This window comes from Georgenia sp. AZ-5 (assembly GCF_043952095.1).
Classification (GTDB): Bacteria; Actinomycetota; Actinomycetes; order Actinomycetales; family Actinomycetaceae; genus Georgenia.
On the sequence record NZ_JBINOU010000001.1, the window covers coordinates 334,175 to 445,085 of the forward strand.

At 73.8% G+C, this 110,911-nt stretch carries 111 protein-coding genes, 1 tRNA gene and 1 riboswitch (2 of these 113 cut by a window edge); of the genes, 57 read left to right on the forward strand and 55 right to left on the reverse strand.

The features are described 5' to 3' along the window. The 7 genes from ACF0H8_RS01605 to ACF0H8_RS01635 all read right to left on the reverse strand — a co-directional run. On the reverse strand, positions 1-456 hold the 5' end (the start) of the coding sequence (locus ACF0H8_RS01605) for a Bug family tripartite tricarboxylate transporter substrate binding protein (protein WP_395287251.1). Its footprint begins 561 nt before the window's first position; the window shows 456 of its 1,017 coding nt (coding positions 1-456); it begins with the start codon at positions 454-456; its stop codon lies beyond the left edge, outside the window. A 101-nt stretch (positions 457-557) separates the two neighbouring features. After that, entirely contained in the window at positions 558-1,928 is a 1,371-nt protein-coding gene (gene gudD, locus ACF0H8_RS01610; protein ID WP_395287252.1) for a glucarate dehydratase, read from the reverse strand. A 10-nt stretch (positions 1,929-1,938) separates the two neighbouring features. Further along, the gene (locus tag ACF0H8_RS01615; RefSeq protein ID WP_395287253.1) at positions 1,939-3,543 is read right to left on the reverse strand and encodes an aldehyde dehydrogenase (NADP(+)); all 1,605 of its coding nucleotides are present in this window, start codon (positions 3,541-3,543) and stop codon (positions 1,939-1,941) included. Then, a complete protein-coding gene (gene kdgD, locus ACF0H8_RS01620; RefSeq protein ID WP_395287254.1) occupies positions 3,540-4,469 on the reverse strand; it encodes a 5-dehydro-4-deoxyglucarate dehydratase in 930 nt (309 codons plus the stop codon). Before kdgD ends, ACF0H8_RS01615 begins: the two co-directional genes overlap by 4 nt. A 118-nt stretch (positions 4,470-4,587) precedes the next feature. Next, on the reverse strand, positions 4,588-5,295 hold the full coding sequence (locus tag ACF0H8_RS01625) for a sulfite exporter TauE/SafE family protein (RefSeq protein WP_395287255.1): 708 nt from the start codon (positions 5,293-5,295) through the stop codon (positions 4,588-4,590). Next, positions 5,292-6,026, reverse strand: coding sequence for a ribonuclease activity regulator RraA (locus ACF0H8_RS01630; protein WP_395287256.1), 735 nt, complete (start codon positions 6,024-6,026; stop codon positions 5,292-5,294). Before ACF0H8_RS01630 ends, ACF0H8_RS01625 begins: the two co-directional genes overlap by 4 nt. A gap of 211 nt (positions 6,027-6,237) precedes the next feature. Continuing rightward, positions 6,238-7,134 carry a LysR family transcriptional regulator gene (locus ACF0H8_RS01635; protein WP_395287257.1) on the reverse strand — a complete coding sequence of 299 codons (897 nt, stop codon included), beginning with the start codon at positions 7,132-7,134 and terminating at the stop codon, positions 6,238-6,240. A 104-nt stretch (positions 7,135-7,238) separates the two neighbouring features. On the opposite strand from ACF0H8_RS01635, the gene ACF0H8_RS01640 reads away from it, so the two are divergent. From ACF0H8_RS01640 to lhgO, 3 genes are read left to right on the forward strand one after another with little or no spacing between them, the layout of a single operon-like run. Further along, positions 7,239-8,261, forward strand: coding sequence for a 2-hydroxyacid dehydrogenase (locus tag ACF0H8_RS01640; protein ID WP_395287258.1), 1,023 nt, complete (start codon positions 7,239-7,241; stop codon positions 8,259-8,261). Beyond that, positions 8,258-9,430: an Ldh family oxidoreductase gene (locus tag ACF0H8_RS01645; RefSeq protein ID WP_395287259.1), complete on the forward strand. Its 1,173-nt coding sequence runs from the start codon at positions 8,258-8,260 to the stop codon at positions 9,428-9,430. The genes ACF0H8_RS01640 and ACF0H8_RS01645 overlap by 4 nt, the downstream gene beginning before the upstream one ends. Next, positions 9,430-10,644 (forward strand): L-2-hydroxyglutarate oxidase, encoded by a 1,215-nt coding sequence (gene lhgO, locus ACF0H8_RS01650; RefSeq protein WP_395287260.1) that lies wholly within the window; start codon positions 9,430-9,432, stop codon positions 10,642-10,644. Before ACF0H8_RS01645 ends, lhgO begins: the two co-directional genes overlap by 1 nt. Positions 10,645-10,830: 186 nt before the next feature. Here the strand turns inward: lhgO and ACF0H8_RS01655 are convergent, their stop codons facing one another. Next, positions 10,831-11,931, reverse strand: a complete 1,101-nt coding sequence (locus ACF0H8_RS01655) for a VIT1/CCC1 transporter family protein (protein WP_395287261.1) — start codon at positions 11,929-11,931, stop codon at positions 10,831-10,833. Positions 11,932-12,658: 727 nt separating this feature from the next. Here ACF0H8_RS01655 and ACF0H8_RS01660 point away from each other — a divergent pair. After that, on the forward strand, positions 12,659-13,378 hold the full coding sequence (locus ACF0H8_RS01660) for an SOS response-associated peptidase (RefSeq protein ID WP_395287262.1): 720 nt from the start codon (positions 12,659-12,661) through the stop codon (positions 13,376-13,378). A gap of 46 nt (positions 13,379-13,424) precedes the next feature. On the opposite strand, the gene ACF0H8_RS01665 is transcribed toward ACF0H8_RS01660, so the two are convergent. From ACF0H8_RS01665 to ACF0H8_RS01675, 3 genes are all read right to left on the reverse strand, one after another. Further along, complete coding sequence (locus ACF0H8_RS01665) at positions 13,425-14,033, reverse strand: GNAT family N-acetyltransferase (RefSeq protein WP_395287263.1); 609 nt, start codon at positions 14,031-14,033, stop codon at positions 13,425-13,427. A 429-nt stretch (positions 14,034-14,462) separates the two neighbouring features. After that, positions 14,463-14,834, reverse strand: a complete 372-nt coding sequence (locus ACF0H8_RS01670; protein WP_395287264.1) for a hypothetical protein — start codon at positions 14,832-14,834, stop codon at positions 14,463-14,465. A 254-nt stretch (positions 14,835-15,088) separates the two neighbouring features. Beyond that, the gene (locus tag ACF0H8_RS01675; RefSeq protein ID WP_395290788.1) at positions 15,089-16,549 is read right to left on the reverse strand and encodes an IS1182 family transposase; all 1,461 of its coding nucleotides are present in this window, start codon (positions 16,547-16,549) and stop codon (positions 15,089-15,091) included. Positions 16,550-16,655: 106 nt separating this feature from the next. Between ACF0H8_RS01675 and ppk2 the strand changes: the two genes are divergently transcribed. The 3 genes from ppk2 to ACF0H8_RS01690 all read left to right on the forward strand — a co-directional run bounded on the left by ppk2 (position 16,656) and on the right by ACF0H8_RS01690 (position 20,557). After that, complete coding sequence (gene ppk2, locus ACF0H8_RS01680) at positions 16,656-17,585, forward strand: polyphosphate kinase 2 (RefSeq protein ID WP_395287265.1); 930 nt, start codon at positions 16,656-16,658, stop codon at positions 17,583-17,585. Between the two features lie 441 nt (positions 17,586-18,026). After that, positions 18,027-19,508 carry an MFS transporter gene (locus ACF0H8_RS01685; protein ID WP_395287266.1) on the forward strand — a complete coding sequence of 494 codons (1,482 nt, stop codon included), beginning with the start codon at positions 18,027-18,029 and terminating at the stop codon, positions 19,506-19,508. A 185-nt stretch (positions 19,509-19,693) separates the two neighbouring features. Further along, complete coding sequence (locus ACF0H8_RS01690) at positions 19,694-20,557, forward strand: 5'-3' exonuclease H3TH domain-containing protein (RefSeq protein ID WP_395287267.1); 864 nt, start codon at positions 19,694-19,696, stop codon at positions 20,555-20,557. A 1-nt stretch (position 20,558) separates the two neighbouring features. Here ACF0H8_RS01690 and ACF0H8_RS01695 read toward each other — a convergent pair whose 3' ends face one another. Beyond that, positions 20,559-20,891 carry an STAS domain-containing protein gene (locus ACF0H8_RS01695; RefSeq protein WP_395287268.1) on the reverse strand — a complete coding sequence of 111 codons (333 nt, stop codon included), beginning with the start codon at positions 20,889-20,891 and terminating at the stop codon, positions 20,559-20,561. A gap of 224 nt (positions 20,892-21,115) precedes the next feature. Between ACF0H8_RS01695 and ACF0H8_RS01700 the strand changes: the two genes are divergently transcribed. Beyond that, on the forward strand, positions 21,116-21,817 hold the full coding sequence (locus tag ACF0H8_RS01700; RefSeq protein ID WP_395287269.1) for a TetR/AcrR family transcriptional regulator: 702 nt from the start codon (positions 21,116-21,118) through the stop codon (positions 21,815-21,817). Between the two features lie 97 nt (positions 21,818-21,914). On the opposite strand, the gene ACF0H8_RS01705 is transcribed toward ACF0H8_RS01700, so the two are convergent. Beyond that, complete coding sequence (locus tag ACF0H8_RS01705; protein WP_395287270.1) at positions 21,915-23,261, reverse strand: serine/threonine-protein kinase; 1,347 nt, start codon at positions 23,259-23,261, stop codon at positions 21,915-21,917. 525 nt (positions 23,262-23,786) lie between these two features. On the opposite strand from ACF0H8_RS01705, the gene ACF0H8_RS01710 reads away from it, so the two are divergent. Continuing rightward, positions 23,787-24,224, forward strand: a complete 438-nt coding sequence (locus tag ACF0H8_RS01710) for a helix-turn-helix domain-containing protein (protein ID WP_395287271.1) — start codon at positions 23,787-23,789, stop codon at positions 24,222-24,224. A gap of 249 nt (positions 24,225-24,473) precedes the next feature. Then, on the forward strand, positions 24,474-25,916 hold the full coding sequence (locus ACF0H8_RS01715) for an MFS transporter (RefSeq protein WP_395287272.1): 1,443 nt from the start codon (positions 24,474-24,476) through the stop codon (positions 25,914-25,916). Positions 25,917-25,936: 20 nt separating this feature from the next. Here ACF0H8_RS01715 and metE read toward each other — a convergent pair whose 3' ends face one another. The 3 genes from metE to ACF0H8_RS01730 all read right to left on the reverse strand — a co-directional run bounded on the left by metE (position 25,937) and on the right by ACF0H8_RS01730 (position 30,368). Next, entirely contained in the window at positions 25,937-28,357 is a 2,421-nt protein-coding gene (gene metE / locus ACF0H8_RS01720) for a 5-methyltetrahydropteroyltriglutamate--homocysteine S-methyltransferase (protein WP_395287273.1), read from the reverse strand. A 10-nt stretch (positions 28,358-28,367) separates the two neighbouring features. Beyond that, positions 28,368-29,357: a methylenetetrahydrofolate reductase gene (locus ACF0H8_RS01725; RefSeq protein WP_395287274.1), complete on the reverse strand. Its 990-nt coding sequence runs from the start codon at positions 29,355-29,357 to the stop codon at positions 28,368-28,370. Positions 29,358-29,444: 87 nt separating this feature from the next. After that, a complete protein-coding gene (locus tag ACF0H8_RS01730) occupies positions 29,445-30,368 on the reverse strand; it encodes an NADP-dependent oxidoreductase (protein ID WP_395287275.1) in 924 nt (307 codons plus the stop codon). Between the two features lie 155 nt (positions 30,369-30,523). Between ACF0H8_RS01730 and ACF0H8_RS01735 the strand changes: the two genes are divergently transcribed. The 5 genes from ACF0H8_RS01735 to ACF0H8_RS01755 all read left to right on the forward strand — a co-directional run bounded on the left by ACF0H8_RS01735 (position 30,524) and on the right by ACF0H8_RS01755 (position 33,865). Then, on the forward strand, positions 30,524-30,754 hold the full coding sequence (locus ACF0H8_RS01735) for a hypothetical protein (protein WP_395287276.1): 231 nt from the start codon (positions 30,524-30,526) through the stop codon (positions 30,752-30,754). Next, the gene (locus ACF0H8_RS01740; protein ID WP_395287277.1) at positions 30,751-31,581 is read left to right on the forward strand and encodes an ABC transporter ATP-binding protein; all 831 of its coding nucleotides are present in this window, start codon (positions 30,751-30,753) and stop codon (positions 31,579-31,581) included. The genes ACF0H8_RS01735 and ACF0H8_RS01740 overlap by 4 nt, the downstream gene beginning before the upstream one ends. Continuing rightward, positions 31,578-32,291, forward strand: a complete 714-nt coding sequence (locus ACF0H8_RS01745; protein WP_395287278.1) for an ABC transporter permease — start codon at positions 31,578-31,580, stop codon at positions 32,289-32,291. Before ACF0H8_RS01740 ends, ACF0H8_RS01745 begins: the two co-directional genes overlap by 4 nt. A 103-nt stretch (positions 32,292-32,394) precedes the next feature. Further along, positions 32,395-32,961, forward strand: a complete 567-nt coding sequence (locus ACF0H8_RS01750; protein WP_395287279.1) for a hypothetical protein — start codon at positions 32,395-32,397, stop codon at positions 32,959-32,961. Between the two features lie 142 nt (positions 32,962-33,103). Next, complete coding sequence (locus tag ACF0H8_RS01755) at positions 33,104-33,865, forward strand: alpha/beta hydrolase family protein (protein ID WP_395287280.1); 762 nt, start codon at positions 33,104-33,106, stop codon at positions 33,863-33,865. A gap of 5 nt (positions 33,866-33,870) precedes the next feature. Here ACF0H8_RS01755 and ACF0H8_RS01760 read toward each other — a convergent pair whose 3' ends face one another. The 4 genes from ACF0H8_RS01760 to ACF0H8_RS01775 all read right to left on the reverse strand — a co-directional run bounded on the left by ACF0H8_RS01760 (position 33,871) and on the right by ACF0H8_RS01775 (position 37,668). After that, the gene (locus ACF0H8_RS01760) at positions 33,871-34,917 is read right to left on the reverse strand and encodes an endonuclease/exonuclease/phosphatase family protein (RefSeq protein ID WP_395287281.1); all 1,047 of its coding nucleotides are present in this window, start codon (positions 34,915-34,917) and stop codon (positions 33,871-33,873) included. 188 nt (positions 34,918-35,105) lie between these two features. Next, positions 35,106-35,630 (reverse strand): ASCH domain-containing protein, encoded by a 525-nt coding sequence (locus ACF0H8_RS01765; protein WP_395287282.1) that lies wholly within the window; start codon positions 35,628-35,630, stop codon positions 35,106-35,108. A gap of 22 nt (positions 35,631-35,652) precedes the next feature. After that, positions 35,653-36,330 (reverse strand): alpha/beta hydrolase, encoded by a 678-nt coding sequence (locus ACF0H8_RS01770; RefSeq protein ID WP_395287283.1) that lies wholly within the window; start codon positions 36,328-36,330, stop codon positions 35,653-35,655. A 132-nt stretch (positions 36,331-36,462) separates the two neighbouring features. After that, entirely contained in the window at positions 36,463-37,668 is a 1,206-nt protein-coding gene (locus ACF0H8_RS01775; RefSeq protein ID WP_395287284.1) for a Bcr/CflA family efflux MFS transporter, read from the reverse strand. Positions 37,669-37,774: 106 nt separating this feature from the next. On the opposite strand from ACF0H8_RS01775, the gene ACF0H8_RS01780 reads away from it, so the two are divergent. Then, positions 37,775-38,332, forward strand: a complete 558-nt coding sequence (locus tag ACF0H8_RS01780; RefSeq protein ID WP_395287285.1) for an NADPH-dependent FMN reductase — start codon at positions 37,775-37,777, stop codon at positions 38,330-38,332. 7 nt (positions 38,333-38,339) lie between these two features. On the opposite strand, the gene ACF0H8_RS01785 is transcribed toward ACF0H8_RS01780, so the two are convergent. Together ACF0H8_RS01785 and ACF0H8_RS01790 are read right to left on the reverse strand one after the other, a co-directional pair. Continuing rightward, positions 38,340-39,065 (reverse strand): response regulator, encoded by a 726-nt coding sequence (locus tag ACF0H8_RS01785; protein WP_395287286.1) that lies wholly within the window; start codon positions 39,063-39,065, stop codon positions 38,340-38,342. Continuing rightward, positions 39,062-40,732, reverse strand: a complete 1,671-nt coding sequence (locus tag ACF0H8_RS01790; RefSeq protein WP_395287287.1) for an ATP-binding protein — start codon at positions 40,730-40,732, stop codon at positions 39,062-39,064. The genes ACF0H8_RS01785 and ACF0H8_RS01790 overlap by 4 nt, the downstream gene beginning before the upstream one ends. A gap of 140 nt (positions 40,733-40,872) precedes the next feature. On the opposite strand from ACF0H8_RS01790, the gene ACF0H8_RS01795 reads away from it, so the two are divergent. Further along, the gene (locus tag ACF0H8_RS01795; protein ID WP_395287288.1) at positions 40,873-42,279 is read left to right on the forward strand and encodes a cation:dicarboxylate symporter family transporter; all 1,407 of its coding nucleotides are present in this window, start codon (positions 40,873-40,875) and stop codon (positions 42,277-42,279) included. A 237-nt stretch (positions 42,280-42,516) separates the two neighbouring features. Then, positions 42,517-47,031 carry an ATP-dependent RNA helicase HrpA gene (hrpA, locus tag ACF0H8_RS01800; protein WP_395287289.1) on the forward strand — a complete coding sequence of 1,505 codons (4,515 nt, stop codon included), beginning with the start codon at positions 42,517-42,519 and terminating at the stop codon, positions 47,029-47,031. A gap of 421 nt (positions 47,032-47,452) precedes the next feature. Here the strand turns inward: hrpA and ACF0H8_RS01805 are convergent, their stop codons facing one another. After that, complete coding sequence (locus ACF0H8_RS01805) at positions 47,453-49,021, reverse strand: TrkA C-terminal domain-containing protein (protein ID WP_395287290.1); 1,569 nt, start codon at positions 49,019-49,021, stop codon at positions 47,453-47,455. A 72-nt stretch (positions 49,022-49,093) separates the two neighbouring features. Next, positions 49,094-50,266 (reverse strand): NAD(P)-binding domain-containing protein, encoded by a 1,173-nt coding sequence (locus tag ACF0H8_RS01810; protein ID WP_395290789.1) that lies wholly within the window; start codon positions 50,264-50,266, stop codon positions 49,094-49,096. Positions 50,267-50,610: 344 nt separating this feature from the next. Between ACF0H8_RS01810 and ACF0H8_RS01815 the strand changes: the two genes are divergently transcribed. Beyond that, positions 50,611-51,543 (forward strand): SprT-like domain-containing protein, encoded by a 933-nt coding sequence (locus ACF0H8_RS01815; protein ID WP_395287291.1) that lies wholly within the window; start codon positions 50,611-50,613, stop codon positions 51,541-51,543. Between the two features lie 21 nt (positions 51,544-51,564). Here ACF0H8_RS01815 and ACF0H8_RS01820 read toward each other — a convergent pair whose 3' ends face one another. Beyond that, positions 51,565-51,864, reverse strand: a complete 300-nt coding sequence (locus ACF0H8_RS01820) for a hypothetical protein (RefSeq protein ID WP_395287292.1) — start codon at positions 51,862-51,864, stop codon at positions 51,565-51,567. Positions 51,865-52,340: 476 nt separating this feature from the next. Between ACF0H8_RS01820 and ACF0H8_RS01825 the strand changes: the two genes are divergently transcribed. Beyond that, complete coding sequence (locus ACF0H8_RS01825) at positions 52,341-52,922, forward strand: dienelactone hydrolase family protein (protein WP_395287293.1); 582 nt, start codon at positions 52,341-52,343, stop codon at positions 52,920-52,922. A 3-nt stretch (positions 52,923-52,925) separates the two neighbouring features. Here the strand turns inward: ACF0H8_RS01825 and ACF0H8_RS01830 are convergent, their stop codons facing one another. Continuing rightward, the gene (locus ACF0H8_RS01830; RefSeq protein ID WP_395287294.1) at positions 52,926-54,278 is read right to left on the reverse strand and encodes a M20/M25/M40 family metallo-hydrolase; all 1,353 of its coding nucleotides are present in this window, start codon (positions 54,276-54,278) and stop codon (positions 52,926-52,928) included. A 274-nt stretch (positions 54,279-54,552) separates the two neighbouring features. Here ACF0H8_RS01830 and ACF0H8_RS01835 point away from each other — a divergent pair, with 274 nt between their 5' ends. Beyond that, positions 54,553-55,950 (forward strand): extracellular solute-binding protein, encoded by a 1,398-nt coding sequence (locus tag ACF0H8_RS01835; RefSeq protein WP_395287295.1) that lies wholly within the window; start codon positions 54,553-54,555, stop codon positions 55,948-55,950. A gap of 124 nt (positions 55,951-56,074) precedes the next feature. Here the strand turns inward: ACF0H8_RS01835 and ACF0H8_RS01840 are convergent, their stop codons facing one another. The 7 genes from ACF0H8_RS01840 to ACF0H8_RS01870 all read right to left on the reverse strand — a co-directional run bounded on the left by ACF0H8_RS01840 (position 56,075) and on the right by ACF0H8_RS01870 (position 62,571). Further along, positions 56,075-57,466, reverse strand: a complete 1,392-nt coding sequence (locus ACF0H8_RS01840) for an NAD(P)(+) transhydrogenase (Re/Si-specific) subunit beta (RefSeq protein WP_395287296.1) — start codon at positions 57,464-57,466, stop codon at positions 56,075-56,077. Continuing rightward, positions 57,463-57,801 carry an NAD(P) transhydrogenase subunit alpha gene (locus ACF0H8_RS01845; protein WP_395287297.1) on the reverse strand — a complete coding sequence of 113 codons (339 nt, stop codon included), beginning with the start codon at positions 57,799-57,801 and terminating at the stop codon, positions 57,463-57,465. Before ACF0H8_RS01845 ends, ACF0H8_RS01840 begins: the two co-directional genes overlap by 4 nt. Further along, on the reverse strand, positions 57,798-59,003 hold the full coding sequence (locus ACF0H8_RS01850; RefSeq protein WP_395287298.1) for an NAD(P) transhydrogenase subunit alpha: 1,206 nt from the start codon (positions 59,001-59,003) through the stop codon (positions 57,798-57,800). Before ACF0H8_RS01850 ends, ACF0H8_RS01845 begins: the two co-directional genes overlap by 4 nt. 136 nt (positions 59,004-59,139) lie before the next feature. Further along, positions 59,140-59,766, reverse strand: a complete 627-nt coding sequence (locus tag ACF0H8_RS01855) for a hypothetical protein (protein WP_395287299.1) — start codon at positions 59,764-59,766, stop codon at positions 59,140-59,142. Between the two features lie 112 nt (positions 59,767-59,878). Beyond that, positions 59,879-60,964: a YeiH family protein gene (locus tag ACF0H8_RS01860; protein WP_395287300.1), complete on the reverse strand. Its 1,086-nt coding sequence runs from the start codon at positions 60,962-60,964 to the stop codon at positions 59,879-59,881. Positions 60,965-61,203: 239 nt separating this feature from the next. Beyond that, a complete protein-coding gene (locus ACF0H8_RS01865; RefSeq protein ID WP_395287301.1) occupies positions 61,204-61,416 on the reverse strand; it encodes a hypothetical protein in 213 nt (70 codons plus the stop codon). 132 nt (positions 61,417-61,548) lie between these two features. Continuing rightward, positions 61,549-62,571, reverse strand: coding sequence for a zinc-dependent alcohol dehydrogenase family protein (locus tag ACF0H8_RS01870; protein WP_395287302.1), 1,023 nt, complete (start codon positions 62,569-62,571; stop codon positions 61,549-61,551). Between the two features lie 156 nt (positions 62,572-62,727). On the opposite strand from ACF0H8_RS01870, the gene ACF0H8_RS01875 reads away from it, so the two are divergent. The 3 genes from ACF0H8_RS01875 to ACF0H8_RS01885 all read left to right on the forward strand — a co-directional run bounded on the left by ACF0H8_RS01875 (position 62,728) and on the right by ACF0H8_RS01885 (position 64,941). Beyond that, complete coding sequence (locus tag ACF0H8_RS01875) at positions 62,728-63,612, forward strand: helix-turn-helix transcriptional regulator (protein WP_395287303.1); 885 nt, start codon at positions 62,728-62,730, stop codon at positions 63,610-63,612. 80 nt (positions 63,613-63,692) lie between these two features. Continuing rightward, positions 63,693-64,031, forward strand: coding sequence for a hypothetical protein (locus ACF0H8_RS01880; RefSeq protein WP_395287304.1), 339 nt, complete (start codon positions 63,693-63,695; stop codon positions 64,029-64,031). A 12-nt stretch (positions 64,032-64,043) separates the two neighbouring features. After that, a protein-coding gene (locus tag ACF0H8_RS01885) for an IS5 family transposase (RefSeq protein WP_395290790.1) occupies positions 64,044-64,941 on the forward strand; the annotation gives its coding sequence in 2 pieces (ribosomal slippage) (positions 64,044-64,403 and positions 64,405-64,941; 897 coding nt in all). Positions 64,942-65,661: 720 nt separating this feature from the next. Here ACF0H8_RS01885 and ACF0H8_RS01890 read toward each other — a convergent pair. Next, on the reverse strand, positions 65,662-66,615 hold the full coding sequence (locus tag ACF0H8_RS01890; RefSeq protein WP_395287305.1) for an ABC transporter substrate-binding protein: 954 nt from the start codon (positions 66,613-66,615) through the stop codon (positions 65,662-65,664). A 108-nt stretch (positions 66,616-66,723) separates the two neighbouring features. Between ACF0H8_RS01890 and ACF0H8_RS01895 the strand changes: the two genes are divergently transcribed. The 5 genes from ACF0H8_RS01895 to ACF0H8_RS01915 all read left to right on the forward strand — a co-directional run bounded on the left by ACF0H8_RS01895 (position 66,724) and on the right by ACF0H8_RS01915 (position 71,013). After that, complete coding sequence (locus tag ACF0H8_RS01895) at positions 66,724-67,779, forward strand: FecCD family ABC transporter permease (RefSeq protein ID WP_395287306.1); 1,056 nt, start codon at positions 66,724-66,726, stop codon at positions 67,777-67,779. Then, positions 67,776-68,867 (forward strand): FecCD family ABC transporter permease, encoded by a 1,092-nt coding sequence (locus ACF0H8_RS01900; RefSeq protein ID WP_395287307.1) that lies wholly within the window; start codon positions 67,776-67,778, stop codon positions 68,865-68,867. Before ACF0H8_RS01895 ends, ACF0H8_RS01900 begins: the two co-directional genes overlap by 4 nt. Next, positions 68,864-69,715 (forward strand): ABC transporter ATP-binding protein, encoded by an 852-nt coding sequence (locus ACF0H8_RS01905; protein ID WP_395287308.1) that lies wholly within the window; start codon positions 68,864-68,866, stop codon positions 69,713-69,715. Before ACF0H8_RS01900 ends, ACF0H8_RS01905 begins: the two co-directional genes overlap by 4 nt. 53 nt (positions 69,716-69,768) lie before the next feature. Next, positions 69,769-70,392, forward strand: a complete 624-nt coding sequence (locus ACF0H8_RS01910) for a hypothetical protein (protein WP_395287309.1) — start codon at positions 69,769-69,771, stop codon at positions 70,390-70,392. Positions 70,393-70,455: 63 nt separating this feature from the next. Beyond that, on the forward strand, positions 70,456-71,013 hold the full coding sequence (locus ACF0H8_RS01915; RefSeq protein ID WP_395287310.1) for a phosphoribosyltransferase: 558 nt from the start codon (positions 70,456-70,458) through the stop codon (positions 71,011-71,013). On the opposite strand, the gene ACF0H8_RS01920 is transcribed toward ACF0H8_RS01915, so the two are convergent. The 5 genes from ACF0H8_RS01920 to galT all read right to left on the reverse strand — a co-directional run bounded on the left by ACF0H8_RS01920 (position 70,979) and on the right by galT (position 75,421). After that, on the reverse strand, positions 70,979-71,569 hold the full coding sequence (locus ACF0H8_RS01920) for a low molecular weight protein-tyrosine-phosphatase (protein WP_395287311.1): 591 nt from the start codon (positions 71,567-71,569) through the stop codon (positions 70,979-70,981). The genes ACF0H8_RS01915 and ACF0H8_RS01920 overlap by 35 nt on opposite strands. A gap of 161 nt (positions 71,570-71,730) precedes the next feature. Next, positions 71,731-72,015, reverse strand: a complete 285-nt coding sequence (locus ACF0H8_RS01925) for a hypothetical protein (RefSeq protein ID WP_395287312.1) — start codon at positions 72,013-72,015, stop codon at positions 71,731-71,733. Between the two features lie 49 nt (positions 72,016-72,064). Further along, on the reverse strand, positions 72,065-72,850 hold the full coding sequence (nagB, locus tag ACF0H8_RS01930) for a glucosamine-6-phosphate deaminase (protein WP_395287313.1): 786 nt from the start codon (positions 72,848-72,850) through the stop codon (positions 72,065-72,067). A gap of 88 nt (positions 72,851-72,938) precedes the next feature. Beyond that, positions 72,939-74,198, reverse strand: a complete 1,260-nt coding sequence (gene galK / locus ACF0H8_RS01935) for a galactokinase (protein ID WP_395287314.1) — start codon at positions 74,196-74,198, stop codon at positions 72,939-72,941. Further along, the gene (gene galT / locus ACF0H8_RS01940) at positions 74,195-75,421 is read right to left on the reverse strand and encodes a galactose-1-phosphate uridylyltransferase (protein ID WP_395287315.1); all 1,227 of its coding nucleotides are present in this window, start codon (positions 75,419-75,421) and stop codon (positions 74,195-74,197) included. The genes galK and galT overlap by 4 nt, the downstream gene beginning before the upstream one ends. Positions 75,422-75,609: 188 nt before the next feature. Here galT and ACF0H8_RS01945 point away from each other — a divergent pair, with 188 nt between their 5' ends. The 3 genes from ACF0H8_RS01945 (at position 75,610) to ACF0H8_RS01955 (ending at position 78,298) form a co-directional block, all read left to right on the forward strand. Continuing rightward, entirely contained in the window at positions 75,610-76,530 is a 921-nt protein-coding gene (locus tag ACF0H8_RS01945) for an LLM class F420-dependent oxidoreductase (protein WP_395287316.1), read from the forward strand. A 123-nt stretch (positions 76,531-76,653) separates the two neighbouring features. Beyond that, positions 76,654-77,685, forward strand: a complete 1,032-nt coding sequence (locus tag ACF0H8_RS01950; RefSeq protein WP_395290791.1) for an LLM class F420-dependent oxidoreductase — start codon at positions 76,654-76,656, stop codon at positions 77,683-77,685. 115 nt (positions 77,686-77,800) lie between these two features. Next, positions 77,801-78,298: a GyrI-like domain-containing protein gene (locus tag ACF0H8_RS01955; RefSeq protein WP_395287317.1), complete on the forward strand. Its 498-nt coding sequence runs from the start codon at positions 77,801-77,803 to the stop codon at positions 78,296-78,298. Between the two features lie 48 nt (positions 78,299-78,346). On the opposite strand, the gene ACF0H8_RS01960 is transcribed toward ACF0H8_RS01955, so the two are convergent. Further along, positions 78,347-78,733, reverse strand: coding sequence for a VOC family protein (locus ACF0H8_RS01960; RefSeq protein WP_395287318.1), 387 nt, complete (start codon positions 78,731-78,733; stop codon positions 78,347-78,349). Positions 78,734-78,763: 30 nt separating this feature from the next. Further along, on the reverse strand, positions 78,764-79,342 hold the full coding sequence (locus ACF0H8_RS01965; protein WP_395287319.1) for a hypothetical protein: 579 nt from the start codon (positions 79,340-79,342) through the stop codon (positions 78,764-78,766). A 345-nt stretch (positions 79,343-79,687) separates the two neighbouring features. Here ACF0H8_RS01965 and ACF0H8_RS01970 point away from each other — a divergent pair, with 345 nt between their 5' ends. Beyond that, positions 79,688-80,353: a superoxide dismutase family protein gene (locus ACF0H8_RS01970; protein WP_395287320.1), complete on the forward strand. Its 666-nt coding sequence runs from the start codon at positions 79,688-79,690 to the stop codon at positions 80,351-80,353. A gap of 100 nt (positions 80,354-80,453) precedes the next feature. After that, entirely contained in the window at positions 80,454-81,158 is a 705-nt protein-coding gene (locus ACF0H8_RS01975) for an acetoacetate decarboxylase family protein (RefSeq protein WP_395287321.1), read from the forward strand. Between the two features lie 573 nt (positions 81,159-81,731). Here the strand turns inward: ACF0H8_RS01975 and ACF0H8_RS01980 are convergent. Together ACF0H8_RS01980 and ACF0H8_RS01985 are read right to left on the reverse strand one after the other, a co-directional pair. Further along, entirely contained in the window at positions 81,732-82,235 is a 504-nt protein-coding gene (locus tag ACF0H8_RS01980) for a hypothetical protein (RefSeq protein ID WP_395287322.1), read from the reverse strand. A 166-nt stretch (positions 82,236-82,401) separates the two neighbouring features. Then, a complete protein-coding gene (locus ACF0H8_RS01985) occupies positions 82,402-82,680 on the reverse strand; it encodes a hypothetical protein (RefSeq protein WP_395287323.1) in 279 nt (92 codons plus the stop codon). A gap of 126 nt (positions 82,681-82,806) precedes the next feature. On the opposite strand from ACF0H8_RS01985, the gene ACF0H8_RS01990 reads away from it, so the two are divergent. Further along, a complete protein-coding gene (locus ACF0H8_RS01990; protein ID WP_395287324.1) occupies positions 82,807-83,016 on the forward strand; it encodes a hypothetical protein in 210 nt (69 codons plus the stop codon). Between the two features lie 180 nt (positions 83,017-83,196). Here the strand turns inward: ACF0H8_RS01990 and nrdF are convergent, their stop codons facing one another. The 4 genes from nrdF to nrdH form a co-directional block, all read right to left on the reverse strand. Beyond that, positions 83,197-84,174 carry a class 1b ribonucleoside-diphosphate reductase subunit beta gene (nrdF, locus tag ACF0H8_RS01995; RefSeq protein ID WP_395287325.1) on the reverse strand — a complete coding sequence of 326 codons (978 nt, stop codon included), beginning with the start codon at positions 84,172-84,174 and terminating at the stop codon, positions 83,197-83,199. Between the two features lie 140 nt (positions 84,175-84,314). Further along, on the reverse strand, positions 84,315-86,471 hold the full coding sequence (gene nrdE, locus ACF0H8_RS02000; protein WP_395287326.1) for a class 1b ribonucleoside-diphosphate reductase subunit alpha: 2,157 nt from the start codon (positions 86,469-86,471) through the stop codon (positions 84,315-84,317). Continuing rightward, positions 86,441-86,857 carry a class Ib ribonucleoside-diphosphate reductase assembly flavoprotein NrdI gene (nrdI, locus tag ACF0H8_RS02005; protein ID WP_395287327.1) on the reverse strand — a complete coding sequence of 139 codons (417 nt, stop codon included), beginning with the start codon at positions 86,855-86,857 and terminating at the stop codon, positions 86,441-86,443. The genes nrdE and nrdI overlap by 31 nt, the downstream gene beginning before the upstream one ends. Positions 86,858-86,955: 98 nt before the next feature. Beyond that, positions 86,956-87,201, reverse strand: a complete 246-nt coding sequence (gene nrdH / locus ACF0H8_RS02010) for a glutaredoxin-like protein NrdH (protein WP_395287328.1) — start codon at positions 87,199-87,201, stop codon at positions 86,956-86,958. A gap of 647 nt (positions 87,202-87,848) precedes the next feature. On the opposite strand from nrdH, the gene ACF0H8_RS02015 reads away from it, so the two are divergent. From ACF0H8_RS02015 to ACF0H8_RS02060, 10 genes are all read left to right on the forward strand, one after another. Next, positions 87,849-88,190 (forward strand): WhiB family transcriptional regulator, encoded by a 342-nt coding sequence (locus tag ACF0H8_RS02015; protein WP_395290792.1) that lies wholly within the window; start codon positions 87,849-87,851, stop codon positions 88,188-88,190. Positions 88,191-88,486: 296 nt separating this feature from the next. Continuing rightward, complete coding sequence (locus ACF0H8_RS02020) at positions 88,487-89,128, forward strand: ABC transporter permease (protein ID WP_395287329.1); 642 nt, start codon at positions 88,487-88,489, stop codon at positions 89,126-89,128. Continuing rightward, positions 89,121-90,284 (forward strand): ABC transporter ATP-binding protein, encoded by a 1,164-nt coding sequence (locus ACF0H8_RS02025; RefSeq protein ID WP_395287330.1) that lies wholly within the window; start codon positions 89,121-89,123, stop codon positions 90,282-90,284. Before ACF0H8_RS02020 ends, ACF0H8_RS02025 begins: the two co-directional genes overlap by 8 nt. Further along, on the forward strand, positions 90,281-91,108 hold the full coding sequence (locus tag ACF0H8_RS02030; protein WP_395287331.1) for an ABC transporter permease: 828 nt from the start codon (positions 90,281-90,283) through the stop codon (positions 91,106-91,108). The genes ACF0H8_RS02025 and ACF0H8_RS02030 overlap by 4 nt, the downstream gene beginning before the upstream one ends. Then, positions 91,108-92,094: a glycine betaine ABC transporter substrate-binding protein gene (locus ACF0H8_RS02035; protein WP_395287332.1), complete on the forward strand. Its 987-nt coding sequence runs from the start codon at positions 91,108-91,110 to the stop codon at positions 92,092-92,094. The genes ACF0H8_RS02030 and ACF0H8_RS02035 overlap by 1 nt, the downstream gene beginning before the upstream one ends. Before the next feature lie 104 nt (positions 92,095-92,198). Further along, positions 92,199-92,657, forward strand: coding sequence for an S-ribosylhomocysteine lyase (locus ACF0H8_RS02040; protein ID WP_395287333.1), 459 nt, complete (start codon positions 92,199-92,201; stop codon positions 92,655-92,657). Further along, positions 92,654-93,427 (forward strand): 5'-methylthioadenosine/S-adenosylhomocysteine nucleosidase, encoded by a 774-nt coding sequence (gene mtnN, locus ACF0H8_RS02045; protein WP_395287334.1) that lies wholly within the window; start codon positions 92,654-92,656, stop codon positions 93,425-93,427. Before ACF0H8_RS02040 ends, mtnN begins: the two co-directional genes overlap by 4 nt. A 152-nt stretch (positions 93,428-93,579) precedes the next feature. Next, on the forward strand, positions 93,580-95,121 hold the full coding sequence (locus tag ACF0H8_RS02050) for a SulP family inorganic anion transporter (RefSeq protein WP_395287335.1): 1,542 nt from the start codon (positions 93,580-93,582) through the stop codon (positions 95,119-95,121). Between the two features lie 91 nt (positions 95,122-95,212). After that, positions 95,213-95,695 carry a hypothetical protein gene (locus ACF0H8_RS02055; RefSeq protein ID WP_395287336.1) on the forward strand — a complete coding sequence of 161 codons (483 nt, stop codon included), beginning with the start codon at positions 95,213-95,215 and terminating at the stop codon, positions 95,693-95,695. Positions 95,696-95,806: 111 nt separating this feature from the next. Beyond that, the gene (locus tag ACF0H8_RS02060; protein WP_395287337.1) at positions 95,807-96,301 is read left to right on the forward strand and encodes a metallophosphoesterase family protein; all 495 of its coding nucleotides are present in this window, start codon (positions 95,807-95,809) and stop codon (positions 96,299-96,301) included. Between the two features lie 99 nt (positions 96,302-96,400). On the opposite strand, the gene ACF0H8_RS02065 is transcribed toward ACF0H8_RS02060, so the two are convergent. After that, on the reverse strand, positions 96,401-97,813 hold the full coding sequence (locus ACF0H8_RS02065) for an MFS transporter (protein WP_395287338.1): 1,413 nt from the start codon (positions 97,811-97,813) through the stop codon (positions 96,401-96,403). Positions 97,814-98,176: 363 nt separating this feature from the next. Between ACF0H8_RS02065 and ACF0H8_RS02070 the strand changes: the two genes are divergently transcribed. Next, on the forward strand, positions 98,177-98,578 hold the full coding sequence (locus ACF0H8_RS02070; protein WP_395287339.1) for a DUF4190 domain-containing protein: 402 nt from the start codon (positions 98,177-98,179) through the stop codon (positions 98,576-98,578). Positions 98,579-98,620: 42 nt separating this feature from the next. Here ACF0H8_RS02070 and ACF0H8_RS02075 read toward each other — a convergent pair whose 3' ends face one another. Together ACF0H8_RS02075 and ACF0H8_RS02080 are read right to left on the reverse strand one after the other, a co-directional pair. After that, entirely contained in the window at positions 98,621-99,187 is a 567-nt protein-coding gene (locus ACF0H8_RS02075) for an MSMEG_6728 family protein (protein ID WP_395287340.1), read from the reverse strand. Then, positions 99,187-99,957: an Fpg/Nei family DNA glycosylase gene (locus ACF0H8_RS02080; protein ID WP_395287341.1), complete on the reverse strand. Its 771-nt coding sequence runs from the start codon at positions 99,955-99,957 to the stop codon at positions 99,187-99,189. Before ACF0H8_RS02080 ends, ACF0H8_RS02075 begins: the two co-directional genes overlap by 1 nt. Before the next feature lie 188 nt (positions 99,958-100,145). On the opposite strand from ACF0H8_RS02080, the gene ACF0H8_RS02085 reads away from it, so the two are divergent. Beyond that, on the forward strand, positions 100,146-101,318 hold the full coding sequence (locus ACF0H8_RS02085; protein WP_395287342.1) for an RtcB family protein: 1,173 nt from the start codon (positions 100,146-100,148) through the stop codon (positions 101,316-101,318). Here ACF0H8_RS02085 and ACF0H8_RS02090 read toward each other — a convergent pair. Then, positions 101,305-101,649, reverse strand: coding sequence for a hypothetical protein (locus ACF0H8_RS02090; protein WP_395287343.1), 345 nt, complete (start codon positions 101,647-101,649; stop codon positions 101,305-101,307). The two genes, ACF0H8_RS02085 and ACF0H8_RS02090, sit on opposite strands and share 14 nt — an antisense overlap. A 16-nt stretch (positions 101,650-101,665) precedes the next feature. Next, positions 101,666-101,778: riboswitch (SAM riboswitch) on the reverse strand. Positions 101,779-101,965: 187 nt separating this feature from the next. On the opposite strand from ACF0H8_RS02090, the gene ACF0H8_RS02095 reads away from it, so the two are divergent. The 3 genes from ACF0H8_RS02095 (at position 101,966) to ACF0H8_RS02105 (ending at position 103,051) form a co-directional block, all read left to right on the forward strand. Continuing rightward, positions 101,966-102,370, forward strand: a complete 405-nt coding sequence (locus ACF0H8_RS02095; protein WP_395287344.1) for a hypothetical protein — start codon at positions 101,966-101,968, stop codon at positions 102,368-102,370. A 127-nt stretch (positions 102,371-102,497) separates the two neighbouring features. Further along, on the forward strand, positions 102,498-102,752 hold the full coding sequence (locus ACF0H8_RS02100) for a hypothetical protein (protein ID WP_395287345.1): 255 nt from the start codon (positions 102,498-102,500) through the stop codon (positions 102,750-102,752). After that, positions 102,749-103,051, forward strand: coding sequence for a hypothetical protein (locus ACF0H8_RS02105; RefSeq protein ID WP_395287346.1), 303 nt, complete (start codon positions 102,749-102,751; stop codon positions 103,049-103,051). Before ACF0H8_RS02100 ends, ACF0H8_RS02105 begins: the two co-directional genes overlap by 4 nt. 63 nt (positions 103,052-103,114) lie before the next feature. Here ACF0H8_RS02105 and ACF0H8_RS02110 read toward each other — a convergent pair whose 3' ends face one another. Beyond that, entirely contained in the window at positions 103,115-103,486 is a 372-nt protein-coding gene (locus ACF0H8_RS02110) for a lipocalin-like domain-containing protein (protein WP_395287347.1), read from the reverse strand. Between the two features lie 230 nt (positions 103,487-103,716). Between ACF0H8_RS02110 and ACF0H8_RS02115 the strand changes: the two genes are divergently transcribed. Then, entirely contained in the window at positions 103,717-104,022 is a 306-nt protein-coding gene (locus ACF0H8_RS02115; RefSeq protein ID WP_395287348.1) for a hypothetical protein, read from the forward strand. A 28-nt stretch (positions 104,023-104,050) separates the two neighbouring features. Next, complete coding sequence (locus ACF0H8_RS02120) at positions 104,051-104,290, forward strand: PLD nuclease N-terminal domain-containing protein (RefSeq protein WP_395287349.1); 240 nt, start codon at positions 104,051-104,053, stop codon at positions 104,288-104,290. Positions 104,291-104,415: 125 nt separating this feature from the next. Here ACF0H8_RS02120 and ACF0H8_RS02125 read toward each other — a convergent pair whose 3' ends face one another. Both ACF0H8_RS02125 and ACF0H8_RS02130 read right to left on the reverse strand, forming a co-directional pair. After that, entirely contained in the window at positions 104,416-104,694 is a 279-nt protein-coding gene (locus ACF0H8_RS02125; protein ID WP_395287350.1) for a hypothetical protein, read from the reverse strand. Between the two features lie 496 nt (positions 104,695-105,190). Then, the gene (locus tag ACF0H8_RS02130) at positions 105,191-105,712 is read right to left on the reverse strand and encodes a hypothetical protein (protein WP_395287351.1); all 522 of its coding nucleotides are present in this window, start codon (positions 105,710-105,712) and stop codon (positions 105,191-105,193) included. A 784-nt stretch (positions 105,713-106,496) separates the two neighbouring features. Between ACF0H8_RS02130 and ACF0H8_RS02135 the strand changes: the two genes are divergently transcribed. Further along, positions 106,497-106,823 (forward strand): hypothetical protein, encoded by a 327-nt coding sequence (locus tag ACF0H8_RS02135; protein WP_395287352.1) that lies wholly within the window; start codon positions 106,497-106,499, stop codon positions 106,821-106,823. A 54-nt stretch (positions 106,824-106,877) separates the two neighbouring features. Here ACF0H8_RS02135 and ACF0H8_RS02140 read toward each other — a convergent pair. Continuing rightward, positions 106,878-106,964, reverse strand: a tRNA-Leu gene (locus ACF0H8_RS02140). A 354-nt stretch (positions 106,965-107,318) separates the two neighbouring features. On the opposite strand from ACF0H8_RS02140, the gene ACF0H8_RS02145 reads away from it, so the two are divergent. The 4 genes in view from ACF0H8_RS02145 to ACF0H8_RS02160 are tightly spaced (at most 13 nt apart) and all read left to right on the forward strand, a layout consistent with a single transcriptional unit that may run on beyond the window. Further along, positions 107,319-108,038 (forward strand): FhaA domain-containing protein, encoded by a 720-nt coding sequence (locus ACF0H8_RS02145; RefSeq protein WP_395287353.1) that lies wholly within the window; start codon positions 107,319-107,321, stop codon positions 108,036-108,038. Positions 108,039-108,048: 10 nt separating this feature from the next. Further along, entirely contained in the window at positions 108,049-108,528 is a 480-nt protein-coding gene (locus tag ACF0H8_RS02150; RefSeq protein WP_395287354.1) for an FHA domain-containing protein, read from the forward strand. A 13-nt stretch (positions 108,529-108,541) separates the two neighbouring features. Further along, on the forward strand, positions 108,542-109,855 hold the full coding sequence (locus tag ACF0H8_RS02155; RefSeq protein WP_395287355.1) for a PP2C family protein-serine/threonine phosphatase: 1,314 nt from the start codon (positions 108,542-108,544) through the stop codon (positions 109,853-109,855). After that, positions 109,855-110,911, forward strand: the 5' portion of a protein-coding gene (locus ACF0H8_RS02160; RefSeq protein ID WP_395287356.1) for an FtsW/RodA/SpoVE family cell cycle protein. The gene runs 383 nt beyond the window's last position; only the first 1,057 of its 1,440 coding nucleotides appear in the window; the start codon lies at positions 109,855-109,857; the stop codon falls past the right edge of the window. The genes ACF0H8_RS02155 and ACF0H8_RS02160 overlap by 1 nt, the downstream gene beginning before the upstream one ends.

Sequence of the window (110,911 nt, forward strand, 5' to 3'; positions counted from 1 at the left end):
CGAGGTCTCGGCGTTCACGACGAGGACGTAGTCCTCCTGCGTGACGCCGGTGACGATGTCCATGTCCTCGAGCTCGATCGGGTCCGCGTCGTCGACCGCGAGGGGCGTGATCGCCATGAGGCTCTGCGGGAGGAACACGAGGCTGTAGCCGTCGGCCTCGCGGCCGAGGACCTCCTTGCCACCGACGGCGCCGTTGGCGCCCTCGCGGTTGACCACGGGCATGGGCTGGCCCAGCGGCTCCTGGATGGCCTTGGCGAAGGCCCGGCCGATCAGGTCGGTGGCGCCGCCCGGGCTGAACGGCACGGTGAGCTCGACGGGCTCGGTGGGGTAGTCGGGGGCCTCCTCCTCGGCGCCGGCGCCGCCCTGCACGCCGCCGCACGCGGCGAGGACGAGGGCGGTGAGTCCGGCGAGGGCCGCGCCGACGGCGCGCTTGCGGCTGGTGGGGGTGCTCATCATGGGTTTCTCCCTGTACGACGGTGGACAGACAGTCGGTGCTGCTAGGTGCAGATGGTGGAGCCGGTCACGGAATACCGGACGGGACGATCACGATGTGGCCGTCACCGCGCGAGGCAGGGGCGTTTGGGGTCGAACGTCCAGTCGGGCACGAGGTACCGCATCGCGGTGGCGTCGTCCCGGGCGCCCAGGCCCTCGCGCAGGTACAGCTGGTGCGCCTGGGCGAGCGCGTCCTCGTCGAGCTCGACGCCCAGACCCGGACGGTCGGGCACGTCGATGGCGCCGCCAGAGATGGGCAGCGGCCGGGTCGTCAGGCGCTGGCCGTCCTGCCAGATCCAGTGGGTGTCGATCGCGGTGATGTCGCCGGGCGCGGCCGCGGCGACGTGGGTGAACATCGCCAGCGAGATGTCGAAGTGGTTGTTCGAGTGCGACCCCCAGGTCAGCCCCCACGCCTCGCAGAGCTGAGCGACCCGCACCGAGCCGCCCATGGTCCAGAAGTGAGGGTCGGCCAGCGGGATGTCGACGGCGCCGGAGACGATGGCGTGGCCCAGCTGGCGCCAGTCCGTGGCGATCATGTTCGTCGCGGTCCGCAGGCCGGTGGCGCGCCGGAACTCCGCCATGACCTCGCGGCCGGAGTAGCCGGCCTCCGCGCCGCAGGGGTCCTCGGCGTAGGCCAGGACGTCCCGCAGCCGGCGGCCGAGCCGCACCGCCTCGGCGAGGGACCAGGCGCCGTTCGGGTCCAGGGTGATCCGGGCGTCGGGGAACCGCTCGGCGAGGGCGGTGACGGCAGCGGCCTCCTCGTCGCCGGGCAGCACACCACCCTTGAGCTTGAAGTCGTGGAATCCGTAACGCTCCCGGGCCGCCTCGGCGAGCGCGACGACGGCCTCCGGCGTGAGGGCCTCGCGGTTGCGCAGCCGGAACCACGCGTCCTCGGCGTCGTCCTCCGTGCGGTAGGGCAGGTCGGCGCGGCGGGCGTCGCCGACGTAGAACAGGTAGCCCAGCACCGGCACCCGGGTGCGCTGCTGGCCCTCGCCGAGCAGCGCCGCCACCGGCACCTCGAGGAACTGCCCCAGCAGGTCCAGCATCGCCGCCTCGACGGCGGTGACGGCATGGACCGTGGTGCGCAGGTCGAAGGTCTGCAGCCCGCGGCCTGCGGCGTCGCGGTCGGCGAAGCGGCGCCGCATCTCCCCCAGCACGGCGTGGTAGTGGGCGACGGGGCGCCCGATCACGATCTCGGCCGCCTCCTCCAGCGTCTGGGTGATCGCCTGCCCGCCGGGCACCTCGCCCACGCCGGTGCGGCCGGCGGAGTCGGTCAGCACCACCACGTTGCGGGTGAAGAACGGCGCGTGTGCGCCGGAGAGGTTCAGCAGCATGCTGTCGCGCCCGGCGACCGGGACCACCCGCATGCCGGTGACCACCGGCGAGCCGGTCGCCGCCGCGCCCGCCGCTCGGGGGCCGGATGTCGTCGTTGTCATCTTGTCTCCTTCAGTGCCGGCCGAGCTCGCCGTCGACGCGGCGCCACAGGTTCAGCGGGTTGCCGTCGCGCAGCTCCGCCGGCAGCAGCTCGGCCGGAGCATCCTGGTAGCTGACCGGGCGGAGGAACCGCTCGATCGCGCGCGTGCCCACGGACGTCGTCGCGGGGGCGGAGGTGGCGGGGAAGGGCCCGCCGTGGATGACGGCGTGGCCGACCTCCACCCCGGTGGGCCAGCCGTTGAAGAGGATGCGGCCCGCCAGCAGCTCCAGCTCGGGGAGCAGCCGCGCCGCGGCGTCCTGGTCGCCCGCCGCCGTGTGGACGGTGGCGGTGAGCTGCCCCTCGAGCTCGCGGGTGATGTCGAGCAGCTGCTCGACGTCCCGCACCCGGACCACGAGCGAGGCGGCCCCGAAGACCTCCTCGCGCAGGGTGGGCTCCCGCAGGAACGTCTCGGCGTCGGTCTCGAAGAGGAAGGTGCGCCCCGGCGAGGCGACCGTCGGGTCCTCGGCGCCGCTGGCGACCTCACGCACGCCCGGCGCACCGGCGAGGCGCCCGACGCCCTCGGTGTAGGCGGAGCAGATGCCGGCGTTCAGCATGGGGGAGGTCCCGGTCGCGCGGACCGCGGCGGCGGCAGCGGCGAGGAATTCCTCCAGCCCGGCGCCCTCGACCGCGAAGACCAACCCGGGGCTGGTGCACAGCTGGCCGACGCCGGTGGCGACGGAGGCGACGTACGCCTCGCCGATCCGGGCGCCGCGCTCGGCCAGCGCCCCCGGCAGCAGGAAGACCGGGTTGACGCTGGACATCTCCGCGTAGACCGGGATGGGCACCGGCCGGCCGCCGGCCGCGGCGACGAGCGCCAGCCCGCCCGAGCGTGAGCCGGTGAAGCCAACTGCCTTGATGCGCGGGTCCGTGACCAGGGCGGTGCCCAGGCCCCGCCCTGAGCCGTGGAGGAGCGAGAAGGTGCCCTCGGGCAGGCCGGTGGCGACGACGGCGGCGCGGATGGCGCGGCCGACGATCTCGGAGACGCCGGGGTGGGCGCCGTGCGCCTTGACGACGACCGGGCAGCCGGCCGCGAAAGCGGAGGCGGTGTCGCCGCCGGCGACCGAGAACGCCAGCGGGAAGTTGGAGGCGGAGAAGACGGCGACCGGGCCCAGCGGCACCTTGCGCTGGCGCAGGTCCGGGCGGGGCAGCGGCGTGCGGTCGGGCTGCGCGGGGTCCACCCGGGCACCGAGGTAGCTGCCCTCGCAGACCACGGCGGCGAAGAGGCGCAGCTGGTTGGCGGTACGGGCGAGCTCGCCATGCACGCGCGGCGGCGTGATGCCGGTCTCGGCCACCACGCGCTCGACGAGCGGCTCCGCGACGGCCTCGATCTCGGCCGCGACCCGCTCCAGGAAGGCCGCCCGGGTCCCGGCGTCCGTGGCACGGAGGACGCCGAACGCCTCCCAGGCGAGGGCGGCAGCGCGGTCGACGTCCTTGGGCCCGCCGAGCCCGAAGGCCGGCGCCAAGGCCTCGCCGGTGCGCGGGTCCGACGCGCGGACCTCGCCGCGCGTGCCACGCACGTCCGCGGACCCGATGAGCAGGTCGCCGGTGAGCTGGACGGCTGAGGTGGTGGTGGTCATACGCGTGCGGCCTCCTTGGTGATGCGCTGGACCAGGGGCGCGAGCTCGGCGAGCTCGGCCGGGGTCAGGTCGGTCAGGGGCGGCCGGACCGGGCCGGCCGGCCTGCCGACGAGCTCGAGCCCGGCCTTGACGATCGAGACGGCGTAGCCGGCCCGGCGGTTGCGGATGGAGACATAGGGCAGGACGAAGTCCCGCAGCCGCGCGTAGACGTCGGCCCGGTCCCGGCCGACGACGGAGCGGTAGAAGTCCATGGCCCACTCCGGCGCGAAGTTGAAGATCGCCGAGGAGTACGTCGTCACGCCCATCTCGAGGTAAGGCAGGGCGTACAGCTCGGCGGTGGGCAGCCCGCCGACGTAGAGCAGCCGGTCGCCAAGGCGGGCGTAGAGCTCGGTCATGAGCTCGACGTCGCCGATGCCGTCCTTGAACCCGATGAAGGTGGGGCACGACCCCGCCAGCTCCACGACCGACTCGACCGTGAAGCGGGCGTTGGCGCGGTGGTAGACGACGACCCCGAGGCCGGTGGCCGCGCACACGGCCTTGACGTGGGCGACGAGGCCGGCTTGGTCGAGCTCGGTGAGGTAGGGCGGGCACAGGAAGATGCCGTCTGCGCCGGCCCGCTCGGCCTCCTTGGCCATGCGCACCGCCTGGGCGGTGCCGTAGCCGGCGGGTCCGATGATCGGGAGCCCCGGAGCGGCCTCGGCGGCGGCGCGGACGACCCGAGGGATCTCCACGGGGTCGAGGCAGAAGAACTCACCAGTTCCGCCGGCGGCGAAGAGGCCGGAGGGAGCGTGGCCGGCGAGCCACGCCACGTGGTTGCGGTAACCGTCCTCGTCGAAGGACCCGTCCGGGCGCGCGTGGGTGACAGGGAAGGACAGCAACCCGGCGCCGATCGTCGTCTTCAGCTCCGTCGGTGAGAAGGACTTCATTGGTTCTCCTGGCGTCGTTGGTGCCGGAACACTCCCATCCGCAGGCGATACCTGTCTAACACCGATATAGCATGAGGTGATGCTCTCCGGGTATCACCGCCCGCGCGCGTCAGATGCGTCAACCGGCCACGATGACGAGCACCGCGCCGAGCGCCGACGCCACCAGTGCGAGGGTGCGCACGCGGGCGTCGAGGCGCCGGCCCACGAGCCGCGAGACGGCGTACCCCAGGAGAACCGCCGGCACGAGCACCGCAGCCGCACGCAGGGTCCGACCGTCGATGGCGCCCACCGCCGCGAGGGCGACGATGGAGACCAGCGAGCCGACCAGGAAGAAGGCGCTCATCGACCCGCGCAGGCGCGGCGCCGAGGCGCCCTGCCACACGAGCGCCATGGGCGGGCCGCCGATGGACGTCGCGGTCCCCATGACGCCCGAGGCCAGACCGGCGCCGACCAGGGCCCGGCGGCGCGGTGCCGGACGCCAGCCGCACACACTCAGGACCACCCCGGCCAGCACCGTGGCCGCGAGCGCCAGGCTGAGACCCCGCGTGGGCAGCCACGCGACCAGCAGCGCACCCACGGCCGTGCCCGGGAGCCTGCCGGCCAGCGCCCACCCGGTGCCGCGGAAGTCGATGCTGGTGCGTTCCCGGACCGCGACCAGCACGCTGAGGCCGGTGGCGAGCAGGACCAGCGTGCCGGGCAGCAGCGCCGGCTGGACCAGGGCGATGACGGGGGCGGCGAACAGGCCGAGCCCGAAGCCGATGGAGGACTGCAGGCAGGAGGCGACCGCCACCGCCACGGCGATGACGGCGAGCTCCCCACCGCTCATCCGCGCGAGCGGTGGCCGGCGTGCTCGGCGTAGGCGCGCAGCGTCGCCTCGTCGGGCGGGTAGGTCCCGCGCAGCGGGTTGCCGGCCTCCACGCGGGCGAGCACGAACTCCTCCAGCCGCTCCTGCTCGAGCGCCTCGTGGGCGACCTCCTCGGCCAGGTGCGCCGGGACGCACACCACGCCGTCGCGGTCCCCCACCATGATGTCGCCGGGATAGACGGCCACCTCGGCGCAGGCGATCGGCAGCTGCATGTCGACCACGTGGTGCAGCGCCAGGTTCGTCGTCGGGGCGGCCCCGGCGGAGAACACCGGCAGGTCCAGCCGCTCGATGCCGGCCATGTCGCGCAGTGCGCCGTCGGTGACGATGCCCGCGGCGCCGCGAACCTTCACGCGGGTGGCGAGGATGTGCCCGAGCGAAGCGGCCCGTGTGCGGCCGCGGGCATCGATGACCAGGACGTCCCCGGGTCCGACCGACTCCACGGCCTTGCGCTGGGGGTGGTCGTAGTCCTGGAAGACCGACAGCACGTCGAGGTCCTCCCGGGCGGGGATGCAGCGCAGGGTGAAGGCTCGGCCGACGAGCCGGGGCCGGGCGGGATTCGCGTAGGTCAGGCCCTGCAGGAAGGCGTTGCGCAGCCCCCGGGCCATGAGCTGGGTGGTGATCGTGGCGGTGCTGACCTGCTCGAGGGCGGCCAGCACCGCGGGGCTCGGGGTCGGCGTGGGCTCGGTCGACATCGGTGTCCTCCTGGACGGCTCTGACGGGTGGGGCTCGGGTCGGCCCTGACGGGCGGGCGGCCCTGGGTGGGCCGCGGCGGCCATGTCGCGGGTGCTCGGGCGCCGGCGGACGTGGCCGAGCGGCGGCGCGGGCGTGGGGGCTCGGCGGGGACGGTGCTGCGCCGCACCGGCCCGACGAGGACGAGACGCTCCCCTACTGCCGCCGGACCTGTCAAGCAACCGGCCGGGCCGGCAGCACCAGCCGCAGCAACGCCGCGAGGACCGGGTTGACGTTGTCCCGGCGCCAGACGCAGTGGGCCCGCACGGTGCGCGGCGTGACCCCCTCGACGGGCAGGTACACCAGGCCGGGGTGCTGGAAGACGGAGGTGGACTCGGGGACCAGGGCGACCCCCACCCCGGCGTCGACCAGGGCGACGACGCTGTTGACCTGGTTGACGTGCTGGACGTAGCGCGGGGTGATGGCTCCCTGGCTGAACACCGCCACCACCGCCTCGTGGAGGTACCGCGCCTCCACCGGCGAGTAGGTGACGACCTCGTGCTCGGCGATCTCCTCGACCCGCGGGGCTCGTCCCAGCGCCGCGAGCGGGTGGTCGCGCGGGGCCGCCAGCACGAGGGACTCCGCATGGACCAGCCGGACCTCGAGCAGCTCCGACCGAGGCACGCCGCGGGCCACGCCGACGTCGAGGTCGCCGGCGAGGAGGGCGTCGACCTGCTGGCGGCTCACCATCTCCGAGAGCACCAGGTCCACGTCGGGCATGTGCTGGCCGGCGGCGCGGATCCAGGCGCCCAGGACCGTCTGGGCGGTGACCGCCGTGAAGCCGATTCGAAGCGTCCCGGCCGCACCGCGCGCGACGCTGCGCGCCAGCAACGGGGCGGCCTCGGTCAGGCCGAGGATGCGGCGGGCCTCCTCGAGGAAGACCTGCCCGCCCGGGGTCAGGCGGACGCCCCGGTGCGTCCGTTCGAACAGCTCGACACCGACGTCCCGCTCGAGCTTCTGGACCTGCCTGCTCAGCGGCGGCTGCGTCATCCTGAGCCGCTCGGCGGCCCGGCCGAAGTTGCCCTCCTCCGCCACGGCCACGAACCCCCGCAGCTGCTCCAGCGTGTACATGGATCCCTTTCGATACCCGAGCGGCATGACGCTATGCCCTGCCGGTGTTGGACAGGTATAGCACCGGCTGGCTAGCGTGCGGACACCGTCGAAGGAGCGAACCAATGACGCTAGCCCAGCCGTCGCAGACGACGACGCCCGGCACCTCCCCGGCCGGCCGCGTCCTCCAGGTGGGCCCCCTCCTGCCCTCCCTGGAGGCAGAGCTGCACGCACGCTTCGACGTCGTGCGGCTCCCCCGGCCTGCGGAGCGGTTCCTGGCCGTGAGCGGCCCGGAGTTCGTCGCGGCCATCACCACGGCGCGGGTCGGCGTGGACGCGAACACCCTGGCCGCGCTGCCGAACCTGGGGGCCGTCATCCACTTCGGCGTCGGCTACGACGCGACCGACGTTGCCGGGGCGCGTGCGCGCGGAATCCTCGTCAGCAACACCCCCGACGTGCTGACCGACTGCGTCGCCGACACGGCGGTCGGCGCCCTGATCACCGTCATGCGGCGCCTGACGGCCGCCGACCGCTTCGTCCGCCGCGGAGACTGGGCCCGGGGAGAGTTCCCGCTCAGCACCAAGGTGAGCGGGAAGCGGGTGGGCATCCTCGGGCTCGGCCGCATCGGCCGGGCCGTCGCCCGGCGGCTGGAGGGCTTCGGCTGCACGATCGCGTACCACAACCGTTCACCCGTGACGGACGCGCCGTACGCGTACGCCAACTCTCTCGAGTCCCTGGCCGCGGGCAGCGACGTGCTGGTGGTGGCCGCCGCCGGTGGGGCCGGCACCCGGGGCCTGGTGTCCCAGGCGGTGCTCGACGCGCTCGGCCCCGCGGGGTTCCTGGTCAACGTCGCCCGTGGCAGCGTCGTCGACGAGCGGGCCCTGGTCCGCGCACTGGAGGAGGGGCGCCTCGCCGGCGCGGCCCTGGACGTCTTCGCCGACGAGCCGCACGTGCCGGCCGAGCTGCTGGGCCGCGACGACGTCGTGGTCCTGCCGCACCTGGCCAGCGCCACCCACGAGACCCGCGCCGCGATGGGGCGCATGGCGCTGGACAATTTGGAGCGATTCCTCAGCACAGGTGAGGTGCTCACCCCGGTGCCGCACCCCGCCCCGGCTTCCACCCACGACACCACGGAGGTGGTCCTGTGACCGCTCGGACCGACGACGCCGTCGCAACCGCGGGCGGCGCGGCCGCGCCCCCCGCCGAGGCCGCGGCACGGGCAGATCAGCCGGCGCTGCGCCGGTTCCGCCCGGAGACCGTCCGTGCGCAGATCCTCGCCGTCCTCGGTGCCTGGGGCATGCCGGAAGACCTGGCGGCCGTGTCGGCCGACGTCATGGTGGACACCGACCTCGCCGGGATCGACTCCCACGGCATCTCGATGCTGCCGAGCTACCAGAGCCTGGTCCTCGAGGGGCGGCTGAACATCGGCGCCCGCCCGCAGGTGGTGCACGAGACGGCGACGACCGCGCTGCTCGACGGCCTGGACGGGCTGGGCCATCCCATCACCACCGAGGCCATGGCCCTCGCCGTCGCGAAGGCGCGCACGGCCGGCCTGGGCGCCGTGGCGGTGCGCCGGTCGCACCACTTCGGCGCGGCGGGGTACTACGCCCGGATCGCGTCGGACGCCGGCATGGTCGGCCTGGTCACCACGACGACGCGCACCCGCGCGGTGGTGCCCACGCGCGGCTCCACCCCGTTGCTCGGCACCAACCCGATCGCATTTGCGGCGCCGACCACCGATCCGGAGCGGCCGTTCCTGCTGGACATGTCCACCAGCTCCGTCGCGGTCAACAAGGTCAAGGTCTACGACTACCTCGGCAAGCCGCTGCCCGAGGGGTGGGTTCTCAACGGCGAAGGCGAGCCGGTCACCGACCCGCACGCCGCGCACGCGCGGCTGCGCGCCCAGGAAGAGGGGGGCCTGACTCCGCTCGGCGGGACGGAGGCGCTGTCCAGCCACAAGGGCTACGGCCTCGGCGTCATGGTGCAGATCCTGGCCGGGGCGCTCAGCGGTGCCCTGTTCGCCCCCGAGAAGGGCCGGAAGGGCCCCGACGACATCGGCCACTTCTGCCTGGCCATCGACCCCGCGGCGTTCGGTGGCGCGGAGACCTTCCCGCAGGCGGTCTCGGAGATCGTGGACACCCTGCACGCGCACCCCAGCACCTCCCCCGACCGGCCGGTGCTCGTGGCGGGCGACCCCGAACGTCTCTCCCGCGAGGAGCGGTCCGAGCACGGCATCCCGCTCAGCGACGCCCTCCTCGATCTGCTCGGTGGGATCTGCGCCGCCGCCGGTGCCGACTACCTCCTGGAGGAGAACTGATGACCTACGACTACCTGGTGATCGGCGGCGGCATCGTCGGGCTCTCCACCGCGTTGAACCTGCTGCGCGGGCAGCCCGGCGTCAAGGTCGCGGTGCTGGAGAAGGAGCGGGACCTCGCCGCGCACCAGACCGGGCACAACTCCGGCGTCATCCACGCCGGCATCTACTACGCCCCCGGCTCCCTCAAGGCCACCCTGTGCCGGGCCGGGGAGCGGGCCACCAAGGACTTCTGCGACGCCCACGGCATCGCCTACGCCACCATCGGCAAGCTCGTGGTCGCCACCGACGACCTCGAGGTCGCCCGGCTGCACCGCCTGCGCGACCGGGCCGGCGTCAACGGCATCGACGTCGAGGCGGTCGACGGCGCCCGGCTGCGCGAGCTCGAGCCGAACGTCGCCGGCCGCGAGGCCCTGCTGGTGCGCTCCACCGGCATCGTCGACTACCGCGCCGTCACCCGCGCCATGGCCGAGGACGTGCGCGCCGCCGGCGGCGAGGTCCACACCGGCGTGGAGGTCACCGGCATCCGGGAGACCGCCGACGCCGTCGACGTGGACACCCCCGGCCGCGGCTTCCGCGGCCGCCGCCTCGTCGCGTGCGCCGGGCTGCAGGCCGACCGGGTGCTGCGCCTGGGCGGGGTGGAGCCGGACTTCCGGATCATCCCCTTCCGCGGCGAGTACTACGAGCTCCCGCCCCAGCGCGCCGGCCTGGTCACCCACCTGATCTATCCCGTGCCCGACCCGGAGCTGCCCTTCCTCGGCGTGCACCTGTCCCCCACCATCGACGGGCGGATCACCGTGGGCCCCAACGCCGTCCTGGGCCTGGCCCGGGAGGGCTACCCCAAGACGGCCGTGAACCTCCGCGACGTCGCCGACTTCGTGCGCTTCCCCGGCATGTGGAAGTTCGCCCGCGCCAACCTGCGCACCGGGATCGCCGAGGCGTTCAACTCCGTGGTCAAGGCCGGGTACCTGGCGCAGGCCAGGAAGTACTGCCCCGACCTGACGGCGGCGGACCTGCGCCCCCACGTCGCCGGCATCCGCGCCCAGGCGATCATGCGGGACGGCTCCCCGGTGGAGGACTTCCTGCTGCGCCGCACCGCCCGCCAGGTGCACGTGGCCAACGCCCCCTCGCCGGCGGCCACCTCGGCGCTGCCCATCGGCGAGCTCATCGCCGCGAAGGTCCTCGACAACAAGCACGCGCCTCTCAGCGAGAAGTAGCCGGGCGGACGCCCGCCGGCGTGCTGTGGGTCGCGGCCATCTTCGCGGAGCTCGCGCGTCACGCCGCCCGACGGCGCCACGCCGGCGACGGTGAGCGTCCCTGGCGACCCTCGCCGTGGTGTACGAGATGCTCCGGCGCACCGCACCCACCCGGCTCTTGCTCGGCCTGCCCCCGCGGGGGGCGCGTCACATGACGTTGGTGCCGAAAGCCAGGCCGAGCAGGTAGGTCACCGCCGCGGCGCCGTAGCCGATGCCGAGCTGACGCAGCGCGCGCCTGAGCGGCGGGGCGCCGGAGAGGACGCCCACGACGGCGCCGGTGCCGAGCAGCGCCAGGCCCACCAGCGCGGCGGCGACGGCGACGGCCGGCAGCCCGTAGAGCCCGAAGATGTACGGCAGGATCGGCACGAGCGCACCGGAGGCGAAGAAGCAGAAGCTGGAGATGGCGGCCGGCCAGCCGTTGCCGATCTCCTCGTAGGCCTGGGCGGCCCGGTCGGGCATGCCGTGCCCGGCGGCGACCCGCGCGATCACGCCCGCGGCGTGCTCCGCGGCCTCCTGGGCGCTCATGCCGCGGGCCCGGTAGACGAGGGCCAGCTCGTTCGTGTCGACGTCGAGGTCCGGGATGACGTGGTGCGCGTCCGGGTCGGGCGTCGAGGCCTCGAGCAGCTCCCGCTGGGACCGGACGGAGACGTACTCCCCCGCCCCCATGGACAGCGCGCCGGCCAGCAGGCCGGCGATGCCGGTGAAGAGCACGGTGCCGGCGGACACGCCGGTGGCCCCGATGCCGATCACCAGTGCGAGGTTGGAGACCAGGCCGTCGTTGGCGCCGAAGACGGCGGCGCGGAAGGTGCCCGACATGCGTTCGCGCCCGCGGGTGGCTAGCGCCCGGACGACCTCGCCGTGGACCCGCTCGTCCGCGGCCATCGCGTCCGTGGCGTCCTCGTCGGCGCCGTAGCCGGAGCGCTGCTCCGCCTGCTGGGCGAGCGCGAGGACGAACACGGAGCCGAAAGTGCGGGCGAGGAAGCCGAGCAGCCGGGTGCGCAGTGCGCCCTTCTGCGGCTTGCCCGCCCGGTCGCCGAGGAGGTCGCGCCAGTGCTGCTCGTGGCGGCGCTCGGCGTCGGCGAGCCCGAGGAGGATCTCGCGCTCCTCGCCGTCCCGGCGAGCCGCGAGGTAGCGGTACACCGCGCCCTCGGCCTGCTCGTCGGCCAGGTACCGCCGCCACCGGCGCACCTGGGCGGAGGTGGGCTCCGGGCGGGTGGAGGGCGTCGGGGAAGCGGACATAAGAGTCATGGTGGCAGCGCCCACGCGGGCGCCCAAGCCCCTCCGGCGGTGGGGTTCCCCACTGTTCGGCGGGCCGAAGAAACGGCGGCAGGGCGCGGAAAAGTCGCCCTGCAGGGAAGCCTCCGCGGCGCGTTCCTGCCCGCACCGGTCGCCGACCGTCCGACTGAGCGCGCGGACCGTCCTCCGCAGCCTGCTCGCGTTCCGTCCAGCATGGTGCGGCCCTCGTCCAGCACGGTCCGGCCGCCGACCGTCAGCACGGCTCCCTGTCCAGCACGGCCCCCCGTCCGGACCCGGCTTTCCCTGCGGGCGGCGTCGGCGCCGCGCCCGTTGTCCGCTCCGGGCATGTTTCATTTCCGCGAGGTGTCAGGAATCCGCAACTGGCGACGGCCATACGAGCGCCGATCCAGGTTTCCGCGGAACCGCTGCGCGTGGCCTCTTGGGGCTCGGCGCCGCGCCGGGCGGTGCCGGTTCGAGGGGCGCGATTTCTGCAGTCGCGACCGATGCAGGGCTGATCGAGCGAACGTCTCGAAATCCTTCCCTCGAGTCAACATTCCTGGCACCGCCCGGATGGAGAGTGCCGGGGTGACGGGGAAGCCGGGCACCGTCTCGAAGCGATCGGGACGGCGACACCGCCGTCCCGGGGCGATCGAGGCCGGCCGCGGCGGCTGGGCCGGCACTGCGCACGGAGACGGGGCCGCCGTCCGCGGCTGTCGGAGGTGTGGGCCACACTGGGCCCATGTGTGGTCGCTACGCCAACGCCCGCCGGGACGCGGACCTCATCCGCGCGTTCGACGTCGAGGACGTCGTCGGTGAGGAGCTGCCCCCGTCGTGGAACATCGCGCCCACGCGCGACGTGCGGGTGGTGCTCGAGCGCGCGCCCAAGCAGGAGCCCGAGGCGCAGCCGGTCCGCCAGCTGCGCACCGCGCGGTGGGGCCTGGTGCCGTCCTGGGCCGAGGACCTCTCGATCGGCTCGCGGCTGATCAACGCCCGCTCGGAGACCATCACGGAGAAGTCGTCGTTCAAGACGGCGGCGGCGAAGCGACGCTGCATCGTGCCCGCCGACGGCTACTTCGAGTGGCAGAAGCTGCCCGACGGCAAGAAGCAGCCGTTCTTCCTCCACGGCCCTGACGGCGAGCCGCTGGCCTTCGCGGGCCTGTATGAGCTGTGGCCGGACCCGAGCCTGCCGCCCGACCACCCGGACCGCTGGCGGTGGACGAGCACGATCATGACGACCCGGGCCGCGGACACGCTCGGGCACATCCACGACCGCACGCCCGTGATCGTCCCGGCGGACCTCATCGGGGACTGGCTGGACCCGGAGGTCACCGACCTGCGGGACGTGCGGCAGATGGTCGACGCCATGCCCTCACCCGTGCTGACGCCCCGACCCGTCGGCAAGGCGGTCGGCAACGTGAACAACGACGGCCCGGAGCTGATCGAACCGGTGGAGCCCTAGGGCCTGCGTGGCGCGCCGCAGCGGGTCAGGCGCGCGCCGCAGCGGGTCAGGCGCGCGCCAGCCGCTCCTCGAGCCCGGCCTTCACGCCCGGCCACTCGGAGCCGAGGATCGAGAACATCACCGAGTCGCGCCAGGTGCCGTCGGCGCGCCGCCTGTGGCGGCGGGCGACGCCCTCGCGCACGGCACCGAGCTTCGCCACCGCGGCCAGTGACCGGGCGTTGCGTGCGTCCACCTGGAGCTTGACCCGGCCGAAGCCGCAGTCCTCGAACGCGTGGGTGAGCACGGCGAGCTTGGCGGCGGGGTTGACGACCGTGCCCCACACAGCGGGCGTGTAGGCGGTCCAGCCCAGGTGGGCGGTCTCGTTGGCGAGATCGACGTCGCCCAGCGTGGTGGTGCCGACCAGCTCGCCGGTCCCGGCTCGGCGCACCGCGTACGCCACGCCGGGCCCGGACCCGCCGCCCAGGTAGCTGCGCATCCAGCCGGCAGCCGCGGCCGTGTCCTGCGGCCTGCCGGCCGGCCCGCCGCCGTAGCCGCCGGCCCAGACCTCCGGGAAGTCCAGGGCGGCGAACAGCGCGGGAGCGTCGTCGGGCGCGAGCGGGCGCAGCTCCACGACGGCGTTGGCGAAGACGGTGCGGGCGGGCGCGGTGGCGGGCACGCCCGGAACGCTACCGGGGCGACGCCAGCGGCCTGCGCCGCCGCCCGGGCGTGTGATCGCCGCCGTGCGACGGCCCGAGGCACTGCGCCGCCGCGGCGTGGGACCGGGGTGGCGCCCGACCCGGCGAGGGCACTTACTTCCGCGGGGAGGTCCTTCCGCGGGGAGGTCTCCGAGCTGCTCCCCGCACGCTGAGCTGGGGGATGCATGATCGGCGAGCACAGCACGGTGGAGCTACGTGCAGATCCGCACCCAGCTCGAGGTGCTCGCCGCCCAGCTCGCCGTGCGCCCGGCGCACCGCTCGGCGGAGCACCATCGGGGCGACCAGGCCCCCTGGCGCGGAAAACTCAGGCGCGCCCGAGCGCCGCGCCGCCGAGCGCCGCGCCGCCGAGCGCCGCGCCGCCGGGCGCGCGGTCGCTGGTGCGAGGGGCGTCAGGAGACGGGCGGGATCGGCTCCGACGGCCGCGGCGGCGTCGTGCCGGTGTCGCCCGGCCCGCCCATGCCGGTCGTGCCGGCCATGCCGGTCGTGCCCGCGGTTCCGGTCGTGCCGGTGGGCTTGACGCCGTTGCCGCCGCCACGGATGCGCTCCTTGACCGTGTTGGCGACCAGGTCGGTCACCGCGGCGGTGCGCTCGCGCGCCATGTCCCCCACCTTGTGCTCGACCTTCTGCACGCGGCTCTGGACGCTCGGGTTCTCCCAGACGGCGCTGCCGACCTTCTTGATCCGCTCGTACTGGGCGCGGCCGGCCCGGGTGCCGAAGAGGTAGCCGAAGCCGGCGCCGGCGATGAACGAGAACTTGCCCATGGGATGACCTCCGGTATCGGTGTGCTGAGTCACGAGCGTAGGGCTCTTCGGCGCGTGCTGCGCGTCGTCCGCCACTAGGAGCGCGGGTCGGTATCGGTGCGATGGCGCGCGGGCGATCGCGTAGGGCGGCGTGTGCCTGATCGTCGGTGGCGGGTCCGGTTGCCAGAGATCATCGCTCGGTTCGCGGCCGGTGCGTGGCCGCGGGGCCCGCTGGGGTGCTGTCGGGCGCCTGGGCCGGCCGTGGGCCGGCCCGGTCAGGCGGTGCGGAGGCCGGCGAGCCCGGCGGAGCCGAGGTGGCGGTGGAGCTTGCGCAGGTTGTGGCAGGCGGCGAGCAGGAACCATTCACCCTTGGCGCCGTAGAGGCCGCGTAGCAGCAGGCGTTTGGCGTCCTGGAGGATGCTCATCTGCCCGAAGACGGGTTCGACGATGACCTTGCGGCGGGCGTAGGCCGCCTGGCCGGTCTTCGTGGTCAGCTTGCGGGCCATGCGCTGCTTGGCCGTGGCGTTCTTCGGGATTGGCCCGCGCGGGGCGATCGAGGCGGGCTCGCCGTGGCGGCGCCGCCCGGTAGCGATGTAGAACTCGGTGCCCTGCCGCTGTGTGAGTTCGGCGGCGGTGGCGAGGTTGGCGGCCGAGCAGTATCCGGCATCGGCGAGCACGGCCTTGGGCACCTGCCCGGTGTTCGCGACCGCCTGCTCGGTCAGCGGGATGAGGTTGGCGACGTCGGCGGCGCAATCATTGAGGTCGGTGGCCACGATGACCTGATGCTCAGCGTCGACCACGGCTTGGGCGTTGTAGCACTGCTGGAAGGACCCGTCCCCGGTGAGCATGATCTTCGACTCCGGGTCGGTGAAGTTGCGCTGCGCCTTCGGCTTCGGCGTGGCGCGCTCGGCGGCCTGGGCGGCCCGCTCGGCGACGGTGTCCTCGTCCTCGCCACGCTCGCGCGCCTTCTCCGCGGCCTTCGCGCCGGCCTCGGCCCTGGCCTGGTCTTCCAGGGCCTGCCTGGCCTCGCGCAGCTTGGCCAGGCGCGACTCCCTGCGGGCGAGCGCGTCGGGGAGTTCGTCCCCGCGCCGGTCCTTGCCGTACTTGGCGTCCTCGGCCCTGTCGGTCTCCTCCGCGGCGGCCAGCAGCTCGCTGACCTCCTGGGCGAGGATCTTCTCCTTCTCCGTCAGCCGCGCGTAGGACATGGCCTTGCGCTTGGAGGCATTGGCCCGCAGCTTCGTCCCGTCCAGGGCGACCCGGCCGAGCTTGACCATCCCCGCGGCCTGGCACAGCGCCAGCGCCTGGAGGAACAGGTTGGCCAGGGCGGCCAGGTGCCGGCGGCGGAACCGGGCGATGGCCCGGTAGTCGGGGGCCGACCCGGCCGCGAGCCACCGGAAGGCGACGATGTCGGTGCAGGCCCGCTCGATCGCCCGGGAGGAGCGCACCCCGGTGGCGTAGCCGTAGACCAGCAGCCGCACCATCAGCCGCGGGTCGTACGGCGGGGCCCCGCGCCCCTCCCGGTAGGCGGCGTAGATCCGGGACAAGTCCAGGTGCTCATCGACCAGGTCCGCGACGAACCGGGCCAGATGGTCCGCCGGCAGCCAGTCATCGAGCGAGGGCGGCAGTAACAGCACCTGGTGCGGGTCGAACTCCCGGAATGTCTTGTCCACCCCCGCTCCGCCGCCGTCGCGCTCGTCCTCGCCCCGCTCCACCCGGAACGGCTCCGCCTCGAACAACGCCCCGTAGTCCTCGCCCGTCACACCCCGATTCTCCCGCCCGCAGCTCCGTCAATAGCGGACCAGGCCCGGCGTGTTACTGACCCACGCTCCTAGCCTTCTCTCCATGGCGAGCGCGAAGAAGCGTGCCGGCACCGCCGACGGCGTGGCGGGCGACGGCTCGCTGGTGAGGGGCGGCGCGGACCGGGACGCGGACGACGCCCTGGTCTCGGAGGCCTCGCCGCTGCGCACCACCAAGATCCCGAACAAGGTCTACGAGGCGGAGCTGCACCGGCTCCAGGGCGAGCTCGGAAGGCTGCAGACCTGGCTGCGGGCCAGCGGCGCCCGCGTCGTGGTGGTGTTCGAGGGCCGGGACGCCGCGGGCAAGGGCGGCACGATCAAGCGCATCACCGAGTACCTCTCCCCGCGGGTGGTCCGCATCGCGGCCCTGCCGGCGCCCACCGAGCGCGAGAAGGGCCAGTGGTACTTCCAGCGCTACGTCGAGCACCTGCCGGCCGCCGGCGAGATGGTCCTGTTCGACCGGTCCTGGTACAACCGCGCCGGGGTGGAGAAGGTCATGGGCTTCTGCAGCGCGGAGGAGCACAAGCGCTTCCTGCGGCAGTGCCCGATCTTCGAGCAGATGCTCGTCGAGGACGGCATCCACCTGCGCAAGTACTGGTTCTCCGTCTCCGACGACGTCCAGCTGGACCGGTTCCGCAAGCGGCTGCACGACCCGCTGCGCCAGTGGAAGCTCTCGCCGATCGACCTCGAGTCGATCACGCGCTGGGAGGACTTCTCCCGGGCGAAGGACGAGATGATGGTGCACACGGACACGCAGGTGGCGCCGTGGCACCACGTCGCCTCCGACTCGAAGAAGCAGGCGCGGCTGAACATGATCCACCACCTGCTGCAGTCCCTGCCCTACGAGGACGTCGAGCAGCCCAGGGTGCACCTGCCCGAGCGGCCGCCGGGCACCGGGTACCAGCGCCCGCCGATCGAGGTGTCCAAGTACGTGCCGGACTGGGCCTCCACGCTGGTGAAGGACCGAGCCGGCTGACCTTCGTCTCCAGGGCGGTTCGAAGTCGCGGGTTCGGGCCGAGGTAGAACGTGAGAGCCGGTCACGACCCACGACCTCGGCTCGGGTGTTCTACTTCGGCAGGCTTTTTCGCGGGCGGGCCCGACCTGCGCCACCAGCGCCCGCCGGGCGCACGGTGAGCGGGCGTGAGGTTGCGCACGCGCGGCAGCGGCCGCCGCGATGCGGACGGTGCCGCACGGGACGTCCCGCGGCCGCAACCCCGCTGGTCAGCGCGTCTCGGTGAGGGCACCGGCTGTCCGCCCGCCACCCGCGCCCGACAGGGGCTGGGCCGGCGGCCTGTCGGCGGAGTGATGCGGGCCGCAGCGCCCGCCCGGGGCCCCGGCGTAACGTCACGGCGGCAGCGGACACGGAGGGACGGAAAGGTCGTCCCCGTCGCTGTCTCCAGCACCGGAGAGAGACGCAGTGAGCACGGCCGGGACCGCCCGCCTCTGGACCAAGCACTTCATCCTCGCGACGGGCGTGAACTTCCTCCTGTCGCTGATCTTCTACCTGCTCGTCACCACGCTGGCCCTGTACGCCGTCGAGCGGTTCGGCGCCTCGGACAGCGAGGCCGGCCTCGCCTCGAGCGCCTTCGTGATCGGCGCGATGGTCTCCCGTCTCTTCGCCGGCGCGGCCGTGGACCGCGTGGGGCGCCGCCGCATGGTGCTCGCCAGCCTCGTCGTCTTCGCCGGCGCGTCCCTGCTCTACCTCCCGGCCGACGAGCTGGGCCTGCTGCTGGCGGTGCGGTTCGTCCACGGGGTCGCGTTCGGCAGCGGCAACACCGCCCTGGCGGCGGCCGTGCAGGGCCTCATCCCGGGCCTGCGCCGCGGCGAGGGCACCGGGTACTTCGCGATGAGCGGGACCCTCGCGACGGCGGTGGGCCCCTTCGTCGCACTGCTGCTGGTGGACGGGCCGGGCTACGAGGCGCTCTTCACCGCGTGCGCGGCCGTCTCGGTGCTGGCGATGCTGCTCGCGCTGACGCTCCGCCTGCCCGAGGCGCCCCGAATGCCCTCCCGTGCCGGCTCCGCCGCGCGGGGGCGCCGGTCCGGCCTCCACCTGAGCAGGGTTGTCGCGCCGGCCGCCCTGCCCATCGCCGCGGTCATGCTGGGCCTCGGCATCGCCTACTCCGGTGTGGTCTCCTTCCTCAACTCCTACGCCGACCAGCTCGGCCTGGGGCTGGCCGCGAGCGCCTTCTTCCTCGTCTACGCCGTCGTCGTGCTCGTCTCCCGCCCGCTGGCCGGCCGCCTCCAGGACCACCGCGGCGACAACGCCGTCATCTACCCGGCGCTCGCCTCCTTCGCCGCTGGCCTCGTGCTGCTCGCCCTGGCCGGCGGGCCCGCCATGCTGGTCGCCGCGGGCGCGTTCGTGGGCCTGGGGTACGGCACGCTGATGTCGGCGGCCCAGGTGGTCGCCATCAAGGCCGCACCCAAGGAGCACCTCGGCCGGGCCATCTCCACGTTCTGCCTGCTCGCTGACGCGGGCGCCGGCGTCGGCCCCCTGCTGCTCGGCCTGCTGCTGCCCGTGAGCGGGTACTCCGCGATGTACCTCGTGCTTGCGGCGGTCGTCGTCGCCTCGGCGGGCGCGTACCACCTCGTGCACGGGCGCGCCGCGGCGCGCACCGCGGCTCCGGCCGCGGAACGGGCGGCCGCTGACGTGCCCGCGGGCACCGCCAACCCTACGGACGAGGGGAACCCTACGGACGAGGCCGTCCCTGCGGGCGAGGCCGTCCCCGTGGCCGCCGGCGGCACGCCGGCCGCGCCAGCCGGCGTGCCGGCACCGGCGGCAGGACGCTCCTCGAGGGCGGGCAAGCGGCCCGGCCCGCTGCGCCGGCCCGGCCGGCCAACGGCCGCTCGCGGGACCCGCCCGCCCGCGCGGACGCGACGGCGGGAACGCGCCCTACGGTAGCCACCCGGCCCCTCGGCCAGCCCGCCGGGCGCCCCGGCCCCTCGGCCAGCCCGCCGGGCGCCCCGGCTTGGCACGGGCTCGCGCCCCCGCCAAGCGCCCCGGCCCGGGGGTGCGCTCTCGAGCCTCCAGGCTGCGGCAAGAACGGGACGGCCCCCGGGAGACCAGGCGTGTGACAGGCTCGGCCCATGCAGGTCCACCTCGTCGACGGCACCTACGAGCTCTTCCGGCAGCACTTCTCGAAGTTCAACAAGGACCCCGACCGCGGGGCCACCCGCGGCGTCGTCGCCTCGTGCCTGGCGCTCATCGAGCAGGGCGCCACCCACGTGGGCGTGGCGACCGACCACGTCATCGAGTCCTTCCGCAACGAGATGTGGCCCGCGTACAAGGACGGCTCGGGGGTGGACCCGCACCTGAAGGCGCAGTTCCCGCTGGTGGAGGACGCGCTGCGGGCGTTCGGCTTCCGGGTCTGGGCGATGGTGGAGCAGGAGGCCGACGACGCCCTCGCCGCGGCGGCGCGGGTGGCCGCCGCCGACGAGCGGGTCGAGCGCGCGGTCATCTGCACCCCGGACAAGGACCTCGGGCAGTGCGTGGGCGGCAAGGTGTGGCAGTGGGACCGCCGCCAGGACAAGTGGTTCGACGCCGACGGCGTCCAGGCGCGGCTCGGCGTGCCGCCCGCCTCGGTGCCGGACCTGCTGGCCCTCGTGGGCGACAGCGCCGACGGCTTCCCCGGGCTCCCCGGCTGGGGCGCCACGTCGGCCGGGGCGGTGCTGCGCCGGTGGCGGCACCTGGAGGACGTCCCGCACGACCCGCTGGCCTGGGACGCGGGGGTGCGCGGCGCCGCGACGCTCAACGCGACGCTGCGCGAGCACTACGACCTGGCGCTGCTCTTCCGTGACATCGCCACCACCCGGACGGACGCGGAGGTGGGCGTCGTGGACGACTGGCGGTGGGCCGGTCCGGGGCCGGACGCGGCCGCGGTCGCCGAGGCGCTGGACGCCCCACAGCTGCTGGAACGGGCCGGCCGGCTCACCGACCGGGCGGGTGCCTGAGCTAGGCGTTCACCGTCGCGGGCGCCGTCGGCGGCAGGCCCGGGTCCTCCTCGAGGATCTCCACGACCTCGAGCAGGTCCGTGAGCTCGAGGAGGAAGCGCACCACGTCCGGCGGCTTGATCATCCGCAGGGGGTGGACCACCCGCTGGGCCAGTGCCACCAACGAGGCCACGGCCGAGGAGTCCATGAAGCGCACGTTGCGAGCATCGATGTCGATCGGCAGGTCCAGCGCGATGGCCTCGTCGACGGCGGCCGCCAGCTCCGCCTTGCTGGACAGGTCCAGCTCTCCGGCCAGGACCAGCCGACCGCGCGTGGGCGTCATCAGCAGCGCCACGGAGCCACCTTCGGATCCGATCGCGCCTGCCTGTCCGGTGCTCTTCACGCTGGCTCCCTTCGGAGCATTCTGCCCCGTTTACAGCGTACACCGCGTCTGTACCGGAGGGAACAGCCCCCGGCATTGTTCGGTATGGCCCGCCACGCCGCCCTGAGTGCGCCGGGCGAAAGGTGCATCTAGTGTGAATCGGAGCCGCACTGTCGAGGAAAGGGTGGGGTCCGGGGGTGGACACCGAGAGCACCGAGCAGACCCGCGCACCTCTCGACAGGAACCTGGTGATCGAGACGGCTATCGAGCTGGTGGACGCCGAGGGCCTCGGTGCCCTCAGCATGCGGCGGCTGGGGGCGACGCTCGGCGTCGAGGCGATGGCCCTGTACCGCCACATCGACGGCCGCGAGGACCTGCTCGAGGGCATCGTCGACGCCATCACGGACAGGATCGAGCGGGTCGCCGACATGGACCTCGGTCCGCACGGCGGGTGGCAGGCGTACCTGCAGAACGTCGCCCACGCCGTCCGGGACCTGGCGTTCGCCCACCCGCAGATCTTCCCGCTCGTCGCCACCCGGCACCCGGCCGCGCCGTGGCTGCGCCCCCCGCTGCGGAACCTGGAAGTCGTGGAGGACTTCCTCACTGCGCTGATGGGCATGGGCTTCACGGACGACCAGGCCGTGGCCGCGTACCGGGCCTTCACCAGCTTCCTGCTCGGGCACCTGCTGCTCAGCGTGTCCCAGCGCGGCGCCCCCGCCTCGGCCGGCGAGATGCTCATGAACGACGGGGCGCACGGCGGTGAGGGCGACACCGACATGGCGGACTACCCCACCATCCAGCGGCTCCGCGCCAAGCTCTCCGTGGACCACTCGGCGGAGGAGTTCGAGACGGCGCTGGAGTCGCTGCTGAGCCGCATCGCGGCGGTGCGCGGCGAGTAGCCGGCGCCACGGCCGCGGTGGGGCCCGATCGCACGGACCTGTGGTCGTGATCGCCGACCCGGTCCAGGTGCGCCTCGGCTAGAGGTGGCCCGAGCCGCTACTGCGGGCCCTTGCCCTCCGAGGAACCCTTCCCGTTCCCCTTGCCCTTGTCCGCGCCCTTGCCCTTGTCCGCGCCCTTGCCCTTGTCCGCATCCTTGCCCTTGTCCGCGCCCTTGCCCTCGCCCTTGCCGTCGTCCTCGTCGACGGGCTCCTCCGCCGGCTGCGGTGCGGGCCCGGCCTCCCGCACCGCGGGTGGCGGGGCGACGACCACGGCCTCCACAGTCGGGGCGACGTCCGGGTCCGCCGGTGGCGCCGTCGACACGACCGGTGCAGGCTCGACCGCGACGATCGGGTTCTTGGCCCGGGGCTCGGGCGGGGAGCTGGTGAAGCCGGTGGCCAGCGCGACCGCACCAGCGGCGGCCAGCGAGGCCACGGCGCCGACACCGAACCACCGGTGCGGCGCCCGGCGGTGGACCGAAGAGCCCACGCGGCGTGCCGTGGCGTGGGCGACCGTGACCGCGCCCGGGGCCGCCGCCATCGGGGCCTCCGTCACCCCCGTCGCCTCCGTCGCCTCCGTCGTCCCCGTGGCCTCCGTGACCCTGATGCGCCGCAGCGCCTCCCGGGCCTGCGGGGCCGAGGGCCGGCTCTCCGGGTCCTTGTGCAGCAGCGCTGCCACCAGCTCGTCGAGCTCGCCGGGCACCCCCGGCGCCAGGTCGGCGAGCCGCGGCGGGGCCGCGCTGACGTGCTGGTGCAGGATCGCCAGCGGGTGCTCGCCGGTGAACGGCGCCCGGCCCGCCAGAAGGGCCGTCAGCAGGCAGCCGAAGGAGTACATGTCGGTGGCCGGGGTGATGGTGCGCGCACCCGCCTGCTCGGGGGACATGTACTCCGCGGTGCCGACCGTCGTGCCCGGCGCCGTCAGCGACGACTCCGCCGCGTGCGCCACCGCGGCGATGCCGAAGTCCACGATCGTGACGTTGTCGCCGTCGACCAGGACGTTGGCCGGCTTGATGTCCCGGTGGACGATCCCGGCCCGGTGCGCGACCGCCAGCGCCGCGGCGATCCGTTCGGCCACCCGCAGCGCCTCCCCGCGAGGCAGGGCGCCCTTGCGCAGCACGGCCGCGAGGTCCCGCCCGGCCACGAGCTCCATGACGAGGAAAGTGGTGTCCCCCTCGACGCCGACGTCGTAGACGGTGGCGATGTCCGGGTGGTCGAGGGCCGCCATGGCGACCGCCTCGCGGCGCAGCCGGTCGCCCAGGGTCGGGTCGTCCGTCGCGGCGAGGTTGACCACCTTCACGGCGACCGGCCGGCCCAGGAGCTCGTCCCGGGCCTCCCAGACGTTCGCCGTCCCGCCGTGACCGATGAGACGCCGGAGCTCATAGCGGTCCCGCAGAATCACCGACGTCATGCTGACCATCTTGACGCCGACGGCGGGAAACGGCTCGCGGAGAGAGCCTCCGGTCAGCCGCGGGGCGCCACGGAACCCGGGACACAGCGACGTGCCGTGCCGCGTGGGCCCGACGTTGTCTCCAGGTTGGTGTCGGGAATGCTGACGCCACGGCAGGATCTCGAGACCGACTCTCGATCGGCATCGGTGTCGCCCAGTCGGCCAGACTGCACGATCGACCAAGCAGACACCCAGAACGGGTCCATCGCGCACATCCAGCGCCTGGGGCGGGCGGTTGCCGCTTTCTCCACAGGCGTCCCCCGGCGCTTCACATTTCTCTGGTCGTCTTGGCTCAGTGGGGCGGTGCGAGCCACCGGCTGCTCTTCCTCATGGCTGCCATGAAGCACCGGCACGCGACGGACGAGCACGCGACTGCCGTGCGGAATCTGCTGCCGTGCGGAATCTGCACCAAGACACGCACCAACTGTCATCAGTTCGGATTCCCGGACACCACTCCGAAGAACAACACCCCCGAGAGAGAGACGCATGGACAAAGCGGACGGCGGGAACGCCGCAGACCTGCCGCTGGACGACCCCGGCGACGACCACGAGCCGGAGGCCGACCACGAGCCCCAGGCCGACTACGAGCCCGACTTCTACTACTACGACGACGCCCCCGACGACCACGCCCCCGACGACTATGACTACGACCCCGACGACCCGTACGACCTCCCGGACCTCCGCGCCCGCGGTCTGGCGGCGGATGTCGCGGCGAACATCCGCTTCGAGGCGGCGCGCCGTGAGCTGAGCCAGCAAGACCTGGCCGAGATGATCGGCCGGTCGCGGGCTGCGGTGTCGGCGAGGTACCGCGGGAAGGTGCCGTGGACGATCGACGAGGTGGGCCGCATCGCCGAGATGCTGGGAGTCCCGCCCGGCGAACTCCTCGCAGTCCCCCGGCCGCCGTCTCAGCCACGCGCGTGGTGAGCACAGCAGAGTCCGTGACGGGATGGCGCCGGGCCTTCAACCCGGGGACGGCGATGCCGGCCCGAGTCCCTTCGTGCGGCCACCGACTCAGGGGCACCGGCAGCCTCGCCGCACGACCGGAGCCCTGATGCGGGCGCCCGATTGCGGCCGGCGCGGTGTGACTCTGGCTGCACCCGGCGTCCATGCGGTGGCGGACGGGCGCCTGCGGACGTAGAACGAGTGGTGTTCGTCAGCCGTGAGGGAGATGGGATGCACATCGATCCGGGCGGCCCCACGGCGCGACCCGGAGGAACCCCGGCCGGCGCACGCGGCGACGGCACACGCGGCCACGGCACACGCGGCCACGGCACACGCGCCCGCGGCACGGGCGGCGGGACCGCCGTCGGGCATTCCAGCTTCGCGGAGCGGTTGTACTCCCGGCTCGTGCCGAGCGTCCCCTTCACTGCCGCCTCGTTGCCCGAGCCGGCACGTGCCGCGCTGCCCGCCAACGGTCTGCGCCTCGTCGCCGCCAACGCCCTGCAGAGCGCGGGCGACCAGGTCGTCAACGCCAAGACGGTGCTGCCCTGGCTGCTCACCTCCGTCGGGGCACCCGCCTCGCTGGTCGCCCTGCTCGTCCCCATCCGCGAGTCCGGCTCGATGCTGCCCCAGGCGGCCATGACGCCGTGGGTGCGCCGCCGCGCGGTGCGCAAGTGGGTCTGGGTCGCCGGCGGGGCCGGGCAGGCGCTGGCCACCGCCGCCATGGCACTGACCGCGGCGGCGGCGAGCGGGTGGGCAGCCGGCGTCGCGGTGCTCGCAGCGCTGGCGGTCTTCGCGCTCGCCCGCTCGCTGAGCTCCCTGGCGAGCAAGGACGTGCTCGGTCGCACGGTGCCCAAGGGACAGCGCGGGCAGATCAACGGGATCGCCACCGTGCTCTCCGGGCTGGTGGCGATCACGCTGGGCCTGGGCATCCGCCTGCTGGGCGGTGGCGACGTGGCACCGTCCGTGCTGGCGTGGCTGCTCGGCGGCGCCGCGGCGGCGTGGGTGGTGGCCCTCGCCGTCTACGCCCGCGTGGCCGAACCCGCGAGCGAGCCCGAGCCCAAGCCCGCGGCCGCCGGTGCGTGGTGGAGCCGGTCGTGGCGGCTGCTGCGCGACGATCCGCCCTTCCGGCGGTTCGTGCTCGTCCGCACCCTGCTGCTGGTCTCCGCGCTCAGCCCTCCTTTCGTGGTGACGCTCGCCGCGCGCCAGGGCGGCGTGGGCCTGAGCGGCCTGAGCCCCTTCCTCATCGCCTCGGGCCTGGCCAGCCTGCTCGGCGGGCGGGCGTTCGGCCGGCTGGCCGACAGGTCCAGCCGACGGCTGCTGGTCTGGGGAGCCGGGGCGGCCTCGGTCGTCATCCTGGGGCTGCTGGGCCTGCTCACCGTGCCCGCCGCCCGGGAGTCGGCCTGGCTGTACCCGGCGGCCTACCTGCTGCTCGCCCTGACCCACACCGGCGTGCGGGTGGCCCGCAAGACCTACGTCGTCGACATGGCCGAGGGCGACCGGCGCACCGAGTACGTGGCCGTGGCGAACACGGCCATGGGCGTCCTGCTGCTCGTGGCCGGTGGCATCTCCGGTGCGCTCGCACAGCTCGGCGTGGAGGCCGCGCTGGCCTTCCTCGCCGTGCTGGGCCTCGCCGGTGTCGTGGTCGGGCGCACGCTGCCGGAGGTGAGCCGCTGACGGGAAACCCGCAGCCGCCCTCAGCCCACGAGTGACGGCGCCGCGGCGTCCCCGCGCTCGAGCGTCGCGCGCACCGTCCGGGCCGCCTCCACCAGGTGCTCCAGCGCCGGGGTCGCCTCGTCGTGCCGGCGGGTCTTCAGCCCGCAGTCCGGGTTGACCCACACCTGCCGGGCCGGCACGGCGCCGACGGCCGCCGTGAGCATCTCGGCGATCTCCTTCGCCGACGGCACGCGCGGGGAGTGGATGTCGTACACGCCCGGGCCGATCTGGCGGCGGAACCCCGCGCCCTGGATGGCAGGGAGGATCTCCATCCGCGAGCGCGCCGCCTCGATGCTCGTGACGTCGGCGTCGAGCTGGTCGATGACGTCGAAGACCTCGCCGAACTCCGAGTAGCACAGGTGGGTGTGCACCTGCGTGACCGGCCCGGCCACCGCCGTCGCCAGCCGGAACGCCCGCACCGACCACTCCACGTATGCCGCTCGCTCGGCGCGTCGCAGCGGCAGCAGCTCGCGCAGCGCCGGCTCGTCCACCTGGATGATCCGGATCCCGGCCGCCTGCAGGTCCGCGACCTCGTCGCGCAGCGCCAGCGCCACCTGCAGGGCGGTCTCGGCCAGGGGCTGGTCGTCCCGGACGAACGACCAGGCCAGGATCGTCACCGGGCCCGTGAGCATGCCCTTGACCGGCCGCTGCGTCAGCGCCGCCGCGTGCGTCGTCCACCGCACCGTCATCGGCGCCGGGCGGGCGACGTCCCCCCACAGGATCGCCGGCCGGGTGCACCGCGAGCCGTAGGACTGGACCCAGCCGTGCTCCGTCACCGCGAACCCGTCGAGCAGCTCGGCGAAGTACTGCACCATGTCGTTGCGCTCCGGCTCGCCGTGGACGAGCACGTCCAGGCCCAGCCGCTCCTGCAGCCGGATGTTCTCCTCCACCTCCGCCCGCATCGCTGCCTCGTAGCCGGCCTCGTCCAGCTCGCCGCGCTTGAGGGCGGCACGCGCGCGGCGGATCCGCGCGGTCTGCGGGAAGGAGCCGATCGTCGTCGTGGGCAGCACCGGCAGCCCCAGCACGTTCCCCTGCGCCGCCACCCGCTCCTCGTAGGGCGCCCGGCGCAGGTCCTCCTCGCCCAGCCGCGCGAGGCGGTCGCGGACGTCGGCACGCCGGACGCCGGGGTGGGCGGCCCGGGCGGCGCGGGCCGCGGCCGCCGCCTTCAGGGCGCCGGCCACGGAGTCCCGGCCGGTGGCCAGCGCCTCGGCGAGGACGAGGACCTCCTCCACCTTCTGGTCGGCGAACGCCAGCCACGAGCGCAGGTTGCGGCTCATCCGCCGCTCGCGGGTCACGTCGTGCGGCACGTGCAGCAACGACGACGACGTCGACACCGCCACCCGCGCGCCGGGGCCGATGCCGGCGCGCACCTGCTCCAGCGCGCCCAGCGCCCCCTCGAGGTCGGTGCGCCAGACGTTGCGCCCGTCCACGACGCCGGCGACGACGACCTGCCGGCGCAGGGCGGCGAGCCGGTCCGCCGGGGGCACCGCGCCCCGCACGAGGTCCAGCCCCACCGCCTCCACGTCGCTGGCAGCCAGCACCGGCAGGGCGTCGCCGAGATCGCCGTAGGGCGCGGCGACGAAGATCGCGGGACGTTCCGGGCGGGTGAGCTCGCCGGCGAGGACGGCGTAGGCCCGCTCGGCCGCCTCGAGCACCTCGCGCCGCGGCGTCGCCCAGGTGTCCACGACCAGGGCGGGCTCGTCGAGCTGCACCCACGGCGCGCCGGCCAGCCCGAGCGCGCGCAGCAGCGCCGCGTAGGCGGCCACGACGTCCTCGAGCCGGTCCAGCGGCCGGAAGCCGGCCGGCGCGTCAACCGCGGGCTTGCTCAGCAGCAGCAGCGTCACCGGGCCGACGACGACGGGCCGGGTCGTCGCGCCGTCGGCGGCCGCGCCGAGGAACTCGCGCACCACCCGGTCGTCGGCCAGCCGCACCGCCGTGCCGGGCCCGATCTCCGGCACGAGGTAGTGGTAGTTGGAGTCGAACCACTTGGTCATCTCCAGCGGCGCGAGGTCCCCGCGCCCGCGGGCCATGCCGAAGTAGCCGGCCAGGTGCACGGCGCCGTCGGGCCGGGTGAACGGGGCGAAGCGGTCCGGGACGATGCCGAAGGTGGTGGCCGCGTCGAGCACGTGGTCGTAGGCGGAGAAGTCCGACGGGATGGCGCCGTCCTCCGCGGGCAGGCCCAGCCTGGCGAGCCGGGCGCGGGTGGCGCGCCGCAGCCCCTCCATGCTGGCCTCGAGGTCGTCCAGCTCGCTGCGCCCGGCCCAGAACGCCTCCACCGCCTTCTTCAGCTCGCGGTTCGGCCCGATGCGCGGGTAGCCGAGCACGGTGGCGTCGGGGAACCACGGGACGGTGCGGTCGAGGCCCTCGGCGGCGTCGCGGGCGGGCGTGCCCTGGTGGGTCATCGGTGCTCCTTCAGGTGGCGGGGACCGGCCCCGGGACGGCGGGGCGCGTCATCAGAGCGGGGTTGCGGATGCCGCGGGCGCGCAGGTGCTCGAGCACGTCCAGCGCCGGCCGGTCCTGGTTGAAGGTGTACAGGTGGAGCCCCGGGGCGCCGACGGCGAGCACCCGGTCGATCAGCGCCAGCGTGGCGTCGATGCCGCGGCGCAGCCGCTCGTGCTCGTCCTCCACGTCGAGCAGCGCGTCCAGCGTGACGGGGACGGGGACGGCGCTGAGCTCCTCGAGGCGGTGCAGGCGCCGCCGGTCGGTGAGCGGGAGGATCCCCGGGAGGACGGGGATGTGGACCCCCCCGGCGCGGGCGTCGGCGACCAGGGAGGCGTACGCCTCGGCGTCGTAGAAGACCTGGGTGATGGCGAAGTCGGCGCCGGCGTCCTGCTTCTCCCGCAGCGCCGCGAGCTCGTCGCGGCGGGTGTGGCTGAGCCCGGAGGGGTACGCGGCCACCGCCACGGACACCACGTCCGCCGGGGAGATGCCCAGGTCCAGCGCCACGATGCTCGGGTGGCCGGCCTGCCGCCGGGGGTCGCCCGGTGGCCCGAGCACCTCGGCCTCCACCTGCCGGATGAGGGCTACGAGCTGGCTGGAGCGGGACAGCCCGCCCTCCGGCGCCCGCCAGGTGGCCTCGCCGCGGGGCGGGTCCCCGCGCAGGGCGAGGAAGTCCCGCACGCCGGCGGCGAACAGCGCCCGGACCCGCTCCGCCAGCTCCTCGCGGGTGGCGCCCACGCAGGTCAGGTGCGCGATGGGCGGGACGTCGGTGTGCCGCAGCAGCCGGCGCACGAGCTCCGCCGAGGCCGCGCGCGAGGAGCCGGAGGCGCCGTAGGTGACGGAGAAGAAGTCCGGGCCCGCCCCCGCCATGCACAGCACGCGCCGCCACACCTCCTCGTCGAGCTCCGGCCGCCGGGGCGGGAAGAGCTCGAAGGAGACCGTCGGGTGCGTGGCGGTGCTCACACAGAGCAGGCTAGATGTGCAGCCCACCCCGGTCATCCGGGTCGGGCGCGGGACGGCCCCGGTCCCGCGGGGTGAGACCGTGCCGACTCAGCGGGCGGCGACCCGGACGACGACCTTGCCGGCCGCGTGGCCGGCCTCCACCACGGCGACGGCCCCCGCCGCGCGCTCCAGCGGCAGCACGCGGCCGACGCGGGGGCGCAGCACGCCCCGCTCCACGGCGGCCAGCAGCTCCGGGAGCACCTCGGCCGTGGGCCGGCGCGCCACGCCGGCGCCGCCGAGCCCGACGGCGGTGTCCGGGTCCGCCGTCGAGACGACCGCCGCCGGGTCGTTGAGCATGGGGGCGAGCAGGCGCAGCGCGGCCCCGCCGACGAGGTCGATCACCGCGTCCAGGCCCGCCGGGGCCGCCTCGCGCAGGCGGTCGAGGAGCCCCTCGCCGGTGGGCACGAACGCGGCGCCGAGCTGCTCCACCAGAGCCCGCTTGCCCTCGCTCGCGGTGCCGACCACGCGCAGGCCCGGGACGGTGGTGCACAGCTGCGTGGCGACCACGCCGACCCCTCCGCCGGCGCCGTTGACGAGCACCGTCCGGCCGGCCCGGAGCGGGACCTGGCGTACCGCGTCCCAGGCGGCCGCGCCGGCCACCGGCAGCACCGAGGCCTCGGCGAAGGACAGCAGCGCGGGCTTGCGGGCGAGCCGGTCGGCGCGGGCGAGGGTGTGCTCGGCGAAGGCGCCCCAGCCCCGGGCGGGCTGGCCGAGCACGGCGTCGCCCGGGCCGAACCCGGTGACGCCCTCGCCAACGTCCTCGACGACGCCCGCCAGCTCCAGGCCCATCGGGGCCGGCAGCTGGATCTTTCGGCCGAAGCGCCCCTCGCGGCGCTTGACGTCCGCGGGGTTCACGCCGGCCGCGCGCACGGCGACGCGGACCTCGCCCGGTCCCGGGGCGGGGACCGCCCGGTCGACGAGGGCCTGCGCCTCGGGGCCGCCGAACTCGCGGAACACGAACACCTTGGACATGGAAAGCCACTCTCCTCCCGCTACGGACGCTACGCCTCCGGGAGCGCGGGCGGCCGCCTCCCGCGCTCGGCGGCAGGACTGCGGGGCCCGACCCTGGCGGAGCTCCCCCGGGGCGCGCGATGCTGGCGGCGCAACGGCGTGCCGAGGAGGGCGGGATGACGACGAGGACGTGGGCAGACCTCACCGCCGGCCAGCGGGCGGGTCTGATGGCCACGGCCGCGGTCCAGCCGGCCCTCACCGCGACGGCGTGGGCTGACCTGGCGAGGCGCCCGGCCCGGGAGGTCGACGGGAGCGAGGCGAGGTGGGCGACGCTGATCGCCGTCAACTTCATCGGGCTGGTCCTGTACCTCACGCGCGGGCGCCGGCCCGCAAGCCGCCGGGCATGACGACGCCCGCGGTCGTCGTCCGCGGGCTGCGGGTGGTGCGCGGGCGCACCACGGCGCTGGACGGCGTCGACCTGGACGTGGGGCGCGGCACGGTCACCGGGCTGCTCGGCCCGTCCGGCTCGGGCAAGACCACGCTCATGCGGGCGGTCCTCGGCGTGCAGCGCGTCGCGGCCGGGACGGTGCAGGTGCTCGGCCGAGCGGCCGGCAGCGCCGACCTGCGCCGCCGGATCGGCTACGTCAGCCAGGCCCCGAGCGTCTACCTCGACCTCACGGTGGAAGAGAACCTGCGTTACTTCGCCCGCGTGCTGGGCGCCCCGCGCGGGCAGGCGCCGGGGCCGTTCACGACGGCGGAGGACGCGATCGCCGTCGTGGGCCTGGGCGGGCAGCGCCGCCAGCTCGTCGGCACCCTCTCGGGCGGGCAGCTCTCCCGCGTCTCGCTGGCGGTGGCCCTCCTCGGCACACCGGAGCTGCTCGTGCTCGACGAGCCGACGGTCGGGCTCGACCCCGTGCTGCGCGAGTCCCTCTGGGGCGCGTTCCGGGACATCGCCGCGGCCGGGACCACGCTGCTGGTGTCCTCCCACGTCATGGACGAGGCCGCCCGGTGCGACGAGCTGCTGCTGCTGCGCGAGGGCCGGCTCCTCGCGCGGACGACCCTGCCCGAGCTGCTGGCGGGCACCGGCGAGGCGGACGCCGAGCGGGCCTTCCTGCGCCTGATCGAGCGGGGCCGGCTGCGGCCGGGCGGGCCGGGCGGCGCCCCCTCCACCGCCCGTCCCGCGATCCCGGGCGGCCGTCCGCCCCGCCACCTCGGGGGAGGGGAGGCGCCGTGACCGCCACCGCCGCGCGCGTCCTGCGCCAGCTGCGGCACGACCCGCGCACGGTCGCGATGCTGCTGGTGGTGCCGTGCGTGCTGCTCACCCTGCTGTGGTGGATCTACGACGGCGGCCCGGTCTTCCAGCGCATCGGGCCGGCGCTGCTGGCGCTCTTCCCGGTCATCGTCATGTTCCTCGTCACGGCGATCACCACGCTGCGCGAACGCCGCTCCGGCACCCTGGAGCGGCTGCTGACCCTGCCGCTGAGCAAGGTCGGCTTCCTGCTCGGGTACGCCGCCGCGTTCGGGCTGGTCGCCGTCGTGCAGGCGCTCGTGGCCAGCGGGCTCATGCTCGGCCCGCTCGGGCTGGAGGTCGCCGGGCCGTGGGGCGCGCTGGTCCTGGTGGCGGTGCTCGACTCGCTCGTGGGCGTCGCCATGGGGCTGTTCGTCTCGGCGTTCGCGAGCTCGGAGTTCCAGGCCGTCCAGTTCATGCCCGCCTTCGTGCTGCCCCAGCTCCTGCTGTGCGGGCTGCTGGTGCCGCGCGCCGAGCTGCCGCAGGCACTGGAGTACGCCTCGGACGTGCTGCCGCTGTCCTACGCGGTCGACGCGATGAACGAGGTCTCCCGGGAGGCGGACCCGGACCTGCTGCTGCCGCTCGGCGTGCTGGTCGTGTTCGTCGTCGCGGTGCTGCTGCTGGGTGCCGCCACGCTGCGGCGCCGCACCCCCTGAGCCGCGCCGGCACCCGGCGACCGCCCGGAGCGGCTCCGCCGGTGCGCGCGTGACCAGGGCGGACGCCCCTCATGAGGCGGGCCGCGCGTTCTACGCTGGTCGCATGATCACGCGCAGCCAGGAGCAGCAGGCCGGCGACGAGCGGCTCAAGGCCGCCACGGGCCGGTCCCGGGAGGAGTGGTACGCCCTGCTCGACGAGGCGGGCGCGCAGGAGTGGGACCACGGGCACATCGCACGGTGGCTCGGGGGCGAGCACGACGTCGACGCCTGGTGGGCTCAGGGGGTCACGGTCGGGTACGAGCAGGCCCGGGGCCTGCGCGAGCCGGGCCAGCGCCGGGACGGCACCTTCGAGGCCGGCGTCACCAAGACCGTGTACGCCACGCCCGAGCACGTCTGGCCGCACCTCGTCGACGACGACCTGCGCAGCGACTGGCTGGACGTGGACATGCCGGTCACCGGCGTCACCGAGCCCAGGTCCGTGCGGTTCCAGGCCGACGACGGCTCTCGGGTGACCATCACCCTCGACGCGCTCGCCCCGGGCCGGGACGGCCGGGCGAAGGTCCGCGTGGCCGTCGCCCACACCCGGCTCCGTGACGGCGACCGCGTGGCGGAGACGAAGAGGTTCTGGAAGGACGCGCTCGCCGGGCTCGCGGCGCAGCTCGCCGGCTGACGGCGGCTCCCCGCTGGGGGACCGCCGGCGGCGCCCGACGTCCGGCCATCCGTCCCCAGAATTGAGGACGAGCGAGGCCCAGATCCCGAGACCGTCCCGTCAGGTCGCTGCCGGAGCGATACCAGACCTTTACCGTGGGGGCATGGCTGAGGTCGCGATCACGACGCCGCGAGGCGTCCGGCTGGCCGGGACGTTCGAGCCCGGGCCCGGCCGGCGCGCGGTGCTCTTCGCCCACGGCTTCCTCGCCGACCGGCACTCCTCGCTGCGCTTCGACATCCTCGCCTCGGCCTACCGCACGGCCGGCTACGCGACCCTGCAGTTCGACTTCTCCGGCTGCGGGGCCAGCGACGACGACGTCGTCACGGTGGCCGGCGAGGTGGAGGACCTGCGCTCCGCCTCGGCCTGGCTCACCGAGCAGGGGTACCCGGTCCAGGGCCTGCACGCGCACTCCTTCGGCACGCTCGCGGCGCTCAAGGCCCAGCCGCGGGACGTCCGCGCCATGGTGCTCACCGGGGCGCTGACCGGGCCGCTGAACTACCCGTGGGAGGAGATCTTCTCGGCCACGCAGCTCGACGAGCTGGAGACGCACGGCGTGACCCGCATCCCCGACGACAACGACGCCCGGGTCCGGGAGTTCTGCGTCATCTCACGGGAGACCCTCGCCGACTACTCCCTCATCGACCAGGCCGAGCTGCTCGGCAGGGCGCGGGTGCCGGCCCTGTTCGTGTACGGCGACACCCCGGCCGAGGCGGACCTCGTGGCGCTGACCCGCGAGGGGCTGCACCTCATGCCCGAGGGCAGCCGGCTGGAGGTGGTCACCGGCGCCGAGCACGGCATGCGCGACCGCCTCGACAGCCTCGCCCTGATGGCCATCGACTGGTTCGGCACCCACCTGCCCGACTGACGGGGTCATCCGGCCGGGCGCAGCCGGACGACGACGGCGCGGTGGTCGCTGCCGCCACGCTCGAGGACGGCGCCGTCCGTGACGACGTACGCCGAGGCGTCGTGGAGCACGTGGTCGATGGTGGAGCCGAACCAGGCGGGCAGCGCGGCCGGCCACGTGCTGACCCCGCCGACCCCGGTCGCGACCGCGGCGTCGGCGCAGGCGCCGAGGTCCTGCAGCGGCCGGTGGTCGAGCGTGGCGTTCAGGTCACCCGCCACGACGAGGCCGGGAACGGCGCCGTCCCGGCAGAGCGCGGTGACGGCCTCCAGGTCCGCCTGCCAGTCCTGGGTGCGCCGGGCGACCGGCGCCACCGGGTGCACGCCGAGGATGACCGGGCCGTCGCCGTCGGCCGGCTCGGCCCGCACCGCCCCGAGCACGGTGTCCGGCGGCGGGGTCTCGATGTAGGGGCCGAGCGCGGCGGAGACGAGGACGGCGGTGGCGCCCACCGCCGGGCCGCCGGTGGCGCCGGCGACGAAGAGCTGGAACTCCGCCCCGTCGGCCGCGAGCAGTCCCGCCACCCGCTCGGCCAGGAGCCGGGGGGTCTCGGGCAGGACGAGCACGTCGGCGCCGTTGTCAGCGGCGAGCTCGGCGACCTGCTCGGGGGTGGTGTCCCCCTCGGCGGTGTTCAGGGCGAGCACGGTGATCTCCCCGGTGCCCTCACCGTCCGGCCCCACGCCGTCGTCGGCCGCGAGCCGGCCCTGGTTGTCCAGGCCGCGCTCCACCACGATCGCGGCATGCCCCAGGGCCACGACCGCGCACACCACCGCGAGCACGAAGGACTTGACGCCGCGGCGGAACCAGCGCCGGCGCACGACGCCGACCACCAGCAGCACGAGCGCGAGGATGAGGAAGACACCGGCGAGCAGCGGCCGCAGCGCGATGAGCTGGGAGACGGGGTAGGTCATCGTCACGCCGGCCCAGTCCGGCCGGGCGCGGGCGAGCCACTCCGGGTTGAGCGTGAGCACGGCGGCGGCCGCCAGCACGAGGGCCAGGAGCCAGCCGATCACCCGCACCTCTTCAGTGTGTCAGCCGGAGGGCGCGCAGGGGGACCGTTCAGCCGGCTCTCGCCCGCCCGCCCTGAGCGCCGTCTCCGGGACCCTTCGGCCCTCGAGATGCGGACGGGCCCGTGACCTCCCACACTGGGCGGGTGCCTCGGAGGGGCCGGTTCCGCGTCGCAGGGGGGCGCGGACCCGGCCCGGCTTCACCAGCGCCGGCGGGGCAGCGGGTAGACGACCGTGAAGGTCTCCAGCACCACGGGCATGTCCGGCGCGAACGCGCGGCCGTAGGGCTCCAGGACCGCCGCGAAGTACTTCTCGTGCACGCGGCGCCAGTGCTCCAGGCTGCGGTCGCCCTCGCCCTCGGCGGCGGCGTGCTCCGGACCGACCTGGTCGAAAGGCACCACGTCGACCCCGGTGGTGCGCACGAGCAGCCGCGGCTCGCCGGACCCGTCGCACACGATGGACAGGTCGCCGGGGTGAGGCAGCTCCTCGCCCTCGGCCTCCCACTCCCACAGGGCGCTGGCCGTCGCCGTCTTCACGCCGGCGACGACGAGCGCGAGCAGCTCGTCGGCCTCCTCCGCGTCGGTGCCGAAGGACCACGCCGGCGGGATGAGGGCGGCGAGCTCGCTCTCCCCGACGACGACGTCGAGCCGGGTCAGCCCGGCCACCTTGCGGGCCCGGGCCCAGAACAGCTCCAGCGCCTCGTCCTCGGGCGGGGTGATCTCCATGCGCCGAGTCTGGCACCCGGTCTCAGGCGCCGGCGGGACCGTCGAGGAAGGCGACGAGGTCGGCCACGGTGTCCGCGGAGATGCCGTGGCCCAGGCCCGGGTAGACGCGCGCGGTGAGACTGGCGTGCCCGGGCAGCCAGGCGGCGGTGCGCTCGACCAGGAACGGGGCGATCACCTGGTCGGCGTCGCCGCGGGCCCACAGCACCGGCGGGCGGCGCTCGGCGAGCACCGTGTCGCCGTCGACCTCCCCCGGCGCGACGAACCCGGAGAGGTTGACGACGAAGCCGACCCGCTCCGGATCCTGACGCAGCACCTGCGTGGCGATGGCGCCGCCCTGGGAGAACCCGCCGAGGCCCACGGCGGTGAACCCGGAGAGGGTGGTGTCCAGCCAGGCCCGCACGGCCCCCGCGGCCGCGTTCGCCCCCTCCGCGCGCAGCCGGTTGGTGGTCTCGTTCTCGACGTTCCCCTTCCCGCCGGCGAGCTCGCCGCCGAGGGAGAACCACTCGTAGCCGAACTGGTTGGTGCCGGGCGCGCGCAGGGAGGCCACGACGTAGCGCTCCGGCAGGTACTGAGCCAGCGCGAACAGGTCCCGCTCGTTGGAGCCGTAGCCGTGCATGAGCACGAGCAGCGGCCGGTCCGCCCGCTCGGTGGCGGGGGCCGACCACAGGACGGCGTCGGCGTCGATGGTGGGGGTGGACATGCGCGTTGCTCCCTCGGTCGGTCGTGGCCCGGACGGGCCCGGTCCGGTCAACCGCGGCGGGCCGCCCGCCATTCCGCGGGGTCATCGACGGGTCCCGCCGCCCCGGACGGGGCCGTGAGCCGATGACCGGCGTCACAGCGCCGGGCGGCCGCGCGCCACGGCGGCCATCACGGCAGCCGCCGCCGCGAAGGCCACGACCATGACGGCGGCCATGGTGCCAACGGACTCGCCAAGCAGCCCGGTGAGCGGGGCGCCGAGGGCGGCCATCCCGAACTGGGAGGCGCCGACGAGCGCCGCCGCGCTGCCGGCGTCGTGCGCCTGGAGCGCCAGGGCCAGGCCCGGGACGGCGGGCAGCAGCATGCCGACGGCGCAGATCGTGGGCAGCAGCGCGGCGAGCAGCGGCCCCAGCCGGCCGGGCCCGGTGCCCACCGTCGCGGCGACGACGCCGATCGCCGTCGCCCCGGCCAGCGCCACGGCCAGCGCGCCGCCCACGATCCGGGTGCCGCCGACGCGGCCCATGAGCGCCCCGGCGACCTGTGTGCCCGCCGTCACCGTCAGGGCGCCGAGGCCGAAGACCAGCGCGTACTGCTGCGCCGTGAGCCCGTAGGTCTGCTGGAAGAGGAAGGTCGAGGCGGCGACGTACGTGAAGAAGCCCGCCATTGCCAGGCCCGCGACGACGACCAGGCCGCGGAAGGTCCGGTCCCGCAGCAGCGCGGCGTAGGAGCGGACCGCGCCCGCGGTGCCGCCGGCCCGGCGCCGCGGCGGGGGCAGCGACTCGGGCATGGTCAGCGCCACCAGCACCAGCAGGACGGCGCCTGCGGCGGCCAGCACGACGAACAGGAGCCGCCAGGACCCGGCGAGGAGCACCTGTGCGCCGAGCGCCGGCGCGAGCACCGGGGCCACGCCGACGACGAGGAGCAGCCGGGAGAACATCTTCCCCACGGCCACGCCCTCGTAGACGTCGCGCACGACGGCCAGCGCGACCACCAGCCCGGCGGCGGCGAGGAAACCCTGGAGGAAGCGCAGCGCCACCAGCAGCGTCACCGCGTGCACGACGGCGATCACCAGGCTGGTCACGACGTACCCGCCGAAGGCCACCAGCAGCGGCGGGCGCCGCCCGGTCGCGTCGGACACGGACCCGATGAGCAGCTGGCCCGCCGCCAGCCCGACGAGGGCCGCGGTGACCGTGAGCTGCACCTGGGCCGGGCCGGCGTCGAGCTCGGCGGCGATGAGCGGCAGGGCGGGCAGGTAGAAGCTCAGCGTCATCGGGGCCATGGCGGTGACCGCCGCGAGCAGGACGACGACGCCCCCGCCGAGACCGGCCCGCTCCGCGCTCACGCGCCGAGCGTAGGCCGGGCGTGGCCGGCGGGGGCGGCAACGGCTTGCCGCGACCGACCGGCCCGGCCACGATGGGCCTGTCACGTCGGCACGACGAGGTGGGGACATGACGAGGATCGCGGTGATCATCGGCACGACGCGGCCGAACCGGGTGGGCGACTCCGTCGGCGAGTGGGTGTTCTCCCAGGCCCGCCGCCGCACCGACGCGGAGTTCGAGCTGGTCGACATCCGCGACCAGCACCTGCCGCTGCTCGACGAGCCCGTGCCGCCCTCGATGGGGCAGTACCGCGAGCCGCACACCCAGGCGTGGGCGGCGAAGGTCGCCACCTTCGACGGGTTCGTGTTCGTCACCGGCGAGTACAACCACGGCATCCCCGGCGCGCTGAAGAACGCGCTGGACTACCTCTACGCCGAGTGGAACAACAAGGCCGCCGCGTTCGTCAGCTACGGCAGCGCCGGCGGGGTGCGCGCCGTCGAGCACCTGCGCACCGTCATGGGCGAGCTGCAGGTCGCCGACGTGCGCGAGCAGCTCTTCCTCGACCTCGCCGCGGACTTCGACGGCGACGAGGTGGCCCCGACGCCCATCCACGCCGACATCCTCACGGGCGTGCTGGACCAGGTGGTCGCCTGGAGCGCGGCGCTGCGGCCGCTGCGAGGCGGCTGATCAGTCACTAGCTCGACCAGCGGTACTCCAGCTCGGGGCGCCCGGCCTGCCCGTGCCGGGGCGCCCGCGTCACCTGGTGCACCCGCGCGAGGTGCTCGAGATAACGCCGGGCGGTGACCCGCGAGATGCCCAGCCGCTCCGCCAGCTCGCTCGCCGAGCACGCACGGTCACCCTCGCGGAGCAGCTTCGTGATCCGATCGAGGGTCTCGGGTGCCATGCCCTTGGGCACCCCGACGGAGGCGTCGTGGTGCAGCGCCGCGAGGGCCCGGTCCACCTCGTCCTGTGCGACGGCGCCCGGTCGGCCGGCGGACAGCGCCCGACGGTAGGTGCGGTACCCGCGCATCTTCGCGGCGAAGTCAGCGAAGGCGAACGGCTTGATGAGGTAACCGACGATGCCGGTGGTCGCGGCGGCCCGCACGGTCGGGACGTCGTTGGCCGCGCTGATCACCATGATGTCGACCTCCGTGCCCGACCCGCGGATCAGCCGGGCGACGTCGAGCCCGGGCCGGTCGGGCAGGTTCATGTCGAGCAGCACGAGGTCGACGGGCCGGCCGGTGTCCCGGGACCGGGCGACGGCCTCCAGGGCCGCACGGGCGTTTCGCGCCGTCGCGGCGACCTCGAAACCGTCGAGACGCGCCACGTACTCCGCGTGCGCCGCGGCGGTCAGCTCCTCGTCCTCGACGACGAGCACCCGGACGGGCCGCGGTCCACCCGTCACCTCGCCCCCGCTCACGCCGTCACCCCGCCGCCGGACACCCCGGAGTGCGGGACCCGTCCACCGGACCGGTCGCCCGCGTGCCGCGGGAGCTCCACGACGAACACCGCCCCGCCGTCGTTGTAGGCCGTGACGCTCCCGCCGAGCCGGGCGACCGTCTGCCGGACGAGCGCCAGGCCGACGCCCCGGCCCTCTGGTCCGGCCCCCTTGGACGTGGTCCCCAGGGCGAAGGCGTCGCCGTCCTCGGGCACCCCCGGGCCCGTGTCCGCCACGCGGATCCGCAGGCCGGCCGGGATCTCACTGAGATCGACCTCCACGGTCGCCTCCGCGCTGCCGGCCGCGGCGTCGATGGCGTTGTCCACCAGATTGCCGATCACCGTGAGGAGCTCGGTGGGCGGGACGTGCAGGCCGCCCACCTGGCCGGTCACGACGACGTCGAGGTGCACGCCCCGCTCGTTCGCGGCGGCCGTCTTGCCGAGGAGGAGGGCGCTGACGAACGGCTCGTCCACCGCGGTGATGACCTCGTCGGTGAGCCGCTGCGTGCCGCCGAGGTCGGCGGCGGCGAAGTCCAGGGCCTCCCGGCTCCGGCCGAGCTCGAGGAGGGAGACGATGGTGTGCAGCCGGTTGGCGTGCTCGTGGGTCTGGGCGCGCAGCGCCGTCGCCAGGGTCCGGGCGGTGTCGAGCTGTCCGCTGAGCCGGCTGACCTCGGTGTGGTCGCCCAGCACGAGCACCCGCCCGGTCGGCTTCTCCTCCACCGGCGCGCGGCGCAGCCGGCGTGGGCTGGTCCGGCCGGCGGTGACCGGGCGCTGGGTCACGTGGAGCACACGGGTGTCGGTGATGTGCAGCTGGTCCTCGACGCTCGCGCCGGAGACCAGCACGTCGCGGACGGTCGGCGGCAGGTCGATGTCGGTGAGGGGCAGGGGCAGGTCGTCGGCGCTCAGGGTGGCCGGCAGGTCCAGGAGCTCGGCGGCGCGGTCGTTGAAGAGCTGCACCGTCCCGTCGCCGTCGACGAGCAGGAGGCCCTCGCGGGCGGTGTGCAGGGTGGCGTCGGCGAGAACGTGCAGCCGTGCGAGCTCCTGCGGGCCCCGGCCGAGGGTCGCCCGCCAGAGGTACCGGGCCACCAGCGCGGACCCGGCCGCGCCGAGGAGCAGGACGACGGCGCCGAGGGCGACCACCCCGGGAACGTCCCGCGCCGTCGCGAGGTTCACCCGTTCTACCGTGATGCCGGCCGCCGCCAGCGCGACGATGTCGCCGTCGTCGTCCCGCACCGGGGCGATGGCCCGGACCGAGGGGCCGAGGGTGCCGGTGAAGGTCTCGCTGTAGGTCTCCCCCGCCAGCGCGGGCGCGCGGGTGCCCCGGTAGGTCCCGCCCACCTGGGCGGGGTCGGGGTGGGTGAATCGGGTGCCGTCGGGCGCCATCACGGTGATGAAGTCGGCGCCGGCGTCCCGGCGGAGCTCCTCGATCGGCTCAGAGAGGGTGGCCGCCGGATCCGCGGAGGTCACCGCCTCCCGCACGAACCGGTCGTCCGCGACGGCGGTGGCGAGCGTGCGGCTGCGGGCCGCCGCCTCGTCGTAGTTCGCGCGGGCGTTGTTCTGCCAGAGCAGGTAACCGACCCCGGCGGTCGCCACGAGCACCGCGACCAGCTGGAGCACGAAGACCCGCAGCGCGACGCTCCAGCCCTTCACTTCTCGCTTCTTCCCTCCCCGGTCGACCGCCCTCGCGAACTCTATGAACGCAAGAAGAAGTCCCGGGGACCTAGATGTGACAGTCGTCACGGTAGCGCCGCCGGCGCACCGTCCGCTCAGACCCTTGTCAAGGAGGACCCATGGCTGTGGACATCACCGATCGCCAGGCCCCGGCCGGGCGATCGCCGAAGAAGGACAAGACCCACTGGCTGTACATGTCGGTCATCGCCGCGGTGGTCGCGGGCGCGATCCTCGGCCTCGCCGCACCCGACGCCGCCGTCGCCCTCAAGCCGCTGGGCACCGCCTTCATCGCGCTCATCAAGATGATGATCGCCCCGGTCATCTTCTGCACGATCGTGCTCGGCGTCGGATCGATCGCCAAGGCCGCGACCGTCGGCAAGGTGGGCGGCATGGCGCTGGCCTACTTCATCACGATGTCGACGTTCGCCCTCGCCATCGGGCTCGTCGTCGGCAATCTCATCCACCCCGGCTCGGGCCTGCACCTGGGCAGCACCAGCTACGAGGTGCCCACCGACAGCGAGCACGCCGGCGGCACCACCGGGTTTCTCCTCGCCATCATCCCGACGACGCTGATCAGCTCGCTGACCTCCGGCAACATCCTGCAGACCCTGCTGGTCGCCCTGCTCTGCGGGTTCGCCCTGCAGCGGATGGGCGCCGCGGGCAAGCCGGTCCTCAAGGCCATCACCTACGCCCAGTCGCTGGTGTTCCGCCTGCTCATGATGATTATGTGGGTCGCGCCCATCGGGGCCTTCGGCGCCATCGCCGCAGTGGTCGGCGAGACCGGCGTGCAGGCGATCGTCTCGATGGCCACGCTCATGGGCGCCTTCTACGTCACCTGCGCCCTGTTCATCGTCGTCGTCCTCGGCGGCCTGCTCCGCGCCTTCACCGGCGTCAGCATCTTCAAGCTGATGAGGTACCTCGGCCGGGAGTACCTGCTGATCTTCTCGACCTCTTCCTCGGAGGCGGCCCTGCCGCGGCTGATCGCGAAGATGGAGCACCTGGGCATCTCGAAGCCGGTGGTCGGCGTGACGGTCCCGACGGGCTACTCCTTCAACCTCGACGGCACCGCCATCTACCTGACGATGGGCGCGCTGTTCGTCGCCGAGGCCATGGGCAATCCGCTCGCCCTGGCCGAGCAGATCTCGCTGCTCGTCTTCATGATCATCGCGTCCAAGGGCGCGGCCGGCGTCTCCGGCGCGGGCATCGCGACCCTGGCCGCCGGCCTGCAGTCGCACCGCCCGGACCTGCTCGACGGCGTCGGCCTGATCGTGGGCATCGACCGGTTCATGTCCGAGGCCCGCGCACTGACGAACTTCACCGGCAACGCCGTCGCCACGCTGCTGCTCGGCAAGTGGGTGCGCGAGGTCGACCTCGGTCAGGTCCGCCGCGTGCTGGACGGGCAGGACCCGTTCGACGAGGCCAGCATCACCGCCGACCCGCACGCCGCCGACCCGCATGCAGCACCGGACGGTGCTGACGAGACGGACAGCGCCCGCCGGCCGGATGAGCTCGTCGGGGCGCGCTGACCACGTCCAGCCGACCATGGGGTCCGGTGCGGATACCGCACCGGACCTCCCCCGTGCACGGTCCGTCGCCGAGGCCGGGACTCCCGGTCCGAAGAGGCGGGCGCCCTCCCGGAGCCGCCCGGGGCTGCCGTAGGCCTTCGGCAGTTCATCGAGGCCGACGCCGGCCCCCCGGCCGCCGTTTCGCCCTGGGCCGAGCGGACGGGTGGCCACCGCGCTGATCGGTGACAATGGGACACCGTGAGCGCGGAAGAGGGCACGACGACGGCGGAGGCGCCGTCGGAGCGGCGCGCCCCGCGCCGTCGCCGCGGCGGAGGGCCGGGCGGTGGACGGGCGCAGGGCGGCGGCGACGGTCAGCGTGCCCGCAACGGCCAGGACAGGAACGGTCAGCGCCCCGGCGACGGCCAGGACGGGAACGGCCGGCGCCCCGGCGACGGCCGGCGCCGCGACGGCTTCCGGCCCTGGTCCCCCGAGCAGCTCGAGGCCCGGCGGGCCGCGCTGCCCCACATCACGTATCCCGAGCAGCTGCCCGTCTCCGCCCGCCGCGACGAGATCGCCGCCGCCATCCGCGACCACCAGGTCGTCATCGTCGCGGGCGAGACCGGGTCGGGGAAGACCACCCAGCTCCCGAAGATCTGCCTCGAGCTCGGCCGGGGCGTCGCCGGCACCATCGGGCACACCCAGCCGCGGCGGATCGCCGCGCGCACCGTGGCCGAGCGCATCGCCGAGGAGCTCGGGGTCGAGCTCGGCGGCGCCGTGGGCTACCAGGTCCGGTTCACCGACCAGGTCTCCCCCATCACCCTCGTCAAGCTCATGACCGACGGCATCCTGCTGGCCGAGATCCAGCGCGACCCGCTGCTGCGCCGCTACGACACGATCATCGTGGACGAGGCCCACGAGCGGTCCCTCAACATCGACTTCATCCTCGGCTACCTGGCCAACCTGCTGCCGCGCCGCCCCGACCTCAAGGTCGTCATCACCTCGGCGACCATCGACGCCGAGCGCTTCGCCGCCCACTTCGGCCCCCGCGAGGCAGGCCGGCCCGACGGCGAGCTGATCGCGCCGGCGCCGGTGGTGGAGGTCTCCGGGCGCACCTACCCGGTGGAGATCCGCTACCGCCCGCTCGTGCAGGACGCGGAGGACGACGACGCGGACGCCGGGCGGGGCGCCGCCGCCCGCGAGCAGCCGCTGGACCAGGTCACCGGCATCGTGCAGGCCGCCGACGAGCTCATGGCCGAGGGACCGGGCGACATCCTGGTGTTCCTCTCCGGCGAGCGGGAGATCCGCGACACGCACGTGGCGCTGCAGGAGCACCTCGGCCCGCGCTACGTGGCCCCCGGCGGACGTTCCCCGGTGCCCGGGGCCGTGGAGGTGGTGCCGCTGTACGCGCGGCTGTCCTCCGCCGAGCAGCACCGGGTGTTCGAGCCGCACGCCACCCGCCGCATCGTGCTGGCCACCAACGTCGCCGAGACGTCCCTCACGGTGCCGGGCATCCGGTACGTCATCGACCCCGGCACCGCCCGCATCTCGCGGTACTCCAACCGCACCAAGGTGCAGCGCCTGCCCATCGAGCCCGTCTCGCAGGCCAGCGCCAACCAGCGCTCGGGCCGCTGCGGGCGCGTGGCCGACGGCATCGCCATCCGCCTGTACTCCCAGGCGGACTTCGAGGCGCGGCCGGAGTACACCGAGCCGGAGATCCTGCGGACGTCCCTGGCCGCGGTCATCCTGCAGATGGCGGCCCTGAACCTGGGCGACATCGCGCGGTTCCCGTTCGTCGACCCGCCGGACACCCGCGCGGTCCGCGACGGCGTCCAGCTGCTGCACGAGATCGGCGCGCTGGATCCGCACGCGGCCGACCCGCGCCAGCGGCTGACGAAGATCGGCCGGCAGCTCGCGCAGCTGCCCATCGACCCGCGGCTGGGCCGCATGCTGCTGGAGGCCGAGCGCAATGGCTGCGCGGCCGAGGTCATGGTCATCGTCGCCGCCCTTTCGGTGCAGGACGTCCGCGAGCGCCCCAGCGAGCACCAGCAGGCCGCCGACGAGAAGCACCGCCGGTTCACCGACCCGACCTCCGACTTCCTCGCGTACCTCAACCTGTGGCGCTACCTGCGCACCCAGCAGCGGGACCTCTCCGGCTCGGCGTTCCGCCGGCTGTGCCGGGCGGAGTTCCTCAACTACCTGAGGGTGCGGGAGTGGCAGGACGTCGTCGCCCAGCTGCGCCAGCTCGCCAAGCCGCTCGGGCTGACCATGCGGCCCCTCGCCCTGCCCCACGCCGAGCAGATCGCGGCAACGGCGGAGCGGGCGCCCGACGGGCGGCCGGACCCCGCCCGGGCCGTGGTCGCCGTCGGGCAGGGCAGCGACGCCGCGAGCGCCGACGCGGTGCACAAGTCCCTGCTGGTGGGGCTGCTGTCCAACCTCGGTTCCTGGGACGAGCGGCGCCGCGAGTACGCCGGCGCCCGCGGCACCCGGTTCGTCATCTGGCCCGGCTCCGGCCTGGCGAAGAAGACCCCGGCGTGGGTGATGGCCGCCGAGCTGGTGGAGACCTCCCGGCTGTTCGCCCGGACCGTCTCGCGCGTCCAGCCCGACTGGATCGAGCCGCTGGCCGGCCACCTGCTCAAGCGCACCTACTCCGAGCCCTACTGGTCGAGCAAGCACGGCGCGGCCATGGTCAAGGAGAAGGTGCTGCTCTACGGCATGACCCTGGTGGCCGACCGGCCGGTGCTGCTCGGCCGCCTGGGCGACACCCCGGTCGGCGACGTCACCGCCCGCGAGCTGGCCCGCGAGATGTTCATCCGCGAGGCGCTCGTGGGCGGCCAGTGGCGCACCCACCACCAGTTCTACGCCCGCAACCGCGAGCTGCTCGCCGAGGCGGAGGAGTACGAGGCCCGGGCACGGCGCCGCGGCCTCGTGCTCGACGAGGACGGCCTGTTCGCCTTCTACGACGAGCGGATCCCGGACACGGTCGTCTCCGCCCGGCACTTCGACGCCTGGTGGAAGAAGGCCCGCCGCGAGGACCCGGACCTGCTCACCTTCACCCTCGACCTGCTCGTCCCCGACGCCGGCGCCGTCAGCGGCGCGGACTTCCCCGACGCCTGGCGCCAGGGCGACCTCACGCTGCCGCTGACCTACCAGTTCGAGCCCGGCAGCTACGCCGACGGCGTGACCGTGCACGTGCCGGTCGCGGTCCTCTCGCGGCTGCGGCCCGACGGGTTCGACTGGATGGTCCCCGGCCTGGCGCTGGAGCTGGCGACGGCGACCATCAGGGCCCTGCCCAAGAAGGTCCGCGTCCAGCTCGTGCCCGCCCCGGACGTCGCCCGGCAGGTCGTGGACCTGCTGCCGCCGTGGGAGGAGGTGGCGCCCGCACCCGACGGGGCGCCGTCCTACCACCGCGCCTTCGCCGACGCCGTGCGGCGGCTGCGCGAGGTGGAGATCCCCGACGACGCCTGGGACGACGAGAAGCTCCCCGCCCACCTGCGCATGACGTTCCGGGTGCTCTCCGAGCGCGGCGCGGTGCTGTCGGAGGGGAAGAACCTCGTGGCGCTGCAGCGCGAGCTGGCCCCGCAGGCGCAGCAGGCCGTCCGCGCGGCGGTGCGCGGTGCCGTGCGGGTGGCCATGGAGGAGGCTCAGGCGCGCGCCGGCGGCGAGGGTCGCGCGGATCGCGCCACAACCGGTGCCGGTGGGACGGATGAGGCGGCCCGCGCGGGCGGGGACGCCACATCCGCCCCGCTTGTGGCGCGATCGGGCTCGGTCATGCTGCCCGAGCAGGAGGACCTGACCACCTGGCCGGACGTGCCGGGCGGGGCGATCCCGCGGCAGGTGGAGTCCACCGGGCCGCAGGGGCTCGTGGTGCGCGGGTACCCGGCGCTGGTGGAGGTCCGCGCCGGCGGGGCCGCCGGTGGCCCGGGCGCGAAGGGCCCCGGCAAGGGGCAGGGCGGCAAGGGGCAGGGCGGCGGCCTGGCCGCCCCCGGGCGCGGCGCGCCCACCGTGGCGCTGCGGGTCCTCGCGGACGCCGCGGAGCAGGCCCGCGCCCACCGCCTCGGCCTGCGCCGCCTGGTGCTGATCGAGACGGCGCTGAACACTCAGCGGGTGACTACCCGGTGGACCGGCAAGGAGGCGCTGACGCTCGCGGCCAGCCCCTACCGGAACACCGACGAGCTGGTCGCCGACGTGCAGCTGGCCGCCGTCGGGGCGCTGGTGGACGAGTGGACAGCCGCCCACGGCGGCCGGCCGGTCGTCGACGCCGACGCCCACGGCGAGCTCGTGGCGCACGTGCGCGCCCACCTGGAGGAGCGGGTGCACCGCGTCATCGGCCAGGTCGTGGCGACGCTGGAGGCGCATCGCGACCTCGAGGCGACCATCAAGGGCGCCACCTCGATGTTCCTGCTCAACACGCTCACCGAGGTGCGGGACCAGGTGGCGCGCCTCGTCTACCCGGGGTTCGTCTCGGCGACCCCGCCCGGCCAGCTGGTGCACCTGCCGCGGTACCTCAGGGCGGCGCAGCGCCGCATCGAGCGGGCGCAGGTCAACGTGCACCAGGACGCGGACCTGGCGTGGAAGGTCGGCGAGCTCGAGGACGCCTACGACACGGCGGTGGAGGCACGCTCCCGCCTGGCTCCCGACCCGGCCAGCGAGGCCGGCCTGGACCGGGTGCGCTGGCTGATCGAGGAACTCCGAGTGAGCTTCTTCGCCCAGCAGCTCGGCACCCCTGTGAAGGTCTCCGACAAGCGCATCCGCAAGGCCCTCGCCGAGCTCTGACCAGCCCCGACCGCGACGGCCGGGCCCACCCCTCGCCGTCCCCCTCGCCGGCGAGATGTCATGCGCCGATGCCGGTGCCGCTCCGACGGCCGGCGCCGGGCGGTCCCGCGAACGGCGGTCCCTCGAACAGCGACCAGCGCGGAAGCGCGCAGACCGGCTGGGCAGGCGAGGGCGCACCGCCGTTGCCGTGCCCGGCTACCGCCTCCACACTGCGCGCACTCCGCGCGTCGAGGCCCGACGGAGCGTCCGGCGCCTGGCCGTCAGAGGAGCTCAGCATGCCGATCACCGACCCCGGCGATGTTCGCGATCGACAACCCGTTCGGGACCGCGTGAGGAACCGCGGGCACGCCGGGTCCCGCCGTCGGCCCGGACGCCCCGCCCCGCGCGGGCCGACGTCGCGGGGAGCCGCGCACGGCCCGGCTCAGACCGAGCCGATCACCTGCACCAGCAGGATCTTCACGATGATGCCCAGCGCGAAGAGCGCGGCGTAGCCGGCGTCGATCCGCTCGTCGACCGTGCGGCTGTTGGCGTAGGCGAGGATCGCCGGCTGGCCGACGAACCCCGCGAGCCCGCCCGCCGCGCGCGGCGCGCTCGTCCCGACGGCCCGCGCGAGCACGAGGAACAGCACCGCCCCCACCACGCTGAGGACGGCGGCGACGGCCACCACCCGCAGGCCCAGCCCGGTGAACGCCTGGGCGGCGAACGCCTGCCCGGAGGCCAGGCCGGTGGCGCCGAGGAAGAGCAGCAGGCCGAGCTGCCGCAGCGTCAGGTTCGCGGAGCTGGGCAGGCCCCACACCAGCGGGCCGGTGCGCTCCAGGCGGCCGAGGACCATCCCGACCACCAGCGGCCCGGCGGCTGAGCCTAGCGCGAAGGTGATCCCGCCCGGCAGGGGGATCGACACGAGCCCCACGAGCAGCCCGAGGGCCAGGCCGATCCCCAGCGACAGGGCGTCGACCTCGCTGACCTTGCGCTCGGAGTCGCCGAACAGCGCGGAGATCCCCGGGAACTCCTGCCGCGGCGCCACCACGCGCACCCGGTCGCCGAGCTCCAGCACGAGGTCGTCGGAGGCGAGCAGGTCCAGGTCGCCGCGCCGCACCCGGGTGACGACGCCGTGGAAGCGGCCGGGCACGTCCAGGTCGCCGACGGCGCGGCCGGCCACCCGGGAGTCGGAGAGCAAGAACCGGCGGAAGTGCACGGTGCTGCGGTCGTCCGCGAGGTGCTGGCTGACGCGGTGCCCGAGGTAGTCCCGGGCCGCGGCCACCGCCTCGGCCGGCCCGACGACGACGACCCGGTCGCCGGCCCGCAGCTCCTCGTCCGGGGCCACCACGCGGGTCTCGCCCGCGCGGGCCAGGTAGGACAGCCGGACCCGGTTGTCCCCGAAGCCGGGGATGTCTCGCATGCGGGTGGGCCGCTCCACCTCGACGCTGATGTCCACCAGCCCGACGCCGGCCGCCGGGTCCGGGTCCTTGTGGGTGCGCCAGGGCCGCGCGAGGACCGCGGCGACCAGCAGGATCGTCACCACGACCCCGACCGGGTAGGCCAGCGAGTAGCCCACCGCCGGCTCGTCGTTCCCGGCCAGCGCCGTGGCCGCGGCCAGGGCCGGCGTGGACGTCAGGGCACCGGCGAAGGCGCCGGAGCCGAGCGCCGGCGCCAGGCCCAGGAGCCCCCCGACGACGATCGCGACCACCGCGACGACGACCAGCACCACCACGGCCCCGCCCATGAGCGGCAGCTGGCGGCGCAGGTCCCGGAAGAACCCGGACCCGGCCGCGAGACCGACGGTGTAGACGAACAGCGCCAGCCCGAGCGTCTGCATCAGGCCCAGCCCTTCGCCCAGGCGCGGGTCCAGCGCGCCGACAGCCAGCCCGACGAACAGCGCGCCGGCCGCGCCGAAGCGGACCGGTCCGAAGGGCACGGCGCCGAGGAGGGTGCCGAGCGCGACGACGATCATCATCGTCAGCAGGGGCGAGGAGGCCAGCACGTCGAGCACGTCCTTCAGCGTCCCACTCCCGCCCCGCCCGGTCCGCCCGTGCGTGGGGTGGGATGCGCCACCGCCCGGTGGCTAGGCAGCTTCCCGGTCGAGGTAGCGCGTGATCGCGTTCACGGCGTCGCGCCCCGCCCGGTTGGCGCCCACGGTCGACGACGACGGCCCGTACCCGATGAGGTGCAGCCGCGGCTCCCCGGCCACCTGGGTGCCGTCCATGGTGATGCCGCCGCCGTGGCCGCGCAGGTGCAGGGGCGCCAGGTGGTCGAGCGCCGCGCGGAACCCGGTGGCCCACAGGATGACGTCTGCCGGCTGGAAGGTCCCGTCGGCCATCCGCACGCCGTCCGGCTCGATCCGCGTGAACATGGGGTGGCGCTCGAGCACCCCCCGCTCGGCCGCCTCCCTGAGCTCCGGGCGCCAGATCAGCCCGGTCACGGAGACCACGCTGCGGGGCGGCAGGCCCCGGCGCACCCGCTCCTCCACCATCGCGACGGCCCGCCGGCCCGCCTCGGGGTCGAAGTCCTCGTCACGCCACACGGGCTCGCGGCGGGTGACCCAGGTCGTGCTCGCCACGTGGGAGATCTCCTCGAGCAGCTGCACGGCCGAGATCCCACCGCCGACGACGACCACGTGCTTGCCCGCGAAATCCTCCGCCGCGACGTACTGGGCCACGTGCAGCTGGCGGCCGCGGAAGGCCTCCTGGCCCGCGTAGTGGGGCCAGAACGGCTTGGTCCAGGTCCCGGTCGCGTTGACCACCGCCCGCGCCGACCACGTGCCGGCGTCGGTCTCGACGAGGAGCGGCCCGGCGGGGTCGTCGTCGGCGCGGCGCACGGCCTGCACCTTGACCGGGCGCACCACGTTCAGGCCCAGCTCGCGCTCGTAGTCGGCGAAGTAGCGGGGCAGCACCTCGACCGACGGCTCGCACGGGTCGACCTCGGGCTGCGTCATGCCGGGCAGGTCGTAGATGTTGTTCACCGTGGCCATCCGGAGCGACCGCCACCGGTGCCGCCACGCCCCGCCCGGCCCGGCCTCGGCGTCGAGCACGACGAAGGTCCGTGCCGCGGCCGGGCCGGGGTCCGCCTCGTCCGCCGTGTCCGCCTGCCTCACCGGGCCGGTCCCGGGCGCGCCTGCCGGGTCTGCCTCGTCCGGGCCCGTTCCCTCCGCGGCGGCGTCACCCCCGGCGGGCGCGGCCACGAAGCCGTGCCGGCGCAGGTGGTAGGCGGCCGAGAGCCCGGCCTGGCCCGCGCCGATGACGACGACGTCGGCGACGCGGACCCTGTCGCGCGTGCCGACGGGTCCGGGTGCGGTGGCGAGGGCGGTGCTCACGTCTGCCCGAACGCGCCGAGGCGCCCGTCCCTTCCCGACGCGGACGGTCGGGCGCGTCACGGTGCCGGCCGTCAGCGGCGAGGGTCGGCTTCACCATGCCGCCGTCGGCGCGGGCGGCGGAAGGCGCGGGCGGCGCAAGGCACGGGCGGTGAGATTCACACCCGAGAACCGCCCGAACCGGTGTGGAACGGTTCGGACGATGTCAGTGGGGCGTCGTAGCCTCGTGCGCACGGGCCCGGGCTCGCCGGGCTTCGCACGGAGGTGGGGGCATGGATCTGACGGAGGTCCGCCGGCTGGGGCACGCGCTCCTGGCCGAGCACGGCCTGCGCTCGTGGCACTTCGCCTTCGACAACGCCAAGCGGCGCGCCGGCGCGTGCAAGTTCGACGCCCGGACGATCTCCGTCTCCCGCCACCTCATGACCCTGTACGACGAGGAGCAGGTGCGCGACACGCTCCTGCACGAGATCGCCCACGCGCTGGTCGGGCCCAGCCACGGGCACGACGGCGTCTGGCGCGCCAAGGCGCTCGCCATCGGCTGCTCCGGCTCCCGGCTGGTCGCGCCGGACGCACCCCGCGCACCCGCGCCGTGGCGCGGCACGTGCCCGCGGGGGCACTCCTACGACCGGCACCGTCGCCCCGTCCGGCCCGCCAGCTGCGCCCGTTGCGACCCGGCCTTCAACCCGGACTTCCTGCTGATGTGGACCCACGGCGGCCGGCCCGTGGCGATGGGCCCGCGCTACGAGCGCGAGCTGCGGGCGTTGCTGGCCAGCCGCGAGCGGCGCCGCGCCGCCGAGATCTACGCCGACCAGCGGTCCACCGGCCTCGCCGCGCTGTTCGACGACGAGCCGGCCGAGCCCGAGCCGTCCGTGTGGTGGCAGCGCGAGCCGCAGCCGGCAGCCGGGCAGGTGGCCGCCGAGGACGACGGCCCGTGGGTGGTCGACGAGGCCGGGCGGCGCTGGCGGGTGCAGGACCCGCCGGTGGAGGTCGACGACCCGCCGCTGACGCCCCGGATGCGCCTGGAGCTCGCCGCGGCGAGCGGCCGGCTCACCCCCGGGTGGCGGGTGCGCATCACCGCGCCGGGCAAGTACCTGGGCGTGGAGGGCAAGGTGCTCAAGAGCGCCCGCACCCGGTACCACGTGCGCGCCGGGAAGGACGTGCTCACCGTGCCGTTCGAGATGGTGGAGCCGGTGCGCCCGGCCTAGCCCCCCGTGCCCGCAACGGCCTCATGCCGCGACGGCCGCCAGCGGCCGGCGAGCCGACGCCCGGGCCCCCGTACGCCGGGCCAGGTCCCGTACCAGGTACGCCGCATCGCGGCCCACGCCGCCCACGGAGTCGGAGCTGAAGCTGTACTGGAAGGTCTGCCCCCGCACGTAGAGCCCAGACTGCCCCAGCACGCGACCGCGGTCATGGGTAAGGCGGCCGGTGGAGTCGAGACCCGAGAGGTCGATCCAGCCGAAGTCGGGCTTGAAGCCGGTCGCCCAGACGACGTTGGTGACCTCCAGCACCCGCCCGTCCTCGGTCACCGGCAGGCCGTCCCGGACACCGACGATCCGCGCGGCTCGACGCCTGCGGCGTCGAGGTTTTCGGGCTTGATCCGCACCAGGTTGTCCCCGTGCCCGCTCAGGAGCCGATCCCGCACCTTGCAACCCCGCCGCGTGCGCTGGGTCAGGACGTGGCCCCAGGCGGACCAGAAGAACGGGAACATCATCAACGAGGTGGAGGTCCGCGGGGGCGAGCGGGGCGTCCGTCTCCACCTGCGAGAATCCGTCGAAGGCGGCCCGCCACCGACGGGCGGCGTAAGCCGCTCGGGCGTCGGCGAGGAGCTCCGTGGTCCCCACGCTCCAAGTATCGGCTCCGGGCGCGCTTCGCAGGAGGGTGAACATCCGGCCGAGGCCTCCGAAGTGGCAGCAACCGCCGCCACCTGCCTGCATGCTGGGTGCTTGGTGCCGGTACGCGCGGGGTCTCCGCCCAGCCGGACGGCACGGCGAGAGGAGCACGGATGGCCGAGGTCTTGCTGTTCCACCACGCGCACGGGCTGACGGACGGTGTCCGCCAGTTCGCCGAACGGCTCCGCGACGCCGGGCACACCGTCCACACGCCGGACCTCTACGACGGCAGGGTCTTCGACGAGCTCGAGGAGGGGCTGGCCTACGCCCGGGAGGTCGGGTCCGGCGCGCTCCTCGACCGCGGTCGGCAGGCGGCCGAGGGGCTGACCGACGAGCTGGTCTACGCCGGGTTCTCTCTCGGCGTCATGCCGGCGCAGATGCTGGCGCAGTCGCGACGCGGCGCCAGGGGCGCCCAGCTCTTCCACGCCTGCCTTCCCACCTCGGAGTTCGGGGACGGCTGGCCGAGAGGCGTGCCGGTCCAGGTGCACGGCATGGACGGGGACGAGTTCTTCGTCGACGAGGGCGACATCGACGCCGCCCGGGCCCTGGCCGGGACGACGCCGGAGGCCGAGCTGTTCCTCTACCCCGGCAACCAGCACCTCTTCGCCGACGAGAGCCTGCCCTCGTACGACGCCCCCGCCGCCGCACTCATGACGGAACGTGTGCTGGAGTTCCTCGACGCCGTCGCGCGGTGAGGGTCAGCAGGTCTCGATGAGGCGCTTGAGCACCCGCGCGCCGAACCGCACGCCGTCGACCGGCACCCGCTCGTCCACGCCGTGGAACAGCGGCGCGAAGTCCAGGTCGGCGGGCAGCCGCAGCGGGGCGAAGCCGTAGCCGTCGATGTCCAGGCGGCGCAGCGCCTTGTTGTCGGTCCCGGCGGACAGGCAGTAGGGCAGCAGGTGCGCGCCCGGGTCCTCGGCGAGGATGGCCTCGCGCATGGCGTCGATCAACGGGCCCTCGGTCGGCGCGTCCAGCGAGATGCCGAGCTTGTCGACGATGACCTCGACGTGCTCGCCGGCGAGCTGACGGATGGTGTCGAGCATGAGGTCCTGGTGGCCGGGCAGGAAGCGGCAGTCGATCGCGGCCTCGGCGCTGCCCGGGATGACGTTGCTCTTGTACCCCGCGCTGAGCATGGTGAGGTTGGCGCTGTCCTGCAGGGTGCCGGAGACGAACTGGCGCGCCCCGCCGAGCAGCGGCAGGAAGTCCTCGATGCGCTCGTCGGCGCGCTCGACGCCGGTGAGCTCGGTGACGCCGTCGAACAACGTGGTCACGGAGGCGACGAACTCGCGCGGCCACTCGTGGGCGTCGATCCGGTCGATGGCGCGGGCCAGCCGCACGATGGCGTTCTCGTCGTTGGGCACCGAGCCGTGCCCGGCGCGGCCGGTGGCGCGGATCCGAATCCACGCGAAGCCCTTCTCCGCCGTCTGCAGCAGGTAGGCGCGCACCGGCTCGCCCGTCTCCTTCGCCGGCAGCGTGATGGAGTACCCGCCCACCTCGCTGATCGCCTGGCTGCAGCCCTCGAACAGCTCGGGGTGGTGGGTGACCAGCCACTGCGCCCCCAGCGTGCCGCCCGCCTCCTCGTCGGCGAAGAACGCGAAGACGATGTCGCGCGGCGGCTTGGTGCCGGTCCGGGCCAGGTGGCGCAGGTTGGCCAGAATCATGCCGTCCATGTCCTTCATGTCCACGGCGCCGCGGCCCCAGATCATCCCGTCGCGGATCTCCCCGGAGAACGGGTCCACGGACCAGTCGGCGGCGTTGGCGGGCACCACGTCCAGGTGCCCGTGGATCACCAGGCCCGGGCGCGTGCGGTCGGCCCCCTCCAGGCGCACGACGACGTTGGCGCGGGTGGGCTCGCTCTCCAGGTAGGTCGGCTCCAGGCCCACCTCGCGCAGCAGCCCCATCACGTACTCGGCCGCCGCCCGCTCGCCCGGGCCCCTGGCGTCCCCGTAGTTGGTGGAGTCGATGCGGACGAGCTCCTGGGTGATCCGCACCGCCTCGTCCTCGATGAGGGCGACGGCGGGGTCGGCGGTCTCGCGGGGCGCGGTGGTCATGCGGGCATCTCCTCGGTGGTGCGGGACGGGGTGGTCGGTGCGCGACGGGCACGGCGCCCACGCACGGCGTCCAGCAGCTGCCGCCCACGCCCGCCAGCCGGGACGAGACTATCCGCGCCGGGGGCGGCGTTCCGGGGGCGTCCGTCGTCCATCGCCCGAGACCGGGCCCGGCCGGCGCCCGGCCGCGCCTGGTCCTGACGTCCCTGGGACGCGGAGCGCACCGGCGGATAACCTGCCCGTAGGCTCCCTGCCCCCGGGGGCCAGAGCACAGGGGGTGTCCGTGCGCACCGAGCTGGGCCGGGTCGCGGCCGGGGTCGTCGCCGCGGCCGTGCTGCTCGGCGCGTGCGCCGCCCGGACCACCGAGCCGGACGACAGCGCCGGGGCCACGGTGCCCTCGGCCGTGACCACCGTGACCTTCCGGCTGTGGGACGAGGAGGCGGCCCGGGCCTACGAGGAGTCCTTCGACGCCCTCAGCGCCCAGTTCCCGGACGTCAGGGTCCGCGTCGAGCTGGTCGAGCGGGCCGACTACGCCGCCCGCGCGGCCGAGGACCTCGCCGCCGGCACCATGGCCGACCTCTTCTGGGCCGACCCGGCCCTGTTCCCGGCCCACGCGGACGCCGGCGCGCTGCTCGAGGCCGGGACCGTCGTCGGCGAGGACCACGACGGGTGGGAGCCCGCGGTCGAGGAGCTGTTCGTCCGGGACGGGACGCTGTGGGGCGTGCCCCAGGTGTGGCACTCCCTGGCGCTGTACTACCGCACCGACCTCGCCGGGGCGGCCGGCGTCGCACCGGAGACGCTGACCTGGGCCCCCGGGGGCGGCGACGGCGACACCCTGGTGGCGGCGGCGCGGGGGCTGTCCACCGACGCCGCCGGGCGCCGGCCCGGAGACGAGGGGTTCGACCCGGCCACGCAGACCTACGGCTTCAACGCCGGGCCGGACCTGGCCGCCGTGGTGGGCCCCTTCCTCGGGCAGAACGGTGCCGCGCTCGTGCGCGAGGGCCGCTTCGCCTTCGCCACCGAGGAGGGCCGGGCCGCGGTGCAGTACCTCGTGGACCTCGCCCGCGTCCACCAGGTGGCTCCGCCGGACCTCAGCCCGGAGGCGGCGCTGGCGCTGTTCACCGGGGGCCGGCTGGCGCTGCTGCAGGCGGGCTCCGCCAACCTGGAGGCGGTGGCCGACTCCGGCGTGGCGTGGGCGCTGGCGCCCGTGGTGGCCGGCCCGCATGGCCGTCCCGGCGCCGTGACCGCCGTCGCGGCGGTGGCCCGCGCTGACACGAAGCACCCCGGCGCCACGGCGACGGTGCTGCGGTGGCTCGCGTCGGCCGACGGCCAGGCCGCGCTGGCGAGCCAGGGGGTGGGGATCCCCGCCGCGCAGGACGCGCAGGCGACCTTCGTCGAGCACTGGGCGGGGCGTGGCGTCGAGGTGGGCGTGCTCCTCGACGCCGCCGACGAGCCGCAGCTTCCGCTGCCGTCCGGCCCGGGCGCCGCCGCGGGGCTGGAGGCGTTCGGCCCGGTGCTGGACCGGGTGTTCCGGGGCGAGCTGCCCGTCCCGGAGGGCCTGCAGCAGGCGCAGGACGCCGCCAACGCCGCCGTGGCCGGCCCCCGCCCCGAGGAGCAGCCGGCGAGTCGCACGGGCGCTTTTATCCGCCACCCTCCGGCAATAACGCGGAGGTAAGGCCGGGATTCAGGGGCGGCCGGGTCTCCGTGCGGCGGCGTGAGAGACCTGACCGGCCCGCCGCCCGCCGACGGCAAGATCTTCCCGGGTGGACGACGTGGAGGCGGCCCACCGGTAGCGCGCGTCAGACCTGCTTGAGCGCGTTGACCACCTTGGTGAGCGAGTCCTTGGCGTCGCCGAAGAGCACCTGCGTCTTCTCGGCGAACAGCAGCTCGTTCTCGATGCCCGCGAACCCCGGCCGCATGGACCGCTTGAGGAAGATGGCCTGGGCGGCCTCGTCGGCGTTGATGATCGGCATGCCGTAGATCGGCGCGGACCGGTCCGTGCGCGCCGCGGGGTTGACCACGTCGTTGGCCCCGACCACCACGACCACGTCGGTGGACGGCATGGCCGCGTTGACCTCGGCGGCCTCCACGAGCAGCTCGTAGGGCACGTTGGCCTCCGCGAGCAGCACGTTCATGTGCCCGGGCATGCGGCCGGCGACGGGGTGGATCCCGTACACGGCGTCCACCCCGCGCTCGCGCAGCGCGGTAACGAGCTCGGCGACGGTGTGCTGGGCCTGCGCGACGGCGAGGCCGTAGCCGGGCACGACGACCACCTTGCTGGCGTAGGCCAGCGTGATCGCGACGTCCTCGGGCTGCGCGCGTCGCACCGGCCGGTCGGAGACCTGCGTGGATCCGGCGGTGGACCCGCCGCGGAGCGCCCCGAAGAGGATGCCGGCGACCGAGCGGCCCATGGCGGTGGCCATGGCCATCGTCAGGATCGTGCCGGAGGCGCCGACGAGCGTGCCGGCCACCAGCAGCAGGGTGTTGGACATCGCCAAGCCCGAGGCGGCGACCGACAGCCCGGTGAAGGCGTTGAGCAGCGAGATGACGATCGGCACGTCCGCGCCGCCCACCGGCAGCACCAGCAGCGCCCCGAACGCCAGGCCGAGGGTCAGCAGCACGACGCCGAGCCACACGTTGCCGGTCACCGCCACGGCGGCGCCCACGCCGACGCCCGCGACGGGCGCGAGCGCAATCAGCGGCCCCGCCCCAGGGAGCACGATGGGCCGGGAGGTGAGGCTGCCCTGCAGCTTCAGGTACGTCAGGAGCGAGCCGAGCAGCGAGGTGGCGCCGACGAACACCGCGAACGCTGTCGCCGTGGTGGCCACCACCGGCACAGCGCGTCCCTCCCGCTCGGCGAGCTCGATGATGCCGACCACGGCGGCGGCGCCACCGCCGACGCCGTTGAAGACCGCCACCAGCTGCGGCATCTCGGTCATCCGCACCCGCCGGGCCGCGGGCACGGCGACGACGCAGCCCACCGCGATGGCGACGAGGACGACGACGAGGTTCGACCCGGCGAAGTCCGTGGAGAGGAGCACCGTGAGGACGGCGACGACCGCTCCGAACGCACCCAGGGCGTTGCCGCGCCGGGCCCTGCGCGGCGAGGACAGGCCCTTGAGGGCCAGGATGAAGCAGACGGCGGCGGCCAGGTACAGCAGGGCCGCGGCCTCGCCGGGCAGCAGGTTCACCGCCGCTCCCCCGCCTCGGCGGGCGCGGCGGGCGCGGTGGGCCCGGGAGCCGCGGCCTTCTTCCTGCCGGAGAACATCTCGAGCATGCGGTCGGTGACGACGAAGCCACCGACCAGGTTCACCGTGGCGAGCAGCGTCGCGAGCGCGCCGAGAGCGACGAGCACCGGGCTGGTGGTGTGCGCGGTCACCGCCACGGCGCCGACGAGGATGATGCCGTGGATGGCGTTGGCGCCGGACATCAGCGGCGTGTGGAGGGTCGAGGAGACCTTGGAGACCACCTCCACGCCCACGAACACGGCCAGCACGAACACGGTCAGCACCATCACGCCGCTCATCGCACGCCCTCCGCGTAGCTGCTCGGCTCCCCCGCCTCGGCCGGCGAGGCCGGCGGGGCAGCGGCAGGCGGCAGAGCGCCGGGCGCCCCGGCGGCGCTGGTGGCGCCGTCGTGCGTGAGCGCCATCCCGGCGACGATGTCGTCGTCGAGCGGCACGGCCAGCTCGCCGTCGCGGACCAGCAGCTCGATGACGTTCTGGACGTTCTTCGCGTACAGGCGCGAGGCGTCGGCCGGCAGGTCGGAGGCCGCGGAGGTGATGCCGAAGACGGTGACGTCGCCGCCCCCGCGTGCGGAGGGCACGCGCACCTCCTCGCCGGGGCGTGAGCCCTCGACGTTGCCGCCGCTGGCGGCGGCGAGGTCGACGACGACGGAGCCCGGGCGCATGGCGGCGACCATGGCGGTCGTCGCCAGCCGCGGCGCGGGCCTGCCGGGGACGGCGGCGGTGGTGATGAGGACGTCGGCGTCCGCGATGTGCGGGGCCAGCGCCGCCCGCTGGCGCTCGGTGGCGCTGTCGCCCAGGGCGCGGGCGTACCCGCCGGCGCCCTCCGCGGCGTCGACGCCGACGTCGATGAAGGTGGCGCCGACGCTCCGAGCCTCCTCGGCGGAGTCCGGGCGGATGTCGTTGGCCGCGACCTTGGCGCCGAGGCGCCGGGCGGTGGCGATCGCCTGCAGGCCGGCCACCCCCACGCCGAGGACGACCACCTTGGCCGGCGGGACGGTGCCGGCCGCCGTCATGGCGAGCGGGAAGAACCGCGGCAGCCGGATTGCGGCCTCGAGGACGGCGCGGTAGCCGGCCGCGAGCGCCTGGGAGGACAGGACGTCCATGGCCTGGGCGCGGGCCGTGCGCGGGAGCCGCTCGAACGCCAGCACCGTCACCCGGTTGTCGTTGGCGGCGGCGAGGCGCTCGGGGTCGTCCACGGGCGCCTGCAGGCCGACGGTGACCGCGCCCGGGCGCAGCGCCCCCAGCACGCGCGCCGGCAGCGGGGTGACGTGGGTGAGGACGTCGACGCCGGCGAGGTCGACGCCGCGCAGCACCTCGGCCCCGGCCGCGGCGTACTCGGCGTCGGGGTGGTGCGCGGCCGCCCCGGCGCCGGCCTCGACAAGCACCCGGTGACCCGCCCGGACGAGCGCGCGGACCGCCTCCGGGACCAGCGCCACGCGCGTCTCCGGTGACGGCTCGCGTGGCACGGCGATCGTGATCACGGTCACGAGACTAGGCGAACGGGCATAGCGGACCTAGGACTTCCGCCCGGACCCGCCGCGGCTCCACCCCGTGCCTGCCCCGGCGCTGCCCCGGCCCGTAACCGCCGGCCGGAGCGCCACCTCCGTGCGGCGCGCCTCAGAAGCCGTCCCAGCGCTTCACCCGGGGGACGTCGAAGTCGGTCATGTCGATGAGGACGTCGGCGCGGTCGGCGGGGTTCACCGAGTCGAGGTAGACCTGGTACGCCGGGATGTACCGCTCGACGTACCGGCGCTCCATGTCGTCGAGCTCGTGCGGCTCCTCGGTCTCGTCCACGTAGCGGGCGTAGCGCTCCCGCGACCGGGAGATGACCAGCTCGTCGGGCGCGGTCAGGTACAGGACCACGTCCCACAGGTCCGCCAGCTCCGGGCGCTGCAGCGTCATGCCGTCGAGCACCACCACCGTGCCGGGCGGGGAGTTCTCCGGCAGGCCGGTCGCGATCTCCCGGATGCGGGCGAGGTCGAGGAAGTTCTCGTAGAGCCACTGCGGGTCGGCCGCGACCTCCGAGCGGCGCACCTGGATGGGCATCATGAGGTCGTCGATGGTGAACCGGCGCACCTCGGCGCCCTCGGTCAGCAGCGGCCTGAGCACGTCGCCGAGGTCCCGCGCGAAGGTCGTCTTGCCCGAGGCGTCCGGGCCGTCGATGGCCACGCGGAGCACCCCCTTCTCCAGGGCACGTTCGGCAAGAACGCGCGCGAGCCGGCTCAGCAGGTCTGCTCGTGTCATAGACGACGTCGTCTCCATGGGCCGATGCTAGGTCGGACGGCCGCGGTGAGCGACAGATGTTCACCACGACCCTCGATTGAGAGGGGATGCGACTGGACACCGCCTCGGGCGCCTATCGGACGAGCGCCAGCACCCCGGCCAGCGACACCACCGCCGCAACCACCGAGGCGACGAGCCCGAGCAGCATCGCCGGGCCGCCCCGGCGCAGCAGGACACGGACGTTGACCCCCGCGCCGAGCGCCACCATCGCCGCGGTGAGCAGGAGGGTGGAGGCCAGCTGCACGGCGCCGAGGACCTCCGCCGGCACCGGGGCCAGCGAGCGCACCGCCACCAGCACCAGGAACCCCACGACGAAGCCCGGCACCAGCGGCGGGCGCACGTGCGGGGCCCCGGTGGGCGGCACGCCGGTCACCACGCTCGCGGAGTCCACCGCCACCAGGTGCTCGACGGCGGCGCGCACCCGCCGGCGGCGGGCGTAGCCGACCCCGGCCACCAGCGGGGCGAGCAGGACCACCCGGCCGAGCTTGGCCACCACCGCGGTGGCCAGCGCGGCCGAGCCCATCAGCCCGCCGGCCGCCACGACCTGGCCCACCTCGTGGACCGACGCGCCGAGCCACACCCCCGCGGCGTGGTCGTCCAGCCCGGCGGCGCCCGCGAGGGCGGGCAGCAGCAGCATCGCCAGGGTGCCGAAGACCGTCACGGCGGCGACGGCGGTGGCCGCCGAATCCTCGACGTCCTCGTCCTCCTCGCCGGGCGCCCGCTCGCCCAGCACGGCGCTCATCGCCGCCACCGCCGAGGCGCCGCAGACCGCCGTGCCGGTGGCGAGGAGCAGCCGCAGCCCCGGCGGGACGCCCAGCCACCGCCCGGCCAGCAGGGTGACGGCCCACGTGACGGCGACCGTCAGGACGATCACCGCGATCGCGCCCCAGCCCAGGCCGAGCACCTGCGGGACGGACAGCTGCAGGCCGAGGAGCACCACGCCGAGGCGCAGCACCGTCCGGGCGCTGTAGCGCACCCCCGCCTCGGCCGCGGCCGGCAGCAGTCGCGCGTTGCGCAGCACCGCTCCCGCGACGATGGCCACCAGCAGCGCCGAGACCACCGGGACGGCGCGGTTCGCCAGCACGGCGAGCGCGGCGACGGTCGCGGTGAGCGCGAGCCCGGGCGCGCGGCGGCGCCAGGTGGCGGCGGACGGGAGCACGTCGCCAAGGATGCCCCACGGGCCGGCCGTGCGCCCTGCCCGGCCCTTTCGACGTAGACGTGTCGACGTAGACGTGCGGGAAGCCCGCAGGAGTCCGCGCGGCCGCGCTGGACCGGGGGTACGCGGGCCGGTAGCCACCTCCGCTCGCGCCATCGCGCAGCTCGCACACCGCCAGCCGGCGTCCTACGTCGCCTTGGACGTCCTCACCCACCACGGCGACGACATGTGCGAGCACACGTTCACCGAGCGCCGCGCCAAGCGCGCCGGCGGAAGCGTCGCAGGATGCCGGCGCTCGAGGCGAGGATCGCTACGCCGACGATGGCGAGGAAGACGAACGCGCCCGCGAGTCGGTGAGAGCCCGGCCACTCGGCCCGGGGCCCCTGCTCGTTCGTCGCCTCGCGCACCGAGACAAGGTGGTCGCCGCGGCCGTCTGCCGGCCGGGAGGCAGGCATGCGGATGTGTTCCTTTCACGAGGGGGTGTGCGCGCGGGCGGCGCTGCCGGGTGAGGCCGGTGGCGCCGCGGCCCCACCGGCGGTCACGCCCGAACGCCGCGAGCGGACGGAGGCCGAACCCCGTGGCTCGGGTCAGGGACGCAGGAGCGTCTTGATGGCGCGGCGCTCGTCCATGGCCTTGTAGCCGTCGGCGGCCTGCTCGAGCGGGAGCTCGAGGTCGAAAACCTTCCCGGGCTCGATCTTCCGGTCCCAGATGAGCTCGATGAGCTCGGGCAGGAACCGGCGTACGGGGGCCGGGCCGCCGTGCAGGTGCACACCGGAGAAGAACAGCTCCTCACCGGGCAGCTCGACGCCGTGGGCGACGCCGACGTACCCGACGTGCCCACCGGGGCGGGTGGCGCGGATCGCCTGCATCATCGACTCCTGGGTGCCGACGGCCTCGATGACCGAGTGGGCGCCCAGGCCGCCGGTGAGCTCCTTGATCTTGGCGACGCCCTCGGCGCCGCGCTCGGTGACGATGTCGGTGGCACCGAACTCACGCGCCAGCCGCTGGCGGGGCTCGTGGCGGCTCATCGCGATGATGCGCTCGGCGCCCAGCTGCTTGGCGGCGAGCACCGCTAGCAGGCCGACGGCCCCGTCGCCGACGACGGCGACGGTCTTGCCGGGCCCGGCCTCCGCGGCAACGGCCGCGAACCAGCCGGTGCCCAGCACGTCGGAGGCGGCCAGCAGGGACGGGAGCAGGTCCTCCTCGGGCATGCCGGGAGTGGCGACCAGGGTGCCGTCCGCCAGAGGCACGCGCAGCAGCTCGGCCTGCGTACCGATCGCGCCCATGATGACCGCGTGCACGCAGCGGCTCTGGTAGCCGACCCGGCAGATCTCGCAGGTGTTGTCGGAGGCGAAGAACGAGCCGACGACGAAGTCGCCGACCTTCACGTTCTCGACCTCGTCGCCGATCTGCTCGACGACGCCGACGTACTCGTGGCCCATGGGCTGCGGGCCGTCGTAGGTCTCGATGCCGCGGTAGGGCCACAGGTCCGAGCCGCAGACGCATGCGGCCGTCACGCGGATGATCGCGTCCGTGGGCTCAACGATCCGCGGGTCCTCACGCTCCTCGACGCGGACGTCGCCGGCGCCGTGGAGAACGGCTCCTCGCATGATGGTGCTCCTTCTACGCAGGGGTTGGTACGGGCGGGCCAGTTCTTTCCCGGACCGACTCCATCGAACCGGCACCTTCGCGTATGTAGGAGGTCGCGTTTATGGGGGTAGAACCACCACCTCCCTTGGCGCTCGGCGAGCCGTAGCGTGGGAGGCGTGGACAACCGCTCCGACATCCGCGACTTCCTCGCCACCCGACGGGCCAGGCTCACGCCCGAGCAGGTCGGGCTCCCCGCCGGCGGCGGCCGGCGCCGGGTGGCCGGGCTGCGCCGTGAGGAGGTCGCCGTCCTGGCCGGGGTGAGCACGGAGTGGTACACCCGGCTGGAGAAGGGCCACATCAGCGGCGTCTCCGACGACGTCCTCGAGGCCGTCGCCCGCGCGCTGCAGCTGGACGAGGCCGAACGCGTCTACCTGTTCGACCTCGCCCGCGCCGCCCGGCCCGCCAACCGAGCACCGCGCCGCCACAAGCAGGTCGAGGTCCGGCCCAGGGTCCAGTGGATGCTCGACTCCATGACCGCCTCCGCCGCCTTCGTCCGCAACGGCCGCATGGACATCCTGGCCATCAACGCCCTCGGCCGGGCGCTCTACTCGCCCATGTTCGCCGACGCGCGCAGACCCGCGAACATCGCCCGCTACCAGTTCCTCGACCCCGGCGCGCAGCACTACTTCCCCGACTGGGACGGCGCCGCCAACGTCACCGTCGCGCTGCTGCGCGCCGAGGCCGGCCGCGACCCCCACAACAAGGACCTGCGCCAGCTCGTCGGCGAGCTCTCCACCCTCAGCGAGGAGTTCCGCGCCCGCTGGGCCGCGCACAACGTGCGCATCCACCACGCCGGCAAGAAGCAGTTCAACCACCCCGAGGTCGGTCCGCTCGACCTCGTCTACCACTCCCTGAACCTGGCAGCGGACGACGACTGGGTCCTCGACCTGACCATCTACACCGCCGAACCCGGCACCGCCTCCGAGGACCGCCTCAAGCTCCTCGCCAGCTGGGCAGCGACCCACCTCCCCGCGCGGCCGGCCACCGACCCCACGCGCTGAGACCCACCGAGCAGGTGCCGAGCCTCGAGCTCGGGGTTCTGGCACGTCCCGCCGCACGAAGCAACGAGGAACGCCCCTTCATGCAGATCACCCGAAGCTCCATCGACACCACCAAGGGCCCCGCCGACTGGTTCACCGGTGAGGTCTACATCGACCCGATCGCGGCCGCCCCGCCGCCCTCGCGGGTGCAGGCCAGCCTCGTGCACTTCATGCCCGGCGCCCGCACCCACTGGCACCGTCACCCGTTGGGTCAGACGGTTTTCGTCACCGAAGGCATCGGCCTGTGCCAGCGACGCGGCGGCTCCGTCGAAATCACCAGCAGGGGGCCGGCGACCGCGGTGCCGATGAAGGCACCAGCTACGCCGGCCAGCAGTCCGGCGCCTAGGGCGTGTCTCCCAATAGTGGGGCTGGTGGACTGAAACGCTGCGGTGGTGTCACGTTATGCCGTGCTGACGGATGCCCAGTGGGAGTTGATCGAGCCGTTGATGCCGTCCTCGGAGGGCCGTCGGGGACGGCGGTTCCGGGACCACCGCGCGGTGGTGGAGGGCATCGTCTACCGCTACCGCACCGGGATCGCCTGGCGGGACCTGCCCGAGTGCTTCGGCCCGTGGCAGACGGTGTGGAAGCGGCACCGCCGCTTCAGCGGCGACGGGACCTGGGACAAGATCCTCACCGCCCTGCTCGCGCAGGCGGATGCGGCCGGACTGGTCAACTGGGAGGTGTCGGTGGACTCCACGATCAACCGTGCCCACCAGCACGCCACGAACCTCCCGAGGGACACAGGGGGAGCTGTCGAATTACATGAAACTGGACGAGGAGCCGCTTGACCACGCCATCGGCCGCTCCCGCGGCGGACTGAGCACGAAGATCCACCACGTCTGCGACGGCAACATGCGCCCGCTGGTGATGGTGCTCGGGCCAGGGCAGGGCGGGGACTCGCCAATGTTCGAGCACCTGATGAACTCTGTGAGAGTGCCCCGGCTGGGTCCTGGGCGGGCCCGGACCACGCCGGTGCGGGCCCTGGCCGACAAGGCCTACTCCTCCCGGGCGAACCGGGCGCTGCTGCGCCGGCGCGGCATCCAGGCCGTCATCCCCGAACGCTCCGACCAGATCGCCAACCGCAAACGCCGCGGGTCCAAGGGCGGCCGGCCCGTCACCTACAACACCGAGGCCTACAAGCGGCGCAACGTCGTCGAACGCTCCTTCAACGTCTTCAAGCAGTGGCGCGCCCTGGCCACCCGCTACGACAAGCTCGCGCTGACCTACCGCGGCGGCGTCGTCCTGCGAGCGATCACCATCTGGCTCAAGGCATTAAGAGACACGCCCTAGTCCGCCGGCGGCGCCGGCCGCGAGGCCGCCAGCCGTGCCACGCCCGCTCCGGCCGACGGCGGGGCGCGCAAGGAGCTGTTCCATGAAGCCGGGGCGGGAGACCTCGGCCCGGGAGGCGGCCCGAGCCAGGTCGACCGGCTGGTCCGTGTGGGGGCGCTCGCCCGCGGGCAGCTCCTCCGAGAGCTCAGCCCGCAAGAGGGCGCGCTGCTGCGGCGTCAGCCGCGCGAAGGCCTCGGCGTGAGCACGCTCCATGTCCTCCGGGCGGGGCAGTGCGCAACATGTACTTGTACTTTGCGACCGCCGCTCGGTCCTCGCGGGACATGCCCCGCCGCCGCGCCCTGGCCTGCGCCGATGTCGTTCCGGCTGGAGCCGGCGCCGTACTCCCCGACTCCGTAGCCTCCGTGCCGGGGGCGCCGGACGGTCCTGGCCGGCATACGCCGAACCGTGCTGGCCGGTCTGAGGCCGGCTGGTCCCGCCGCTCCCCTGGCTGCGCTGCCCCAGCTGCTCGCGCACGTACTCACCGGCCAGCGCGCTGATCTATCGCATACGCCGGTCATGCCACGACCGGTCGCCCAGGCGCCCATTCGCTCCCACCCGACTACGCGTCCACCCGGCTCCTCGAGGGGCCGATGGCGGGCGACGCATCACCGGTCTAAGTGTGGGCGTGCCAGACAAGGCGGGTAGCGGGAGGTCTCGTGCCCTGGGGCACCGAGATGGCGGTCAGCCAAGGATGTTCTCGATGTCGTCGAGCACGAGGTTCGCGGCGGTGACCCCGATGCCGAGCATCCAGGTGTCGTCGGAGACCTCGTGGGCATTGCCGGCCTGCACCGCGCCCAGCCGGTTCCACAGCTCCCCGCCGGTCACCTCGGCCACCGCCGTGTCCTCCGGCGCCCCGTAGGTCGAGGTGAAGAGGACGTCTCCGTCGGCTTGGGAGATCTGTTCGGGGGAGACCTCGACGAAGGTGTCCTGAACTTGCTGCGAGGCGGGCCGGGCGAAGCCCGCGTCGGCGAGCACGGTCCCGATGAACGAGGCCTCGCCGTAGAGCCGGATCTGGTCCGGGAGGAACCGCACCACGCTCACCTCGACGCTCGCGGGGTCGCCGCCGGAGACGGACTCGCCCACCTCGGCGGCGCGGGCCTCGTAGTCGGCGATGAGCTGGTCGGCCCGCTCCCGCTGCCCCAGGGCGTCACCGGTGAGCCGGAGCGTCTCCTTCCAGGTGTCACCCACGTCGCCGGCGAAGACGGTCGGTGCGATCTCGGAGAACTCGTCGTAGAGGTCCTCGTGGCGCACCGTGTTGGACAGGATCAGGTCCGGGTCGAGGGACGCGATCATCTCGAGGTTCGGCTCGCCGATGGTGCCGACCGGCTCGGTCTCGGACAGCTCGTCCCCGAGGTAGCTGACGAGGGAGGTGGAGACGTCCGTCGTGACCGCCCCGACGGGCGTGACGCCCAGGGAGACGACGGCGTCGAGCTCGCCGGTGTCGAGCACGACGACGCGCTCGACGTCCGCGGGGACCTCCGTGGCGCCCATCGCGTGCTCGACCGTGCGGGTCTCCGCCGACTCTGTCGTGGCCTCCGGGGCCGCGGCGCCCGCGCCGCACGAGGCGACGGACCCGGCCGCGACCAGGACCGCCAGGGCGCGGCCGGTCCGGGCCGTGAGGATGTTCGTGAGCACAGTGAAACCTCCGAAGCGGGGGGAACCTTACCTGCGTGGTCGCCAGACGGTAGCAGGTAAGGCTAGCCTTACCTACCAGCCGTTCAAGACCGCCCCTGAGGACATGCTGTGAACCCGACGACCACGCCCGCGGATCCGCGCGCCCCCGCGCCCGCCGCCCCGCGCGCCGGCAAAGGCCGACCGCGGCGGCGCCTGCTCGGCCTCGGCGTCCTCCTGGCCGCGGTCGCGGCGTGCGCGCTCCTCAGTCTCGCCGTCGGGTCCAAGGCCCTGCCCGTGGACCTCGTGTGGTCGGCGCTGGTGACGCCGGGCGGGTCCGAGGCGGACGTCATCGTCCGGGAGATGCGCCTGCCACGCACGGCCGTGGCCCTCGCCGCGGGAGCCGCCCTGGGCCTGTCGGGCGCCCTCATGCAGGGCCACACCCGCAACGCGCTGGCCGACCCGGGCCTGCTGGGCGTGAGCGCCGGGGCGGCGTTCGCCGTCGTGATCGCGGCCTACGTCCTCGGGGTCGACCGCCCCTCCGCGTACGTCTGGTTCGCCTTCGCCGGCGCCCTGGCGGCCACGGTGGTCGTGCTCGCCTTCGGCTCCGGGCGGGGGAACCCGGCCACCCTGGCCCTCGCCGGGGCGGCGGTGACCGCGCTGCTCGGCGCCCTGACCAGCGCGGTGGTTCTGCTCGACGTCGAGACGCTGCAGGCCTACCGGTTCTGGGCCGTGGGCTCCGTCGCCGGCCGGGATATCGAGGTGCTGGCCCCCATGCTGCCGTTCCTGCTCGCCGGGACGGTCCTCGCCCTCGCCAACGGGCCCGCCCTCAACTCGCTGGCGCTCGGCGAGGACGTCGCCCGGGCGCTCGGCCAGCACGTGCGCCGCGCGCGCCTGCTCGGCGTCGCCGCCGTCACGCTGCTCACGGGATCGGCGGTGGCCATGTGCGGGCCGATCGGCTTCGTCGGCCTCATCGTCCCGCACGCCGCGCGGGCGGTCACCGGCCCGGACCACCGCTGGCTGCTGCCCTACAGCGCCCTGGCGGGCGCGGCCGTGCTGCTCGCGGCGGACGTCGTCGGCCGGGTCGTGGTCCGCCCGGCCGAGCTCCAGGCGGGCATCGTGCTGGCCCTCGTAGGCGCGCCGTTCTTCGTCGCGCTCATCCGGCGCCGCCGGCCGGCGGCGCCGTGAGCGCCGAGCAGCTCCGGGCCGCCCCGGCCCGCACGCCGGCCCCCCACGCCGTCACCGGACGCCGCGCGGTGCGCCTGGGTCCCGCCTCCGCCGTGCTGCGCCCCCGGGTGGTGGCCGTCATGGCGCTGCTCGTCCTCCTCGGCGCCCTGCTGACGGCGGTCAGCGTGGCCCTCGGCGACCTGGGCCTGAACCTCCTGGAGGTGCTGGCGATCCTGGCCGGCGGCGGGGAGGACGGCGACCGGTTCGTCGTCCTCGGCCTGCGGCTGCCACGGGCGCTGACCGGGCTCCTGGTCGGCTTCGCCCTCGGCGTGGCCGGCGCGATCACCCAGTCCGTCAGCCGGAACCCGCTCGCCTCGCCCGACGTCCTGGGCATCACCTCGGGGGCGAGCGTGGGCGCCGTCGCCATGATCGTGCTCGCCCCGTCGGGCGGTGCCGCGGTCGGCGTGCCCGCCGCGGCCCTGCTCGGCGGCCTGGCCGCCGCCGTGGCCGTCTATGCCCTCGCCTGGCGGCAGGGCGTCGACGGCTTCCGCCTCGTGCTCGTCGGCATCGGGGTGAGCGCCTTCGGCACTTCCCTGACCACCTGGCTGCTCGTCCAGGCGGAGATCACCGACGCCGCCAGCGCGACCGTCTGGCTCACCGGCAGCCTCAACGGCCGCGGCTGGGACCACGCCCTCCCCGTGGCCGCGACCGTCGCAGCCGTCGGGCTGTGCGCGGGCCCGGCCGCCTTCGCCCTCCGGGCACTGGGGCTGGGGGACCAGGTGGCCGCCGGGCTCGGCGTCGGGGTGCAACGCGCCCGGCTGGTGCTGCTGCTCCTCGCCGTCACGCTGGCCTCCGTGGCCACGGCCTCCGCCGGCCCGGTGCCGTTCGTGGCGCTGGTCGCGCCGCAGGTGATCCTGCGCCTGACCCGGACCGCCGAACCCGCGCTCCTCGCCTCCGGGCTGCTCGGTGGCTGCCTGCTCGTCGCCGCAGACGTCGTCGCCCGCACCGCCCTGCCCGTCCAGCTGCCCGCCGGGGTGGTCACCGCCGTCATCGGCGCCCCCTTCCTGCTCCACCTGCTTCGACGACGGATCCGAGAGGTCACCCCATGACGGCTACGCCCCACAGGCTGCGCGCCGACGGCGTCACCCTGGCCTACGACGACCGCGTCGTCGTCGAGGGCCTTGACCTGGCCCCGGTCGACGGCGGCATCACCGCGATCATCGGCCCCAACGGCTGCGGCAAGTCCACTCTGCTGCGAGCCCTCGGCCGGCTGCTGCGCCCTCGGGCCGGGCGGATCCTCCTCGACGGCAAGCACATCGAGCACATGCGGACCCGCGAGGTGGCCAAGGTGCTCGGCGTCCTGCCGCAGGCGCCCGCCGCCCCGGAGGGGCTCACGGTGGCCGACCTGGTGGCCCGCGGGCGCCACCCGCACCAGTCCTGGATCCAGCAGTGGTCCACGGGCGACGAGGAGCACGTGGCCAAGGCCCTCGCTTGGACCGGGATGCTGGAGCACGCCGACCGCCCACTGGACGAGCTGTCCGGAGGGCAGCGCCAGCGCGCCTGGATCTCCATGGCCCTGGCCCAGGGTACCGACGTCCTGCTCCTCGACGAGCCGACCACCTACCTCGACCTTACCCACGCCCTCGAGGTCCTCGACCTGGTCGACACTCTGCACGAGGAGCAGGGCCGCACCGTTGTCATGGTGCTGCACGACCTCAACCTGGCCGCCCGCTACGCCGACCTGCTCGTCGTCATGAACAAGGGGCGTGTCGTCGCGGCCGGCGACCCGCGGGAGGTCCTCACCGAGCAGCTGCTGCACGAGGTCTTCGGGTTGCGGGCCACGATCGTCCCCGACCCCGTCTCGGACGCCCCGCTCGTCGTCCCGATCGGGAGACGGCACGTCCATGCCGATCTCAGCGGCGCCGAGCCCGTGCGCCACGAGGCGGCCTCCCGGTGACGACCAATCCACCTCCCGCACCGTTTGCCCGCCCGGTGTGCTGAGGTGGTGCTGTGGTGGTCGCGCGGGAGACACACGCGAGCCGGCAGGTGCGCCGGCGCGCGGCCGCGCTGCGGGCCGGCGCGGTGCTGCTGCTGGGTCTGGGCGGCCTCGCGGTCTGGCAGGCGGCGCCGGGCGCGGACGTCACGGCCCCGGCGGCCTCGCCGGTGAACCCGCTGGCCGGCACCCTGCCCGCCGCGCCGCAACCGTGGACCGGCGAGGCCACGGGGTGCACGGTGCCCGACCCCAGCGGCACCGGCGGCTGCGTGGCCGGAGTGACCGCGTGGGCCGTCGACCAGCTCACCGCCGCCGTCGGCGAGCAGCCCATGACCTGCTGGAGCGAGCACGCCTGGAACCCCTCCAGCGACCACCCGCGCGGGCTGGGCTGCGACATCTTCGTCGGCGCGGCCGGGCAGTTCCCCGCCGGCGACCATCTCGCCCACGGTTGGCGGATGGCCGAGTGGCTGCGGGTCCACGCCGCGGACCTCGGGGTCCACTACCTCATCTGGCAGGGTCAGATCTGGGTGGCCGACCGCGCCGGCGCGGGCTGGGTGCCCTACGACGGCGGCGGCGTCTACGACCCCGGCGACGCCACCGGCGGCCACTTCGACCACGTGCACGTCTCACTGCGCGGATGAGCGGCGGGCGAAGCCGCCGGCCCGCCACCGCGCGCCCCGGAGCGCGGCGCATAGGCTGGTCCGATGAGCGATGCACCCGCGGACGCACGCGAGATCCTGGGCTGGGCGGAGTTCGGCGACGCGGCCCGCGAGCTCGCCCGGGAGGTGGTCCGCTCCAACTGGATGCCGGACCTGGTCATCGCCGTCGCGCGCGGCGGCCTGGTGCCGGCGGGCGCCGTGGCCTACGCCCTCGACGTGAAGGCGATGGGCACGCTGAACGTGGAGTTCTACACCGGCGTCGCCCAGACGCTGCCGGAGCCCGTGGTGCTCCCGCCGCTCATGGACACCTCCGACCTGCCCGGGCGCAGGGTGCTCGTGGTCGACGACGTCGCCGACTCCGGCCGCACCCTCGCCCTGGTGATGGACATGATCCGGGCGCACGGGCTGCCCGCGGACGTCGACGGCGACGGCGTGGCCGGGCAGACGCTGCCGGTCGACGCCCGCTCGGCCGTCATCTACTCCAAGCCCCGCTCGGTCATCGAGCCGGACTACGTCTGGCGCCGCACCGACCGCTGGATCACCTTCCCGTGGTCGGCGCAGGAGCCGGTCACCGCCGAGGCGGAGTTCGCGGCGCGGCCCTGACGTCCCCGGGGGCCCCCGCGCGACGAGGGTGCTCGCCGTCCATCGCGAGCGCCTCACGCAGGTGCGCCACCAGGCCCTCGGCGCCGGACTCGACCACGCGCAGCGTGTCGTAGAAGCCGGCGTGGTCGCCATACCAGGGGTCGGGCACGTCGAGGTCGCGCTCCCCCGCCGCGCTGGCGTCGAACTCGCGCCACAGCCGCACCTCGGCGCTGCGCCCGGGGCCGTCGAGCTCGGCGCGCCGGCGCAGCGCGCGGGCGTGCTGGGTGGTCATGGCGAGGGCCAGGTCGTAGCGGGCGAGCTCACCGGGGCGCACCTGGTGCGCGCTGTGCGCGGGCACCGGGTAGCCGTGCTCGGCCAGCACCGCGCGCGCCCGCCGGTCGATGGGGTTGCCGTGCTCCTCGTCGCTGGTGCCGGCCGAGGCCACCTCGACCAGGTCCGCCATCCCCGCCTCGGCGAGCCGCTCGCGCAGCACGACCTCGCCCATGGGGGAGCGGCAGATGTTGCCGGTGCACACCACGAGGACGCGGTAGGGCTGGGGGCTGGCGTCGGGATTCATGGCCACCATCGTGCCAAACCCGCCCGGCGGCGCCGGGCGGGCGATCCGGAAAAGGTGGTGACACGCGCCGCCGCGTCTGCCTAACGTTTGGCGTACACGAGAAAGGAGGTGGTCCTGAAGTGATTTTTCTTGGGACGCGTGAGGTGACCACCCGCTAGCCGTCAGCGGACGGACCGCAGGTCCTCCCGCCGGACGGCGGCGAGAACCAGGTGGTCACCGGAGCCCGCGGGGCCGTGAGCTCGTCCTCCACGGCACCCGGCCGCAAGGCCGGGACCCGCGGGCTCTTCCATGCCTCGGCGCGGTCCGACGCCGTGGATGCCGCCGGGGTAGTCCTGCGCCTGCACGGCCGTGAGCCACCGCACGGCCGCGGCGGCCGTGGGGAACGGCGGCCCGGCGATCCGCTGGGCGGCGATGCGCAGCAGCGCGACGTCCCGCAGCGTCGTCATGCGGGCGTCGCCAGCTCCCCCGCGGCGGCCGGCCCGGCGCGGCGGCCGCTCACAGCCGCTGCCAGTCGGGCTTGGCCTCGTAGACCTGGCGGAAGTAGCCGGCGAGCTGGAGCCGGGAGGCCGCGGCGTCGTCGAGCAGCACGGTGGCGTGCGGGTGGTGCTGCATGATCGTGGCCGGCCACATGGCGCTGACGGCCCCCTCGACCAGGTGGTGGACCGCCTCGGCCTTGCTGGTGCCGGCGGCCAGCAGCACCAGGTGCCGGGCGGACATGATGGTCGCCAGGCCCTGGGTCAGGCAGTGGCGCGGCACGGCGCCGGGGTCCCCGCCGAAGAACCGGGCGTTGTCCCGCCGGGTCTGGGCGGTGAGGGTCTTGATGCGGGTGCGCGAGGCCAGGGACGAGCCCGGCTCGTTGAAGGCGATGTGCCCGTCGGTGCCGATGCCCAGGATCTGCAGGTCCACCCCGCCGGCCGCGGCGATCGCCGCCTCGTAGTCCGCGCAGGCGGCGCGCAGGTCCGCGGCGGACCCGTCGGGGCCCCGCACGGCGCCCGGCGCGAAGTCGACCCGGGCCGCGAAGTCCCGGTCGATGACGTTGCGGTACCGCTCGGGATGGTCGGCGGGCAGCCCGACGTACTCGTCCAGCATGAACGCCCGGGCCCGGGCGAAGGAGATCCGGCCGGCCTGGTGGCGGCGGACCAGCTCGTCGTAGACGGCCAGCGGGCTGGACCCGGTGGCCAGCCCCAGCACGGCGTCCGGCCTGGCCGCCAGCAGGTGCTCGACCGCGTCGGCGGCCAGGGGCGCGAGGGCCTCGGCGGTGGGCTGGATGACGACTTCCATGACGCTCCTCTCGGCCGGGGGTCCCCGAGCCCAATCTGGCACAACGGCCGTGCGCAGCAAACAGGCCAGGGCGGCTCCCGGGCCCCGCTCAGGAACGGGCGGCCGGCCCGGCCGGCGTGGCGAGCAGGAACGCGGGGGGCGTGAGTTCGGCGGCGGCGAAGGCCTCCCCGACGGCGTCGGCCACCTCGGCGGCGCGGGCGGCCTCGACCAGGGCGATCGCCGAGCCGCCGAAGCCGCCGCCGGTCATCCGGGCGCCGTGCGCACCGGCGGCCCGTGCCGCCTCCACCGCCACGTCGAGCTCGCGGGCGCTGACCTGGTAGTCGTCCCGCAGCGAGGCGTGCGAGGCGTCCAGCAGCGCCCCCGTCCGCGCCTGCTCCCCGCCCGTGAGCGCCGCACCGGGCGCGGCGCGCAGCAGCGCCGCGAGCTCGCGCACCCGCTCGATCTCGCTGACGACGTGGCGCACCCGGCGGCGGTGCTCGCCGTCGAGGCGCGCCAGCACGTCGTCGAGCGTGGTCTCGCCGGCCATGACGGCGTCCGCGGTCTCCCGCAGCGAGGGCACGCCGAGCACCCGGGCGGCCTCCTCGCACACCTGGCGGCGGCGGGCGTACTGCCCGTCCACCAGCCGGTGCTCCGCGCGGGTGTCGATGACCAGCAGCGCCAGGCCCGCCGCCGCGAGGTCGAACGGCACCTGCTCCACCGAGCCGTCGCGGCAGTCCAGGAGCAGCGCGTGGCCGGCCTGTGCCCGCAGCGAGGCGGCCTGGTCCATCCCGCCGGTCGGCGCGCCGGCGACCTCGTTCTCCGCCCGCACGCAGGCGGCGGCCAGCCGGGTCCGGCCGGCGTCGCCGTCGGCGAGGCCGAGGCCGGCGAGGTCGTCCAGCGCCACGGCGACGGCGCACTCCAGCGCCGCAGAGGAGCTCAGGCCGGCGCCGTAGGGGACGCAGGAGTCCACCGCGATGTCGAAGCCGGGCAGCGAGCCGGCCGGGGCGAGACCGGCCCGCTCGAGGGCCCAGGCGACCCCGACGGCGTAGGCGGCCCAGCCGGGCACCTCGCCCCGCGTACCGGCGGGGGCGACGGCGTCGAGGTCCACCTCGCGCGCCCCGCCCGGCTCCTGGGCGCTGACCAGCCGGACGGTGCGGTCCGCCCGGGGACGCACCGCGACGTAGGTGCGGTGCTCGAGCGCCACGGGCAGGCACAGCCCGCCGTTGTAGTCGGTGTGCTCGCCGATGACGTTGACCCGGCCGGGGGCGGACCACACGCCCTCGGGCGCGCCGCCGAAGGCCTCGGCGAACAGGTCCCGCGCGCGCCCGGCGCCCTCCGGCCCGTCCCACGGCGCGAGCAGGGCGCTCACGCGCGGGTCCCGACCGGCTCGGCGGCGACGGCCGGCACGACCTCGCGCAGCCGGTCGGCGATGCGCTCGGGGGTGCTGTCGGAGATCCACGCGCCCATGCCGGACTCGGAGCCGGCGAGGTACTTCAGCTTGCCGGGGGCCCGGAGGATGGAGAACAGCTGCAGGTGCAGGCGCAGGTCCTCCCGGCCCTCCCGCACGGGCGCCTGGTGCCATGCGGCGATGTAGGGCAGGTGGATCGGCCCGCCGGAGTCCTCCTCGCCCGGCGGGACGACGAAGAAGCGGTCCCCGCCCTGCAGCAGGCGCAGGTAGATGCCCGCGAGGTCGGCCCGCTCGGCGTCGTCGAGGGCGGGCAGGTCGGGCACGTCCCGGCGCGGAGCGAGGTGGGCCTCCACGGGCCACCGGGCCGCGGCGGGCACGTAGGCCACCCAGTGCTCGGACTCGGCCACCACCCGGCGGCCCGAGCGCAGCTCGGCGTCGAGGACGTCGCGCAGCAGGTTGCGGCCGGTGCGCCGCCGGTGGGCGGCCGCGTGGCGCAGCATCGTGGCGGTGCGCGGGGTCAGGTAGGGGTAGGCGTAGATCTGCCCGTGCGGGTGGTGCAGCGTCACCCCGATCTCCTTGCCGCGGTTCTCGAAGCAGAACACCTGCTCCACCCCCGGCAGCGCCGCCAGCGCCGCCGTGCGGTCCGCCCACGCCTCGATCACGGTGCGCATGCGCCGCGTGCCCACCCCGGCCAGGGACCCGGTGGGGTCCGGCGAGAAGCAGATCACCTCGGTGCGCCCGGCCGCCGGGCGCACCGGCCACAGCTCCTCGCCGTCGAGATACGCGACCTCGTCCTCCACGCCGGGCACGGCGACCAGCGAGGGGAACCGGTTCTCGAACACCACGACGTCGTAGTCGGTGTCCGGGATCTCCCCGTCCTGGTAGGCCGCGCCCGGGCGGGCGGGCGCGAACGGGTTGGCGTCGGCCGGGGGCAGGAACGTGCGGTTCATCCGGTGCGTGGCCATGGGGATCCACTCCCCGGTGAGCACGTCGTAGCGCATCTGCGGCGCGGTGACGGGCCGGGCGACGCCGTCCTCCCCGACGACGTCGGCGAAGCGGTCCGGCAGGGGCCGCGGGTCGTCCAGCCGCCGGGTGGCGCCGCCGGAGACGTACGGCTCGGAGTCGTCGAAGTAGATCAGCTCGCGGCCGTCGGCCAGGCGCGTGGTGGTCTTGCGGACGATCATCGCTCCTGCTCCTTCCGGCCGCCGGGCGCGGCGCGGCAGTCCCCGGACCCCTTCGTCATGGCGACCCTAGCGGCCGGCGCCGGCGACTTCGCGCGAGGGCAGCCCGGGCCCGGGGGCGGACACGCGACGGTCGACGGCGGCGGCCTGCTGATTGGTGGCCTCCCGGCCCGGGGTGGAACGCTGACCGCATGGACCTTCGCATCTTCACCGAGCCGCAGCAGGGCGCGTCCTACGACGACCAGCTCGCCATCGCCCGGCGCGCCGAGCGCCTGGGCTTCTCGGCCTTCTTCCGCTCCGACCACTTCCTGCGGATGGGCGACGGCGACCCCCTGCCCGGGCCCACCGACGCCTGGACGACCCTCGCCGGCCTCGCCCGGGAGACCTCCACCATCCGGCTCGGCACGCTGGTCACCTCGGCCACCTTCCGCCACCCCGGCCTGCTCGCCGTCCAGGTGGCCCAGGTCGACGCGATGTCCGGCGGCCGCGTCGAGCTCGGCCTGGGCGCCGGCTGGTTCGAGCAGGAGCACCTGGCCTACGGCGTGCCGTTCCCCGCCAAGCGATTCGGCCTGCTCGAGGAGCAGCTCGAGATCGTCACCGGCCTGTGGGGCACGCCGGTGGGTGCGCGGTTCAGCTACGAGGGCAAGCACTACCGGCTCGCCGACTCCCCCGCCCTGCCCAAGCCGGTGCAGCACCCGGTGCCGGTCATCGTGGGCGGCGGCGGGCCGAGGCGCACGCCGCGGCTGGCGGCCCGCTTCGCCGGGGAGTACAACCAGTCCTTCCCCGAGAAGTCGGCCGTCGTGCCGCAGATGAACCGGGTGCGGGCGGCCTGCGAGGAGGCCGGGCGCGACCCCGACGAGCTCACCTACTCGGTCGCCTTCGTCGCCTGCGTGGGCAAGGACGAGGCCGAGTTCGCCCGCCGCGCCGCGGCGATCGGGCGCGAGCCGGCCGAGCTGCGCGACCACGGCCTGGCCGGCACCCCCGCCGAGATGGTGGACGGCCTGGGTGCCCTGGCCGAGCAGGGCATCACCCGCGTGTACCTGCAGTGCCTGGACATCCGGGACCTCGACCACCTCGACCTCATCGCCGAGGAGGCCATGGCCAGTCTTTGAGCCGCCCCCGGCGGGCGGCGGCCCGGGGCCGGTCGGGGGCGCGACGCCGGTCGCGGGCCCGGCGCCGGTTGCGGGGGGCCACCGTCGGGCATGATCGCCGGTATGGACGACGACGTCACGCCGCTGCGCCTCGGGTACTCGGTCGGGTACTGGGCCGCCGGGCCGCCCGCGGGCGCCGCGGAGGCCGTCGCGGCCGCCGACGAGCTCGGCCTGGACTCGGTGTGGACGGCGGAGGCTTACGGCTCCGACGCCCTCACGCCGCTGGCGTGGTGGGGGGCGCGCACCCGCCGGGTCCGGCTGGGTACCGCCGTAGCGCAGATGGCGGCGCGCACGCCCACGGCCACCGCCATGGCGGCCCTGACCCTCGACCACCTCTCCGGCGGCCGGTTCGTCCTGGGCCTCGGGGCGTCGGGCCCGCAGGTGGTGGAGGGCTGGTACGGGCAGCCCTACCCGCGGCCGCTGGCCCGCACCCGGGAGTACGTCGACGTCGTCCGGCAGGTCCTGCGCCGGGCGGAGCCGGTGCGGCTGGACGGCGAGTTCTTCCAGCTGCCGCTGCGCGGCGGCACCGGCCAGGGCAAGCCGCTGCGCGCGACCGTGCACCCGCTGCGCGCGGATCTGCCGATCCACCTGGCGGCCGAAGGGCCCCGGAACACCGAGCTCGCCGCCGAGATCGCCGACGGGTGGCTCCCGGCGTTCTTCTCGCCCCGGCTGGATGCCGAGTACGCCGCCCGGCTCCGGGCGGGCTTCGCGCGGCGCACCGCGAACCTCTCCCCCGCCACCGCGTTCGAGGTCAGCGCCGGCGTCCCGGTGTCGCTGGCCGAGGACGTCGAGCCGGCCGCCGACGCGCTGCGCCCCAACCTGGCGCTGTACATCGGCGGGATGGGGTCGGCGACGACGAACTTCCACCGCGAGGCCATCGAGCGGCTCGGTCACGAGGCGGCGTGCGCGGAGGTCGCGCGCCGGTGGGCGGCGGGCGACAAGGCGGGCGCGGCGGCGGCCGTGCCGACGGAGCTGGTGCTCGACGTCGCCCTCGCGGGCAACCCGGCCCAGCTGCGCGAACAGCTGGCCGCATGGGAGCGCAGCGTCGTCACCACGCTGATCCTGCAGACCGATCCGCGGGCGCTGCGCGCCGTCGTGGCGGGGCTGCGGGGCTGACGCGCGCCGGGTTTCGGTCGGCGCAGGTCCTCTCGCGCGGGGCGGGCGGGGCGCGCACGATCGGAGGTGAGGACCGGTGGGCACCGTCGCCCGCCGGCAGGAAGGACGGACGACCATGACCGAGATCCATCTGATCGACCTCCAGGAGCAGCCCGTGGTGGGGCGGCGCCAGCAGATCCGGATGGACCAGATCGCGGAGATCTTCGAGACCACGCTGAACGACGTCCTCCAGGCGATCCGGGCGGCCGGCGCCACGACCGCGGGCGCGCCCTACGCGCGGTACTTCGGCAAGCCGGCCGAGACCGCCGACGTCGAGGTGGGCTTCCCCGTCACCGAGCCCTTCACCGCCACCGGCGATCTCGTGGTCAGCGTCCTGCCGGCGGCCCGCGCCGCCGAGGCGATCCACCGCGGGCCTTACGACAGGCTCGTGGAGACCTACCGCGAGATGGAGCTGTGGGCTCAGGAGCACAAGGTCGTGCTGCTCGAGGAGGCGTGGGAGATCTACGAGGCCGGCCCGGAGTCCGACCCGGACCCGGCGACGTGGCGCACGCGCATCCTGTACCCGGTGAGCCCACCGCAGGTGGAGCAGGGCGAGGGCGGGACCGACACCTGAGCTCGCGCCCGCCCGCGTGCATCCCCGGCGCCGGCCCGCCGGCGTGCGTCAGCTGCCGTGCGTCAGCGGCTCCTCGCTCTCGGGCGGCTGGTAGAGCCCGAACGCCGAGCCCTGGTCGTCCCGGCACAGCTTGAAGCGGCCGAACCGGGCCTGCGACTCCTGGTCGCCCTCGACGTCGACGCCCTCGACCTCGCCGCCGAGCTCGCGCACGCGCGCCACCGCCGCCTCGATGTCGTGGACGCGGAAGAAGAGGTAGGGACCGCCGCCGGCGTCGCCGCCGTGCATGCCGCCCGGGATCGTGGGGGTCCGGATCGCGTACCCGCCGCTGCCCAGCGGCCCGGGCTCGAAGGTCCAGCCGAACAGCGCCCCGTAGAACGCCTTGCCACGCTCGGTGTCACCCACGCCGAGCTCGAAGAACGCAACCTCACCGGACATCGTCGTCTCCGTTCGTCGCTGGCGGGCAGGCTACGGAAGCGGCGCGTCGCCCGGCAAGCCCCCCGCCCGGCTCTCCGCCTCCACCGTGGTGACGACCGTGACGAGGCTGGGGGCGGCCGGCGTCGAGCTGAAACCGAACCGCGTGGGTGGGTGGACGGGGCGCAGCGTGCCGAGGTCCGCGCCCTCCCAGTGCGCGTGCGCGGCGACCACGCGGTGCAGGTCCCGGGCGCCGTACCACTCGCGCCTGCAGGCGCCGGCGGTGCCCACGGTGCTGACGCCGGGCAGGAGGGCCCGCGCCACGGGCCCGGTGACGCGGGCCCAGGGCAGGCTCACCGCGAGGGGCGCCGGGACCAGCCGCAGGAGGTGGCCCAGGGCCGTGCGGGGCCCGACGACGAACGCCAGCCGCAGCGGGCCGGCCGTCACGTGCCAGCTGGGTCCGTCCCGGCGGACGTCGACGGGCACCTCGACCACCTCGTCGAAGTGGTAGGTGCCGGAGACGAACTCGGCCACGTCCGCCTTCGGCGCGAGCAGCAGCCGGTGGCCGTCTGCGCGCTCGACCATGACGTCGGCGAACGGCCCGAACGGCGAGGTGGGCCAGTGACCGAGCACCGCCCGGGTGCCCTCGGCGGTGCCGACGCCGGCGATGTGGCCGCTGAAGCGCCATCGGACCGGGCGGGCGCGGCCGGCCCCTGCGTGTCGTCTCGTCGTCCTGGCTCCGCTTCCTCGACGGGATCGCCGCGCTGCGGCTGAGAGGCGCCAGTATCCCGGTGCGCACCGGCCCCCGCATGCCGGATCTTCGGCGTGCCACCCCTCGTGCGGGTCGGCACTGCCCACCCCTCTGTGACGAGCCGGTGACGAGCCCGTAACGGCCTTCTCGTGACACTGGCACCGCCGGGGGTGATCGCGATCCCGGCCGGGCCGCCCCGACGGCGCGCTGGCGATCGAGGAGGAGTCATGCGTCGAGCTGCGTGGACCAGCGCCGCCTCCGTCGGCGTGCTGCTCGCGATGGGCGGGTGCGCCGGCGACGGGACGGCGGCGGAGACCGAGCCCGCCGCGGGCGAGGCGGCGACCCCCGCCGGCGGTGAGGCCGGCGGCGGCACCGGCGACGGGTCCGGCGGCGTCGAGCCGGCGGTGACCGGCACCTTCCAGGACCCGGACGGCAACGAGGTCGGCACGGTGGAGATCGGGGAGGACGACGGCGGCACGCGCCTGTCCGTGGGGGTCACCGGACTGACCCCGGGGTTCCACGGCCTGCACGTCCACGCCGTCGGGCTGTGCGAGCCGGACAGCCCGAACCCGACCGACCCGGCGCAGGTCGGCGACTTCCTCTCCGCCGGCGGGCACCTGGGCGCCGCCGACGCCGACCACGGCGCGCACGCGGGCGACCTGCCCTCGCTGTACGTCGACGCGTCGGGCACGGGCACGCTGGAGGTCGCCACGGACGCCTTCACCGCGGAGGACCTGCTGGACGACGACGGCAGCGCGGTCATGGTCCACGCCAACCGGGACAACTTCGCGCACATCCCCGAGCGCTACGCGCCGCAGGGCCCCGACGAGCAGACGCGGCGCACGGGCGACGCCGGGGACCGGGTGGCGTGCGCCGTCGTCGAGGAGGAGTGAGACCGCCGCGGCTGAGCCCCGGGGCGGCGGGGGCTCGCCCTTGCCCGCGCGGCGCGGCAGGTCGACACTTCGCTGAGGCGACGAACGGAGCGTGGTGGGCGTGTCCCTGCTTCTGCCTCCCCTGGCGTCCTCCGAGTTCCGCCTTATCCCGGCGGCCGCGGAGGCGGCGCTGCCGCCGGACGTGCAGCTGCCCGAGGACGTCCCGCCGGCCCCGTGGCGGTGCACCTTCGACGGCTTCATCTGGGTGCAGCGGGCCGGTGTCGGCGCTGCCGCGATGCTCCCGGAGCCATTGCGGGCGGGCCCGCGCTGGCTCATGGGGGCGCACCTGCACTACACCGACACACCGGTGGGGCCCTACTCAGAGGTGTTCGCCGCGCTCCTGGTGCGCGTGGGCGTCCGCCCGGCCGCCCACGTCCCGTTCATGGCCGTGGACGAGCTGGGCAGCGTGCGCGGCGGGCGGGCGAACTGGGCCCTCCCCAAGACGGTGGCCCGCTTCGCGGGAGAGCCCGCGGCCGGGGGTGAGCTCGAAGCCGTGGGACCCGGATGGCGGATCGGCACCCGGGCTCGCCCGCTCGGCCCGTGGCTCCCGTTCAGGGCCGCCCTGCCGCACGCACAGGTCCGGCCGGACGGGACCGTCGCGCGCTTCACGACGACGGTCGCGGGCCAGGCCCGGCTCGCCCCCGTAGAGGTAGAGGTGACGTCCGGCGACCGGCTCGCCGCCTGGATGCCGCCCGGGCGGCACATGGCGGTGCAGTGGCGGGACGCCTCGCTGACCGTCACGGCGGCCACCCGGCACACGCCCTGAGGGGCCTGCGCGTTGGGCACCCACGGCACCTGGCCGGGGCTCAGTGCCCGGCGTCGCGCACGTCCGTGCCTTGCTCGGCGAACGCCACGCCCTGAAGCGCCGCATCCGCTACCGCGCCTCGTTGGGGAAGGAGCGGCGGAACAGTAGCCCGACGATCGCCTGACGCGGCCGTCGTTTCAACTTAGTGGCTTTCTAGGTCGATACTGATTATCCGCACAACGCGATGTACATCGCCTCTATCTCCGACATATGCCGGGTGGAATTGATAGTCGATTCGACCGGCCCCCGTCACCTCATAGTGATGAACACCGGACCATCCGTCGCGCCCGCGGTTGTGCTTACCCTTCATTTTCGTGACCGATCCAATCGCAGGAGGTTGATCTGGCTGTTGGGCCAAGTAGTCCCAAACACGTTGAGCATTCTGCATCCCACAACGCTCCGCGAGGCCCTCCCAAGTAGACAGGTGCTTCTGATGCACAACCACTCGCCATTGGGGCTTGATGTCAGGCTTTCCCCCCGGACGCCGAGCAGAGACCATAGGTCTGTACGCGCCGAGCTTCGGCCTGTCATCAGTCACTCTTCATTCACTCCAACAGTCTCGTTTGCTCCTGGGCGAGTTACTTCAAACAACTCAGATTCGTCAACTCGGCCGTTCAGGAAGGCGCGAGCGACCGGGTCGCTAAGTGTTCTAGCGCTCCTACGCCAGTCATTCAGAAGGCTCTGTAGAATTTCGATGTCTTGCCCACTCGCAACCCGCATGAGCGCGGCATTTATCTCAGCCCGAAATTCTTGGAGATCATCCTCCTCAAACACCTCCAGAAATGCCCACTCTCCGAAGTCGGCTGGTCGCCGTTCTGCCCGCGGGCGGGTAAGCGCATTATCGAACATCAAGAAGGCAACTGCATGGTCGCGAATTGCCGCGAGATGCTCGAGTTGAGCAGCTCGAAGCATCACCAGCGAATCCCCATCCGGTGTACGCAAATGCGCGGTGCCGTGCTGAGCAGCGTTTATGAATTCACGCCGGCCAGTTCCACTTAGATCTGAGGTTTGGTAGATGCGGTCTCTTGTCGCAACCATGTCGGCCCGCTCCCTTCGGTGATGTACCGCCATACTGCCACGATCTTGAGCAAAATCCTGGCAGATACCACACTGTACACCGTTGGAGAGTCCGGAGTCCCGCCCACGTCAGCACGCGCCGAGACGATGACGAAGCTCGACGGCCAGGTCCTCGACGCCGGGACGGTTAGTTCTGTGCGTCCCGAGCGGCGAGCTCAAGCCAGTAGTCACGCACACACTGCACGGTTGTAGTCCCTCGAGACTCAGCGATAGCGGCAAGCAGAAGTTCCACCCGGTCGAGAGCGGATGCGATTACGGAGGCATGCCCTATTAACTGTGCCGCCTTAGCCGAGAGGTCGGCTAGGAGGATGAAGACCTGGTCGACGACGGAGCAGAGCCCGTCCAAGTCAAGCGACACCTGGATGCCCAGAGGTTGCTTACCCGACCGAACCAGCATGTGGCTCACGATGCATGTCTGCGCGGCTCGAAGCGAGGTCTCTGCTTCCCGAGAGACCCCCTGCTCAGGGTGCCACTCAGCCACCAAGACGGGGAGGACTACGTCCAAGGGAGCGGCACCCGTCTCGTCAGCTATGTGATCGACGAGGCAGCCAATCGTGTTCATCGCGAAGGCGAACCGGGCTTCGGCCGTAGGGCGCTGCGTTCCGCAAACGTGGTGCGCGAGGAAACCCAGTACGACGCGAAGCAGCCCATCGCCGTTCGATTGCGCGGCAATAAGCCTGTCCCGAAGGACGACATCGCCACTCACGTGCGCCGTGATGATCTGCTGGGCATCCTGGCGTAGTCGAAGACGCGAGCTATCCACATCCGCATCTTTTCGAGGGGCATCCTCAGTAGTTGTCACCTGAGCTCCATCCGGCCAGTCATCCCAACAGGGCCCAGGAACAACGCTCGGTTACCTGACCGCTGGATCATGAACGGTGGCTCCGACCTCACACTCGCTGGGTAGAACTCGGGCGAATCCTCAGAAGTCCCAGTCGTCGTCCTCGGTGGCCTCGGCCTTGCCCATGACGTAGCTGGAGCCGGAGCCGGAGAAGAAGTCGTGGTTCTCGTCGGCGTTGGGGCTCAGCGCCGAGAGGATCGCGGGGTTGACCTGCGTGGCCTCCTTGGGGAACAGGCCCTCGTAGCCGAGGTTGTTCAGCGCCTTGTTGGCGTTGTAGCGCAGGAACGCCTTGACGTCCTCGGTCAGCCCCATCGGGTCGTAGAGGTCCTCGGTGTACTGCTCCTCGTTCTCGTACAGCTCGAAGAGCAGCTCGAAGGTGTAGTCCTTGAGCTCCTGCTGGCGCTGCGGCGTCGCCTGCTCCAGGGCGCGCTGGTACTTGTAGCCGATGTAGTACCCGTGCACCGCCTCGTCGCGGATGATCAGCCGGATCAGGTCCGCGGTGTTGGTGAGCTTGGCGTGGCTGGACCAGTACATCGGGGCGTAGAAGCCCGAGTAGAAGAGGAAGGACTCCAGCAACGTGGAGGCGACCTTCCGCTTCTCCGGGTCGTCCCCGCGGTAGTAGTCCATCACGATGGCGGCCTTGCGCTGGAGGTTCTCGTTCTCCTCCGACCACCGGAAGGCGTCGTCGATCTCCTTGGAGGAGATCAGGGTCGAGAAGATCGAGGAGTAGCTCTTGGCGTGCACCGACTCCATGAAGGCGATGTTGGTGTAGACCGCCTCCTCGTGCGGGGTCACCGCGTCCGGGATGAGGCTGACGGCGCCGACGGTGCCCTGCACGGTGTCCAGCAGGGTCAGGCCCGTGAAGACGCGGGTGGTCATCAGCTGCTCGTGCGGCTTGAGGGTGTGCCACGACTGGATGTCGTTGGACAGCGGGATCTTCTCCGGCAGCCAGAAGTTGCCGGTCAGGCGGTCCCAGACCTCGACGTCCTTCTCGTCCTGGACTCGGTTCCAGTTGATGGCCTGGACGCTGCTGACCAGCTTGAGCTTCTCCGGGGACACTGCGTGCCTTCCTTGCTTCAGTTCGGTGCGGCTCTCTCGCCGCGGTGGTGGTGGTGCCGGGCGCTCCCCGGCGCCCCGCCGTGGTCGTCCCGGTGCCGCGGGGCCGGCCGGCACTGCCGGCCGGCCCCGCGATCCGCCGGTCAGAGCATGCAGGACACGCAGCCCTCGACCTCGGTGCCCTCCAGCGCCAGCTGGCGCAGGCGGATGTAGTACAGCGTCTTGATGCCCTTGCGCCAGGCGTAGATCTGCGCCTTGTTGACGTCGCGGGTGGTCACGGTGTCCTTGAAGAACAGCGTCAGCGACAGGCCCTGGTCCACGTGCTGCGTGGCCTCGGCGTAGGTGTCGATGATCTTCTCGTAGCCGATCTCGTACGCGTCCTCGTAGTACTCGAGGTTGTCGTTCGTCATGTACGGCGCCGGGTAGTACACGCGCCCGAGCTTGCCCTCCTTGCGGATCTCCACCTTGGAGACGATCGGGTGGATCGAGGACGTCGAGTTGTTGATGTAGGAGATGGACCCGGTCGGGGGCACCGCCTGCAGGTTCTGGTTGTAGATGCCGTGCTCCTTGACGGAGGCGGCGAGCTGCTGCCAGTCGGCCTGCGTGGGGATGTGCACGTTGGCGTCGGCGAAGAGCCGGCGCACCCGCTCGGTGCGGGGCTCCCACACCTGGTTGATGTACTTGTCGAAGTACTCGCCGGTCGCGTACTTGGACTCCTCGAAGCCCTTGAAGGCCCGGCCCGTCTCGATGGCGATCTTGTTGGACTCCGAGATGGCGTGGAAGGCCACCGTGTAGAAGTACATGTTCGTGAAGTCCAGGCCCTCTTCGGAGCCGTAGAAGATCCGCTCGCGGGCCAGGTAGCCGTGCAGGTTCATCTGCCCCAGGCCGATCGCGTGCGACTCGTTGTTGCCGTGCTCCACGGACGGCACCGAGAAGATGTGCGTCTGGTCCGACACGGCGGTCAGCGCCCGGATCGCCGTGCCGACGGTCTTGCCGAAGTCCGGCGAGTCCATGGCCTTGGCGATGTTCAGGGAGCCGAGGTTGCAGGAGATGTCCTTGCCGACCGAGGCGTAGGAGAGGTCGTCGTTGTACGTCGACGGCGTCGAGACCTGCAGGATCTCCGAGCACAGGTTGGACATGGTGATCTTGCCCTTGATCGGGTTCGCCCGGTTCACCGTGTCCTCGAAGACGATGTAGGGGTAGCCCGACTCGAACTGCAGCTCGGCGATGGTCTGGAAGAACTCGCGGGCGCCCAGCTTGGTCTTCTTGATGCGGCCGTCGTCGACCATCTCGTGGTACTTCTCGGTGACGTCGACCTCGGAGAAGGGCACCCCATAGACGCGCTCGACGTCGTAGGGCGAGAACAGGTACATGTCCTCGTTCCGCTTCGCCAGCTCGAAGGTGATGTCGGGGACGACGACGCCGAGCGAGAGGGTCTTGATGCGGATCTTCTCGTCCGCGTTCTCCCGCTTGGTGTCGAGAAACTTCATGATGTCGGGGTGGTGGGCGTGCAGGTACACCGCGCCCGCGCCCTGCCGCGCACCGAGCTGGTTCGCATAGGAGAAGGAGTCCTCGAGCAGCTTCATCACCGGGATGACGCCGGAGGACTGGTTCTCGATCTTCTTGATCGGCGCCCCCGCCTCGCGCACGTTGGTCAGCGACAGCGCGACGCCGCCGCCGCGCTTGGACAGCTGGAGGGCGGAGTTGATGCCGCGAGCGATCGACTCCATGTTGTCCTCGATGCGCAGCAGGAAGCAGCTGACGAGCTCGCCGCGCTGGGCCTTCCCCGCGTTGAGGAACGTGGGCGTGGCCGGCTGGAACCGGCCGGTGATGATCTCCTCGACCATGTCCAGCGCCGCCTGCTCCTTGCCGTCGGCGAGGGTCAGGGCGACCATGACGACGCGGTCCTCGAAGCGCTCGAGGTAACGCTTCCCGTCGAACGTCTTCAGCGTGTACGAGGTGTAGTACTTGAAGGCGCCCAGGAACGTCTCGAAGCGGAACTTCTTGGAGTACGCGAAGTCCCAGATCCTGGTGAGGAACTCGAACGAGTACTTCCCCAGGACCTCGCCCTCGTAGTACCCCTCCGCCACCAGGTAGTCGAGCTTCTCCTTGAGGTTGTGGAAGAAGACCGTGTTCTGGTTGACGTGCTGCAGGAAGTACTGCCGCGCGGCCTCCCGGTCGGCGTCGAACTGGATCTTCCCGTCCGCGTCGTACAGGTTGAGCATCGCGTTCAGCGCGTGGTAGTCCAGCGCCGGCGAGGCCGGGACCTCTACGCCGGAATCAGTGAGCGTTGCTGCCAAAACTGCCCCAATCCCTCGCGGACGCGGTTGACGTCCTCGGTGGTTCCTAGAAGTTCGAATCGGTAGAGGTAAGGCACGTGGCACTTCGCGGCGACGATGTCCCCCGCGATGCAGTACGCGTTGCCGAAGCTGAGGTTCCCCGCGGCGATGACACCGCGGATGAGTGAGCGGTTGTGCTCGTCGTTCAGGAACTTGATGACCTGCTTGGGCACCGCCCCCCGCCCGTTGCCCCCGCCGTAGGTGGGGACCACGAGCACGTACTCGGAGTCGACGCGCAGGAACGGGTCGCTGCCGCGGAGCGGGATCCGCTGCGCGGGGAGACCGAGCTTCTCCACGAAGCGGTGCGTGTTGTTGGTGGCGGAGGAGAAGTAGACGATGTGGCCCATGCTCGCCTCCTCGGGTTCCGGCCGGCGCGCGCGCCCGGCCGAGGTGGTGTTCAGCCGGACCGCCGGGTCGCGGCGGTCCGGCTGAAGACTGTGGGTCGTCAGGCGCTGACGGCCGCGGTCTTGGCCGCGAGCGCCTTGATCTTGTCGGGACGGAAGCCGGACCAGTGGTCACCGTCGGCGAACACGACCGGGGCCTGCTGATAGCCGAGGGCCTTGACGCTGGCCAGGGCCCCGGCGTCGGCCGTGATGTCCACGACCTCGTACTCCAGCCCCTGCTTGTTCAGCGCGCGGTACGTCGCGTCGCACTGGACGCAGGACGGCTTGCTGTAGACGGTGATGCTCATCTGAGCCTGTCTCCTTGTCTGGTGCGGTCACAGGGCCCGCGCCCACCCCCGACACGGTTGTAACAACAAGTATGTGGTTTGCCCGGGCGCCGGGCTGTCCCTCGGAGCAGGACACTACACCTGGGGGTTCCCTCCTCGCGGGACCCCAACATGTCGTGTCGGCATGTCGTGCGGCAACTTTTCTGTCCACAGCCGTCCGCCTCCGCTTGTGGACCTCGGCCGACGGCCCTGGGGATCGCCTGTGGACTTCCCCGTCGCGCCGCCCAGACCAGGGTCTGTCTGTGCGCTCCAAGGTCCCACCGACCACTGACATCGGGCGCCGCCGGACATCGCTGAGGCAGCGTGTGGACAATTCGTCACCAGGTTTGTCCACAAGCTGTGCACACACGGTCGGGGGACACCCTTGGAGCCGGCGCGCGGCGGTTCCGCCGGTCGGAAGATACGGCGTGTCGCGGGTGGTCGGCGTGTCGCCCGGCGCCCGCAGGGAGGGCGACGGCCGCTCGTCGAAATCACCCGTCGTAGGGACTTCCATGCCGGACCTCGCGCGGATACCGTCACTTGTTGACGACAACCGCTCCCTGATTCCGAGCGATGATCCGACGCCCCAGACCCCCGGCGCCACGGAAGGTCGAGGTGGCGACGTGCGAGTGCAGCAGGATCAGGACTGGGTTTCCCAGGCGGCGTGCGCGCAGGCCGCGCCCGACGCCCTCTTCGTGCGCGGGGCGGCTCAGCGCACGGCACGCAAGGTCTGCTTCGGGTGCCCGGTACGGCTCAGGTGCCTCGCGGAAGCGCTGGCGGAGGACATCTCCTTCGGTGTGTGGGGCGGGCTGACCGAGCGGGAGCGCCGGGCACTGGTGCGCCGGCGACCCGACGTCACCGACTGGCGGGCGTGGATCACCGAGGCGGAGGACGCCCTCGCCGAGGAGCTGCGTCAGCCGCGCCCGCCGCAGATGCGGACGAACGGTCGCCAGGCGCCGGCCCTGAACTGAAGGGCGCCCCGCGCCATCGCGTACGAGGCTGATGGACCTGCTGCCGCCGCGTACGAGCGGTGAGCCGCGAGCGAGCTCCGAACGACCCAGCCACACCGGTGCGGGAGCGCGGCTGCAGCAACCCGGTGCAGCTGCTCCGGCTTCCTCCGGAGCGGGGGTAGGTGCGGGACGCCATACCGGAGCAGGGACTCTCCGTTTGCGTGGCTTTGCTCACGCTTGACCCGCTTGGGTGGCCAGGCTGTGGGCATTCACCTAGCGTGGACGGGCATTCTGTCCAGCTGAAGGGGAAGACGCCCGTGTGGGAGTACGTGGTCGAGCGCAGTGACCAGATCCTCTTCCTTTCCTATCAGCACGCGAGCCTGGTCCTCCAGTGCGTCGCGCTGGCCACCGTCATCGCGCTCGTCGTCGCCGTCCTCGTGTACCGGAACGGGCGCCTCGCGGCGGTGGCGAACTCCGTCTCGGCGATCGGCCTGACGATCCCGTCCTTCGCGCTGCTCGGCCTGCTGCTCGCGCCGTTCGGCTTCGGCGTCCTGCCGGCGGTGATCGCCGTGACGTTCTACGCCGCCCTCCCGATCGTGCGCAACGCGGTCGTCGGGCTCGCCGGCGTGGACGAGCGGCACGTGGAGGCCGCCCGCGGGATCGGCATGAGCCGGGCCGGGGCCCTGCTGCGCGTCGAGCTCCCGCTTGCCTGGCCCGTGATCCTCGCCGGTGTCCGCGTCTCCACCCAGATGGTCATGGGCATCGCCGCCATCGCGGCCTACGTGCTGGGCCCGGGCCTGGGCGGCTTCATCTTCTCCGGCCTGGCCCGCCTCGGCGGCGCGAACTCCGTGTACTCCGCGCTCACCGGGACCATCGCCGTCGTCGTCATCGCCCTCGTGGTCGACCTGCTCCTCGTGCTCGTCGGCCGCCTGACCATCCCCAGGGGGATCCGTGCTTGACACCACCACCGCACCCACGGCGACGGCCACCACCGGCGCGTCCATCCACCTGCAGGGGGTGACCAAGCAGTATCCCGGCCAGCCGCGCCCCGCGGTGGACAACATCGACCTGGACATCCGGGCCGGGGAGATCCTCGTGCTCGTCGGCCCGTCCGGGTGCGGCAAGACGACGACGCTGAAGATGATCAACCGGCTCATCGAGCCCTCGTCCGGCCGGGTTGTGCTGGGCGGCGAGGACGTCACCAACATCGACGCCGACCGGCTGCGCCGGCGGATCGGGTACGTCATCCAGGCCGGCGGGCTGTTCCCGCACATGACCGTCGGCGACAACGTGGCCCTGGTGCCGGGCATGCTCAAGTGGGACAAGGACCGCACGGCGGCCCGCGTCGACGAGCTGCTGGACCTGGTGGGCCTGGACCCCGACGCCTACCGCGGCCGGTACCCCCGCGAGCTCTCCGGCGGCCAGCAGCAGCGCGTCGGCGTGGCCCGCGCCCTCGCCGCCGACCCGCCGGTCCTGCTCATGGACGAGCCCTTCGGCGCGGTGGACCCCATCACCCGCCAGCGGCTCCAGGACGAGCTGCTGAGCATCCAGGAGGAGCTCGGCAAGACCATCGTCATCGTCACGCACGACTTCGACGAGGCGGTCAAGCTCGGCGACCGCATCGCGATCCTCGACGTCGGCGCCCGGGTGGTCCAGCTGGACACCCCTGCGGAGATCCTGGCGAACCCCGCCGAGGAGTTCGTCACCGACTTCATCGGCGCTGGTGCGTCCCTCAAGACCCTGTCCCTGACCCGGCTGGGCGATGTCGAGCTCCGCCCCGGCGTCACCGCCAAGGTGGGCACGTCCGCCGACGAGGCGGTGGCCCGCGCCCGCGCGGAGGGCTACCGCTCCGTGGTCGTCGTCGACGAGCGCAACCGGCCGCTGCGCTGGCACCCGCTCGCCCAGCTCGAGGGCACGGGCACCCTCACCGGCGAGCTGGACGAGGACCTGCCCGTGCTCGGCCGGCACGCCAACCTCAGCGAGGCCCTCGACGCGATGCTCACCGCCTCCCAGAACGGCGTGATCGTCACCGGCCGGCGCGACACCTATCTCGGCATGCTCACGATCAAGACCGTCATGTCGTTCATGACCCCCGACGAGGAGGCGCAGCCATGACCGTCGGCACCTCCGCCGCGCGGCCCGAGGCCGAGGCCACGGCGGCGGCCGCCTCGGGGCACGCCGGCGAGGCGCAGGCCGCGCTCGACGCGGCCGAGGGCGCCCGCCCCTGGCGCACCCTGCTGCGCCAGCCCGCGCTCATCGCCGTCGCCCTGGTGGCCTACTTCGTCTGGCTGGCGACGGCGGACCTCAGCGAGACCGAGCGTCGCCCGCTGTCGTGGGACGCCCTGGGCCCGGCCATCGCCGAGCACCTGCGCCTGACCTTCGTCTCCGCCGCCCTGGTGGTCGTCATCGCGGTGCCGCTGGGCGTCCTGCTCACCCGCGGGCCGTTCCGCCGGCTGTCGGGACCGGTGATCGCCCTCGCGAACATCGGCCAGGCCGCGCCCTCGATCGGCCTCATCGTGCTGCTCGCCATGTGGCTGGGCTTCGGGCCGTGGACCGCCGTCGTCGCCCTGGTCGCGTACGCGGTGCTGCCGGTGCTGCGCAACACGATGGTCGGCCTGGGCGGCGTGGAGCGCCGGCTCGTCGAGGCCGGCCGCGGCATGGGCATGACCTCCCTGGCCGTGCTCCTCCGCGTGGAGCTGCCGCTGGCCGTCCCGGTGATCCTGGCCGGCGTCCGCACCGCCCTGGTGCTGCTGGTCGGCACCGCCACCCTGGCCGTGTTCATCAACGGCGGCGGCCTGGGGATCCTCATCACCACCGGGATCAACCTGTACCTGCCCAACCTGCTCGTCTCCGGCGCCCTGCTGGTGGCGCTGCTCGCCCTGCTCATCGACTGGCTGGGGCGCGTGGTCGAGCACGTGGCCCGCCCCCGAGGACTGTGATGTCTCGACGCACCCGCCTGCTGGCCGCCACCGCGGCCGCCTCCGCCTCCCTGCTCGCCGCCTGCGGGCTGCAGCCCGCCACCGGCTACGTCCCCGCCGTCCAGCCTGGCAGCATCGGGCCCGTCGACGGCGCCGGCGACGTCGCGGTGACGGTGGGGTCCAAGAACTTCACCGAGCAGCTCATCCTCGGCAAGATCGCCGTCATGGCGCTGCGCGCCGCCGGCTTCCAGGTCACCGACTCCACCAACATCCCCGGCTCGGTGGCCGCCCGCGAGGGACAGCTCTCGGGCGACGTCGACATGGCGTGGGAGTACACCGGCACCGCCTGGGTCGCCTACATGGGTCAGACGGGCATCCCCGACCAGCAGCAGCAGTGGCAGGCCGTCCACGAGGCGGACCTGGCCAACGGCGTCACCTGGCTGCCGCCGGCCCCGATGAACAACACCTACGGCTTCGCCATGGGCCCCGATGCCGCGGGCGAGCTCGGCATCACCGCGCTGTCCCAGATCAAGGACCTGCCGGTGGAGGAGCGCACGTTCTGCGTGGAGAGCGAGTTCCGCAGCCGCGACGACGGCCTGGAGCCGATGCTCGAGCACTACGGCATCCCGCTGGACGACCCCGCCGGCGTGCCGAGCGAGAACCTCAAGGTGATGGACACCGGCGCCATCTACGCGGCCACCGCGGCGGGCGAGTGCAACTTCGGCGAGATCTTCACGACCGACGGGCGCATCCTCGCGCTCGACCTGACGGTCCTCGAGGACGACGAGAAGTACTTCCCGTCCTACAACGTCGCGCCCGTGGTCCGCACCGAGGTGCTCGAGGAGGTGCCCGAGATCGCCGAGGTCTTCGAGCGGATCACCCCGCTGCTGACCGACGAGCTGCTCATCGACCTCAACGCCCGCGTGGACGTCGAGGGCGAGGAGCCGGCCGACGTGGCGCTGGACTGGATGGTGTCCGAGGGCCTGGTCACCGCACCCGAGGCCTGACCTCGCGCGGCCACCCCGGCCTCCGGTGGCTCCTCGCCCGGCGGGACGGCGGGGCCTCCTGGTGGATGATGGGACCGACGACAGCCCGCCCGGAGGAGCCCGCCATGCCGATGAACGTCGAGAGCTTCAACCTCGACCACCGCACCGTCGCCGCGCCGTACGTGCGCGTCGCGGACACCAAGCACCTGCCTGGCGGGGACGTGCTGACCAAGTACGACGTGCGGTTCTGCCAGCCCAACGCCGAGCACCTCGAGATGCCGGTGGTGCACTCGCTCGAGCACACCTTCGCCGAGCACGTGCGCAACCACTCCGCCGACGTCGTGGACTTCTCGCCCATGGGCTGCCAGACCGGCTTCTACCTCCTGCTCGTGGGCGAGCACCCCTACGAGGAGGTCCTCGACCTGGTCGAGACCACGCTGCGCGACGTCGCCGAGGCCGAGGAGGTGCCGGCCGCCAACGAGGTGCAGTGCGGCTGGGCCGCCAGCCACACCCTCGAGGGCGCCCAGGAGGCCGCCCGCACCATGCTCGCCAGGCGCGAGCAGTGGGCCCAGGTCACGGCGTGACCGCCCGTCACGCGACCGACCGAGAGCTGTCCGAGCCGCCCACCACCCCGGCCCGCGTGCCCGTGGACGCCGTGGTCGTGGGGGCCATGGAGGAGGAGGTGCGTCCGTACGCCGAGGCGGCCGCCCCGGAGGGCGCCGAGATCGGCGCCGGGCACGCCCGGGCGCGGCTGGTCACGCTCGGCGAGGCCCGCGTGCTGCTGGTGCGCAGCGGCATCGGCACGGTCAACGCCGCGGCCGCCGTCACGCACGCGCTGACCCTCGTGCGCCCGCGCGCCGTCGTCTCCACGGGCTCGGCGGGCGGGCTCGCCCCAGGGGTCGCCGTCGGGGACGTGGTGGTCAGCGAGACGTGCACCTACGCCGGCGCCGACGCCACCGCCTTCGGTTACGAGCGTGGCCAGGTCCCGGGCATGCCGCCCGCCTACGCCGCCGACCCCGGCCTCGTGGCGGCGGCCCGCAGCTTCGGCCGGGTCGTCCCCGCCGTCGCGGGCGGGGCGGCCGGCACCCTGCGCGTGGGGCAGATGGTGTCCGGCGACTCCTTCATCACCGCCGCGAACGTGGCCGAGGTGCGCGAGGCGTTCCCCGAGGCGCTCAGCACCGACATGGAGACCACGGCCATCGCGCAGGTGTGCCACTCCTACCGGGTCCCGTTCGTCTCGGTGCGCGGCGTCTCCGACCTGTGCGGGCCGACGGCGGACGAGGACTTCCACATGGCCGTCGAGGAGGTGGCCGCCCGCGCCGCCGCCGTCGTGGTCGCGGCGCTGCGGGGCTGAGCCAGACGGCGGTGTCCAGCATCACCGCGTGCCGGCGTTCCCCCAGCCCCCGGGCCCCCATACCCTGGCGACGGTGGCCCACGGCCGCTCCCCCGGCCCGACGGTGTGCCCGGACCCCACGCACCACCCGGACAGCCGAGGAGAAGCTTCCGATGAGCCCCGCACCCAGTGCCGTGACCCCGCGCGGCGAGGAGCCGGCCAAGCGGCACTCCCCCCGCGAGGCGCGCGACGCCACGTCCGTGCTCGAGGCCCTGCGCTCCCCGCGCCGGCTGCGCACCGAGCTCCTCGCGGGTCTGGTCGTCGCGCTGGCGCTGATCCCCGAGGCGATCTCCTTCTCGATCATCGCCGGGGTCGCCCCGCAGGTCGGGCTGTTCGCCTCCTTCACCATGGCCGTCACCATCGCCGTCGTGGGCGGGCGGCCCGCGATGATCTCCGCCGCCACCGGCGCGATCGCGCTCGTGGTGGCCCCCGTGGTGCGGGAGCACGGCCTGGACCACCTCATCGCCACGGTGATCCTCGGCGGCCTGCTCCAGGTCCTCATGGGGGTGCTGGGCGTGGCCAAGCTGATGCGCTTCGTCCCCCGCAGCGTGATGGTCGGCTTCGTCAACGCGCTGGCGATCCTCATCTTCCTCGCCCAGCTCCCCCACCTGGTGGGCGTGCCCTGGGCGGTCTACCCGCTGGCGGCCGCCGGGCTGGCGATCCTCGTGCTGTGGCCCCGGCTCACCTCGGCCGTGCCCGCCCCGCTGGTCGCCATCGTGCTGCTCACCGTGGTGACCGTGGCGGCGTCGATCGCCGTGCCCACGGTCGGCGACCAGGGCGAGCTGCCCAGCTCCCTCCCGGCCCTATTCGTCCCCGACGTCCCGTTCACCTGGGGGACGCTCGAGATCATCGCGCCCTACGCGGTCGCGATGGCCCTGGTCGGGCTCATGGAGTCGCTCATGACCGCCAAGCTCGTCGACGACGTCACCGGCACGCACTCCGGAAAGACCCGGGAGGCGTGGGGCCAGGGCGTCGCGAACGTCGTCACCGGGCTGTTCGGCGGCATGGGCGGCTGCGCGATGATCGGCCAGACGATGATCAACGTGAAGGCCTCGGGCGCCCGCACCCGGATCTCCACCTTCGCCGCGGGCGTCTTCCTGCTCGTGCTCGTCGTCGTGCTGGGTGACGTCGTGGGGATGATCCCGATGGCCGCCCTGGTGGCGGTCATGGTGATGGTCTCGGTCGGCACGTTCGACTGGCACTCCGTGCGCCCCTCCACGCTGCGGCGCATGCCGCGCTCCGAGACGCTGGTGATGCTGGTGACCGTCGCGCTGACGGTCGCCACCGAGAACCTGGCCTACGGCGTCGTCGGCGGCGTGCTGACCGCCATGGTGCTCTTCGCCCGGCGCGTCGCCCACCTGACGCGCGTCGCCGCCACGGAGGACCGCGACGCGGGGACGAAGACGTACCGGGTCACCGGCGCCCTCTTCTGGGCCTCGAGCAACGACCTCGTCCACCAGTTCGACTACGACGGCGACCCGGAGGACGTCGTCATCGACGTCACCGCCGGCCAGGTGTGGGACGCCTCGACCGTGGCGGCCCTGGACGCCGTCGAGCGCAGGTACGCCGAGCGGGGCAAGCGGCTGCGCATGGTCGGGCTCGAGGCGCACTCGGCCACCCGCCACGAGGCGCTGACCGGCAACCTCGGCGCCTGAGCCGCCGCTCTCCGGTGGCCGGACCGGTCGGCCTCCGGTTTTATGTCAGCCAGGACGTGGATCGCTGGACCGACTCAGGAGGCTGGTTGTCATGGAACCGTGGGTGTGGATCGTGCTGGCCGTCGTGGCCGTCATCGTCATCGTGGTCATCGCCCTGGCCCTGAGCCGCCGCAAGAAGGAGCAGGCCCGGGTCCGCGAGGAGCAGGCGCGGGCCCACGCGGCGGACCTCCGCGCCAAGGGCGAGGAGGAGGACCTCGCCGCCCGCCGGCGGGAGGCCGACGCGCTGGCCGCCGAGGCCCAGGCGAAGCAGGCCCGCGTGGAGGCCGACCAGCTCGAGCGGGAGGCCCGGCAGCGCAACGACGAGGCCGCTCAGGTCCGGGAGCGGGCGGAGGGCCGCCTGCGTGACGCCGACGCGCTCGACCCCGACCACGACCCGGCCTCCCCGCGCGGCAGCCACACCGGCTCGGGCCGCACGGACGCGGTCCCCGGGTCGCGGTCCGAGCACGACGGGCACCACCCGCTGCACCGCGAGGAGGGCGACGAGACGCCGCGCCAGGACCGGCCCCGCGTCTAGGCCGTCCGGCCGCCTCGCTATGGGCTCCGGCGACACCGTGCCGCTCGAGCTCCCCGGGGCCCCTGCCCGGCCCTCGGGGGCGGGCCAGACGGCAGACCCGGCGGCGGCCCGGTGACCGCGCGACTGCTGCTGCTCGCCGACACCCACCTGCCCAAGCGCGCCCGGGAGCTCCCTGCGGAGGTGTGGGCCGCCGTCGAGGAGGCTGACCTCGTGGTGCACGCCGGGGACTGGGTGGACGAGCGGCTCGTCGACGAGCTCGGGGCACGCGCGCGACGGCTCCTGGCGTGCTGGGGGAACAACGACGGCCCCGCGATCCGCCGCCGCCTGCCCGAGGTGGCGCGCGCGACCGTCGAGGGCGTGCGCCTCGCCGTCGTGCACGAGACCGGCGCCGCCCAGGGCCGGGAACGCCGCATGGACGCGCGCTTCCCGGACGACGACGTCCTGGTGTTCGGCCACAGCCACATCCCCTGGGACACGGTCACCCCGGCGGGTCTGCGGCTGCTCAACCCCGGCTCCCCCACCGACCGCCGCCGGCAGCCGCACCCCACCTTCATGACCGCCGAGCTCGGCGACGGCCGCGTCGACGTCACGCTGCACCGGCTCTGACCGGCGCGGGCCAAGGCGGCGGCCAGACGCCGAGCCCCGCGCCGGAGACGCCGAGGGCGCTCCCACCGACCGGCGGGAGCGCCCCCGTGGCGAGCGTCGTCAGACGGCGGCGGGAGCCTCGGACTCCTCCGTCAACGTGTCCAGGTCCAGGTCGCGGGTCTCCTTGCTCGAGAACAGCGCGCACAGCGTCAGCACCGCCATCGAGGCGAGGTACACGCCGACCCAGGCCACGCCGTGGTTCTGCACGAGCCAGGCGGCGATGAACGGGGCCACCGCCGCACCGAGGATCGAGGAGAAGTTGTACGCGACCGCCGAGCCGGTGTAGCGGACGTTGGTCGGGAACAGCTCGGGCAGGATCGCGCTCTGCACACCGAAGGTCAGGCCCATCAGGATCATGCCGATGATGAGGAAGACCAGCATCAGGCCCAGGTTGGCGTCGGCGCCGGTGCCCATGACCTCGGGCGCCAGGAAGAAGTTGAAGGTGAAACCGAAGACCGCGATCGCGGCGGTGACGACGATGAGGAACGGCTTGCGGCCGTACTTGTCGGCCAGCGCGCCGGACACCGGGGTGAACGCGGCGAAGAACAGGATCGCGATCAGCTGCAGCACGAGGAAGTCCCGGTAGCCGATGCCGAGCATGCCGTTCGCCTCGGCGCCGATGGCGTAGCTGAGGATCCACGTGGTGAAGAGGTAGAACAGCGTGTAGGTGGCCAGCATGATGAAGGTGCCCTGGATGAGCTGGCGCCAGCTGGTCTTCACGACCGTCTTCAGCGGCGTCTTGACCTTCTCGCCCCGCGCGACGGCGCGGGCGAAGACCGGGGTCTCCTCGAGCTTGATGCGCACGTAAAGGCCGAGGGCCACGATGACGGCCGACGCCAGGAACGGGATGCGCCAGCCCCACGTGAGGAAGGCGCCGTCGTGCTGGGGGTCGGTGCTGTCGTGGCCCATCCAGATGGTCAGCAGCAGGAAGAACCCGTTGGCGAAGAGGAAGCCGATGGGGGCGCCGAGCTGGGGCCACATGGCCGCCCGGGCGCGCTTGCCCTTCTCAGCGGTCTCGGTGGCGAGCAGCGCGGCGCCGCTCCACTCGCCGCCCAGGCCGAGGCCCTGGCAGAAGCGGAGGATCGCCAGCATCGTCGGCGCCCACAGACCGATCTGCGCGTACGTCGGCAGGAGGCCGATGAGCACCGTCGCGATGCCCATGACCAGCAGGGAGCCGAGCAGCGTGACCTTGCGCCCGAGGCGGTCGCCGTAGTGCCCGAAGATGATGGAGCCGACCGGGCGGGCCACGAAGGCGACACCGAAGGTGGCCAGGGAGGCCAGCAGCGCGCCCCCCGCGTCGGTGGCGGGGAAGAACAGCAGTGGGAAGACCGAGATCGCGGCCGTCGCGTAGACGTAGAAGTCGTAGAACTCGATGGACGTGCCCACCAGGCTCGCGATGATGATGCGGCTGCGGGGCACGGTGGTGCCCGCCTCCTGCGTAGCCGCTGTCGATGGCGTGGTACCCGTGCTCACGAAAAGACATCTCCTGGTCTGGAAGCGGAATGCAGGAACCCTAACCCCGTAGCCCACACTATGGACGGGCCCATCTCGCGCATTGATACAATGTGGCGAGGAGCACGGCGCCCCCAGGGCACCGGGCGAGGTCCCGCGGTGCTCGCGGGGCCGCGCCCGGCGCCCCCCGGCCCGTCACCCACGCGCGCGCCCGCTCCGCGAGAACGACGCCGGTCTGCGCGGTGAACATTCGGCACGATTTTTGTTCGACACGCTTCCGAATCCTCCGAGGCCGCCGGGGTGCCTCAGTAGGGTGCGCCGTGACGCTGCCCTCCACCCGTTCGTACCCGGGCCGTTGCAGGCCCTTCGACGAAAGTGACCTCCATGTCCCAGACCCCCTGGACCAACGAGCCCTCCGGATCGCGCCCCGAAGAGCAGGGCTACCAGCAGCCCACGTACGGCGAGCAGGGCTACCAGCAGCCCACGTACGGCCCGCCCCAGTACGGCTACGGCGCGGCGCCGTCGCAGATGGGCTACTCCACGCAGTCGGTCGACGCCGACAAGGCCTCGCAGCTCTCGCTCATCTTCGGCATCCTCGGCATCGTCGTGCTGCCCATCGTGTTCGGGCCGCTGGCGATCTGGCAGGCGAACAAGTCAGAGCGGCTCGGCAAGCCCGCCACCGCCGGCAAGGTGCTCGGCTGGATCGGCACGATCATGGCCATCGTGGCCGTCCTCTTCATCGGGGTGATCGTCATCGCCGCCATCGCGGGCAGCACCGGGTACTGACAGCCGCCCGACGGGAGTCGCCGGCCCGGTGGCTCCCGGGGTTCACACACGCCGCCGTCGGCGCCTCTCGACGTCGGCGGCCACCTTCTCGAGCACCCGCTGCTGGCGCCTGGCCGCGTTCTCCTTCCGCCGCCGCTCGCGCTCGACGACGGCCGGGGACCGCACGGGCCACCAGTAGGGGAGGTCGTCGGGGACGTCGGGGAAGAGCTGCCGGTAGCGGCCCGGGTCCTTGCGCACGAGGGCGGACTGGTGGCTCCGTGTCAGCGCGGGGTCGAAGAGCCACGGCGGCAGGGCCGCCGCGGCCTCGAGCTCGCCGTAGCTCCTGATCGACGTCACGCCAGCCGCGCGCAGGTCCGTGGCGATGGTGGACGCGCAGGTGTCACCGAACCCGCGCTCCTGCCAGACGTCGCACATCACCAGGCCGTAGCGCCCGAGCGCCTCCTCGTACCCCTTCCACATGAGGACGGCGGGGTGCGACGCCCAGCCGTAGCCCGGCCACGTGAGCGCGCGGACGATCTGGATGACCTCCACGCGCTGCTTGCCCAGCCGCTTGGTGTCGAGGGCGCGCGCGGTGGCCTCGAAGTCGCTGAACGGCAGGAACGTCTGCATCAGGACGGCTGGCAAAGCGGGCAGGAGTAGGACGTCCGGCCGCCGACCTCCGCAGTGACGACGGGGGTGCCGCAGTCGCGGCACGCGTCCTGCTTGTAGACGCGGCGGGCCCGGTCCTCGGGGACCGCCAGGCGGTCCTCGGCGTCCACGGTGACGATCCGGCCGTCCTCGACGGCTCGGGTCATCATGCGGGTCAGCACCGCCCACAGCCGCCCGGCGTCGGCCTCGGACGGGTCCCGGGCCGCGCGCGTGGGGGCGATCCGGCACGCGTGCAGGGCCTCGGCCCGGAAGACGTTCCCGACGCCGGCGATCACGCCCTGGTCGAGCAGCGCGGCGCCCACCGGGCCCCGGAAGGACCTCAGGCGCCGTGCCGCCTCGGCGGCCTCGGCGTCGGGGCGGAGCGGGTCGGGGCCGAGCCGCCCGACCAGCGCGGACCGGTCGCCGAGGGTGAGGAGCTCGCACCGGCTCGGGGCGATCAGGTCCCAGGCGACGTCGGGGGTGGCCAGCCGGAGGCGGACCTGGCGCAGCGGCGCCCCGGTCACCGGCGAGAAGCGCAGCCACTTGCCCCGCATGCCCAGGTGCACGTGCACCGTCCGCCCCGCGGCCGTGTCGATGAGGAGGTGCTTGCCGACGGCGTCGACGTCCTCGACCCTCGCCCCGTCCACCGCGTCGGCGGGGAACCTGCCCTGCGGCGACGCCGCCCGGACCCTGTGCCCGACCAGCTCGGCCAGGGACCGCGCGAGACGGTGGATGGTGTGGCCCTCGGGCATTCGGCCTCCTCAGCCCCGTGCCGGCAGCGCGGCCGCGCGGACCGGCCCCGGCGGCGAGAACTCCGACGGTACGGCCTGGGCGGTCGGCCGGCACCCCGGACGGCCCGTGCCGAACCCCGCACCCTTGGACGGCGCCCGGAGAGCGCACCCGGCATGCCGCCGAGGGCTGCCCCGCGCATGCTGGGGGCGTGGAGCAGATCGCCGAGTCGCTGTACTCGTGGGCGTCCATCCTCGACGAGCAGACCCTCCAGCAGGCCCTCCGGGCGTCCACCATGCCGTTCATCTACCCGCACATGGCGCTGATGAGCGACGCGCACCTGGGCAAGGGCGCCACGGTGGGGTCGGTGATCCCCACCCGCGGCGCGGTCATGCCGGCCGCGGTGGGCGTCGACGTGGGGTGCGGGATGGTCGCCGTGCGGACCCAGTTCACCGAGCGCGACGTCCGCGCCCGTGGCCGCCTCAGCGCGCTGCGCGCGGGGATCGAGCGGGCCGTGCCGCTCAGCCCCGGGAAGTACAACGCCCGGGTCCGCGGCACCGCCGAGCGGTACGTCGACGAGCTGTCCGCGCTCGCCCGGGCAACCGGCGTCGCGCCCGGCACGTTCGCCGGCAACTGGCAGCTCCAGCTGGGCTCGCTGGGCGGGGGGAACCACTTCATCGAGATCTCGGCCGACGAGGACGGCCACGTGTGGGCGTTCCTCCACTCCGGCAGCCGCGGCGTCGGCAACCGCATGGCCTCGCACTTCATCACCGCGGCGCAGACCCTGTCGCGGCGCCGTGGTGTGCACCTGCCCGACCGCGACCTCGCCTACTTCCAGGAGTCGGACCCCGAGTTCCACGACTACATGGCGCACCTGCACTGGGCCCAGGAGTTCGCCCGGCTCTCCCGCGAGGCGATGATGGACCGCACCCTCGACGAGCTGGGCCGGTTCATGGGCGTGGCCCCGGAGCGGCTGGCGCGGGTCAACGCTCACCACAACTACACGGCCGTCGAGGAGCACTTCGGCGAGCGCGTGCTCGTCTCACGCAAGGGCGCCATCGACGCCCACGAGGGCGTCCCCGGTCTCATCCCCGGGTCCATGGGCACGGCCAGCTTCGTCGTGACCGGGAAGGGCAACGAGATGTCGTTGTGCTCAGCCCCGCACGGCGCCGGCCGGGTCTACTCCCGCAACGCGGCGCGCCGGGCCTTCACCCGGGAGGACCTGCGCCGCCGCATGGCGGGGATCGAGTACCGGGACCTGGACGCGTTCGTCGACGAGATCCCCGACGCCTACAAGGACATCGGCACGGTCATGGCCGACGCCGCCGACCTGGTCTCGGTCGACCACGTGCTGCACCAGCTCGTCAACGTCAAGGGACAGTGACCTGCGCGGCGGCGCGGCCCAGCACCTGCACGCAGAGAACCGCCCGGCCGGACTGAAGCGCGTGGTAGCGCTCGTGGATCCGCACCGGGCTGCCGGCGGGGGCGGCGACGGCGAAGCCGTGGTGGTTCCACACGGTCACCCGGCCGCCGGCCAAGTAGTGCACGACCGCGGTGCCGCGCGGCCCGAGCTCGCCGACGATCCCGTCGCGCCATCCGTCCGGCGTCAGCCGCAGGTACTTCGCTTGGATCATGTGGACGAGGTGCCGGGGCCGGTAGCTGCGGCAGGGGCCGTCGGCCGGGGTGCAGGGCGCGGGGAAGGGGAACGTGCTCACGTGGGCTCCTCGGGTGCTGCCGCTCTTCCCGGGCCGGCGGCACGGGCGGGTCTTCCTCCGGGGGCACCGTGCGCGTCGCGCGGTTGCCGGACCAGCTCGCCGGAGGGCGTGGCGCTGGTCCTCTTGACCGGTTCCCACGGTAGCGGACGGCTCCGACACGCCCACCCTGACGGGCGGTGCGCCGTGGCTCGTGAGGAGCCTGAAAATCGTCTGCGGTTTCACGTCGGAATCCGTAGACGCTGAGGCAGCGGATGGACGATGGTGGTGCCCCGGCCGGGGCCGCGGCCGGCTGCAGCGCGTGCGGGAGGAGCACCGAATGTCCGACCTGTCCATCCTCAACGACGACATGCACGACGCGTTCGACCCAGTCCTGGACGAGACCCTCACGGACCCGGTCACGGGGATGGAGGTTGTCGTGGACGGGTTCGACGGCCCGGCCACCATCCTGCTGCTCGTGCCCCACGAGTTCGACCACCCCTACGCGGAGGACGTCGAGGACGTGGACGAGGAGCTGAAGAGGGTGCGCGGCGGCGAGGAGCTGTGGGGTCCGCTCGTGCCCGCGGCGCAGGCCGTGCTCGAGGGTGACGAGCTGGGGGTGGCGGAGGACCTGGACGCCGACGACGTCGACGAGGAGATGCTCGCCCCGGCCGTCGACGACGACTTCGAGGAGTTCGACCTCGACGACGAGGACGAGGACGAGGAGGAGGACGCGAGGCGCTGAGCTCGCTCTCGGGCCGCGCCCCGACGGCGAGCGGCGGACGCTTCTGCCCCGAGCGGCGGCACCGGCTCTGTGGCATGGATTACGGACGGTACGGCCCTCGTACCCCGATCCCCCTCCTGGAGCCTCCGTGACGCAGCAGCCCGAGCACGACCACGCCACCCCGCCCTATCCCGTGGGCGGACGGCGGCAGGGCCAGCCCGCGCAGCCGCTGGCCTCGGCCAAGACGAACACCATGGCGATCGTCGGCCTGATCTGTGCCTTCCGCGCCTGGCCGCTCGGGATCATCTTCTCCGCCATCGGGTTGCGGCAGGTCAAACAGCGCGGCGAGGCGGCCGGGGGCTGGCGCTGGCCGGCCTCATCGTCTCCATCGTCGCCGGCGTGATCAGCATCCTGGTGTTCGTCTTCGTGGTGATGGCCGGGATGCAGGTCGCCGAGGAGGTCGAGGCCGAGCAGGCCGCCGCGCAGGAGCTTCTCGACGACACCCTCGCCGAGGATGAGATCACGGCCGCTCCGGAGCTCGAGTCCGAGCCGGCCCCCAGCACTGACCCGGCCGAGGCCACGTTCAGCGACCCCACGTGCGAGGCGCTCTTCGGCGAGGGCGAGAAAAGCGTCATCAGCCTCATGGCCGCGACAATGGAGGGCGCCGTCATGAGCCTCACGGAGCAGTGCCTGGCGATCTGAGTTTTTCAAGCTCCGGCCCCGGCGACCTCAGGGCGCCGGGGCCTCGGCCGGCTCACGGTCCTCCTACGAGGGGCGGCGCGGCTCGGGGTCGGCCGGTTCGGCTCGCCGCCACACCACAGCTACGTGCACCGTCCTGCCACCAGATCGGATGGGCGATGCGGTGCTGAGGTGCAACATGTCCCCTTCGAGCTGCAGGCGCCGCAGCTGTGTCCTGCCGACCCAGTTCGGGAACAGCGACACAAGCACCGAGTGGGCGACGCTCTGTTCGTCCTCATCGACATGGAACTGGCCCGAGTAGGCGATGTAGGAGGTCGCTTCGGCCTCATATTCCTCGGCAGTACCGGTGAACCAGTCCCCGGAGACGAAGTCGGGGCGGCCGGGCCTGCCGTGGCCGCGCCACCCCTGCCAGGCCCTCCCTGGCAGGGACACCACCACGATCCGCCCCGCGCTCCAGCGTTGCCCAGCCCCCACCTCGCGGGGGCGTCTGGACACCAGACGCCGCCGCGTGACACCGGTCCGCGCGCCTGCTGTGCCTCGTTCTGTGGGAAGCCCGCGTGCTCCCCAGCCCGCAAGGAGGACGACTACCCGGCGTGGCTCGAGCAGGCCCGCACACCCCGCCGACAAAACGGACACAACCACCTCCTGATCTCGCTACCTTCGAGGACATGAACATGGACGACGGCGCCCGTGCCAGGGACCGCTACACCGCCGCCCTCATTCCCCCGCGCCGCGACTCCCGACCCCGGCAGATCATCAGGGCTCTGTGGCTCTCCGCCCGTGAGCTCGCCCCCGGCTTCATCCCGCCGCCCACGCTGGCGTACCTGGTCATCACCGACTCCGCCACCGGCCGTCGGGTCGCCCGCCGGCCCGTCGACGCCGACGAGGCGGGCGGGCTCCTCGCCACCGTCCAGAACCAGCTCGAGCGGGACACGCCAGAGCGGTTCCGTCGCCGTTGGGCCATCACTACCTGAACGATCGAGTCACACGGAGCCGCCAGCCATGACCGCCGCTGAGGCGACACCGAACCCGCTGATACCCGCCGTCTACGACGTGGCCTGGGCGGTCGCTCTCGCCGTGGGCCTTGCCCTCCTGGCCGTGGCCCTCGTCCACCTGGCCCGCCGGAAAGACACCACCCCGACCGAGACGGCCCTGTGGGCCCTGGTCGTGCTGGCGGCCCCGCTCGTCGGACCCGCCGTCTACCTGCTCATCGGGCGACGCCGACAGGACGCCCAGCCGTGACCCGCCGCGCCTTCACCCGGGTGGCCCACTCCCCGCGCGTCCCCGCGTTCACCAACTGCCCCCGGACCGTCCGGGCCGGTGCGCTCGTCCCGCTCGAGCAGTGACGCGAAGGCGGACGGCCAGGCTCAGCCCGGCGCCCCGGCGTGGGCGAGCGCCACGACCAGCTCCCGGACCATCCCAAGAACCAGCGGGACCGCGGTCAGGCTCAACACGAACGCCCACCCGCCGGTCAGTCGACGCTCCCGCACCGGCGCCGGAGATCGCGACCACACTGGGACCGGCTCCAGCAGCAGGAACACCGTCCACAGAGGTGTCGAAACCGCCAGCCAGAACCACGCCCACTTCGTCGCCAGGCGTGGCTGAGGTCCCCCGATGAGCAGGCCCAGGGAAAGCAGAGCGGCCACCCCGGCCGCCACACCCCAAGGACCCTCGAGCGCGGGAGGCAAGAGCGGGGGCCACAACACCGTCGCTTCTGCCAGCACAGCCACACCCCACCCGGTCAAGACGACGGCGGCGAGCACCACGCGGAGCACCACCAGCCCCCGGGGGACTGCCCCACCAGCAGCACCTCCCGCTCGGGCGTCTCGTCACGCGCCGCAATCTCCACCGCACCCCCCACCTTCTCCCCGGATGGCGGGACCGTACCGGCCACCACACACCCGGGAGAGCACCGGCACTCTCTACTACCCGAGTGCGGCCGTGATCGGCCGCGGCCCGGACACCGTCGTCGCCCACACCGCCATGCGCTGCTACCGGCCATCCACTTCCCCGAAGGCACCTAGGCCGGCGCGTCCCCGCCTGGTCGGGCAGGTACGCACCCTGACAGCCCGACGCAGACCCGAGCGGCTGACCGGCCGGCGTCGGCACCGGCGGCAAGGTGGATGAGGTGGCCGTCCCGGCCTATCCCTCCTGTGGCTCCGGCGTCCAGCCCTCCTCGTAAGACGGGTCCGTCTCCCCGGCGCCTTCCGGCGGCGGGTCCAGCTGCGGCAGGTTCAGCGCACGCCTGACGCCGTTAGCCGGCGGGACCTCCTCGGTGAAGGTCGAGAGGGCCTCGTCCACCTCTTGCAGGGTCTCGGCCTCCGCGACGCGCTGGTAGACCTCCCGGTCCGCCTTCATCGCCTCGACATAGGCCCCGACCTCGTCCTGTGCGTCTTCAGGCCAGTCGTAGCCCTCCAGGCCCGCGACTAGCTCGTCCACGGCGTCGATCCGGCCCCTCGCCGCCTCGTTGATCAACTCCACGTCTCCGGTCTCGAAGGCGTAGTCGAGCACGTGCACTCGGCGGTACCACCCGTCCGAGATCCACAAGTACTCGACCTGGTGCTCGTTCAGCCGTTCCTCCGCAGTGCCGCCGACGCCCTCGTCGCCGCCGCAGGCGGCCAGTCCGAGCGCGGCCGCCGCCACCGTTGCAAGGGTCCGCTTCATCGCCGACTCCACAGTGCTGGTCGGGCGCGGTCTCCGTCGACCACGCTCCGGGCACACCGTTTCCTCTGCCGCGTCACCGGGCTGTTACGGCGGCGTTACTGCCAACCGGCCCACCACCGCAGTCCGACCGCCACACCGGCGCCAGCACACCCCACCCCCGGGACGATCAGGACCAGGCTCAGCGCCACAGGCACCGTGGCTCAGGGCCCACCGGTTCCGGCGCGACGCCGACGGGACACCCACACGCCAGCCGCCAGGAGAACCACCACCCCGGCCGCGTACGCCACCCACGAGGACCTCCTGAACGACGTCACCACCTCTTGGGGGGTCACCAACGGGGCCACGGACGAACAGTTCTCCTCACGCGAGGACGCCGAGGCGGCCGCCAACGCCCACGCGGAGAGGATGGGGCGGAGCTACGTCGTCGTGACTTTCCTGTAGTCGCCGCCGCGCCCCCGACCTGTTCGACCTCGACAAGCCCGCCGGCCTGCGATGGGGGATCCGCTACGCCAACAGCACCACGGCTCGCCCGGACTACCTCGGCGACGGCGACGGCAACCGCCCGCCCGGCCCGACCATCGTCCCGAGATCCGGGCAGGGCACCGACACCGCCATCGACGCCTGGTTCTGGCTCTGGCCACCCACCCGCCGGGATCCTCACGGTGGTGTGCGCCTGGCCAGACCGAGGCCTCCCCGAGATCACCACCGAGCTGGACGCCGGACCGCTCCTCGACGCCGCAGCCCGCACCATCCCGCTCTGGGACCCCACCACCGAGTAGCGGCCATGACCACCACCGAGGCCACCCCGAAACCGCTGCTGCCCGCCGCCTACGACCTCACCTGGTCGGCCCCTGTCGCCGCCGGCACGATCCTCCTGGTCGTCGCGGTGGTCCACCTGGCCCGCGGGAAGGACACCACCCCGACGGAGACGGCCCTGTGGGCGCTCGTCGTCCCGGTCGCCCGATCGTCGGGCCAGCCGTCTACCTGCTCGTCGGCCGCCGCCGTCGGGACGCCCCGCTCCAGCCCGCCGAATAACGACGGGCCGCCGTCGAGACCCGCCGCCACGGTGCACCCGGATTCAAGTCGGCGCACCGCAAGGAACATCGCATGAGAGCACAAAAACCGGCGGGACCCCAACTTCTCGTGGGATCCCGCCGATCTGTGCTGGTGCGCGAGGGGGGAGTTGAACCCCCACGCCCTCTCGGGCACACGGACCTGAACCGTGCGCGTCTGCCTATTCCGCCACTCGCGCTCGCTTCAACAGCGCTGGCAAGACTAGCACGGGCAATCCGGCCCCCGAGAACCGATGCGGACCTCCCCGAGCGTGATTCTGAGCACGCCGCGACCGGCCGGTGCGGTGCCGGGCCGCCGTCACGGCGCCACGCACGAGCGCCGGCCGGGGCACCGCGCCGAGCCCGGATACGCCGATTTCCCGCTTGGCTAGTTACGATCGGAGCGCCGGTGCTGTGTGCCGGCAGCCGGAGGACCTCGGTCACCGGATGTTGGCCGGGTCCGCGGCGCCGCCGGGCGCTGCGAGCGGTGAGCCGGCCGGACCACCGGGCAGCCGCCCGGACGAGAAGCCGCGACAGGCGGAGGGAGGTGCGCGATGGGAGTCCTGGACCGCTTCGAGAAGAGCGTGGAGCACGTCGTGAGCGCCGCGTTCGCGAAGGCCTTCCGCAGCGAGGTCAAGCCGGTCGAGCTCGCCTCGGCGGTGCGCCGCGAGATGGACGACCGCGCCGCCGTCGTCTCCCGCGGGCGCACGGTGGTTCCCAACGAGTTCGTCGTCGAGCTCTCCCCTGGCGACATGGAGCAGATCGAGCAGTGGGGGGCGGACACCCTCGCCGAGGAGATCGCCGGCGCCGCCACCGAGCACGCCGCCTCGCAGCGGTACTCCTTCGTCGGTCCGGTGGAGGTCACGTTCGCCGAGGACGACTCGCTGACCACCGGCCGGTTCAAGGTGCGCTCGGCCAGCCGGCGCGGCGCCGTCGCGCCGGCCACCTCCTCGGTCGCCTCCCCGCGCCACCCCATCGTCGACATCGACGGCCAGCGCTACCTCCTCACCGGCCCCGTCACGGTGATCGGCCGCGGCAGCGACGCCGACATCATCGTCGACGACTCCGGCGTCTCGCGCCGCCACCTCGAGATCCGCGTGACGCCGGCCGGCGTCATCGCCACCGACCTGGGCTCCACGAACGGCACGTTCGTCGAGGGCCACCGCATCGACGCCGCGACGCTCGTGGACGGCAACACCATCACGATCGGGCGCACGCGCATCATGTTCTGGACCGGGGCGGACGAGGACGACAACCCCGACGACGGCAGGTGACCGCGCGCGTATGAGCGAGCTCGTCCTGACCCTGCTGCGCGTGGGCTACCTCGTGCTGCTCTGGGGTTTCGTCCTGGCCGCCCTGGCGGTGCTGCGCAAGGACATCTTCGGCACGCGGGTCACCCCCCGCGGGCCCGGCCGGGGCGCCACCCGGCGCGCCGCACCCAAGCAGCCGGTCCGCAAGCCGGCCGGCCGGTCCGCGCCCACCCGCCTGGTCGTCACCCAGGGGCCGCTGGCGGGCACCTCCATCCCGCTGGGCCCCTCCTCGGTTCTCGTCGGCCGCTCGCCCAGCTGCACCCTGGTGCTCGACGACGACTACTCCTCCAACCGCCACGCACGGTTCTTCCCCCAGGAAGGCTCCTGGTGGGTCGAGGACCTCGGCTCCACCAACGGCACCGTGGTGAGCGGTGAGCGCATCTCCCAGCCCGTCGAGGTCCGCGCAGGGACGCCCGTGCGGATCGGCCAGACCCTGATCGAGCTGCGGCGGTGAGGGGGACGAGCTCATGAGCGTGCAGATGCGCTTCGCCGCCCGCTCCGACGTCGGGCTCGTCCGTACGGGCAACCAGGACTCCGGCTACGCCGGGCCGCACCTGCTGGTGCTCGCCGACGGCATGGGCGGCCCCGCCGGCGGCGACATCGCCTCCTCCGTGGCCGTGGCGCACCTGGCCGTCCTCGACGACGCCCACGGCGCGGACGACCTGCTCGACCTGCTGCGCGACGCCATCTCCGCCGCGCACGCCGAGCTCATCGAGCGCTCGGAGGCCGACGCCGACCTGGCCGGCCTGGGCACCACCTGCACCGCGATCCTGCGCTCGGGCAACAAGCTCGCCATGGTGCACATCGGCGACTCCCGCGCCTACCTGCTGCGCGACGGCGTCCTCACGCAGGTGACTCAGGACCACACGTTCGTGCAGTACCTCGTCTCCACCGGCCGGCTCACCCCCGAGCAGGCCGAGCACCACCCGCAGCGCAACGTCATCCTGCGCGCCCTCGGGGACAGCGACGGCGACGTCCAGCTCGACGAGTCCCTTCGGGAGGCGATGCCCGGGGACCGGTGGCTGCTGTGCTCCGACGGCCTGTACGGTGTCGTCTCCGGCGAGACCATCGCCGAGACGCTGCGCACGGTGGCGGACCCGGGCGCGTGCGCGGACGAGCTCATCACCCTCGCGCTGCGCGCGGGCGGGCCGGACAACGTCACCTGCGTCATCGCCGACCTCATCGACACGGCCGCTATCACCGCCGCCACGGCGCCGGACACCACCCCGCAGGTGGTCGGCGCCGCGGCCCGGGACCGCCGGCGCGGCTCCCGCGGCGGCTCCAGCTCCGCGGCGCGGGCCGCCGCCCTCGTGCGGGCCGCCTCCCCGGCCGAGCTCCCCGAGCCCGACGACGAGGCCCTCCCCTCCCGCCGCCGGCGCTGGGTGGGCCGCCTGGTCGCCGCCCTGCTGGTGCTCGCTGCCCTCGTCGGCGCTGGGTACGCCAGCTACTCCTGGACGCAGACCCAGTACTTCGTCGCACCCGCCGGGGACGACGTCGCCATCTACCGCGGCATCCCCCAGGAGGTCGGCCCCATCCGGCTGGCCAGCCTCCACGAGCGCACCGACCTGCGCGTCGACGACCTCACCCCGGTGGCCCAGAGCCGGCTCGGGGAGCCCATCACCCGTGGCTCGCTGGCCGACGCCCGCGCCGTGGTGGAGAACCTCCGTGAGTCCCTGCGCGTGAAGGCCGAGACCCCCGGGGAGGCGCCCACCGGCGCCCCGGCCCCGGCCGACGGCGGCACGCCCGCCGACACCGGCACCCCCGCGGGTGGTGAGGGCTGATGGCCATCGTCAGCGAGCACACGGCCCGAGCCGGCCGCGGCTCCGAGCTCGCGCTGCTGGGCCTGGCGCTGCTGCTCTCCCTCGCCTCCTACGCCCAGGTGGGGCTCGTCGCGACGGGCGCGGTCCCCGCGGACCTGCTCAGCCGCGGCGCGCTGCTGGTCGTGCTGGCGGTGGCCGCGCACCTGCTCATCCGGTGGCGCGCGCCCTACGCCGACCCGGTGATGCTGCCGGTGGTGGTCGCGCTCAACGGCATCGGGCTGACCATGATCTACCGGATAGACCTGGCCAAGGGTGTGGAGGACGGCGCCAACGCCGGTCGGCAGCTGCTCTGGACGATGCTGGGCGTGGCGTGCGCCGTCGTCGTGCTCTGGCTGCTGCGCGACCACCGCCTGCTGCGCCGCTACACCTACACCGCCATGGTCGTCGGCCTCGTGCTGCTCATGCTGCCGCTCGTGCCCGGCCTGGGGGTGAGCATCAACGGCGCCCGCATCTGGATCGGCGTCGGGCCGATGTCCTTCCAGCCGGCCGAGCTCGCGAAGATCGTGCTGGCGGTGTTCTTCGCCGGGTACCTGGTCACCAACCGGGACAACCTCGCCCTGGCCGGGCGCAAGGTCCTCGGGCTGCACCTACCCCGGCTGCGCTACCTCGGCCCCATCCTGCTCGCCTGGGCGGTGTCCCTGGCCGTCCTGGTCTTCGAGCGCGACCTGGGCACGTCGCTGCTGTTCTTCGGCCTGTTCGTGGCGATGCTCTACGTCGCCACCGAGCGCCTGAGCTGGATCCTCATCGGGCTGGTGCTCTTCGCCGGCGGCGCCCTGGCCGCCGCCAGCCTGTTCCCGCACGTCGGCGCCCGGTTCGACGTCTGGCTCAACGCCCTGGACCCCGAGGTCTACAACCGTGACCCGGGCGGCTCGGGGCAGGTGGTCCAGGGCCTGTTCGGCATGGCCTCCGGCGGTCTGATGGGCACCGGCTGGGGTGCCGGCGACCCGCAGCTGGTGCCGTACGCCAACTCCGACTTCATCGTCGCCGCCCTCGGCGAGGAGCTGGGCCTGACGGGCC

Bases quoted from the DNA above. Each gene is read 5' to 3' on its own strand.
- ACF0H8_RS02055 (WP_395287336.1), top strand. From the start codon at position 95,213: ATGGAACCGTGGGTGTGGATCGTGCTGGCCGTCGTGGCCGTCATCGTC.
- ACF0H8_RS01730 (WP_395287275.1), bottom strand. From the start codon at position 30,368: ATGTCCAAGGTGTTCGTGTTCCGCGAGTTCGGCGGCCCCGAGGCGCAG.
- ACF0H8_RS02035 (WP_395287332.1), top strand. From the start codon at position 91,108: ATGTCTCGACGCACCCGCCTGCTGGCCGCCACCGCGGCCGCCTCCGCC.
- ACF0H8_RS01765 (WP_395287282.1), bottom strand. From the start codon at position 35,630: ATGGAGATCACCCCGCCCGAGGACGAGGCGCTGGAGCTGTTCTGGGCC.
- ACF0H8_RS02145 (WP_395287353.1), top strand. From the start codon at position 107,319: ATGGGAGTCCTGGACCGCTTCGAGAAGAGCGTGGAGCACGTCGTGAGC.
- ACF0H8_RS02135 (WP_395287352.1), top strand. From the start codon at position 106,497: ATGACCACCACCGAGGCCACCCCGAAACCGCTGCTGCCCGCCGCCTAC.
- ACF0H8_RS01855 (WP_395287299.1), bottom strand. From the start codon at position 59,766: ATGACACGAGCAGACCTGCTGAGCCGGCTCGCGCGCGTTCTTGCCGAA.
- ACF0H8_RS02155 (WP_395287355.1), top strand. From the start codon at position 108,542: ATGAGCGTGCAGATGCGCTTCGCCGCCCGCTCCGACGTCGGGCTCGTC.
- ACF0H8_RS01690 (WP_395287267.1), top strand. From the start codon at position 19,694: ATGCAGGTCCACCTCGTCGACGGCACCTACGAGCTCTTCCGGCAGCAC.
- ACF0H8_RS01740 (WP_395287277.1), top strand. From the start codon at position 30,751: ATGACGACGCCCGCGGTCGTCGTCCGCGGGCTGCGGGTGGTGCGCGGG.
- ACF0H8_RS01715 (WP_395287272.1), top strand. From the start codon at position 24,474: ATGCACATCGATCCGGGCGGCCCCACGGCGCGACCCGGAGGAACCCCG.
- ACF0H8_RS01920 (WP_395287311.1), bottom strand. From the start codon at position 71,569: ATGAATCCCGACGCCAGCCCCCAGCCCTACCGCGTCCTCGTGGTGTGC.
- ACF0H8_RS01615 (WP_395287253.1), bottom strand. From the start codon at position 3,543: ATGACCACCACCACCTCAGCCGTCCAGCTCACCGGCGACCTGCTCATC.
- ACF0H8_RS01625 (WP_395287255.1), bottom strand. From the start codon at position 5,295: ATGAGCGGTGGGGAGCTCGCCGTCATCGCCGTGGCGGTGGCGGTCGCC.
- ACF0H8_RS01955 (WP_395287317.1), top strand. From the start codon at position 77,801: ATGACCGAGATCCATCTGATCGACCTCCAGGAGCAGCCCGTGGTGGGG.
- ACF0H8_RS02030 (WP_395287331.1), top strand. From the start codon at position 90,281: ATGACCGTCGGCACCTCCGCCGCGCGGCCCGAGGCCGAGGCCACGGCG.
- ppk2 (WP_395287265.1), top strand. From the start codon at position 16,656: ATGGCGAGCGCGAAGAAGCGTGCCGGCACCGCCGACGGCGTGGCGGGC.
- ACF0H8_RS01845 (WP_395287297.1), bottom strand. From the start codon at position 57,801: ATGAGCGGCGTGATGGTGCTGACCGTGTTCGTGCTGGCCGTGTTCGTG.
- ACF0H8_RS01945 (WP_395287316.1), top strand. From the start codon at position 75,610: ATGGACCTTCGCATCTTCACCGAGCCGCAGCAGGGCGCGTCCTACGAC.
- ACF0H8_RS01630 (WP_395287256.1), bottom strand. From the start codon at position 6,026: ATGTCGACCGAGCCCACGCCGACCCCGAGCCCCGCGGTGCTGGCCGCC.
- galT (WP_395287315.1), bottom strand. From the start codon at position 75,421: ATGATCGTCCGCAAGACCACCACGCGCCTGGCCGACGGCCGCGAGCTG.
- ACF0H8_RS01925 (WP_395287312.1), bottom strand. From the start codon at position 72,015: ATGACGACGCTGCGGGACGTCGCGCTGCTGCGCATCGCCGCCCAGCGG.
- ACF0H8_RS01970 (WP_395287320.1), top strand. From the start codon at position 79,688: ATGCGTCGAGCTGCGTGGACCAGCGCCGCCTCCGTCGGCGTGCTGCTC.
- ACF0H8_RS02150 (WP_395287354.1), top strand. From the start codon at position 108,049: ATGAGCGAGCTCGTCCTGACCCTGCTGCGCGTGGGCTACCTCGTGCTG.
- ACF0H8_RS02050 (WP_395287335.1), top strand. From the start codon at position 93,580: ATGAGCCCCGCACCCAGTGCCGTGACCCCGCGCGGCGAGGAGCCGGCC.
- ACF0H8_RS01795 (WP_395287288.1), top strand. From the start codon at position 40,873: ATGGCTGTGGACATCACCGATCGCCAGGCCCCGGCCGGGCGATCGCCG.
- ACF0H8_RS02075 (WP_395287340.1), bottom strand. From the start codon at position 99,187: ATGCAGACGTTCCTGCCGTTCAGCGACTTCGAGGCCACCGCGCGCGCC.
- ACF0H8_RS02095 (WP_395287344.1), top strand. From the start codon at position 101,966: ATGTCCGACCTGTCCATCCTCAACGACGACATGCACGACGCGTTCGAC.
- lhgO (WP_395287260.1), top strand. From the start codon at position 9,430: ATGACCTACGACTACCTGGTGATCGGCGGCGGCATCGTCGGGCTCTCC.
- ACF0H8_RS01770 (WP_395287283.1), bottom strand. From the start codon at position 36,330: ATGTCCACCCCCACCATCGACGCCGACGCCGTCCTGTGGTCGGCCCCC.
- ACF0H8_RS01880 (WP_395287304.1), top strand. From the start codon at position 63,693: ATGCAGATCACCCGAAGCTCCATCGACACCACCAAGGGCCCCGCCGAC.
- ACF0H8_RS01750 (WP_395287279.1), top strand. From the start codon at position 32,395: ATGATCACGCGCAGCCAGGAGCAGCAGGCCGGCGACGAGCGGCTCAAG.
- ACF0H8_RS01960 (WP_395287318.1), bottom strand. From the start codon at position 78,733: ATGTCCGGTGAGGTTGCGTTCTTCGAGCTCGGCGTGGGTGACACCGAG.
- ACF0H8_RS01755 (WP_395287280.1), top strand. From the start codon at position 33,104: ATGGCTGAGGTCGCGATCACGACGCCGCGAGGCGTCCGGCTGGCCGGG.
- metE (WP_395287273.1), bottom strand. From the start codon at position 28,357: ATGACCCACCAGGGCACGCCCGCCCGCGACGCCGCCGAGGGCCTCGAC.
- ACF0H8_RS02130 (WP_395287351.1), bottom strand. From the start codon at position 105,712: ATGAAGCGGACCCTTGCAACGGTGGCGGCGGCCGCGCTCGGACTGGCC.
- ACF0H8_RS01670 (WP_395287264.1), bottom strand. From the start codon at position 14,834: ATGGGCAAGTTCTCGTTCATCGCCGGCGCCGGCTTCGGCTACCTCTTC.
- ACF0H8_RS01980 (WP_395287322.1), bottom strand. From the start codon at position 82,235: ATGGTTGCGACAAGAGACCGCATCTACCAAACCTCAGATCTAAGTGGA.
- ACF0H8_RS02120 (WP_395287349.1), top strand. From the start codon at position 104,051: ATGACCGCCGCTGAGGCGACACCGAACCCGCTGATACCCGCCGTCTAC.
- ACF0H8_RS01870 (WP_395287302.1), bottom strand. From the start codon at position 62,571: ATGCGAGGAGCCGTTCTCCACGGCGCCGGCGACGTCCGCGTCGAGGAG.
- ACF0H8_RS01735 (WP_395287276.1), top strand. From the start codon at position 30,524: ATGACGACGAGGACGTGGGCAGACCTCACCGCCGGCCAGCGGGCGGGT.
- ACF0H8_RS01655 (WP_395287261.1), bottom strand. From the start codon at position 11,931: ATGACTCTTATGTCCGCTTCCCCGACGCCCTCCACCCGCCCGGAGCCC.
- ACF0H8_RS02080 (WP_395287341.1), bottom strand. From the start codon at position 99,957: ATGCCCGAGGGCCACACCATCCACCGTCTCGCGCGGTCCCTGGCCGAG.
- ACF0H8_RS01640 (WP_395287258.1), top strand. From the start codon at position 7,239: ATGACGCTAGCCCAGCCGTCGCAGACGACGACGCCCGGCACCTCCCCG.
- ACF0H8_RS01905 (WP_395287308.1), top strand. From the start codon at position 68,864: ATGACGGCTACGCCCCACAGGCTGCGCGCCGACGGCGTCACCCTGGCC.
- ACF0H8_RS01705 (WP_395287270.1), bottom strand. From the start codon at position 23,261: ATGACGTCGGTGATTCTGCGGGACCGCTATGAGCTCCGGCGTCTCATC.
- kdgD (WP_395287254.1), bottom strand. From the start codon at position 4,469: ATGAAGTCCTTCTCACCGACGGAGCTGAAGACGACGATCGGCGCCGGG.
- ACF0H8_RS02040 (WP_395287333.1), top strand. From the start codon at position 92,199: ATGCCGATGAACGTCGAGAGCTTCAACCTCGACCACCGCACCGTCGCC.
- ACF0H8_RS01780 (WP_395287285.1), top strand. From the start codon at position 37,775: ATGACGAGGATCGCGGTGATCATCGGCACGACGCGGCCGAACCGGGTG.
- ACF0H8_RS01660 (WP_395287262.1), top strand. From the start codon at position 12,659: ATGTGTGGTCGCTACGCCAACGCCCGCCGGGACGCGGACCTCATCCGC.
- ACF0H8_RS02070 (WP_395287339.1), top strand. From the start codon at position 98,177: ATGTCCCAGACCCCCTGGACCAACGAGCCCTCCGGATCGCGCCCCGAA.
- nagB (WP_395287313.1), bottom strand. From the start codon at position 72,850: ATGGAAGTCGTCATCCAGCCCACCGCCGAGGCCCTCGCGCCCCTGGCC.
- ACF0H8_RS01825 (WP_395287293.1), top strand. From the start codon at position 52,341: ATGGCCGAGGTCTTGCTGTTCCACCACGCGCACGGGCTGACGGACGGT.
- ACF0H8_RS01830 (WP_395287294.1), bottom strand. From the start codon at position 54,278: ATGACCACCGCGCCCCGCGAGACCGCCGACCCCGCCGTCGCCCTCATC.
- nrdH (WP_395287328.1), bottom strand. From the start codon at position 87,201: ATGAGCATCACCGTCTACAGCAAGCCGTCCTGCGTCCAGTGCGACGCG.
- nrdI (WP_395287327.1), bottom strand. From the start codon at position 86,857: ATGGGCCACATCGTCTACTTCTCCTCCGCCACCAACAACACGCACCGC.
- ACF0H8_RS01635 (WP_395287257.1), bottom strand. From the start codon at position 7,134: ATGTACACGCTGGAGCAGCTGCGGGGGTTCGTGGCCGTGGCGGAGGAG.
- ACF0H8_RS02115 (WP_395287348.1), top strand. From the start codon at position 103,717: ATGAACATGGACGACGGCGCCCGTGCCAGGGACCGCTACACCGCCGCC.
- ACF0H8_RS01915 (WP_395287310.1), top strand. From the start codon at position 70,456: ATGAGCGATGCACCCGCGGACGCACGCGAGATCCTGGGCTGGGCGGAG.
- ACF0H8_RS01815 (WP_395287291.1), top strand. From the start codon at position 50,611: ATGGATCTGACGGAGGTCCGCCGGCTGGGGCACGCGCTCCTGGCCGAG.
- ACF0H8_RS01865 (WP_395287301.1), bottom strand. From the start codon at position 61,416: ATGCCTGCCTCCCGGCCGGCAGACGGCCGCGGCGACCACCTTGTCTCG.
- ACF0H8_RS01710 (WP_395287271.1), top strand. From the start codon at position 23,787: ATGGACAAAGCGGACGGCGGGAACGCCGCAGACCTGCCGCTGGACGAC.
- gudD (WP_395287252.1), bottom strand. From the start codon at position 1,928: ATGACAACGACGACATCCGGCCCCCGAGCGGCGGGCGCGGCGGCGACC.